Annotated in this window: 103 protein-coding genes (2 of these 103 running past the window's edge); 65 read left to right on the plus strand and 38 right to left on the minus strand. The window is 56.7% G+C overall.

What is annotated here, in order from left to right; genetic code table 11:
* Positions 1-687, plus strand: partial view of a hypothetical protein gene (locus tag ACHUE7_RS00935; protein WP_394168293.1) — the 3' portion only. Its footprint begins 87 nt before the window's first position; 687 of the gene's 774 nt are visible here — the last part of the coding sequence; the start codon falls outside the window, past its left edge; it ends in the stop codon at positions 685-687.
* Positions 687-1,145, plus strand: coding sequence for a ribosomal protein S18-alanine N-acetyltransferase (rimI, locus tag ACHUE7_RS00940; protein ID WP_394168294.1), 459 nt, complete (start codon positions 687-689; stop codon positions 1,143-1,145). The genes ACHUE7_RS00935 and rimI overlap by 1 nt, the downstream gene beginning before the upstream one ends.
* On the opposite strand, the gene ACHUE7_RS00945 is transcribed toward rimI, so the two are convergent.
* The 5 genes from ACHUE7_RS00945 to lptM form a co-directional block, all read right to left on the minus strand.
* Positions 1,131-2,648, minus strand: coding sequence for a putative bifunctional diguanylate cyclase/phosphodiesterase (locus ACHUE7_RS00945; protein WP_394168295.1), 1,518 nt, complete (start codon positions 2,646-2,648; stop codon positions 1,131-1,133). The genes rimI and ACHUE7_RS00945 overlap by 15 nt on opposite strands.
* Positions 2,649-2,783: 135 nt before the next feature.
* Positions 2,784-3,458 carry a DUF484 family protein gene (locus ACHUE7_RS00950; protein WP_394168296.1) on the minus strand — a complete coding sequence of 225 codons (675 nt, stop codon included), beginning with the start codon at positions 3,456-3,458 and terminating at the stop codon, positions 2,784-2,786.
* The gene (dapF, locus tag ACHUE7_RS00955; RefSeq protein WP_394168297.1) at positions 3,455-4,282 is read right to left on the minus strand and encodes a diaminopimelate epimerase; all 828 of its coding nucleotides are present in this window, start codon (positions 4,280-4,282) and stop codon (positions 3,455-3,457) included. The genes ACHUE7_RS00950 and dapF overlap by 4 nt, the downstream gene beginning before the upstream one ends.
* A 6-nt stretch (positions 4,283-4,288) precedes the next feature.
* Positions 4,289-5,569, minus strand: coding sequence for a diaminopimelate decarboxylase (gene lysA, locus ACHUE7_RS00960; protein WP_394168298.1), 1,281 nt, complete (start codon positions 5,567-5,569; stop codon positions 4,289-4,291).
* Positions 5,566-5,715 (minus strand): LPS translocon maturation chaperone LptM, encoded by a 150-nt coding sequence (gene lptM / locus ACHUE7_RS00965; RefSeq protein WP_394168299.1) that lies wholly within the window; start codon positions 5,713-5,715, stop codon positions 5,566-5,568. Before lptM ends, lysA begins: the two co-directional genes overlap by 4 nt.
* 188 nt (positions 5,716-5,903) lie before the next feature.
* Between lptM and ACHUE7_RS00970 the strand changes: the two genes are divergently transcribed.
* Positions 5,904-6,503 (plus strand): acyloxyacyl hydrolase, encoded by a 600-nt coding sequence (locus ACHUE7_RS00970; protein ID WP_394168300.1) that lies wholly within the window; start codon positions 5,904-5,906, stop codon positions 6,501-6,503.
* Positions 6,504-6,522: 19 nt separating this feature from the next.
* Here the strand turns inward: ACHUE7_RS00970 and ACHUE7_RS00975 are convergent, their stop codons facing one another.
* Complete coding sequence (locus ACHUE7_RS00975) at positions 6,523-7,152, minus strand: hypothetical protein (RefSeq protein WP_394168301.1); 630 nt, start codon at positions 7,150-7,152, stop codon at positions 6,523-6,525.
* A gap of 211 nt (positions 7,153-7,363) precedes the next feature.
* Entirely contained in the window at positions 7,364-8,050 is a 687-nt protein-coding gene (gene pyrE, locus ACHUE7_RS00980; RefSeq protein WP_394168302.1) for an orotate phosphoribosyltransferase, read from the minus strand.
* 327 nt (positions 8,051-8,377) lie between these two features.
* On the opposite strand from pyrE, the gene ACHUE7_RS00985 reads away from it, so the two are divergent.
* Complete coding sequence (locus ACHUE7_RS00985) at positions 8,378-9,139, plus strand: exodeoxyribonuclease III (RefSeq protein ID WP_213679701.1); 762 nt, start codon at positions 8,378-8,380, stop codon at positions 9,137-9,139.
* 391 nt (positions 9,140-9,530) lie between these two features.
* Here the strand turns inward: ACHUE7_RS00985 and ACHUE7_RS00990 are convergent, their stop codons facing one another.
* Positions 9,531-11,027, minus strand: a complete 1,497-nt coding sequence (locus tag ACHUE7_RS00990; protein WP_394168303.1) for a YifB family Mg chelatase-like AAA ATPase — start codon at positions 11,025-11,027, stop codon at positions 9,531-9,533.
* Positions 11,028-11,198: 171 nt separating this feature from the next.
* Here ACHUE7_RS00990 and ACHUE7_RS00995 point away from each other — a divergent pair, with 171 nt between their 5' ends.
* The gene (locus ACHUE7_RS00995) at positions 11,199-11,711 is read left to right on the plus strand and encodes a hypothetical protein (RefSeq protein WP_394168304.1); all 513 of its coding nucleotides are present in this window, start codon (positions 11,199-11,201) and stop codon (positions 11,709-11,711) included.
* Here ACHUE7_RS00995 and ACHUE7_RS01000 read toward each other — a convergent pair.
* Together ACHUE7_RS01000 and ACHUE7_RS01005 are read right to left on the minus strand one after the other, a co-directional pair.
* A complete protein-coding gene (locus ACHUE7_RS01000; RefSeq protein WP_394168305.1) occupies positions 11,689-12,375 on the minus strand; it encodes an NAD(P)H-binding protein in 687 nt (228 codons plus the stop codon). The genes ACHUE7_RS00995 and ACHUE7_RS01000 overlap by 23 nt on opposite strands.
* Positions 12,372-14,954, minus strand: a complete 2,583-nt coding sequence (locus tag ACHUE7_RS01005; RefSeq protein WP_394168306.1) for a bifunctional diguanylate cyclase/phosphodiesterase — start codon at positions 14,952-14,954, stop codon at positions 12,372-12,374. The genes ACHUE7_RS01000 and ACHUE7_RS01005 overlap by 4 nt, the downstream gene beginning before the upstream one ends.
* A 187-nt stretch (positions 14,955-15,141) precedes the next feature.
* Here ACHUE7_RS01005 and ACHUE7_RS01010 point away from each other — a divergent pair, with 187 nt between their 5' ends.
* From ACHUE7_RS01010 to ACHUE7_RS01035, 6 genes are all read left to right on the plus strand, one after another.
* The gene (locus ACHUE7_RS01010) at positions 15,142-15,483 is read left to right on the plus strand and encodes a GIY-YIG nuclease family protein (protein ID WP_394168307.1); all 342 of its coding nucleotides are present in this window, start codon (positions 15,142-15,144) and stop codon (positions 15,481-15,483) included.
* Positions 15,484-15,870: 387 nt separating this feature from the next.
* A complete protein-coding gene (gene ushA, locus ACHUE7_RS01015; RefSeq protein WP_394168308.1) occupies positions 15,871-17,433 on the plus strand; it encodes a bifunctional UDP-sugar hydrolase/5'-nucleotidase UshA in 1,563 nt (520 codons plus the stop codon).
* Positions 17,434-17,605: 172 nt separating this feature from the next.
* Positions 17,606-17,983, plus strand: a complete 378-nt coding sequence (locus tag ACHUE7_RS01020; protein WP_394168309.1) for a DUF2750 domain-containing protein — start codon at positions 17,606-17,608, stop codon at positions 17,981-17,983.
* A 244-nt stretch (positions 17,984-18,227) separates the two neighbouring features.
* Positions 18,228-19,490, plus strand: a complete 1,263-nt coding sequence (glyA, locus tag ACHUE7_RS01025) for a serine hydroxymethyltransferase (protein WP_394168310.1) — start codon at positions 18,228-18,230, stop codon at positions 19,488-19,490.
* A gap of 293 nt (positions 19,491-19,783) precedes the next feature.
* Positions 19,784-20,695: a DMT family transporter gene (locus ACHUE7_RS01030; RefSeq protein WP_394168311.1), complete on the plus strand. Its 912-nt coding sequence runs from the start codon at positions 19,784-19,786 to the stop codon at positions 20,693-20,695.
* A gap of 143 nt (positions 20,696-20,838) precedes the next feature.
* Positions 20,839-22,224 carry an L-serine ammonia-lyase gene (locus tag ACHUE7_RS01035; RefSeq protein WP_394168312.1) on the plus strand — a complete coding sequence of 462 codons (1,386 nt, stop codon included), beginning with the start codon at positions 20,839-20,841 and terminating at the stop codon, positions 22,222-22,224.
* 193 nt (positions 22,225-22,417) lie between these two features.
* Here the strand turns inward: ACHUE7_RS01035 and ACHUE7_RS01040 are convergent, their stop codons facing one another.
* Positions 22,418-23,320 (minus strand): hypothetical protein, encoded by a 903-nt coding sequence (locus tag ACHUE7_RS01040; RefSeq protein ID WP_394168313.1) that lies wholly within the window; start codon positions 23,318-23,320, stop codon positions 22,418-22,420.
* A 294-nt stretch (positions 23,321-23,614) separates the two neighbouring features.
* Here ACHUE7_RS01040 and ACHUE7_RS01045 point away from each other — a divergent pair, with 294 nt between their 5' ends.
* From ACHUE7_RS01045 to nusB, 6 genes are all read left to right on the plus strand, one after another.
* Complete coding sequence (locus ACHUE7_RS01045; RefSeq protein ID WP_394168314.1) at positions 23,615-23,941, plus strand: c-type cytochrome; 327 nt, start codon at positions 23,615-23,617, stop codon at positions 23,939-23,941.
* Between the two features lie 485 nt (positions 23,942-24,426).
* The gene (nrdR, locus tag ACHUE7_RS01050; RefSeq protein ID WP_127557551.1) at positions 24,427-24,888 is read left to right on the plus strand and encodes a transcriptional regulator NrdR; all 462 of its coding nucleotides are present in this window, start codon (positions 24,427-24,429) and stop codon (positions 24,886-24,888) included.
* 7 nt (positions 24,889-24,895) lie between these two features.
* Positions 24,896-26,002, plus strand: a complete 1,107-nt coding sequence (gene ribD / locus ACHUE7_RS01055) for a bifunctional diaminohydroxyphosphoribosylaminopyrimidine deaminase/5-amino-6-(5-phosphoribosylamino)uracil reductase RibD (RefSeq protein ID WP_394168315.1) — start codon at positions 24,896-24,898, stop codon at positions 26,000-26,002.
* Positions 26,003-26,129: 127 nt separating this feature from the next.
* Positions 26,130-27,263, plus strand: coding sequence for a bifunctional 3,4-dihydroxy-2-butanone-4-phosphate synthase/GTP cyclohydrolase II (gene ribBA, locus ACHUE7_RS01060; protein ID WP_394169138.1), 1,134 nt, complete (start codon positions 26,130-26,132; stop codon positions 27,261-27,263).
* Between the two features lie 81 nt (positions 27,264-27,344).
* Complete coding sequence (gene ribH, locus ACHUE7_RS01065) at positions 27,345-27,833, plus strand: 6,7-dimethyl-8-ribityllumazine synthase (RefSeq protein WP_463557684.1); 489 nt, start codon at positions 27,345-27,347, stop codon at positions 27,831-27,833.
* A 3-nt stretch (positions 27,834-27,836) separates the two neighbouring features.
* Positions 27,837-28,292: a transcription antitermination factor NusB gene (gene nusB / locus ACHUE7_RS01070; RefSeq protein WP_348474537.1), complete on the plus strand. Its 456-nt coding sequence runs from the start codon at positions 27,837-27,839 to the stop codon at positions 28,290-28,292.
* 134 nt (positions 28,293-28,426) lie between these two features.
* Here the strand turns inward: nusB and ACHUE7_RS01075 are convergent, their stop codons facing one another.
* From ACHUE7_RS01075 to ACHUE7_RS01085, 3 genes are all read right to left on the minus strand, one after another.
* Positions 28,427-30,223 (minus strand): hypothetical protein, encoded by a 1,797-nt coding sequence (locus ACHUE7_RS01075; RefSeq protein ID WP_394168316.1) that lies wholly within the window; start codon positions 30,221-30,223, stop codon positions 28,427-28,429.
* A gap of 220 nt (positions 30,224-30,443) precedes the next feature.
* Positions 30,444-31,415, minus strand: a complete 972-nt coding sequence (locus ACHUE7_RS01080) for a serine/threonine protein kinase (protein WP_394168317.1) — start codon at positions 31,413-31,415, stop codon at positions 30,444-30,446.
* Positions 31,416-31,521: 106 nt separating this feature from the next.
* Complete coding sequence (locus tag ACHUE7_RS01085; RefSeq protein ID WP_394168318.1) at positions 31,522-32,244, minus strand: ComF family protein; 723 nt, start codon at positions 32,242-32,244, stop codon at positions 31,522-31,524.
* A 240-nt stretch (positions 32,245-32,484) separates the two neighbouring features.
* Between ACHUE7_RS01085 and ACHUE7_RS01090 the strand changes: the two genes are divergently transcribed.
* Positions 32,485-32,721 (plus strand): hypothetical protein, encoded by a 237-nt coding sequence (locus tag ACHUE7_RS01090; protein WP_127557541.1) that lies wholly within the window; start codon positions 32,485-32,487, stop codon positions 32,719-32,721.
* Positions 32,722-32,739: 18 nt separating this feature from the next.
* Positions 32,740-33,690, plus strand: a complete 951-nt coding sequence (locus tag ACHUE7_RS01095) for a putative metalloprotease CJM1_0395 family protein (RefSeq protein WP_394168319.1) — start codon at positions 32,740-32,742, stop codon at positions 33,688-33,690.
* A 22-nt stretch (positions 33,691-33,712) separates the two neighbouring features.
* On the opposite strand, the gene ACHUE7_RS01100 is transcribed toward ACHUE7_RS01095, so the two are convergent.
* On the minus strand, positions 33,713-34,468 hold the full coding sequence (locus ACHUE7_RS01100) for a helix-turn-helix domain-containing protein (RefSeq protein WP_394168320.1): 756 nt from the start codon (positions 34,466-34,468) through the stop codon (positions 33,713-33,715).
* A 205-nt stretch (positions 34,469-34,673) separates the two neighbouring features.
* Here ACHUE7_RS01100 and ACHUE7_RS01105 point away from each other — a divergent pair, with 205 nt between their 5' ends.
* From ACHUE7_RS01105 to ACHUE7_RS01135, 7 genes are all read left to right on the plus strand, one after another.
* Positions 34,674-35,666, plus strand: coding sequence for a hypothetical protein (locus ACHUE7_RS01105; RefSeq protein ID WP_394168321.1), 993 nt, complete (start codon positions 34,674-34,676; stop codon positions 35,664-35,666).
* Between the two features lie 413 nt (positions 35,667-36,079).
* On the plus strand, positions 36,080-37,216 hold the full coding sequence (carA, locus tag ACHUE7_RS01110) for a glutamine-hydrolyzing carbamoyl-phosphate synthase small subunit (RefSeq protein WP_394168322.1): 1,137 nt from the start codon (positions 36,080-36,082) through the stop codon (positions 37,214-37,216).
* A 71-nt stretch (positions 37,217-37,287) separates the two neighbouring features.
* Entirely contained in the window at positions 37,288-40,515 is a 3,228-nt protein-coding gene (gene carB, locus ACHUE7_RS01115; protein WP_394168323.1) for a carbamoyl-phosphate synthase large subunit, read from the plus strand.
* Positions 40,516-40,662: 147 nt separating this feature from the next.
* Positions 40,663-41,139, plus strand: a complete 477-nt coding sequence (gene greA, locus ACHUE7_RS01120) for a transcription elongation factor GreA (RefSeq protein WP_394168324.1) — start codon at positions 40,663-40,665, stop codon at positions 41,137-41,139.
* A 134-nt stretch (positions 41,140-41,273) separates the two neighbouring features.
* Positions 41,274-42,386, plus strand: coding sequence for a 3-oxoacyl-[acyl-carrier-protein] synthase III C-terminal domain-containing protein (locus ACHUE7_RS01125; RefSeq protein ID WP_394168325.1), 1,113 nt, complete (start codon positions 41,274-41,276; stop codon positions 42,384-42,386).
* Between the two features lie 14 nt (positions 42,387-42,400).
* Complete coding sequence (locus ACHUE7_RS01130; protein ID WP_394168326.1) at positions 42,401-43,114, plus strand: iron-containing redox enzyme family protein; 714 nt, start codon at positions 42,401-42,403, stop codon at positions 43,112-43,114.
* Entirely contained in the window at positions 43,111-43,992 is an 882-nt protein-coding gene (locus tag ACHUE7_RS01135; protein WP_394168327.1) for a DUF6999 family protein, read from the plus strand. Before ACHUE7_RS01130 ends, ACHUE7_RS01135 begins: the two co-directional genes overlap by 4 nt.
* 15 nt (positions 43,993-44,007) lie before the next feature.
* On the opposite strand, the gene ACHUE7_RS01140 is transcribed toward ACHUE7_RS01135, so the two are convergent.
* Positions 44,008-44,868, minus strand: a complete 861-nt coding sequence (locus tag ACHUE7_RS01140; protein ID WP_394168328.1) for a helix-turn-helix domain-containing protein — start codon at positions 44,866-44,868, stop codon at positions 44,008-44,010.
* 264 nt (positions 44,869-45,132) lie between these two features.
* On the opposite strand from ACHUE7_RS01140, the gene ACHUE7_RS01145 reads away from it, so the two are divergent.
* Together ACHUE7_RS01145 and ACHUE7_RS01150 are read left to right on the plus strand one after the other, a co-directional pair.
* On the plus strand, positions 45,133-45,582 hold the full coding sequence (locus tag ACHUE7_RS01145; RefSeq protein ID WP_348474523.1) for an NfeD family protein: 450 nt from the start codon (positions 45,133-45,135) through the stop codon (positions 45,580-45,582).
* 51 nt (positions 45,583-45,633) lie between these two features.
* A complete protein-coding gene (locus ACHUE7_RS01150) occupies positions 45,634-46,566 on the plus strand; it encodes an SPFH domain-containing protein (protein WP_127557516.1) in 933 nt (310 codons plus the stop codon).
* A gap of 225 nt (positions 46,567-46,791) precedes the next feature.
* Here the strand turns inward: ACHUE7_RS01150 and ACHUE7_RS01155 are convergent, their stop codons facing one another.
* Complete coding sequence (locus ACHUE7_RS01155; RefSeq protein ID WP_394168329.1) at positions 46,792-48,204, minus strand: deoxyguanosinetriphosphate triphosphohydrolase; 1,413 nt, start codon at positions 48,202-48,204, stop codon at positions 46,792-46,794.
* 39 nt (positions 48,205-48,243) lie between these two features.
* Here ACHUE7_RS01155 and radA point away from each other — a divergent pair, with 39 nt between their 5' ends.
* Positions 48,244-49,629 (plus strand): DNA repair protein RadA, encoded by a 1,386-nt coding sequence (gene radA, locus ACHUE7_RS01160; protein WP_394168330.1) that lies wholly within the window; start codon positions 48,244-48,246, stop codon positions 49,627-49,629.
* A gap of 5 nt (positions 49,630-49,634) precedes the next feature.
* Here the strand turns inward: radA and ACHUE7_RS01165 are convergent, their stop codons facing one another.
* Complete coding sequence (locus tag ACHUE7_RS01165) at positions 49,635-49,916, minus strand: PA4642 family protein (protein ID WP_394168331.1); 282 nt, start codon at positions 49,914-49,916, stop codon at positions 49,635-49,637.
* Positions 49,917-50,273: 357 nt separating this feature from the next.
* On the opposite strand from ACHUE7_RS01165, the gene ACHUE7_RS01170 reads away from it, so the two are divergent.
* The gene (locus tag ACHUE7_RS01170; protein WP_394168332.1) at positions 50,274-52,013 is read left to right on the plus strand and encodes an autotransporter assembly complex protein TamA; all 1,740 of its coding nucleotides are present in this window, start codon (positions 50,274-50,276) and stop codon (positions 52,011-52,013) included.
* The gene (locus tag ACHUE7_RS01175; protein WP_394168333.1) at positions 52,013-56,692 is read left to right on the plus strand and encodes a translocation/assembly module TamB domain-containing protein; all 4,680 of its coding nucleotides are present in this window, start codon (positions 52,013-52,015) and stop codon (positions 56,690-56,692) included. The genes ACHUE7_RS01170 and ACHUE7_RS01175 overlap by 1 nt, the downstream gene beginning before the upstream one ends.
* 96 nt (positions 56,693-56,788) lie before the next feature.
* On the opposite strand, the gene ACHUE7_RS01180 is transcribed toward ACHUE7_RS01175, so the two are convergent.
* Entirely contained in the window at positions 56,789-56,986 is a 198-nt protein-coding gene (locus ACHUE7_RS01180; protein WP_394168334.1) for a hypothetical protein, read from the minus strand.
* 282 nt (positions 56,987-57,268) lie between these two features.
* Here ACHUE7_RS01180 and ACHUE7_RS01185 point away from each other — a divergent pair, with 282 nt between their 5' ends.
* The 5 genes from ACHUE7_RS01185 (at position 57,269) to cydB (ending at position 64,160) form a co-directional block, all read left to right on the plus strand.
* Entirely contained in the window at positions 57,269-59,065 is a 1,797-nt protein-coding gene (locus tag ACHUE7_RS01185; RefSeq protein WP_394168335.1) for an ABC transporter transmembrane domain-containing protein, read from the plus strand.
* Entirely contained in the window at positions 59,062-60,807 is a 1,746-nt protein-coding gene (locus ACHUE7_RS01190; RefSeq protein ID WP_394168336.1) for an ABC transporter ATP-binding protein, read from the plus strand. The genes ACHUE7_RS01185 and ACHUE7_RS01190 overlap by 4 nt, the downstream gene beginning before the upstream one ends.
* Before the next feature lie 353 nt (positions 60,808-61,160).
* On the plus strand, positions 61,161-61,730 hold the full coding sequence (locus ACHUE7_RS01195) for a GbsR/MarR family transcriptional regulator (RefSeq protein ID WP_394168337.1): 570 nt from the start codon (positions 61,161-61,163) through the stop codon (positions 61,728-61,730).
* A gap of 25 nt (positions 61,731-61,755) precedes the next feature.
* Positions 61,756-63,162, plus strand: coding sequence for a cytochrome ubiquinol oxidase subunit I (locus tag ACHUE7_RS01200; protein ID WP_394168338.1), 1,407 nt, complete (start codon positions 61,756-61,758; stop codon positions 63,160-63,162).
* The gene (gene cydB / locus ACHUE7_RS01205; RefSeq protein ID WP_394168339.1) at positions 63,162-64,160 is read left to right on the plus strand and encodes a cytochrome d ubiquinol oxidase subunit II; all 999 of its coding nucleotides are present in this window, start codon (positions 63,162-63,164) and stop codon (positions 64,158-64,160) included. Before ACHUE7_RS01200 ends, cydB begins: the two co-directional genes overlap by 1 nt.
* Before the next feature lie 69 nt (positions 64,161-64,229).
* Here the strand turns inward: cydB and ACHUE7_RS01210 are convergent, their stop codons facing one another.
* Together ACHUE7_RS01210 and ACHUE7_RS01215 are read right to left on the minus strand one after the other, a co-directional pair.
* The gene (locus tag ACHUE7_RS01210) at positions 64,230-64,940 is read right to left on the minus strand and encodes a cupin domain-containing protein (protein ID WP_394168340.1); all 711 of its coding nucleotides are present in this window, start codon (positions 64,938-64,940) and stop codon (positions 64,230-64,232) included.
* A 98-nt stretch (positions 64,941-65,038) separates the two neighbouring features.
* Positions 65,039-66,034 (minus strand): YeiH family protein, encoded by a 996-nt coding sequence (locus ACHUE7_RS01215; protein ID WP_394168341.1) that lies wholly within the window; start codon positions 66,032-66,034, stop codon positions 65,039-65,041.
* 90 nt (positions 66,035-66,124) lie between these two features.
* On the opposite strand from ACHUE7_RS01215, the gene ACHUE7_RS01220 reads away from it, so the two are divergent.
* On the plus strand, positions 66,125-67,003 hold the full coding sequence (locus ACHUE7_RS01220) for a LysR family transcriptional regulator (RefSeq protein ID WP_394168342.1): 879 nt from the start codon (positions 66,125-66,127) through the stop codon (positions 67,001-67,003).
* 52 nt (positions 67,004-67,055) lie between these two features.
* On the opposite strand, the gene ACHUE7_RS01225 is transcribed toward ACHUE7_RS01220, so the two are convergent.
* From ACHUE7_RS01225 to ACHUE7_RS01235, 3 genes are all read right to left on the minus strand, one after another.
* Positions 67,056-68,135 carry a TRAP transporter substrate-binding protein gene (locus ACHUE7_RS01225; protein ID WP_127557496.1) on the minus strand — a complete coding sequence of 360 codons (1,080 nt, stop codon included), beginning with the start codon at positions 68,133-68,135 and terminating at the stop codon, positions 67,056-67,058.
* A gap of 95 nt (positions 68,136-68,230) precedes the next feature.
* On the minus strand, positions 68,231-69,529 hold the full coding sequence (locus ACHUE7_RS01230) for a TRAP transporter large permease (protein WP_394168343.1): 1,299 nt from the start codon (positions 69,527-69,529) through the stop codon (positions 68,231-68,233).
* Positions 69,530-69,534: 5 nt separating this feature from the next.
* Positions 69,535-70,098 (minus strand): TRAP transporter small permease, encoded by a 564-nt coding sequence (locus ACHUE7_RS01235; RefSeq protein WP_394168344.1) that lies wholly within the window; start codon positions 70,096-70,098, stop codon positions 69,535-69,537.
* Between the two features lie 261 nt (positions 70,099-70,359).
* Here ACHUE7_RS01235 and ACHUE7_RS01240 point away from each other — a divergent pair, with 261 nt between their 5' ends.
* Complete coding sequence (locus ACHUE7_RS01240; protein ID WP_394168345.1) at positions 70,360-71,340, plus strand: TauD/TfdA family dioxygenase; 981 nt, start codon at positions 70,360-70,362, stop codon at positions 71,338-71,340.
* A 154-nt stretch (positions 71,341-71,494) separates the two neighbouring features.
* Here the strand turns inward: ACHUE7_RS01240 and ACHUE7_RS01245 are convergent, their stop codons facing one another.
* Positions 71,495-72,400 carry an aldo/keto reductase gene (locus tag ACHUE7_RS01245; protein ID WP_394168346.1) on the minus strand — a complete coding sequence of 302 codons (906 nt, stop codon included), beginning with the start codon at positions 72,398-72,400 and terminating at the stop codon, positions 71,495-71,497.
* 131 nt (positions 72,401-72,531) lie between these two features.
* On the opposite strand from ACHUE7_RS01245, the gene ACHUE7_RS01250 reads away from it, so the two are divergent.
* From ACHUE7_RS01250 to ACHUE7_RS01285, 8 genes are all read left to right on the plus strand, one after another.
* Positions 72,532-73,284 (plus strand): GntR family transcriptional regulator, encoded by a 753-nt coding sequence (locus ACHUE7_RS01250; protein WP_394168347.1) that lies wholly within the window; start codon positions 72,532-72,534, stop codon positions 73,282-73,284.
* A gap of 116 nt (positions 73,285-73,400) precedes the next feature.
* On the plus strand, positions 73,401-74,522 hold the full coding sequence (locus tag ACHUE7_RS01255; protein WP_394168348.1) for a Gfo/Idh/MocA family protein: 1,122 nt from the start codon (positions 73,401-73,403) through the stop codon (positions 74,520-74,522).
* A 636-nt stretch (positions 74,523-75,158) separates the two neighbouring features.
* Positions 75,159-75,590, plus strand: coding sequence for a hypothetical protein (locus ACHUE7_RS01260; protein WP_394168349.1), 432 nt, complete (start codon positions 75,159-75,161; stop codon positions 75,588-75,590).
* 102 nt (positions 75,591-75,692) lie between these two features.
* The gene (locus ACHUE7_RS01265; protein WP_394168350.1) at positions 75,693-76,430 is read left to right on the plus strand and encodes a toll/interleukin-1 receptor domain-containing protein; all 738 of its coding nucleotides are present in this window, start codon (positions 75,693-75,695) and stop codon (positions 76,428-76,430) included.
* 101 nt (positions 76,431-76,531) lie between these two features.
* The gene (locus ACHUE7_RS01270) at positions 76,532-76,783 is read left to right on the plus strand and encodes a hypothetical protein (protein ID WP_394168351.1); all 252 of its coding nucleotides are present in this window, start codon (positions 76,532-76,534) and stop codon (positions 76,781-76,783) included.
* Between the two features lie 98 nt (positions 76,784-76,881).
* Complete coding sequence (locus ACHUE7_RS01275) at positions 76,882-77,370, plus strand: YdeI/OmpD-associated family protein (protein ID WP_394168352.1); 489 nt, start codon at positions 76,882-76,884, stop codon at positions 77,368-77,370.
* A 140-nt stretch (positions 77,371-77,510) separates the two neighbouring features.
* Positions 77,511-78,002 (plus strand): GNAT family N-acetyltransferase, encoded by a 492-nt coding sequence (locus ACHUE7_RS01280; protein WP_394168353.1) that lies wholly within the window; start codon positions 77,511-77,513, stop codon positions 78,000-78,002.
* 120 nt (positions 78,003-78,122) lie between these two features.
* Positions 78,123-78,401 (plus strand): hypothetical protein, encoded by a 279-nt coding sequence (locus tag ACHUE7_RS01285; RefSeq protein ID WP_394168354.1) that lies wholly within the window; start codon positions 78,123-78,125, stop codon positions 78,399-78,401.
* A gap of 264 nt (positions 78,402-78,665) precedes the next feature.
* Here ACHUE7_RS01285 and ACHUE7_RS01290 read toward each other — a convergent pair whose 3' ends face one another.
* From ACHUE7_RS01290 to ACHUE7_RS01305, 4 genes are all read right to left on the minus strand, one after another.
* A complete protein-coding gene (locus ACHUE7_RS01290; protein WP_394168355.1) occupies positions 78,666-80,597 on the minus strand; it encodes a TRAP transporter permease in 1,932 nt (643 codons plus the stop codon).
* A gap of 26 nt (positions 80,598-80,623) precedes the next feature.
* Positions 80,624-81,544 (minus strand): TAXI family TRAP transporter solute-binding subunit, encoded by a 921-nt coding sequence (locus tag ACHUE7_RS01295; RefSeq protein WP_394168356.1) that lies wholly within the window; start codon positions 81,542-81,544, stop codon positions 80,624-80,626.
* Positions 81,545-81,805: 261 nt separating this feature from the next.
* Complete coding sequence (locus ACHUE7_RS01300; protein WP_394168357.1) at positions 81,806-83,518, minus strand: GGDEF domain-containing protein; 1,713 nt, start codon at positions 83,516-83,518, stop codon at positions 81,806-81,808.
* A gap of 128 nt (positions 83,519-83,646) precedes the next feature.
* Positions 83,647-84,537 carry a LysR substrate-binding domain-containing protein gene (locus ACHUE7_RS01305; RefSeq protein WP_394168358.1) on the minus strand — a complete coding sequence of 297 codons (891 nt, stop codon included), beginning with the start codon at positions 84,535-84,537 and terminating at the stop codon, positions 83,647-83,649.
* 138 nt (positions 84,538-84,675) lie between these two features.
* Here ACHUE7_RS01305 and ACHUE7_RS01310 point away from each other — a divergent pair, with 138 nt between their 5' ends.
* The 12 genes from ACHUE7_RS01310 to ACHUE7_RS01365 all read left to right on the plus strand — a co-directional run bounded on the left by ACHUE7_RS01310 (position 84,676) and on the right by ACHUE7_RS01365 (position 97,586).
* On the plus strand, positions 84,676-85,476 hold the full coding sequence (locus ACHUE7_RS01310) for a citryl-CoA lyase (protein ID WP_394168359.1): 801 nt from the start codon (positions 84,676-84,678) through the stop codon (positions 85,474-85,476).
* A gap of 19 nt (positions 85,477-85,495) precedes the next feature.
* The gene (locus ACHUE7_RS01315; RefSeq protein WP_394168361.1) at positions 85,496-86,638 is read left to right on the plus strand and encodes a CaiB/BaiF CoA transferase family protein; all 1,143 of its coding nucleotides are present in this window, start codon (positions 85,496-85,498) and stop codon (positions 86,636-86,638) included.
* 21 nt (positions 86,639-86,659) lie between these two features.
* Positions 86,660-87,601 (plus strand): dioxygenase family protein, encoded by a 942-nt coding sequence (locus tag ACHUE7_RS01320; protein ID WP_394168362.1) that lies wholly within the window; start codon positions 86,660-86,662, stop codon positions 87,599-87,601.
* A 64-nt stretch (positions 87,602-87,665) separates the two neighbouring features.
* Positions 87,666-88,757 carry a C4-dicarboxylate TRAP transporter substrate-binding protein gene (locus ACHUE7_RS01325; RefSeq protein ID WP_394168363.1) on the plus strand — a complete coding sequence of 364 codons (1,092 nt, stop codon included), beginning with the start codon at positions 87,666-87,668 and terminating at the stop codon, positions 88,755-88,757.
* A 75-nt stretch (positions 88,758-88,832) separates the two neighbouring features.
* Complete coding sequence (locus tag ACHUE7_RS01330) at positions 88,833-89,426, plus strand: TRAP transporter small permease subunit (RefSeq protein WP_394168364.1); 594 nt, start codon at positions 88,833-88,835, stop codon at positions 89,424-89,426.
* Positions 89,423-90,748, plus strand: a complete 1,326-nt coding sequence (locus ACHUE7_RS01335; RefSeq protein WP_394168365.1) for a TRAP transporter large permease — start codon at positions 89,423-89,425, stop codon at positions 90,746-90,748. The genes ACHUE7_RS01330 and ACHUE7_RS01335 overlap by 4 nt, the downstream gene beginning before the upstream one ends.
* Positions 90,749-90,762: 14 nt before the next feature.
* The gene (locus tag ACHUE7_RS01340; protein ID WP_394168366.1) at positions 90,763-91,398 is read left to right on the plus strand and encodes a malonic semialdehyde reductase; all 636 of its coding nucleotides are present in this window, start codon (positions 90,763-90,765) and stop codon (positions 91,396-91,398) included.
* A 97-nt stretch (positions 91,399-91,495) separates the two neighbouring features.
* Positions 91,496-93,019 (plus strand): amidohydrolase family protein, encoded by a 1,524-nt coding sequence (locus tag ACHUE7_RS01345; protein WP_394168367.1) that lies wholly within the window; start codon positions 91,496-91,498, stop codon positions 93,017-93,019.
* A 584-nt stretch (positions 93,020-93,603) separates the two neighbouring features.
* Complete coding sequence (locus ACHUE7_RS01350) at positions 93,604-94,149, plus strand: DUF6624 domain-containing protein (RefSeq protein ID WP_394168368.1); 546 nt, start codon at positions 93,604-93,606, stop codon at positions 94,147-94,149.
* A gap of 112 nt (positions 94,150-94,261) precedes the next feature.
* Positions 94,262-95,401, plus strand: a complete 1,140-nt coding sequence (locus ACHUE7_RS01355; RefSeq protein ID WP_394169139.1) for a DUF3800 domain-containing protein — start codon at positions 94,262-94,264, stop codon at positions 95,399-95,401.
* Between the two features lie 187 nt (positions 95,402-95,588).
* Entirely contained in the window at positions 95,589-96,539 is a 951-nt protein-coding gene (locus ACHUE7_RS01360) for a hypothetical protein (protein WP_394168369.1), read from the plus strand.
* Positions 96,540-96,764: 225 nt separating this feature from the next.
* Positions 96,765-97,586: a hypothetical protein gene (locus ACHUE7_RS01365; protein WP_394168370.1), complete on the plus strand. Its 822-nt coding sequence runs from the start codon at positions 96,765-96,767 to the stop codon at positions 97,584-97,586.
* An 873-nt stretch (positions 97,587-98,459) separates the two neighbouring features.
* Here the strand turns inward: ACHUE7_RS01365 and ACHUE7_RS01370 are convergent.
* The 7 genes from ACHUE7_RS01370 to ACHUE7_RS01400 all read right to left on the minus strand — a co-directional run bounded on the left by ACHUE7_RS01370 (position 98,460) and on the right by ACHUE7_RS01400 (position 105,431).
* On the minus strand, positions 98,460-99,449 hold the full coding sequence (locus tag ACHUE7_RS01370; protein WP_394168371.1) for a transposase: 990 nt from the start codon (positions 99,447-99,449) through the stop codon (positions 98,460-98,462).
* A gap of 715 nt (positions 99,450-100,164) precedes the next feature.
* Positions 100,165-101,076 carry a histone deacetylase family protein gene (locus ACHUE7_RS01375; RefSeq protein WP_394168372.1) on the minus strand — a complete coding sequence of 304 codons (912 nt, stop codon included), beginning with the start codon at positions 101,074-101,076 and terminating at the stop codon, positions 100,165-100,167.
* 53 nt (positions 101,077-101,129) lie between these two features.
* On the minus strand, positions 101,130-101,492 hold the full coding sequence (locus ACHUE7_RS01380; protein WP_394168373.1) for a DUF427 domain-containing protein: 363 nt from the start codon (positions 101,490-101,492) through the stop codon (positions 101,130-101,132).
* A 262-nt stretch (positions 101,493-101,754) separates the two neighbouring features.
* Positions 101,755-102,195 (minus strand): cyanase, encoded by a 441-nt coding sequence (gene cynS, locus ACHUE7_RS01385; protein ID WP_394169140.1) that lies wholly within the window; start codon positions 102,193-102,195, stop codon positions 101,755-101,757.
* A 29-nt stretch (positions 102,196-102,224) separates the two neighbouring features.
* Positions 102,225-103,121: an ABC transporter ATP-binding protein gene (locus tag ACHUE7_RS01390; RefSeq protein ID WP_394168374.1), complete on the minus strand. Its 897-nt coding sequence runs from the start codon at positions 103,119-103,121 to the stop codon at positions 102,225-102,227.
* A 52-nt stretch (positions 103,122-103,173) separates the two neighbouring features.
* On the minus strand, positions 103,174-104,004 hold the full coding sequence (ntrB, locus tag ACHUE7_RS01395) for a nitrate ABC transporter permease (protein WP_394168375.1): 831 nt from the start codon (positions 104,002-104,004) through the stop codon (positions 103,174-103,176).
* Positions 104,004-105,431 (minus strand): CmpA/NrtA family ABC transporter substrate-binding protein, encoded by a 1,428-nt coding sequence (locus ACHUE7_RS01400; RefSeq protein ID WP_394168376.1) that lies wholly within the window; start codon positions 105,429-105,431, stop codon positions 104,004-104,006. The genes ntrB and ACHUE7_RS01400 overlap by 1 nt, the downstream gene beginning before the upstream one ends.
* Before the next feature lie 386 nt (positions 105,432-105,817).
* Here ACHUE7_RS01400 and ACHUE7_RS01405 point away from each other — a divergent pair, with 386 nt between their 5' ends.
* Positions 105,818-107,770, plus strand: coding sequence for a sigma 54-interacting transcriptional regulator (locus ACHUE7_RS01405; RefSeq protein WP_394168377.1), 1,953 nt, complete (start codon positions 105,818-105,820; stop codon positions 107,768-107,770).
* A gap of 101 nt (positions 107,771-107,871) precedes the next feature.
* Here the strand turns inward: ACHUE7_RS01405 and ACHUE7_RS01410 are convergent, their stop codons facing one another.
* Together ACHUE7_RS01410 and ACHUE7_RS01415 are read right to left on the minus strand one after the other, a co-directional pair.
* Complete coding sequence (locus tag ACHUE7_RS01410; RefSeq protein ID WP_394168378.1) at positions 107,872-108,195, minus strand: hypothetical protein; 324 nt, start codon at positions 108,193-108,195, stop codon at positions 107,872-107,874.
* A 136-nt stretch (positions 108,196-108,331) separates the two neighbouring features.
* Entirely contained in the window at positions 108,332-109,069 is a 738-nt protein-coding gene (locus ACHUE7_RS01415; protein ID WP_394168379.1) for an SDR family oxidoreductase, read from the minus strand.
* Between the two features lie 264 nt (positions 109,070-109,333).
* Here ACHUE7_RS01415 and ACHUE7_RS01420 point away from each other — a divergent pair, with 264 nt between their 5' ends.
* The 6 genes from ACHUE7_RS01420 to ACHUE7_RS01445 form a co-directional block, all read left to right on the plus strand.
* A complete protein-coding gene (locus tag ACHUE7_RS01420; protein ID WP_394168380.1) occupies positions 109,334-110,053 on the plus strand; it encodes a gamma-glutamylcyclotransferase in 720 nt (239 codons plus the stop codon).
* Positions 110,054-110,306: 253 nt separating this feature from the next.
* A complete protein-coding gene (locus ACHUE7_RS01425) occupies positions 110,307-111,602 on the plus strand; it encodes a DUF2254 domain-containing protein (RefSeq protein WP_394168381.1) in 1,296 nt (431 codons plus the stop codon).
* Between the two features lie 127 nt (positions 111,603-111,729).
* On the plus strand, positions 111,730-112,002 hold the full coding sequence (locus tag ACHUE7_RS01430; RefSeq protein WP_394168382.1) for a hypothetical protein: 273 nt from the start codon (positions 111,730-111,732) through the stop codon (positions 112,000-112,002).
* A 515-nt stretch (positions 112,003-112,517) separates the two neighbouring features.
* A complete protein-coding gene (locus ACHUE7_RS01435) occupies positions 112,518-113,168 on the plus strand; it encodes a hypothetical protein (RefSeq protein ID WP_394168383.1) in 651 nt (216 codons plus the stop codon).
* Positions 113,169-113,404: 236 nt separating this feature from the next.
* Positions 113,405-114,121 (plus strand): ZIP family metal transporter, encoded by a 717-nt coding sequence (locus tag ACHUE7_RS01440; protein ID WP_394168384.1) that lies wholly within the window; start codon positions 113,405-113,407, stop codon positions 114,119-114,121.
* 533 nt (positions 114,122-114,654) lie between these two features.
* Positions 114,655-115,343, plus strand: partial view of a hypothetical protein gene (locus ACHUE7_RS01445; protein ID WP_394168385.1) — the 5' portion only. 337 nt of this gene lie beyond the right edge of the window; 689 of the gene's 1,026 nt are visible here — the first part of the coding sequence; its start codon is at positions 114,655-114,657; its stop codon lies off the right edge, out of view.

Consider the following 115,343-nt stretch of genomic DNA (forward strand, 5'->3'; position numbering starts at 1 on the left):
CTACCGGCCGCGCCGGAGCCGCTGGTATTTGATCTGGATGACACCGATTACGCAGCACCGCCCGTCGAAACCGGTTCGGCGGCGGCTCAACCGGTGCCGGAAGCAATGCCCGCCACCTCGCAACAACCGGCTGAGGTACCGATTGAGACCAACCCAACTGGGCCGGCAAGTGCTGCTGACCCCGGTGCAGAGCCTGCTGGCCCCCAGGTGGTGCGCAGCAAGGCGGCCCCGGTACCCCGGTTTGCCTTGTCGCTGAGCGTGGTTGGCGATTACCTGATTGCCGATACCCTGGCCCGGGGCCTCAGCCAGCCGACCGACAGCGGCCAGCAGTTGTTGCTGAACATTCTGGCTACACTCGGGGTGGGAGCAGCCGACGTGCGTACTCATCATGTGGTGCAATGGCCCCTGTTTACCAACCGCAAGGTGGACCAGGGGCTGGACCAGGCTCGGGTGTACGTGGATGAAAAACTCGACCAGTTCATCCGCCAGTATCAACCCTCGATGATGCTCTCGTTTGGCGCGGTGATGCCGAAGCTACAGGGCTGGCAGCAGCCGCAAGGCGACTATGGGGATTTGCCCTGGGTGGGGTTACCGTCCCTGTACCAGATGCTGAACGAACCGATGAAAAAGGCCATTTGCTGGCATCGAATCAAGCCGCTGGTCCGGTCCATCGACCGGCCCGCCTGATGCAACTGGTTCACGCCGACCCGGCGTCGATCGAGCGGGTGTTGCAGATTGATCTCGGGGCTGGCCCCCATGCCTGGCCAGAATCGGCGCTCCGGCGAGCCCTTAATGCCGGAGAGCTGTTACTCGCCATCACTGACGTTGCCACGGTAGGTTTTCTGGTCAGCCAGCCCGTTCTGGATGAAACCACCCTGATGCACCTGGCGGTCGCCCGTGAGTACCAGCGCCAGGGGTGGGGGCGGCAGATGATGCAAGGCTGGCTGGCGCAGCAGCGGCTATCCGGTCAGCAACGCCTGTTGTTGGAAGTGCGACGGTCTAATCAGGCTGCCATTTCCCTTTACCGGTCGCTGGGTTTCGACACCCTTGGTCAGCGTCGCGGTTATTATGTGTCGACTGACGGCGTTGAAGATGCACTGGTCATGGCGCTCGACCTGGGCCTGGAAGGCTCAGCGTACCGGTGAATCCACTGACTCGGTGAGCAAGGCACTCAGTTCCTGAATGGGCATGGGCCTGGCGTAATAATAGCCCTGCATGATGGTGCAGCCATGGGTTTGCAGAAAATCCGACTGTTCCAGAGTTTCCACTCCTTCGGCCACCACATTCAGCGACAGTGTTTTTGCCATCGCCAGAATCGCCTGGGTGATGACGGCGTCGTTCTGATCGCCGGGCAAGTCCATAATGAAGCTCCGGTCGATTTTCAGTTCCGTCAGCGGTAACTGCTTCAACCGGGACAGCGAGGAATAACCGGTACCAAAGTCGTCAATGGAGAAATCGATGCCCCGTTCTCGCCAGCTACGCATGGCTTTCAGGGTGCGATCCAGGTTTTCCATGGTGGCGGTCTCTGTGATTTCGAACATCACTGCGGGCAGATCCGCCGTGCGCTGATCGATCAGGTGGTGCAACAGCGTCATGGTGTTGTCGTTTAGCAACGTCAGGTGCGACAGGTTAATCGACAGAGAGGGGAGTGACTTCCGGCCCAGCCCAGCCCGGTGCAGTTCCGTCAGTGCCTTTTCAACCACACATTCGGTGACCCGGTGGATCAGGCCTTCACGCTCCGCCAGCGGAATGAACTGGTCGGGCGGTACCCAGCCCCGTTCGGCGTGGTGCCAGCGCACCAGTACTTCTGCGCCGACCCATTGCGATGTCGATACCGACCATTGCGGCTGATAAACCAGGGTAAAGGCTTGTTGCTCAATGGCATCGCGCAGGTCTTTTGCCAGCGACAGGCGTTCCAGCAAGGTGCGTTTCAGCTCTTCATGGTAGAACGAGTGCCGGTCCCGGCCCTGGTGTTTCGCACGTGACAGCGCCATATCGGCCTGGCGCATCATGTCTTGCCCGGTGCGGGCATCTTTGGGGAATTCACAGGAACCGGCGCTGAGCGTGTGGTTGAGCATCAAATCGTGACTACTGCTGCGCATGACGCTGTGTTGCAGCCAGTCGAGTCGTTCGCGCGTTTCCTGAGTGTTGAGCCCGGCGGGTGACAAGAGTCCGAATTCGTCACCTCCGAGGTGGGCGATGTACCAGTCTTTGCCTAGCAGGTGCCTGAGTTGGCGGCCGACCAGCCTGAGCAACTCGTCGCCCCGGGCGTGGCCCTGTTCGTCATTAAGGTCGGTAAACTGATCAATATCCATCAGGGTCAGGGTAAAGCGCTGATCACGAGCCTCGCTGATATGGCAGCGTTGAGTCAGCTCCCGGGTAAAGGCCAGCCGGTTGGGTAGACCGGTCAGGCTGTCTTCCAGGGCGACGATCTCAATTCGATGCAGGGTGCGGTGCATCAGGATGTACAGCAGCATGCCCGTGGCCAGTACGAATAAGCCGCCCTTTATGGTCTGCACCCGATTGAGCAACCGGGGGTCACTGAACAGAGCTTCGGCGGCCTGATCGGAAAAGGCAATCCAGAGTAAGGCAATGACCAGATAGGTCAGGGCGATGCGTCCGGCGGGTCGGGTAAAGCGATGTCGCATGAAACCAGAGATCCTTACGCAAGGGCACGGTGGTAGACAGGCAACAGACTGCCACATCAGAGCCGCTGAAACATCAATGCCCTGAGTGTAGTTGACGGTTTGGGAGACGTCTTATTGACGTCAGCCTCCGATCGGTTACTCGGTCCGCTCCATCTGCAGGCTGGTAACCTGGGCCAGATGGGTCAGGAATAGGGTTTCGGTACCGCTGCGGAAATGTTCCGGGCTGGTGTGGCCGAGCGCCAGCACACCGACGACCGCCTGATCCCGGGTGAGCGGGGCCAGCGCGATGGAGCCTACCTCGGTGTTGGCGAACAGCAACTGGGTCAGTGCCGGTTCCAGTGCGCCACAGACCGCCTTGCCCTGGTCGACGACGGCCGGAAACGCTTCGGCGATCTGATCACGGGAGGTTTGTAGCCAGCCATCACCGTCGCCGGGCGCGCGATCAAACAGTATGACGGTGGTTTCATGAACGTCGAAGTCGCGCTGCAGGCCCCGTTGTAACCGTTCCAGCAAGCCATTCAGACGGGTTTCAGGAAGCAGCTCGAGAATCAGCCGTTGCAGCTTCAGAAACAGGCGGTCGTTGCGTTGCGCCACCTGGATAAACTGGTTCAGACGGTCGATCAGTTGCCGGTTTTCCTGGCGCAATATCTGGTTCTGACGCTCGATCAGCGAGATCGCGTCGCCGCTTTCATGGCGCAGATGCAGCTTTTTCAGAAGATTGGGATGATCTTCAAAAAAGCGGGGGTGGCGACGCAGGTAGGTTACGATCGCCTCCAGGTCCAGCGTTTCGGTATTCACCGATTCAGTCACCCGATCACTCCTTCGTATACGGTCTCTACTGGCCCGGTCATCAGCACGTTGCCTTCACCGGACCATTCAACCAGCAGCGTACCACCGGGCAAGGTGATGCGTACATGGTCCTGAAACCATTGGTTGATCACGCCGGCTACCATGGCGGCACAGGCACCGGTGCCGCAGGCCAGGGTTTCGCCCACGCCCCGTTCAAAGACGCGAAGGCGGGCGTTATGGGTGTCGATCACCTGCAGAAAGCCAACGTTGACGCGTTGCGGAAACCGGGCGTGGCCTTCCAGCTCCGGGCCCAGGGTGTCGACTGGCGCGGTGTCGACGTTGTCGACCCGAATGACGCAGTGTGGGTTGCCCATGTTGACGGCGGCCAGGCTGATCTCGCTGCCATCGTTCAGGGTGACCGGGTACAGGTTGGCCCGATTGTCGGCCTCAAAGGGAATGCGGTCGGGCGACAGGCGTGGCCGGCCCATATCGACAGTCACCTGGCCATCGGCGTGCAGGATCAGTTCGAGGTCGCCTCCGGCAGTTTCCACGCGAATGCGCTCGGCGTGAATCAGCTGGTGGTCCACGACAAAGCGAGCGAAGCAGCGGGCGCCATTGCCGCAGTTTTCAACCTCGGTGCCGTCGGCGTTGAATATCCGGTAGCGGAAGTCTCGATCCGGCCGGGTCGGGGGTTCAACCAGCAACAGTTGATCGAAACCGATGCCCATATGGCGGTCGGCCCAGCGCTCGATATCGGCCGCGTTGAATTCAACCGGCTGGGTGACGCCGTCAATGACCATGAAGTCATTGCCGAGTCCGTGCATTTTGGTGAATTTCAGCCGCATAGACCCTCAGCTTAACCGCGATTCGAGTTGCAGTTGATCTTGCAGTGTCTCGCGCTTGCGCACCAGTTGGGATTCACTGCCCTGCACCATGATTTCAGCCGCCCGGTTCCGGGTGTTGTAGTTCGAGGCCATGACCATGCCGTAGGCACCGGCCGACATAACCGCCAGCACATCGCCGGGCGCCAGCGTCATGCGGCGGTCCTTGGCGAGAAAATCCCCGGTTTCACAGATGGGGCCAACCAGATCCCAACGAGCTTCGGTGCCCTGGCGGGCTTCAACCACCGGCTTGACGTCCATCCAGGCCTGGTAGAGTGCCGGGCGAATCTGGTCGTTCATGCCGGCGTCGAGAATGGCAAAGGCATGATCCCCGTTGTATTTCAGGTATTCCACCCGGGTCAGCATAACACCGGCATTGGCCACGATGCTGCGACCGGGCTCGAGAATCAGCGACAGTGACCGGTCGGCCAGGGCCGCAACAATGGAGCGGACATGGGCAGCGACATCGGGTTCCACATCGTCATTCTGATACTTCACACCCAGGCCGCCGCCAAGGTCGAGATGCCGGATCTGGATACCGAGTTCGGCCAGGTCGTCAATCAGCGCAAGCAAGCGACCGAGGGCATCGGCAAAAGGCGCTGTATTCAGAATCTGAGAGCCAATGTGACAGTCGACGCCGACAACCTCGATGTTGGGTAACTGCTGGGCGTGCTGGTACACGGGTATCGCCTGGTCGATGGCGACGCCAAATTTGTTCTGTTTCAGACCGGTGGAAATATAGGGGTGAGTCTGGGCGTCGACATCCGGATTGACCCGTAAGGAAATACGGGCGGTGGTGTTCATTTCACCCGCGACGCGGTTTAGCCGCTCCAGCTCGCCCTCGGATTCAACGTTAAAGCAATGGATGCCCACCTCGAGTGCCCGTCGCATTTCATGGCTCTGCTTGGCCACACCAGAGAAGACCACCCTGGCGGGGTCGCCGCCCGCGGCCAGCACCCGTTCCAGCTCGCCAATGCTGACAATGTCGAAGCCGGCGCCGCACCGGGCCAGCGCATCGAGTACGGCCAGATTGGAGTTGGCTTTAACGGCGTAGCAGATCAGCCCCGGGTGTTCGCCCAGGCCGGCCAGGTACTGTTTGAACTGAGACTCGATGGCCGTGCGGGAATACACATACAGCGGCGTGCCGTACTGCTCGGCAAGATGCATCAGCGGCACCGCTTCAACGGTCAGTTGACCCTGTTGATAGGTGAAGGCAGAGACGGGATTGGTCGGTGATGCTGTTTGAGTCATGGTCGCTGGTCAGTGTCCAAAGTCAGTGTAAGGGTGGTCCGGGCGTCGTCAGCGGGGAGGTACAGGTCACCCTTTTGCCCGCAGCCGACCATCAGCGCGATAGCGCTGAAAATCACGGCGAGCAATGTCAGGGTCCGGTGCTTCATGCGTAAGACTGGCTTGATGGCTGTAAATCAGGAGTATACGCGAGCACCCGGGCCTCGCCCACCCTGACGATTAAGATAGGAACCCGGTCAGAACGGGTTACGGAGGCGTTCGGGTTCAAGGTCAACGCCTTCAGCGCCCGGGCCGGGTATACTGTCTGGTATCAAAGGGTTATGGAGCAGAGCGAACCATGCTATTGGCAAGGCAAACGGGCTTTTCCCGGCCAGCGATCGGGCTGGGCACGGCACTGGCACTGTGCTCAGGCGGTGTACTGGCTGAAGAAATCAAACTGTACAACCTGGCGGTGGGCGCCTCGGTCGGTTCGGCCCTGGTGGTGAACCTGGTCAACGCCCGCCAGGCGGGGCTGGATATCGGCTGGGACGACGGCAAGGAACGCGCCCGGCTGTTGTTGAACTGGTCACTGCCCGTTGAACGCACCTATGGGCCACTGCAAGTCACGACCGGGCTGGAACTGGCCCTGGGGTCGAGTACCTATAAAGACGAAGAGCAACCCATGGCGAACCTGACGCCGCTGTTTGACTGGTCACTGCCGGCCGGGCCGGGCCATGCGGTGCTGGAAACCGGTCTGGGTGCGGCTTATCTCAGTTCGACCTCACTGGGGCCAGACCAGTACAGCACCTACTGGCACTTCAGTCAGATTTTGGGGGTGGGGTATGTCTATCAGAACTGGCAATTGGGCTGGCGTTATCAGCACATCTCCAACGGCAGTATCGAGAAGCCCAACAATGGCCAGAATTTTCATGGTCTGGTGTTGAAGTACCATTACTAGGGCGTGTTGCAGCAACGCTCTAGTTTGAGGCGCTGGTGTCTTCCCAGGGGCGGCCGTTCAGGCGTTCGTAGATGATTTCCATGCGTTCGCGATCGGCCGCGAAGTCTTCCCGGGCTTCGGTTTTGCGCGCTTCAACGTGATCGATTTCAGCCTGATACTCTGCGATTTCCGCTTCTATCCCGGCCATTTGCGTCAGTAATTCGGCATCCACCGCCTGCCCGGCCCGTTCCTGATTGGCCGCCTGCGATTGCAGCGCATTGAACTCAGTGCGCAGAATGTCGATACGGTTATCCTTCAGCCGGATCTCCATATCCAGACGGCTCAGCCAGGTACGCATGGCCCGGTCAACATCGCCCGGGCTGCGGTACAGTTTGACCAGCTCGGCGTCACGCACTCGCTCTTCCTGAACCCGTTGCTCTTCTGCCCGGCGATTGCGGATCTCTTCTTCACTGAGCTGAGGCGCAACTTCGCGTAACACAACGCCTTTGTCATCAATGATCTCATAACCGTTTTTGACAAATTCCGGCGGGATGCTGCTGTTGATGACTGTCTGGCCGTCGGCATCCTTGTAGCGGAAAAACTGGCGCGCCTCCGCCGCCAGAGGTATCAGGCTCAGCGTCAGCAACAGGGCGATCAGTCGATTGGACATAGGATACTGACTCGTGTGTTTCAGATCATGGGTGGCCACCGGGCCCTAGGGGCTGGGCTGTCGGTGTGGCAAACACCGCTTGTACGCCTGTTAACCGGTGAGCCTGGTTATTCCATTGTGCCTAGAAGTTCCGGCGTTGTCATCGGTCGGCCAAGTCACCGGGTTCCAGCTTCCTGATCAGTTTAGTTCAGTCTGCTGAATTCATCCTGAATCAAACCACGCCGTAACGCGCCCGGTAAGCTTCAACGGCGGCCAGGTGCCTTTCGAAATCGGGCTGGGTGGCAACGTAGTCTATGACCTGGTTAAAGGTAATCACCGGAATGATCGGCAAGCCAAACTCGGCTTCAAGCGCCTGAATGGCTGACCGTTCTTCGCCGGGTGCTTTTTCCTGGCGGTCCATTGCCACAACCGCGCCGGCCAGTTGCGCCTTCGGGAATTGTTGCATCAGTGCCTGAACTTCCCGTATTGCGGTTCCGGCGGTGATAACGTCGTCGACAATCACGATGCGCCCTTCCAGCGGCGCTCCGACAATCTGGCCGCCCTCGCCGTGGTCTTTGGCTTCTTTGCGGTTGAAAGCATAGGGAACGTTGCGTTCATGATCGCGCTGTAATGCCACAACGGTGGTGGTGGCCAGCGGTATGCCTTTATAGGCAGGGCCGAACACCAGGTCGAAATCGAGGCCGGAGCTGACCAGCGCCCGTGCATAGACCTGGCCCAGCCGGCTCAGTGCCTCGCCGGTCTGGAATTGGCCGGCGTTGAAAAAATAGGGGCTGACACGGCCCGATTTCAGCGTAAATTCACCGAAGGTCAGGGCGCCGGCATCGATGGCGAAACGGATGAAATCTTGCTGCCATTGAGGGGTCGAGGCTGTACTTCCGGTCGAAAATGGTCTATCCATGGTGTTAGGCCCTTGTATCGGCTGATCTCGAAAGAGGCCCGGTCGGACCTGCTGGCGAGAGGCTTTGGACTCCCGCTGGGCGCGGCAGTATAGCGGAAAGGCCGTTTCGATTAAAAAGCAGAATGACAGAACGCGCAAAAAATAAAAAAAAAGTGAGTCCCAGGGCACCGGGACAGGCTCGATGCCGATTGCATACGGCGGTTTTGCCCCAACAAAAGGTAAAAGCCGGAAAAACCTTTAAAATCAGTGACGCGATCGCCGTTCAAAGCCGTGACAGTGCGGGTTTGCGCCGATATGATACGCGCGCTTGTTGACTGGATAGACAGGATGAAAGTCGTCACCCTTAATGTAAATGGCCTGGTGAACGCTGCCCAGCGCGGTTTTTTCGAATGGTTGGAAAAACTGGACGCGGATGTGGTGTGTGTTCAGGAGGTCCGTGCCAAGGAATATCAGTTGCCCGAGGCGTTTCTCGACGTGCCGGGCTACCATGCCTTTTTCTTCGATGCCGAGGAAGACGGCTACTCTGGTACTGCAATCTATAGCCGGGTTATGCCCAAAGCCATTATCCGCGGGCTGGGCTCGCCGCAATGGGATCTGGAAGGCCGCTTTATTCAGGCCGATTTCAATAACGTGAGTATCGCGTCCATTGCCGTGCCTTACGCTCAGACTGAAGATGAGATTGAACACAAGCTGGCCTTTTTGGAAGTGTTGCAGCAGCACATGAAGAAAACCCGGCGCAAGCGTCGCGAGTTTATCTTTGCGGGCAGCTATCAGATCGCTCATCGTTCAATCGATCTGGGCAACTGGGAAACCCATCAGCGCGAATCGGGCTTTTTACCCGAAGAACGCGCCTGGATGGACCAGGTGACCGGCCCCATCGGCTTTGTCGATGCCTTCCGCCTGATGAACCGCAAGGATCGCCAGCACACCTGGTGGCCCTTCGATGAAGCCCAGGCCAACGGTATGCGGCTCGATTACCAGATGATCACCCCCAACATTGCCGACTTTGTACTGGACGTTGGCATTCTGCGCGAGCCTCGAATCTCGCCGCACCTGCCCGTAGTCATCGAATACGACATCGATTTCTAAATCTCGTCCAGGGGTTCGGCTCGGTTTGGCGGCATTGGTCCGCACCGGATACCGGGTGTGCCCTTGTGGGGTCGGCGTAGATCCATCCATGGAGCCTAGACCGCAGCATCCTTGCTGCGGACTCCCCCACAAGGGCACACCCGGCACCCGCCGCTTGCAACTGTAACAACGTCCAACATAGTTCGTTCTAGCTATTCAGCTATTGGATCACGGGCTTTTTTTGCTTAATTCAATGAAACCTGAGACCAGTGCTGGCTGCCGGGTGTGCCTATCCGGGGTAGTCCGCAGCAGGGATGCTGCGGCCTAGGCTCCAGGGAAGGATTCACGCCGACCCCGGATAGGCATACCCGGTGGCCAGCACGACATTCTGGCTAATCAATTTATTTAGCCACTAAACCCGCATTAATTTCTCCAGCTGCCGACAATTGAGCGCTTCGATCAGATCGGTGCGCTCCAGTGTCGGGCGGCCGTTCAGGTCGGCGAGGGTGCGGGCTACTTTGAGTACGCGGTGGTAGGCGCGGGCGCTGAGTCCGAGTTTGTCGAGCGCCGAGTCGAGCAGGGTTTGTTCGGCCGGGCCCAGCTGGCAGGCTTGTTCCAGGTGCTTGCCGGATAGCTCCGCATTGGCGCAGCCCTGGCGGTCCAGTTGCCTGGCCCAGGCCTTTTCTACCCGGGCGCGGACGACGGCACTGGATTCCTCCTCGGTATTGCGGGTCAGCAGTGCCTTGGGCAGGGCCGGCACTTCGATGTGCAGGTCGATGCGGTCCAGAAACGGGCCCGACAGGCGGGCCAGGTAGCGTTGCATTTGTTCGCGGGTGTAGCGTTGCGAGCGCGGGTCGTCCGGGCTGTAGCCGCCCGGGGTCGGGTTCATGGCGGCGACCAGTTGGAAGCGAGCCGGGAAGCTGGTTTGGCGCGCGGCCCGGGCGATGTGAACTTCACCGCTTTCCATGGGTTCGCGCAATACGTCGAGCACGGTGCGCGGGAATTCGGCCAATTCGTCGAGAAACAGCACACCCCGGTGTGCCAGGGTGACCTCGCCGGGCCGTGGAATGGAGCCGCCGCCAATCAGCGCGACGCCCGAGGCGGTGTGGTGAGGTGAGCGAAAAGGACGCTGGCCCCAGTTCAGGGGCAGGCCACAGATGCTTTGTACGCTGGCGACCTCCAGCGCCTCGCGCTCGCTCAGGGCTGGCAACAGGCCCGGCAGTCGGGAGGCGAGCAGGGTTTTACCGGTGCCCGGTGGGCCGAAAAACAATAAGTTGTGTCGTCCGGCGGCGGCGATTTCCAGGGCGCGTTTGGCGCTGTGCTGGCCTTTGACATCGGCCAGGTCGGGCTGCGGCAGCCTTTCGCTGGCTGGCTCATACTGGGCCTGCGGCAGGGGCTTCTGGCCGCTGAAATGGCTGGTGACCTGCAACAGGTGTTCCCCGTAACGCACGTCGCTGTCGCTGGCCAGTGCGGCCTCGGCGGCGTTGTCTTTGCTGGTGACCAGGCTGCGCCCGGCGTCGGTGCAGGCGATGGCAGCGGGCAGGGCGCCGGGGCCGGGCCGAAGGTCGCCGGACAGTGCCAGCTCACCCAGGAATTCGAATGCTTCTATCTTGTCGGCTGGCAATTGATTGCTGGCGACCAGTATGCCCAGGGCAATGGCGAGGTCGAATTGGGCCCCTTGCTTGGGCAGATCGGCCGGTCCCATATTCACGGTGATCCGCCGGTCCGGGAAGTCGAACTGGCTGTTGATGATGGCGGAGCGAACCCGGTCGCGTGCTTCCTTGACCGCCGTTTCCGGCAAGCCAACCATATTGAAGGCGGGCAGACCGTTCGACAGGTGAACTTCAATGGTAACCAGTGGCGCGTCCATCCCGACGCGGGCCCGGCTGTACAGGACGGCGAGTGTCATCTTCTTCCCTGACTATTATGCTGAATGGTGGTCGTTGGCCCGAACGCTACGTCAGCCCGGGCGGGCCGGCAAGTCAGGGTGCCTGGCTCTGTGATCGAGTCGACCTTCATTGGTATGATGACCCCTGTTTTCACTTCAGCGGGTATTCCACCCCGACGTAAAGGAATTTCTGTGACCAAACCAATCAAATGGGGGCTGACGGCCGCCGTATCAGGTGTTTTGTTGTTATTGCTGGTTGTCTGGGGTGTTCAGCGCTATCAGGACCGGCTTGAACGGGAGACCCACGCACCCGAGCGGTTGCAGCAACGGCTGATGTCGGTGCAGGCGGGCGACGGTACCTTGCAGGCAGAGGATCTCGAGCTGGCCGGATTGCGGGCGCAGGAGGAGGCTCGCATCCGCCAGTTGCTGGCACAGGATCTGTCGCAAACGCCGCATCCCGAACCGGACCAGGCTGTGGCGTTGCTGACGCCGGGGGCCGTCTCGCTGGTGGCAACGACGGAAGGGCTGCTGGCGGCGCTGACGCGGAGGTTGCTTGCCCTGCCACAGACTGACTGGCAGAAGACCGTTGTTGCTGCCGATCACTGGGAACTTCTGGTGGGTGAAACCTGCCTGACATTGCGTGATCGTGGCACCGACGAAGCCTACTGGCGCTGGACCTCGATCAGTCGCTGCGAAACCGACTGATTCTCTCCGATTCCCAGATATCAATCGCCGGGCCGGGTGAGCTGGCTGCAGCGACCATGGCCGCGGCAACCTGGTCGGCCGCTACGGGCCGGTACTTCAGCAGGGGGCCGGACAGCGCCGGTTTGATCACCGCACCGAACGCCGCACCCAGGCGTTCACCGAGCCTGAATTCTTCGCGGTTGCCGAGTAGCAGTGAAGGTCGCATGATCACCAGGCGATCGAACCCGAGGGCAATCAGCTCCTGCTCGGCTTCGCCTTTGGTGCGCAGATACAGTTGGCGGCTTTGCGGGTTGGCCCCGAGGCTGGATACGAACAGGCATTTGCGCACGCCCAGATCCCGCGCCCAGTGTGCGGTATTGACCACCAAATCACGGTCCAGCGCCACAAAGGCATCGGGCGAGCCCGCTTTTTTAAGGGTTGTCCCCAGGGCGCAGAACAGGGTGCCGCCCTGAAGATCCATGGCCGAGGCATCGGGCCAGGTCTTGAAGTCGGTGTCAACCCAGTGCAAATGGGGCTGGCGTTGGGGCTGGGGCCGGCGAGTCAGTAGCCAGACCGGGTCGAACAGCGCCGGCGTCAGGTGGCGCTGAAGGGCGTTGCCGACCAGGCCGGTGCCGCCCACCACCAGCGCTGTTGTCGGGTGCTGTCCTTTGCTGGCGCTGCTCATGCCAGGCTCTCCTCGTAGTCGGTTCCCGGTTGTTTCAGTTTATGCACATTGAAGGTGTCGGCCGGTTCCGGCTCGGCCAGATAGAACCCCTGGAAGAAGTCTACTCCCATGCCCATGAGAATCGACATGGTGGCTTCGTCGTGAACGTGTTCGGCTACGGTGCGAATGTGCAGGTCCTGACACAGCTGCACCACCCGCTTGACCAGGATGCGGTTCACTTCGCTGTCGACCAGGTGGCGGATCAGGCTGCCGTCGAGTTTGATCCAGTCCGGCTTTAACCGCATCACCCGCTCCAGATTAGAGTAGGCACTGCCGAAATCGTCAATCGCCAGTTTGCAGCCAAGTCGTCGCAGTTCATGCAAGGTGTAGGTGAAGCGGTCGAAATCGCGCAGACTGTCCGATTCGACGATTTCCAGCGTCACCCGATCGGCGTCAACGCGCCCCTTTAACCAGTATTTTAGACGGTCTATCAGGGCCTCGTTGGCCAGGTCGCGAGCGGTAAAATTCAGCGTGAAGCCAACATTGTGTGGTTTCATCAGGCGGAAGGTTTCGTCGATCATCACCATCGACAGGCGCGGGTAAAGCTGTGTCGGTTTGACCAGGTCCAGGAAGCTGGCCGGGCTGTAAATAACGCCTTCGTGGCGCACCCGCATCAGCGCCTCGACGTGGTGAACCTGACCCTGGCGATCAAACAACGGTTGCACATAGGGCAGAATGTCGCCACTGCCAAGCGCTGTGCGAATGCGGCTCAGCCAGATCAGCCCGTCGCGTTTGCCCCGGTCGGTTCCCGGCAGATCGATTGCCCGGGCGATGGGGAGTTGGTGCCGGTAGGCGTGACGCCGTGCTTCGGAGGCCTTGATCAGCAAGTCTTCAGTGCTGTGCGTCATATCTGCAGGCAATTCAGCCCGGTGGGCGGTGCCTGCGGTCAGCAGAATGGGCAATACGTTCTGCACTACCTTGTCACTGAACAGATCCGATTGGTTCTGCATGCGCTCGGTGAGCTGGGCCATGCCCTTGTAGAAACTGTTCATCGGGCAGGCATCGGGCGCCACAATGAGAAACTCATTGGGTGAGCCGCGAAACACCAGCGCCGTGGTCGGCAGTAATTCGGTGATGTCGGTTTGGATGGAAGCGCTGAGACTGCGCAGCAGCTGGTCGCCCACGCTGTACCCATAGAGGTTGTTGATCTGGCGCAGGTTGTTGATCTTGAGACTGCAGACCTGAACGATGGGCCAGGGGTCGTCGTCACGCAGGCACTGCAACAGGGCCACCCGGTTGGCCAGCCCGGTAACGCTGTCGGTTTCGAATTTGCGCAGCAGTTCCTGGGTGGTCCGGCGGATGTCATCTTCCAGGTTGCGGTTGACCTGGTCGAGATCCTCGACCGAGGCTTGTATTAGCCGAAACAGCGGGGCCAGGGCGTGCCGTTCTAGCACCGGCATGGGGCGTTCCACTGCCGGGTCTTCGGCAATGGCGACCGTCACCAGGCTGTGATGCAGCAATTGGGTGCGCCCCTTTTCATGCATCAGTTCGCCATAGCAAAAGACCCCGCTGAGCGGGGCCATGGCCTGAAACGGTTGCAGTTCCCGCGCGGTCTCCCGGCGGTCGAAGCGTTGCCGGGAGGCGCAATTGAAACTTAATATCAGCTCGGGACGCCGCGAATGCAACGCCTCGGCGCCGCGGTTGACCCGCTCCAGTGTCATCGACGGGTGGCTGTAGGCAAAGCGGACCCGATCGCCCTCCAGCAAGGGCGTGCTCATGATCAGGCCGCCGTCATCCAGTCGGCGTATCGGGGCGCTCAGGGTGTTTTGTTTGTCGTTGACGCGCATTAACGGGAAGTTTTCATACTGCACATCCTCGGCTGGCGCCGGGCTGGTCATCCGGTCATCGATCAGTGTCTCAGTCAGGTAGCGCTCATACAGTGTCTGTGCCGATTGCTGGTCGAGCTCATAGAGGGTATTGCCAACGGCTTTGGTGACGCTCCAGGTTCGACCAATCAGGTGCCATTCCGAGTAGGATTGGGTCATGACGTCGAGGGTTTCATTGCTCAGGGTGATGGTCAGGGCATGGTGCTGCAGAAACTGACCATTGGCATAGAGCCACCCCTGGCCATCCGCGGAGCAACAACCACCGATCAGCGCCAGATTCGGATACTGCCGGTTGACCCAGTGCGTCAGGGCGGGCACGTCGCCATGTTCGGCGCTCATAAACGTCAGCGCCAGTCGGCTGTCGGTTCGGCACACCGGGTCAAACAGCCGCTCACCCAGCTCCCGTTCGTCACCTTCCCAGCGCAGGTAGTTCAGGCGCAAGTCGGTTCGTTCAAACGTCATGAACTGCAGCAGCAGGGCCTGTTCGCAGACTTCCCCGTCGTGTATCAGTTGCGGGCCGTAAGCGCCGGCCACGGTAGCCATAGGCCAAAGCGCCTCGACCCAGGGCAGGAGGCTGGCAAGATGGTCTGGTTGTGCGCTGGAGAAAGCCAGAATAAGCAGGCGAGCGTCATCCTCAATCGCTTTCTGAAGCGCGGCCAATTGAGCCAAGCCATCGTCAGTGTCGATTTGAATCAGGAGGGTGTGAATGCTCACTGCCATATTTTGGGCAAGTTTGTGATTGAGTTCTCGCAGTTTAGGGTAAAGCAGCGTTTGAAGGAAACCCCTGGTTCTTGAAACAGAGTCGCAATTGACGTTTTGGCACCCGTTAATTGACGCCGGCGCTCGTGCCGGTAACCATAATGGCCTGAAGACCATTTGCCGTAGACCACCGAGTGCCGTTGTGAAGCCAGTAGACCGTCCCTCTAACGTCCCTGATGACTGGAATGAACCAGCCTTGCCGACACTGACGTGTGGCCAGCCGGACCAGGCGTCGCCCTGGTGGGTCTATCTGGTTCAATGCCGCGATGGCACCTTTTATACCGGCATCACCACCGACCCGCAGCGTCGGCTGCGCCAGCACAATGGTGAACTGGCTGGGGGTGCCCGTTATACGCGGCCGCGCCGGCCGGTCATTCTCGTTTACCAGGAGCCTTGTCGTGATCGCAGCCACGCCGGCCAGCGGGAAGCCGTCGTGCGCAAACTTAGCCGGTCACGTAAGCAAGCACTCGCAACTCACCCTTGATGTGAATAGCTCCGGCCCGGCGACCGTTGTCACCAGGCTGACATAAAAGGGGGTTAGCCTCCCTGGCGCTGGCGGGGTTCTTGCCTACACTCTGGAGGCGGCCCGGCACTCTGGTTGCTGCAACCCAACAGCACAAGACAGAATGATCGTACACCACGGCTCTGGCCTGGGGCGAGTGCCCGAGAGGGGATCACCCACTGGGTCACCCTTGCCGGGGTTCAGCACTGCATTGGGGCTACAGACTGAATGCTTTGCACTGTTCTGAGGCCTGGTAACAAAGCCGTCATTTTCGGGTTTCGGTTTGCCAAAGAACGGGTTAAAGTGGAAATTCAGGGTTGACCAAAAGGTCAGGTCCTGCCAAAAAAAAGAATGAAAGGAGACTCAAACATGAAAACGCTAGTACCTGCCTCGCTGGGCTTGACGGTCGTCCTCCTTAGCGGCTGCGCCATGATGGGTCCGAGCTACGAGCCGGACACCGACTATCAACTGACCATCCTGCATACCAACGACCACCACGGCCGTTTCTGGCGCAACAGCGACGGCGAATACGGTATGTCGGCCCGTAAAACCCTGATCGATTCCATTCGTGCTGAAGTAGCTGCTGAAGGTGGCGAAGTGTTGCTGCTGTCTGGTGGCGACATCAACACCGGTGTGCCTGAATCGGATTTACAGGATGCCGAGCCCGATTTTAAAGGCATGGCCATGCTTGAATACGACGCCATGGCCGTGGGTAACCACGAATTTGATAACCCGCGCGACGTGCTGATGCGGCAGGCAGACTGGGCCGGTTTCCCGTTCCTGTCGGCCAACATTGTCTATAAAGACAATGGAAAAGCACTGTTCGAACCCTATGAAATGTTCAACGTCCAGGGCAACCGCATCGCCGTTGTCGGTTTTACCACCGAAGATACGGTTAAAATTGGCAACCCCGAGTACATCGGCGACCTCGATTTTCTGAGTCCTTCCACGGTCGGTCGCACGCTGATTCCCGAGCTGGATGCCAAATCCGAGCTGGTTATCGCCGTCACCCACATGGGTCACTATGCCAATGGCAACTACGGTGGCAACGCTCCGGGTGACGTGACACTGGCGCGCAATGTCGACGGTATCGATGTCATTGTCGGTGGTCACAGCCAGAATCCACTGTTCGAACCCGACGTTGTTAATAACACGCTGATTTTGCAGGCTCATGAGTGGGGCAAGTATGTTGGCCGTTTGGACCTGACCATTCGCAATGGCGAAATCGTCGACTACGAATACGACCTGATTCCGGTCAACCTGAAAGAAGACGACCAACTGTTGCGTCCGGAAATTGCCCAGAACCTTGAAATGCTTGCCATGCTGGCACCGTACCAGCAAGCAGGCAGTGCCGCGCTTGATACCGTCATCGGTTCCGCGAATGGTGATTTCATTGGTGACCGCAGTGTCGTCCGCAACCAGCCTACCAATCTTGGTGTGCTGGTCGCACGCGCCCAGCGGGTAAAAGCCCAGGCTGACGTGGCCGTCATGAACTCCGGCGGTATCCGTGCCGATATGGACGGTGGCGAGCTCACCTATAAAGACGTGCTGACCGTGCAGCCCTTCGGCAACATGGTTTCCTACGTCGATCTGAGCGGTTCCGAGTTGCTGGACTACCTCGACGTGGCCGCTTCCAAGCAGGCAGGCAGTGGCGCCTTTGCTCAGTTTGATGGCGTTAACTTGCGCATCAACAACGGCGAAGTAACGCGGGCCATTGTCAACGGTCGGGAAATTGATCCGAACGGTACCTATCGTCTTGCGGTGAATGCCTTTATGGCTTCCGGCGGTGATGGCTACCCGGTACTTACCGATCACCCGAACTATGTGAACACCGGCTTTGTTGACGCGGATGTCATGGTTGAGTTCATTCAGGAAAACAGCCCGCTGAACATTTCCAACTTTAACCCCGGTCTGTCAGTCGTTCGTCGCTAAACGACTCAGTACCTTTAGTATGGAAAGGGCCGCCAAGTGCGGCCCTTTTTTTCGTCCTGCGTTCCGGCATGGCTTTTTCCAGGCGTGCTGCTACTATGGCCAGCCTTTCAGTGGAGATGCCCATTGGCGGCGAACACTGACCGTTTTCCATTCGCCCATCAGAGTTCTGCACATGACCCATTCCCTTTCCCCGGAAGAGTTTCACGACCTCCAGGCACTGTCTGCCGCTGAGCGTTATGATTACCTGATCGAACTGTTGCAGGCGGGCCAGAGCATCTGGTCCCTGCGCAGCGACCAGGGCACAGTCCTGATGTCCAGTGATGGTCAGGATTGCCTGCCCGTCTGGCCACATACCGAGTTTGCCCAAGCCTGGGTTAACGGTGACTGGGCTGATTGCACCCCTATTGCCATTGATGCAGCTGCCTGGGAGCAACGCTGGTTGCCCGGATTGCAGGCCGATGGCATCGCACTGGCGGTGTTCCCGAGCCAGGATGATGAAGGCGTAGTGGTCGAGCCCGACGATATGGCAGCATCCCTGTCCGCCGAATAGCTTCCCGGAAGTCAGTCCATTCAGGTTGCCATGGAATGGCTGACTTTTTGGTCTTTGTTTGATCAATTTCCCGCCCAAGCGGTGGGAAACCGCTTCGCTTTAGGTACAATAGCCGCCCTCTGAAACCCTTGAAATCCTTGATCTAAAGCTGTCTTTACGGTCAGTTTCAGTCAGTGATTATTGAGTTGTTGCGACCCGGGTCGGGGTCGGTATCGGCAGCCCATCTATACTTGTGGAGAGTGACATGTTTGAGAAAAACCAAACCATCGCCGATTTTGATGCCGACATCTGGCATGCCATGGAAGCGGAGCGCGAGCGTCAGGAAGAGCACATCGAGCTGATTGCCTCAGAAAACTACACCTCGCCACGAGTCATGCAGGCGCAGGGCTCCCAACTGACCAACAAGTACGCCGAAGGCTACCCGGGCAAGCGTTACTACGGCGGGTGTGAGCACGTCGATGTGGTTGAGAACCTCGCCATCGAGCGCGCCAAGCAATTGTTCGGTGCCGGCTACGCCAACGTTCAGCCGCATTCCGGTTCACAGGCCAATGCCGCTGTGTTCATGGCCTTGTGCGAGCCGGGCGACACCGTGTTGGGTATGAGCCTGGCACACGGTGGTCACCTGACGCACGGTGCCTCGGTCTCGTTCTCGGGCCGCATCTACAATGCCGTGCAGTACGGTCTCAACGCCGACACTGGCGAGATCGACTACGAGCAGATGGAAGCCCTGGCGCGCGAACACAAGCCGAAGATGATCATCGCCGGTTTCTCGGCCTATTCCCGCATCGTTGACTGGGCCCGGTTCCGCACCATTGCCGATGAAGTGGGTGCCTACCTGCTGGTCGATATGGCTCACGTGGCCGGCCTGGTAGCCGCCGGGGTTTACCCGAGCCCGGTACCGTTTGCCGATGTGGTCACCACCACCACGCACAAGACCCTGCGCGGCCCACGCGGCGGCCTGATTCTGGCGCGTGAAGACGAAGAGCTGAACAAGAAGCTGAACTTCGCGGTCTTCCCGGAAAGCCAGGGTGGCCCGATGATGCATATCATCGCGGCGAAGGCGATTTGCTTCAAAGAAGCCATGTCGGATGACTACAAGGCCTATCAGGCTCAGGTGGTCAAAAACGCACAGGCCATGTGCAGTGTCTTTATCGAACGCGGCATCAACATTGTCTCCAACGGTACCGATGACCATCTATTCCTGGTCGACCTGATCGGCAAGGAATACACCGGTAAAGAAGCCGACGCCGCCCTCGGTGAAGCCAACATCACCGTCAACAAGAACGCCGTACCCAACGACCCGCGCTCACCCTTTGTGACCTCTGGCCTGCGTATTGGTACCCCGGCGATCACCAGCCGCGGCTTTAAAGAAGCCGAAGCCAGTGAACTGGCCGGCTGGATCTGTGACGTGCTCGACGGCCTGGAAAAAGGCGATGCTTCTTCAGTCATTGCCGAGGTCAAGACCAAGGTATTGGCTATCTGCGCACGACTGCCGGTCTATCGCTGATCAGCTGCCTCAGGGGTTAGTTAAGCGAAGGGAGGCCAGTGGCCTCCCTTTTTTGATTGTGGCTTTTCTCAAGTTCCGGAGCTTGCCAGGATAGACCAGCGGCGGGTGCCGGGGGAGCCCTTGCGGGGAAGTCGCAGCATGGATGCTGCGGTCTAGGCCCGAGACGTCGGACCGCCATGGATGGATTTATGCCGACCCCGCAAGGGCTTCCCCGGTGCCCGGCGCGGCCCAATGCCACCCAGCTAACCCGAGCTCCGGGACTTGAGTCACTTGAACCAAGGACATGAGAAACGATGGATAACCTGGTATTGCGCAGCCATCTGGCGTTGCTGTTAGCGATGCTGCTGTGGGGCAGTTCTTTTATTGCCCTGAAGCTGGCAGTGAATGATCTGTCGCCAATGATCGTGATTTTCATGCGTATGGCGATTGGTGCGGTGGCCTTTCTGACCGTCTGGCCCTGGTTGCGCCACGGTTTTGTGTATCAGGCGGGTGACTGGAAATACTTGCTGGGCATGGCGCTGTTTGAGCCATGCTTGTATTTCATCTTTGAAGCCCAGGCACTGCGTTACACCAGCGCTGGTCAGGCCGGTATGATTACCGCCATGCTGCCACTGATGGTGGCCATCGCCGCCTTCTTTATTCTGAGAGAACGCAGCGGCTGGCGCCAGTGGCTGGGGTTTGGCATTGCCGTGATCGGTGTTATCTGGATGACCCTGACCGGTGAAGACAGTGAGCAGGCTCCCAATGCGTTGCTGGGGAACTTTCTGGAGTTTCTGGCGATGGTCAGTGCGGTTGGTTATACCCTGCTGGTCAAGCATCTGACCCGGCGTTATTCCGCCTTTCTGCTGACCGCCCTGCAGTCGTTTGTCGGCACGCTGTTCTTTTTCCCGCTGGCGCTCGCATCGCCCTGGCCGGAACAGATTTCCCTGTCGACCTTCGGCCTGCTGATCTATCTGGGTCTGATCATCACTCTGGGTGCCTATGGTCTCTACAACTATTCGCTGACGCATTTGAAGGCAACGGTCGCTGCCGGTTACACCAATCTTTTGCCGGTTTTCACTCTGCTTTTTTCGATGCTGCTGCTCGGTGAACGGTTGGTGCTCAGCCAGTGGCTGGCCATTGGGCTGGTGTTTGTCGGTGTCATTCTCAGTCAGGATCGCAACCATCGGTTGCCGCCTGAAGTGCCACCCCCGGTGACGGGTTAAGCTGGCCAGCCACCGGGTTGCCATAAAGCGCTGTAAAATCGTCGGGACAATGCCGGGCACGGCTAATTAGCACCGGTGCATTGCCCTCTTGGAGGGTCTGGGTCACCTTAGGTGGGCTCGACCCAATCGGCGGAGATGACAGCGTGCAACCCTATTCAGTACTGGATCTGTTTAAAGTCGGCCTGGGGCCGTCTTCCTCACACACCCTCGGCCCGATGCGGGCCGCCGAACGTTTTGTGCAACACCTGAAAGAGCAGGGCAAGCTGGCAGCGGTCGTGCAGATTCGAGCGGATCTCTATGGTTCGTTAGCGCTGACCGGTATTGGCCATGGCACTGATAAAGCGGTCGTGTTGGGTCTGTGCGGGCTGGATGCCGCGACCGTCGATCCCGAAGTGGCGGACCATACGTTTTTGCAGGTGAAAACAGATGAGCGGCTGCCTTTGCCCGGTGGGCCGGTGTTGCGTTTCACCATGGGGGAATGCGTCCGCTTTTTCACCGATATTTTTCTGCCCGAACACCCCAACGGTATGCGTTTTACGGCTGAAGACGAGCACGGTATCGTGCTGCTCAGTGAAACCTGGTATTCGGTGGGCGGCGGTGCCATTGCCAATGAGTTGGCGAAAAATTCGGCCAAGCGCGACCTGCTGACGGAGTTTCCGGATCAGCGGCCCTATCCGTTCTTTAATGCGACCGACCTATTGCATCAGGCTGAAACTCATAACCTGACCATTGCCGATATTACGCTGGCCAATGAAGTGGGGCTGGGCACGCCGGAAGGGGAGGTATTGGCCTGGACCGATCACATCAATGAGGCCATGGTCGCTTGCATGAACCGGGGCATGGACCTGGAAGGCCCTTTGCCGGGCGGTATTCAGGTGCAACGCCGTGCGGCCCGCATGGCCCGCTCGCTGCGCAAGCAGGCCGAAGAAGATCAGCTCGGTGTCATCGACTGGGTCAGTGTTTATGCGCTGGCGGTCAATGAGGAAAACGCGGCAGGCGGTCGGGTGGTTACGGCACCCACCAACGGTTCAGCCGGTGTTATCCCTGCGGTACTGGCATACATTCACCATCATATGCCCCGATTAAACGCAGACGATGAGCGCCGCTTTCTGATGACGGCGGCTGCCATTGGCTGGCTCTATAAGCGCAACGCGTCGATTTCCGCAGCCGAGATGGGTTGCCAGGGCGAGATTGGCGTAGCCAGTTCAATGGCAGCGGCTGGTCTGGCTGAAGTGATGGGCGGCACGGCGGCCCAGGCTGAGCATGCGGCGGAAATTGCCATGGAACATCACCTGGGCATGACCTGCGACCCCATCGGGGGGTTGGTTCAGGTGCCCTGCATCGAGCGTAACGCCTTTGGCGCCGTCAAGGCCATACAGGCCGCACGCATCGCCTTGCGGGAACCGGGCGATCACTGTGTATCGCTCGATGAGGTGATCGAAACCATGCGCCAGACCGGCGAAGACATGGCCTCCAAATACAAGGAAACCGCCCAGGGCGGCCTTGCGGTCAATGTGGTGGTTTGTTGAAAGGTGGTGGCTATCGCTCGTGCTGACTACCGGGTAGACCTGGCCGGGGTCGGCGTGAATCCTTCCTTGGAGCCTAGACCGCAACGTCCCTGTTGCGGACTACCCCGGCCAGGTCTACCCGGCAGCCTGCACTTGGTTTAATGGTTGCTCTGACCTATTTTTAGACCAATCGTTATATAACTATGCCGGTTCATTACTCAACGGTGAACGCAAAACCCGCTGGCTTGGCGATGCAAAAGTCGGCCGGCACCGTGTTACTGCCGTTATTGGCAATGGTCTCATCCGGGTCCGCTTCAATAGTCTCCAGCATAGCCACCATATCGGCAATGCGCAGATAGGCTTCCGATGAGGCGCTGATGGTGTTACTGCCATCGTGGCTGGGGTTAACTATCCATTCCGGCAACGTAAGGCCTGGGTCGCCGTCGGCTGCATTGATGCGGTTCCTGACGTGCTGCATGAAATTGTTGCGCCGGTTGTTGAGGCTATTGGTCGGGAGGTTGAGCTGAGCGCTGGCATCACCGTTTTGATGGCACTCGGCACAGACTTCCAGGGTATCGTCGATGTAGTCTTCGTAATAATTGCCCGTGGTCGGACAGCCAGGCAGTGCAAACGCCATATCGTCGAATCGTAAAGTCACTTTGCCCAATGGCCCGTCGGATTCTCCAATCAGAAAAATGCGGTAATCGCCCGGTACTGTTGCCTCCAGGCGCTCATCGTTGCCCGGGTCATCGGGGTCTTCGGCATAGACCAGCTGCAAATCACTGCTGGCTCCGAGTGAGCTGAAGGTTTCGCGTTCCTTGTTGCCGCGCTGAAAGCCCCAGCTGTAGGCATAGAGCCGTTCGTAGGTTTCGCTGGCATCCAGAGTAATCATCGCCTCGTACACTTCAGGGTCGTCACCTTCGGCACTGGTTCTGACGAATTCTACGGAAAACTCGGGGGCTACAATGGGGTCGAAGGTGTCTTTGGTGGTCCAGGGATCCCAGTACTGATCGCCATAACGGCTGTTGGATTCAGGGCCACAGGCAGCCAGCAGGAGGGCGGTCATTGAAATGGCCAGGGTAGACGCCTTAGACAGCAAGTAAGGGCGATCAGACATGGTAAGCATGCTCTACATCAAGGTATGAAGGTAAAGTCATTGTATGCTTTACTGAGTTCGAAACGGTGACCGGGTTCTAGGTTTGGAGCATTGCTGTCGCTAAATTGCGTCATATTTGGCCTTTTTATTGGGGTTAGGAGCAGGGCAGGCAATCACGCGAGTGCCAGGGGCCGGAACGAATGACTCGATGCCGGCGCGAAGACTGGCCCGAGTGGCGACCCTGCTCTGTAGCACAACAAGTATACCTTCAACCAGCGCAGTGATAGAGCGCTCAGGCAATAAGAGAGAGTACTGATGAAGAAATCTGTAAAGGCGATGTTGGTGGGTGTGGCGGCTCTGGCGGCAGCCAGTGCCTGGGCTGAAGGGGATGCGGCGGCCGGTCAGGCCAAGTCAGCTGTGTGTGCGGCATGCCATGGAGCTAATGGCATATCGGCGGTGCCCATTTATCCGAATCTGGCAGGACAGAAAGAGGCGTATCTGGTCAATGTGCTGGCGGCCTATAAATCCAAGGAACGCCAGGGGGCCAATGCGGCGGTGATGTGGGGCATTGCGGCGCCACTGTCGGAGCAGGATATTGCCAACCTGGCCGCCTACTATGCGAGTTTGCCCGCTGGCGGTTAAAGACAGGGGCCGTATTTTTGCGGTATTTTTTGTAACTATCGAACTTAAGCTCAGGGGGTGCATTGGCGCCCCTTTTTTATGCCCGGCCTGATGGGCTCTGGCTTCCACTAAGGTGCCCACAGTTACTGTGGATAAGTCTGTGGGTATACTCTTTACAGCTGTCCCGAATCGGCATGACAGTCATGTTACCCTGGCTTGGTTAAAAAATAGACACATTAAAAAAACACTAATGAAAACAATCAGTTATAGTCGTGTTCTGGTTGTTTTCTGGTCAAGTGGCCTGGTTCGCTGTGCCCGTTTTGAGTGCATTCGGTTTTGTGAATAAACACCCTCTCCGGAACCCGCGTGGTTATCAGCTTTCTAAAAAGTCAACGATTTTGTAGCAGTAGGCGTGTCGCCAAATAGTCGGTAGCAGAGTACACTTTAGCGGCTTGAAACACGGTTCAGACACCGTCCTTCCTTTTTGTCCGAATGAGTTCTAACCGATGCACTGTCCATTCTGTAAAGCACAAGACACCAAGGTCATCGATTCCCGGTTGGTTGCCGAAGGGGAGCAGGTGCGGCGTCGTCGCGAATGCCTTCAGTGTGGCGAGCGATTTACCACCTATGAAGGGGCTGAACTGGTGATGCCGCGCATTGTCAAACAAAACGGCAACCGTGAACCCTTCGACGAAATGAAGCTTCGTGCCGGCCTGCAGCGGGCACTGGAAAAACGACCGGTCAGTGTTGAGGAAGTCGAGGCGGCGCTGGCGCGCATCAAACAAAGCCTGCGGGCAACCGGTGAGCGTGAGTTGCCGTCACGCCGGCTGGGCGAGGTGGTGATGAATGAGCTGCGTGAACTGGACCAGGTTGCTTATGTTCGGTTCGCGTCGGTTTATCGGAGTTTCCAGGATTTAAACGAATTTAGAAGTGAAATTGACCGGCTCGAAAAAAAGCGGACCGAGTGAGGGTAGTGTGACGGAGACTCAGTCTGACGAATTCTGGATGGCCCATGCGCTGACGCTGGCAGCCCGCGGTATCACCACGACCATGCCCAATCCACGGGTTGGCTGCGTAATCGTCCGCGATGGCCAGAACGTCGGTGAGGGGTACCACGTGCTGGCCGGTACCGGCCATGCCGAGGTGCATGCTCTGGCTGCAGCGGGTGATCGGGCGCGTGGCGCCACCGCCTATGTGACGCTGGAACCCTGCAGTCATCATGGCCGCACGCCGCCCTGTGCCGAGGCATTGATAAACGCGAAGGTCGCGCGTGTTGTCTGCGCCATCGAAGACCCTAACCCCAAGGTTGCCGGCCGGGGCCTTGCCCAACTTGAGGCTGCGGGTGTGGCGGTACGCTCCGGCGTACTGAGCCAGGATGCCGAAGCACTGAATCGTGGTTTTCTGAAGCGCATGCGCACCGGCCGGCCCTGGCTGACGCTCAAACTGGCCAGCAGTCTCGATGGGGCAACGGCGATGGCCAGTGGTGAAAGCCAGTGGATAACCAGCCCGGCTGCCCGCGCCGATGTGCAACGGGCCCGATCCGAACGTTGCGCCATTCTGACCGGAGTCGGCACCGTTCGGTCAGATGACCCTAGCCTGACGGTTCGCCTGGAGGGCATCGACCGGCAGCCGGACCGGGTGATCCTCGATACCCACCTGAACACACCGGCTACCGCCAAAATGCTGTCCCTGCCCGGCAAGACCTGGGTATTGCATGGCAATGAGGCCCCCGAAGGGCGCAAGGCAGCCCTCGCAGAGGCAGGCGCCCGACTTGTGGTCTTGCCGCGCGATGCGGCCGGGCATCTGGACCTGACTGCAGTGTTGATCTGGCTGGGCCAACAAGCCTTCAACGAGGTCTGGGCTGAGCCTGGCGCTACTCTGGCTGCCACTCTGCTGCAGATGAACCTGGTGGATGAGTTGTGGCTTTATCAGGCGCCCGTGTTGCTGGGGGCCGCAACCCGGCCGCTGTTTTCGGCGAGTCTGAGCAAGCTGTCAGAGGGTCTGTCCTTTGCTGTGGTGGACTCCCGGGCGGTCGGGCCGGATTTGCGCCTGCAGTTACGGCCAACGCCCTCTAACCTGTAACACGGTAAGAACACCGGAAAACGCAGCCTGGCACGGCGAATCGCCTGCGCTTCTGGTATGATAACGACTTGTGAACGCCGGGCTGTCTGCACCGGCGGTGACGATGGACCCGGCAGTGGAATTGAACGTGGCGCTGAACAGCATCGAAGACATTATTGAAGACATTCGTCAGGGTAAGATGGTTATCCTGATGGACGATGAAGACCGTGAGAATGAAGGCGATCTGATCGTCGCGGCGGAAAAAATCACCCCTGAGATCGTGAACTTCATGGCCGGCAAGGCCCGAGGGCTGATCTGCCTGACGTTGACCGGCGAGCGGTGCGATTTTCTCGGCCTGGAATCCATGGTCAAGAAAGACAACGGTTCGGCCTACGGCACGCCCTTCACCATCTCGATAGAAGCGGCTGAAGGGGTCACGACCGGCATTTCTGCGGCTGACCGGGCTCGCACCATTCAGGTTGCGGTCGATCCGAACAGCGAGCCCACCGATATCGTGCAGCCCGGGCATATTTTCCCGCTGCGCGCCCAGCCAGGTGGCGTGCTCAGCCGGGCTGGCCATACCGAGGCGGGCTGTGATCTGGCCCGCATGGCCGGTCTGATTCCGGCGGCGGCCATTGTCGAGATCATGAAAGAAGACGGTACCATGGCGCGCCGGCCCGATCTGGAAGCCTTTGCCGAAGAGCATGGGCTGAAGGTAGGCACCATTGCCGACCTGATCCATTACCGCATTCTGAACGAGCGCACCATCGAGAAAGTCGAGCAACGGTCACTGAGCACCCGCGCCGGTGACTTCAACGTCCAGGTGTATCGTGACAGCCTCTGTGGCGGCACTCACATTGCACTGACGCTGGGCGGGCCTTTCAAACCCGAGAACCCCACACTGGTGCGGGTGCACGTGGCGCAGACTCTGCGCGATCTGCTGGGGGTTAACCCGGCCCGTGGCCACGGCTGGACACTGGATGCCGCCATGCACCGGGTCGCTGAAGAAGGCGCAGGCGTGGTGGTCTTGCTGGATGTTCAGGAGGCCCCCGATGTGATGACCGAACTGAAGATGATGCAGGGCGATGACCGCGCTAACACGCGTAACCCGAACGTCGACAAGTACGGCACCTACACCACCATTGGTACCGGCTCGCAGATTTTGCGCGAGTTGGGTGTGGGCAAGATGCGACTGCTCAGTTCACCGATCAAATTCGGCGGCATTTCCGGGTTCGACCTGGAAGTGGTCGAGTACATTCCGGCCGCGGGCGATGAAGCCTGAAGGCGACTAAGCTGTTTACAACCGACTCATGATTAACCGACGGCGACCCGGGTCGGGTCGTCGTTCAGACAGGATCAGACAATGACTGCTATGACTTCAAACATTACTACCCTGGAAGGCGACTTTTCCGCCAACGACGCCCAGTACGCGATCGTGGTGGGCCGCTGGAACAGCTTCGTGGTTGAAAGTCTGCTGGACGGTGCACTCGATGCGCTCAAGCGCCACGGCATTAAGGACGAGCAACTGACGGTCATCCGTGCGCCGGGTGCCTATGAACTGCCCATCGTTTGCCAGAAACTGGCGGAAACAGAGCGTTATAATGCCATCATCGCGCTGGGCGCGGTGATTCGCGGCGGCACACCGCATTTCGATTTCGTGGCCGGTGAAGCGGCTGGCGGGCTCAATTCAGTGGCGCTGACGGCCAGCATGCCGGTCGTGTTCGGCGTGCTGACCGTCGATTCGATCGAACAGGCCATTGAGCGTGCGGGCACGAAAGCCGGTAACAAAGGCGCCGAGGCGGCCCTGGTGGCGCTGGAAATGGTCAATCTGTTCAAACAGATCGAGGGTTAAGGCATGACCCAGCGTCCCAACATGGCAGCCCGCCGCAAGGCCCGCCGACTGGCCATGCAGGCTTTGTATCAGTGGCATTTGTCGTCGTCTCCGGTCAATCAGATTGAGGCCGAGTTCATCACCGATCATGATATGGCCAAGGTCGATCAGGAATACTTCAGCGAAGTGCTGCGCGGCGTGCCCAGCACGCTGACGGAACTCGATAGCTACATTGAATCCGTCACCGATCGCTCGGTTCGTGAGATGACCCCGGTCGAGCTGTCAATTCTGCGCATGGGTGCCTACGAGCTGGTGCACCGCATCGATGTACCCTTCAAGGTCATCATCAACGAAGGCGTCGAATTGTCGAAACTCTTCGGCGCCAGCGAGGGCCACCGCTACGTCAATGGCGTGCTGGACAAACTGTCGCAGCGGCTTCGGGCGACGGAAGTAACTGCCTCCCGGGCTCCTCGGGATTGAGTGTGTGCGTGTTGGCAACCGGGCATACCCGGTTGCCGCTGCGGTCCAATACCACCTGCCACCTACCCAACCTAAACGACTAGCCAAAAAAAACCGCCAAAAGGCGGTTTTTTAATGCACTGACGCTTTGCTAATCAGGACTGGGCGTCAGACAAATCCATTTGTACTTCGACGCGAATCTGACCGCTTTCCGAGCCGCTGTAGCCACGCACGTCCAGGGTGTAGGTGCCTGCTGGCAGGTACTCTTCCAGGCGTGAGTTGGTGCCGTCGCCACCATCATCGTTTTCCAGTGACAGGCCCGGGCCGACCAGCGAGATCAGGGTGTCAACGGAGGATGATGAGGCATTGATGCTCACGGTGCGCGCTGCGTCCAGGCTGATGGTGTAGGTCAGGCTGCTGCCCGCTTCCAGGTTGCCATAGACGATGTCTCCGGCTCTCAGGTCACCGCTGTTCATCATCTCGCCCTCGACAGCGCTGCTGTTGACCGTCAGGTCATACAGGCCGTTGCCGGAGTAGGCGCCGACGGTGAGTGTGTAGGTGCCGGGTTGCAGGAGGGTGGTGATCAGCGAATTGGTGTCGCCGCCGCCATCATCATCACTGAAGTCCACACCATTGCCCGACAGCGCCAGGGTGGTGTCGAAGCTGGCAGAGTTCAGCGCGATGCTGACTTCCGATGGCTCGTCGATGGTCAGTGAATAGGTGTTATCGTAGTCGGCGCGCATGCCAATCAGGCTGCTGTTCGGAGCGATAATGCCGCTGTTGCGCAGGTCGCCTTCGAACGGTGTGACCTGAGTGTTCAGGGTGTAGATGCCGTCGACCGGGTAGCTGTCATAGCTGAGTGCGGTCACGCTATAGCTGCCCGGCATCAGGATGGATGACAGTTGTGAATCGGTGCCGTCGCCATAGTCATCGTTGTCGAGCTGAACGTCGTCACCGGTGATCGACAGCATGGTGTCGAAATCCTCGGAAGCGAGGCTGACGACGACTTCTGACGGGTGCTCCAGATCAAGGGTGTAACGGTTACCTTCGGCCGACAGCATCAGGCCAGTCAGTGTCTCACCGGCTTCCAGCAGGCCGCCGTTGCGAATCCCATCCGGCAGTGTCGTACTGGCGGTGTCCAGCTGATAGAACTGGCCTTCATCGACCAGGGCATCGGCACACAGGGGCGATTCGGACTCGTAGTAGTCGTATTCACTGTAGGCTTCAAATTCAGACGTCGGCCGCCGGCCGGGCTGCAGAATCAGTTCGTATTCACCGGGCTCAAGATAGGCATCGAGCGTCAGGGTGCTGTCGCCACAGGCGGTGGCTTCTGTATTGACGGCCGGTCCGGTCAGTTGCATGCCCAGTGAGCGACTTGCATCGTTCAGGGTGAAGCTGATCTGGGTGGGCGAGTCGATGCTCAGCGGGTAGCGGGTCGGGCTGTTGTCTGAGGCCAGCGCGCCGACCAGTGACTGGTCTGCACTCAGTGTATCGCTGCGCCCGGCAATGGGCTGGTCGATCAAACGGTAGGGGCCATAGGCTTCATCGCTGACGCCGTTGACGACCAGCAGCGAGCACTGGCCCGCGTCCGGACCCATCAGGATATTAACGGATTCGCTGCTTGCCGGATCGACGCTGGCGTGGTCAATCAACCAGCCTTGTTCGTTAAACAGGGTCAATTCGGCGGCAAAGGGTGCCTGGAAGCGATAGAAAGCCCGGGGCTCGGCATCGGTGGCGCAAAACCAGTGTGCCGAGTAGCGAGCGCCATTGTTCAGGTTGGCGGGGCTGGCGGTATTGAGTTCTGATTGCAGGCCTTCGCCGCTGACCAGTGCCGGGGCATCCACAAAACGGTCCGAACCGGTGGTCGCGCAACCACTGGCCACTGCCAGGGCGGTGAGTGCGGGCAGCCAGCGGGCCGTGCCAGGGAATAATCGAGGTGCAGAATGAGTCACTATTACGTCTCCATACGTTACTTGAAAACCTGCCTGTTCAGTCGGCACTCCGGTCAAGCCAGCTGCCGGGTAAGGAGTTCGTCTGACTTCCTGGTCACACGCTCAAACCGGACAACCCAATGCAGTCGGAGCACCACCGGGCAAGAATCGGCACTATAGGGCGCTTTTAAAGCCGGGTCCAGTCGCCCGGGCCAGGTTCGATCAGTGGTTCTCATTTTTCTTATTCCTGCAATAACGCCCATTGCTCACGCAAAGCGAGCAGGTGGTCGCTCCAGAAACGCTGGCTGTCGAACCAGGAGAAGGCGCGCGGGAAAGCCGGATCGTCCCAGCGCTGGGCTATCCAGAGAGTGTGGCGGATCATGTGCACGGTACGCAGGGGCTCGAGCAGCGACAGCTCTTTTCGCGGAAAGGGCCGAAATTGCTCGTAGCCTTCTTCCAGTTCATTGATCTGCCTTGCCTGTTCCTGCTTGTCACCCGACAGCAGCTTCCAGATGTCCTGGGCTGCAGGGCCCATGACCGTGTCGTCGAGGTCGACGATCAGTAACTGGTCGTCTCGACTGAGGATGTTGCCGGCGTGAAAATCGCCGTGGATGCGAATGGAGGCAGCCTGTCGAAACAGCGGCTCGAAGCGGCGCTGAATCAGCTCGGCAATGGGGGCCAGGGTTGCCAGGTAGTTGGCGCGCAGGTCGTCGGGCAGCAGCGGGCTGTCGGCAAAGAAACGTTGTGCCTGAATAATGGGCTCGGTCAGCGAGAGGCTGGGCCGATGCTTGAAGACCGCCGTCTCGCCAACATTGTGCAGTCGGGCCAGGTGCTGGCCAATGCGGTACATCTGGTCCGGGTTGTCCAGTTCAAAGGCATGGCCGGCGCGCATTTCGAAACAGGCAAACCAGAAGCCATCGCGCAGGTGGACGATGTCGTCGCCCAGTTTCATCGCCGGGACCACCGGTATTTCAGCCTCGAACAATTGTTCGGTAAAGGTCAGTTCCTCGCGAATTTGCGCCTCGCTCCAGCGTCCTGGCCGGTAGGCTTTCAACACCACCGGTTTGGCATCTTCAATGCCCACCCGGTAGACCCGGTTTTCGTAACTGTTAAGTGGGTAAATGCGGTAATCGGACAGGGTTCCGAGCGATTCCAGCCAGTCGATGATGCGATCCTGGCTGAGGGTGTCGAACGGGTGTGAAGAGGTAGACATGATGAACCCAGGCTGAAAAGAGCGCTCATTGTAGAGTATTTGCAGCGCCTGTCATTGTTACTCTGCCTGTCATTGTTACTCTGGCCAGCGGACCTCTGGTGTGCGCTTATTGATTTCCCAGTGGTGTTCGGGCGAGCGCCCAAAGTTCGACATGAATGACCCCGGCGCGCTGCAGGGTACGGGTCAGTTCGGCGGCTGTGGCTCCGGTGGTCAGCACATCGTCGACTATGGCGACCCGTTTTGGAGGTGGTTTCAGAACACAGAAAGCATCTCTGAGAGTCTGCCGGCGTTGAATCCGGTTGAGGCCTTCCAGGGGTGGGGTTGGGTGTTGCTTGACCAGGCTGGTCCAGACCGGCAGGCCAGCCTGCCTGGCCCAAAAGTCTGACAGCCATTCTGCCTGGTTGAAGCCCCGCTTGCGGGCTTTGGCCCGATGCAGGGGAACCGGTACCAGGGCGTCAACCCCTGGGGCATGCATGCCCTGATGCTGCCACCACTGGCGTGCTAGAGCCCGGGCGCTGGCCAGATCCCGGTGGTATTTCATGCGATGAATCAGGAAACGGGTCGCCCCTTCCAGAACCCAGCCGACCGTCGCTGTCTGCCAGGGTGGGGGTCGTTGCTGGCATCGGCCGCATAGGGTGCTCAGAGTGTCGGGCGCGGCGCAGCCCGGGCAAGGGTCAGGCAAAGGCTGTAGCCAGCCGGCACACACCTCACAGAGATGGCTTTTGGCCGAGCGCTGCTCGCACAGCGGACACAGGCTGCTCATTACCTGTTCCAGCAAGGGGGTAAAGGCCGCTGTGAAAGGCCGAAGTTTGACGTGAATCCCTGGCATTCCGGGGTGCTCCCTGACCTCCGGTGGCTGTTTCCGCCCGTAAAATGGGGGCGAAGCTTCAAAGGTGTCGGCCACCTGCAGGTTATTGTGAACAGTTTTTACAAAATGTTACAGCTTGATGGGTTGGGTTGGTTAAAATGTAACCATGTTATCCGATTAAATGACCGTATCTGTTTCCTGCATCAGGGCCACGGAACGGAAGTCAGTTCGCCCCGGTCTGGGCGGGCCAGTGGAGGTGGAATGATCAGCTCAGTCATGAACGCAGGGGTTGCCGGCATTCAGGGAGGTTTGTACTCACTGAACCGCAGTGGTCAGCAGATCGCCCAGGCGAATGTGCCCCCGAGTGAAGGCGGGCCCGAGTCGATTGTGGAACCTCTGGTGAATCAGATTCAGGCGACAAATCAGGTTCAGGCTAGTGCGCGCGTGGTTGAAGCGGGCTCTGAAACCCTGGGTACCCTAATTGATATCCGGGTCTAGCGGAGCGAAGCGATAACGATGTCTACGGTCAGCGGTCTTTATCCCAACGCCATCACCCCAACGGTCAGTCCGTTCGGGGATATGGCCCAGCGCGCGCAACAGCGCCGGGATAACGACGCGGCGGTGTTTGCCCCGGTTGAAGAAGCCGAAACAACTGCACCAGGGCAGAATCGTTCAGACCGGCGCGATAACCAGCCTCAACCTGGCCAAAGCTCGCCATCCAACGTTGCCACTAGCGCCAATACAGCCTCGTCTTCCCCGTCAGAAGGCGAGATGCAGCCCTCCGGCGAAACAACACCAGCCGACGACACCAGTGCCTTTGCACGCCAGCGTGAGGAAGGCCGGGCGGCACGGCAGCAGGCTGAACAACGCCAGCTGGATCAGGATCTGGAAACCATCCGCGAGCTGGCAGCGCGCGACCGGGAGGTTCGGGCGCACGAGCAGGCGCACCAGGCCATTGGCGGTCAGTATGCCGGTGGTATGTCCCTGACGTTCGAGCGCGGGCCGGATGGCAAGCGTTATGCGGTGGCCGGTGAAGTACCGATCGATATCAGCCCGGTGCCTGGTAACCCGGAAGCCACCCTGGTCAAAGCCGAGCAGGTTCGCCGGGCGGCACTGGCACCGGCTGAACCCTCAGCGCAGGATCGGTCGGTCGCGGCCGCTGCGATGCAGCTGAAAATGGAAGCCCAGATAGACGTGCGCCAGGAACGCCGAGAAGACCTGGCACCGCAAGAGACCGAGGCTGAGGGCGATGCCGTTTCTGAGCGTAATGACAGTGCGCCAGCCATTTCAGGTGCTGAGCGTTCTGCGTCGGAAGCGAGTGGCGATGAAGACACCACTGAACGCGAAGCCGACACTGCGCGTACGGGTGCCGATCTGGCGGCGGTGACCCGCAGCTTGCTGGATGCACAATATCAGGCTCAGTCCCGGGCCGACACTCTGGGCCGCCAACTCGACTTCATGGTGTAGTTACCGGGTACAGCTGGCCGGTTCAGAATTTCTTCAGGTTGGGTCCACGTCGCATTTCCGCGAAAATACTCAGTTCCCAGGGGCGCATGGCCAATACCATGCCAGTGCCGAAGGTATCTTCCAGCGGCAGTTTGCCGTCTTCCTTGCTCAGTTCGTCAAATTCCCGGGCCAGCCGGCGAATGCTGTTTTGCAGGTGCATGTTCGACTGACGCGACAACATTCCCGCAACAAACACCAGCAACTCCCCGGATTTGGGGTCGAACTTGCAGTTGAAGAAGTCGCGCGCCACATTCTGTTCGAAAAAGCGGTATACCGGACCGTTATGAATCCAGCGGAAATCGCGTGACAGTTTGGTTTTCACCCGGTTGCCGGGCAGCAGTTCTATGATGCCGAGCCGGTCGAGCCGGGCCAGTAAGCGGGTCGCTTCGAATTCGTCGATTACATAGGTCGAGATAATGTCTTCGTATTCCCACCGGTTGACCAGCAACTGCGCCACCAGCAACAGCTTGGGGTCGGATACCAGCTCCCGTTCGTCGTCTTCACTGAGCTCATCCAGCACCATGGTGCCTTCATGCATGCGGGCCATCAGGTAGCCGAGATCGGCACCGGCCATGTCGCAGATTTCTTCCAGGCGATTCAGCGTAAAGTGGCGCTTGGAGAACATACGCTTAACGTTGGCTTCACTGAGATTGAGTTTCTCGGCAACCTCGGCGTAGGTGATTTTTCGCTCACGCAGCAGTTTCTTAAGGGTGTCGACGAGTTGTACAGTCTGAGACATGACGTCCTTGGTGAAGGTAGCGCAATATGCTACCAATAGTCGCACATCTTTCAACTTCATGTACAGCGCTTGTGGTTACCCAGAACGCGCCTACTATGGCTCTAGCACCGACATGACGGGTTGCAACAAAAAAAGTAGGCCCATTTTCCAGGCGGCAACGGACAGCGCCGTCTGCGAGCGACCGGCAGGTCTTACGGAGTGAACCATGCTGAAACTAAAAATAATGACAGGGCTGGGGCGGCTGATCAGTCGTGCCTTATTGGGCCCGGTGCATGTGCATGGCAGTGACCCGAGAGCAACCGATGTGGATGTGATACTGATGCCGCGCAGTCTGAGCCCCGCTGACGGCTGGTTGTTCTGGTCCCGCCTGAAGCGCCCGCCGCTTTTTGTGGATAATGGTCAGACGTCCAACGGCTGGGGTCGCTGGTGGCGGTTGAGTGGACGTAACCCGCGTACTGGCGGGGGCATTATGGAAGAGCGTCTTGCCGCATTTTTGAATGCGGGTCGCTGTCTGGTGATTTCCATTAATGGCGAGTCGCCCGAAGAAATAGACGACACCCAGCGACTGCTGCGTGGTCTGCACGATCATCACCGCCATTTGCGGGTGCAGGTGCTGACCTTTAATTACGATTTCCGCCACACGCTGGGCAGCCCAATTCACTGGATCTGGCGTCCCGGTGCCATTGACATGGTGGTTGAGCCGCTGCATATCCTGAAAGAGTTGCAACGTTTGCAGAAGCTGGCCTGGTCGATCAAGGGTTACCAGACACTGCCGCAATGGCCGCTGATATCCCAGTCTGGCCGGGTGCCGTCCAGCCTGTTGTTGTCCTGGCACGAGGTTCGGGCGCAGCGTCGCTGGCGCTGGCCCAAACCGGTCGCCTGGCTCTGGTTACCCGGAGCGCTGATCTCGGCCCTGTTCAATGCCGTGCCGTTGCTGGTTGCCTATGGCGTCAGTCACAGTGCCCAGCAATGGCGTATCGAGCGGCAGATTGCCTGGCTGGGGCCGCTGTATCTGATCAACCATGCCGTGATCTGGGTGTCACTGGCGGTGTTTCTCGGGCCCTGGGCCTGGTTGTATGGCATCGTGATCGCTATGGGGTTGCAGCCACTCGGGCGTCTGGCCGACGCCATTCTGCAACAGGATGAGCTCGGAGGGTCGCGTTCGGTGCGCGAACGCATGGTGAACTATTTCGATTAATCAGTCGCTGCGATGGCGACTCCAGCTTGCGGTGGCTGCCTGATTCAGGCGCAGGCAGTCAATTGCCTGGACACTGCCGGTGCTTGTTCGGTAAAATCCCCGAAATTTGGGCACGGCACCCAGATCGTTTAACGCACAAAATCAGCATACTGCTATAGTCAGGTCCAGCCGGTTGCTATTGCAAGAACCCTGTTGATGACGAACGTAAACGACAGCGTCTCAGTTTCGAAAACGCAGAATAGATTGATGGGCGAGATGAGGGTTTCTTCATCTCGCTTTTTTGCGAAAGGGGCTGGGAGAGTTGTCTGACTGGTCAGTTTAGCGGTTACCGCCCGCGAAAAAGACCAGGCCGCGCCTTGCCAATGACCCTGGTGTCATTGCCCACTCGCACTGCAAGATAGAGGAACGGATCTTTGAGTACGCCAGCCATACTCGCACTAGCTGACGGCAGTCTGTTTCGGGGGGTCAGCATTGGCGCCCCGGGAGAATCGGTCGGTGAGGTGGTGTTCAATACCGCCATGACCGGTTACCAGGAAATTCTGACAGACCCCTCCTATGCCCGCCAAATCGTTACCCTCACTTACCCGCACATCGGGAATACCGGCACCAACTCCGAAGATGAAGAATCGGATCATGTCTGGGCCGCCGGTCTCGTCATTCGCGATCTACCCCTGTTGCACAGCAACTTTCGCAGCGAGCAGTCACTGCAGGAGTACCTGTTCGACAATAACGTGGTGGCCATTGCCGACATCGACACCCGTCGCCTGACCCGTCTGTTGCGGGAGAAAGGCGCGCAAAACGGCTGCATTATGGCCGGTGATAACCTCGATGAAGACCGGGCGCTGGAACTGGCGCGCGGCTTTGCCGGCCTCAAGGGCATGGATCTGGCCAAAGAAGTCACTACCGGGGAGACGTATCAGTGGCGGGAAACCAGCTGGTCACTGAACGATGGTCACCAGGTGCGCGGCGACGATGAATTACCACTGCATGTTGTCGCCTACGATTACGGTGTGAAGCGCAACATTCTGCGCATGCTGGTCGACCGCGGTTGTCGGCTGACGGTGGTACCGGCGCAAACCCCAGCGGCCGATGTGCTGGCGCTCAAGCCCGACGGCGTGTTTTTGTCCAACGGCCCGGGCGACCCGGAGCCCTGCGACTACGCCATCACGGCCATTCGCGAGCTGCTGGAAACCGACATTCCGGTGTTCGGTATTTGCCTCGGCCATCAGTTGCTGGGCCTGGCCAGTGGCGCCAAAACGCTGAAGATGAAGTTCGGCCACCACGGTGCCAACCACCCGGTGGAAGTGATGGCAGACAAGACGGTGATGATCACCAGCCAGAACCACGGCTTCGCGATCGACGGTGATACGCTGCCAGACAACCTGGTTGCCACCCACCGCTCACTGTTCGACGGCTCATTGCAGGGTGTGCACCGCACCGACAAGGCCGCCTTCAGTTTTCAGGGGCACCCGGAAGCGAGCCCCGGGCCGCGCGATTGCGCCCCTTTGTTTGATCACTTCATCGAACTGATGCAAGCGGATCGCCGATGAACGGTTCACGCCAGACGCAAGCAAACGTCTCCCGTATTCCGTCCAGCCATCTGCTATGAGCGAAGCGAATCATGCCAAAACGTACTGACATCAAAAGCATTCTGATCCTCGGCGCTGGCCCTATTGTTATCGGCCAGGCCTGTGAATTCGACTACTCCGGCGCCCAGGCTTGCAAGGCCCTGCGTGAAGAGGGGTATCGCGTCATTCTGGTCAACTCCAACCCGGCCACTATCATGACCGACCCGGCCATGGCCGACGCCACCTACATTGAACCGGTGGTGTGGAGCGAAGTTGCCAAGATCATCGAAAAAGAACGGCCCGATGCCCTGCTGCCAACCATGGGCGGCCAGACCGCGCTGAACTGCGCGTTGGATCTGGAGCGCGAAGGGGTGCTGGAGAAATTCGGCGTCACCATGATCGGTGCCAACGCCGACACCATCGACAAGGCCGAAGACCGCGAACGGTTCGACGACGCCATGATTGCCATTGGTCTGGAAACGCCCCGTCATGGCATCGCCCGGTCGATTGAACAGGCCTGGGAAATATTCGAAGACATCGGCTTGCCATGCATCATTCGCCCCAGCTTCACCATGGGTGGCTCCGGCGGCGGCATTGCCTATAACCGCGAAGAGTTTGTCGAGATCTGCGAGCGCGGCCTCGACTTGTCGCCGACGCGTGAACTGCTGATCGACGAAAGCCTGATCGGCTGGAAAGAATACGAGATGGAAGTGGTGCGCGACAAAGCGGACAACTGCATCATCGTCTGCGCCATCGAAAACTTCGATGCCATGGGCGTGCACACGGGCGACTCCATTACCGTCGCTCCGGCCCAGACGCTGACCGACAAGGAATACCAGATCATGCGCGACGCCTCTCTGGCGGTGCTGCGTGAGATCGGTGTGGAAACCGGCGGCTCCAACGTCCAGTTCGGCGTTAACCCGGAAACCGGGCGCATGGTGGTGATCGAAATGAACCCGCGGGTCAGTCGGTCATCGGCGCTGGCATCCAAGGCGACTGGTTTCCCGATCGCCAAAATCGCCGCCAAACTGGCGGTGGGTTACACCCTCGATGAACTGCAGAACGACATTACCGGCGGGGTGACTCCGGCGTCGTTCGAGCCGAGCATCGACTATGTGGTTACCAAGATTCCACGTTTCGCGTTCGAGAAATTCCCGCAAGCCAACGACCGCCTGACCACCCAGATGAAATCGGTTGGTGAAGTCATGGCGATTGGCCGCAACTTTCAGGAATCGATGCAGAAAGCCCTGCGCGGACTCGAAGTCAGCGCCGCCGGCTTTGACAGCAAGGTCGACCTGAATACCGACGAAGCCAACGACATCATCGTGCGCGAACTGAAAGAACCCGGTGCCGAGCGTATCTGGTACATCGGCGATGCCTTCCGGGCTGATTTCAGCGTCGAAGAAGTTCACCGTCTGACTGGCGTTGACCCCTGGTATCTGGTGCAGATTGAAGACCTGATCAACGAAGAAAAAGCCCTGCAGGAATCCGGCATGAAAGACCTGGATGCCGATGCGATGCGTCGCCTCAAGCGCAAGGGTTTCTCCGATGAGCGGCTGGCTCACCTCATGGGCGTCAGCGAAAAAGAACTGCGCAAGAAGCGCTGGGCTCAGGGCGTGCGTCCGGTGTACAAGCGGGTGGATACCTGTGCGGCCGAGTTCGCCTCCAGCACCGCCTACATGTATTCCAGTTACGATGAGGAATGCGAAGCGGCACCAAGTGACCGCGATAAAATCATGGTAATCGGCGGTGGCCCGAACCGGATTGGCCAGGGCATCGAGTTCGATTATTGCTGTGTGCACGCTGCCCTGGCCGCGCGTGAAGACGGGTTCGAGACCATCATGGTCAACTGCAACCCCGAAACCGTATCGACCGATTACGACACCTCCGATCGCTTGTATTTCGAGCCGGTTACGCTCGAAGATGTGCTGGAAATCATCGATCTGGAAAAACCCAAGGGCGTGATCGTTCAGTTTGGCGGCCAGACTCCGCTGAAACTGGCGCGTGAACTCGAAGCCGCTGGCGCACCCATCATTGGCACCTCGCCAGATGCGATCGACCGGGCGGAAGACCGCGAACGTTTCCAGGTAATGATCGAAAAGCTGAACCTGCTGCAGCCGGAGAACGGCACCGCACGCAGCCTGGAGCAGGCGCTGACCATTGCCCGTCGCATCGGCTATCCGCTGGTGGTGCGACCGTCCTATGTATTGGGTGGCCGGGCAATGGAGATCGTCTATGAAGAGGCCGAGCTTGAGCGCTACATGCGTGACGCGGTGAAGGTCTCGAATGATTCGCCGGTACTGCTCGATCACTTCCTCGATTCAGCCATTGAAATCGACATCGATGCGGTCAGTGATGGTCAGCAGGTGGTCATCGGCGGCATCATGCAGCACATCGAACAGGCCGGGGTTCATTCCGGTGACTCAGCCTGCTCACTGCCGCCGTACAGTTTGCCGCAAAAAGCGCTGGATCTGATTCACCAGCAAATCACCGACATGGCGCTGGAACTGAACGTCATCGGGCTGATGAACGTGCAGATGGCCTGGCAGGATGAGCAGCTGTACATCATCGAGGTCAACCCAAGGGCCTCGCGCACGGTGCCCTTTGTGTCCAAGGCCATTGGTGTTTCCCTGGCCAAGGTGGCGGCTCAGGTGATGACCGGCAAAACGCTGGCTGAAATCGGTTTTACCACCGAGATCATCCCGCATTACTACTCGGTCAAGGAAGCGGTGCTGCCGTTCAACAAGTTCCCGGGGGTCGACCCGATCCTCAGCCCGGAAATGAAATCGACCGGCGAAGTCATGGGTACCGGCGATACGTTTGCCGAAGCCTTTGCCAAGGCGATTCTGGGTGCAGGCACCACCCTGCCGCAGAAAGGCACGGTGATCCTTTCGGTGAAAGACCGCGACAAAAAAGCCATACTCGGCGTCGCCCAATCGCTCAGCGAGCTGGGTTTCGATGTTCGCGCTACCCAGGGCACGGCGCGTTATCTCGAAGAGCACGGGGTGTCGGTGTCGGTGGTCAACAAGGTTAAGGAAGGTCGGCCGCACCTGGTGGATATGATCAAAAACCACGAAGTGGCGTTTATCATCAACACCGCAGAAGGGCGTCAGTCGATCATCGACAGTTCTGAAATTCGTCGTAGTGCATTGCAGCACAAGGTTTATTACACTACGACGATGGCAGGGGCTGAAGCGTCTGTAATGGCCATGCGCCTTGCCGAGAATACACCGGTACGTCGGCTGCAGGACTTGCACGCCACCCAAACGTCAACCGCCTGACCGGCGAGCTGGCGTTACAAGAGGGTGCTTAACGGCGCCCTTTTTTTATTCTGTTAACAACCGGACAGTCGGGTAGAGCCTACTCGCCTGTCCGCCCGAGTTCACCATACCGGCCAAGGCGGCCGGTTCATCAGGCAGGGTAACTGTATGCAACGCTATCCAATGACACTAGAGGGCGAACTGGCTCTGCAAAATGAGCTGCGCGACCTGAAGACCCATCAGCGGCCGCGGGTAATCAAGGCCATTGCCGAAGCACGCGAATACGGTGACCTGAAAGAAAATGCCGAATATCACGCGGCACGGGAACAGCAGGGGTTTATCGAAGGCCGTATTCAGGAAATCGAAATGAAGCTGGGCAATGCTCAGGTGATCAACATTCACGATATTCCGCACACCGGCAAGGTCATCTTTGGCACCACGGTCACCCTGCTGAACCTCGATACCGACAAGGGCGTCACCTACAAGATCGTCGGTGAAGACGAGGCCAACGTTAAGGTGAACAAGATATCGGTCACATCCCCCATTGCCCGCGCTCTGATCGGCAAAGAGGAAGGGGATGTTGTGGTGGTTAAAACGCCGGGTGGCGATGTGGAATACGAGATCGAACAGGTCCAGCACACCTGATCCGGCCTGTGCGACTGGACGGGACTTTTGGCACAATAGTATTCTCAATATCACTCTTTATCGAATGCTTGCTTTAAATGGTATAGTCAGGCTATCCATTAAGCCCTTAGCCCGTGAACAGGAGTACGCCAGGGATGCGATCCGCCTACATCACCGGGACCGGCACTTGCCTGCCCGGACCGGCCATCGGCAACGATGCCATGGAAACCTACATTGGTACGCTCAGCCCGGTGCACAGCCGGCTGGGCCGGGCCACCTTGCGCCACAATGGCATACAGCAGCGCCATTACGCGCGCACCGCCGAGGGGCAAACCACCCACAGCAATGCGCAACTGGCCACGGCCGCCATTCGCGCGGCGCTGCACTCGGCCCGGTGCCGGGATAACCGGCTCGATCTGCTCTGCACCGGTACCACCCAGGGCGATTTGCTGGTGCCGGGCTTCGCCAGTGCTGTTCAGGCTGAACTGGGCATCAGCAACCTGGAAGTGGCGTCGTTTCAATCGGTCTGTGCCAGCAGTTTGATGGCGCTTAAGACCGCCATGATGTCCGTGCAGACCGGTCAGTCAGATGCGGCTGCTGTCAGTGGCAGCGAGTATTCCAGTCGCTGGTTCCAACCCTCGTTTTACGCGGATGATTACCGCAATAACCCGGATCCGGGCATCGAATTCCTGCGCTATACCCTGTCCGATGGCGGTGCCGCCGTCATTGTTGAGCCCGAGCCGTTACCCGGTCGTCGCGCATTGCGCATCGACTGGATCGAACAGCGCTCCTTCGCCGACCGTTTCCCCAATTGCATGTACGCCGGGGCAGCCACCAATGGGGCAGAGGCCACGCCCTGGAGTGTGTATGCCTCGCCGAGCGAAGCGCACCAGGCCGGTGCCATCGCCCTGAAACAGGATTTCAAACTGCTCTACGAACTGTTCCCGGTCTGGATCGGCTACTACCTGGAACTGCTCGACCGGCGCCAGTTGAGCCCGAACGACATCGACGTCTTTTTACCGCACTATTCGGCCGAGTCTCTCGGGCAGGAAATGCAGCGCCTGTTGCAGGCGACTGGCGCAATGATCCCGCCAGAGCGCTGGTTCAACACCCTGAGCGAGCGTGGCAATACCGGGTCTGCATCGTTGTTTGTGATGCTGAACGACTGGCTGGACCGGGCCGACCCGCAACCCGGCCAACGCCTGCTGTGTTTTGTACCGGAAAGTGGCCGTGCACTGGCGGCGTTCATGCATCTGACCGTGGTCTGAAACGGGAGCCTACCATGACTGTAACCCAACCTACCGACACACACGTGCCCGCCGCCAATGCGCAGGTGCAGCAGGTTATGCGTCAACTGACACGTATTTGGGGTGACTTTGAAGGTCGCCTGCGCTCAGTGCCCATCATCGCCGATGCTCACGCCGGGCGGATTCGACTGTCGGACTACCGCACCCTGCTCAAAGACCACTACGCCCAGGTCATCGAGGGCAGCGGCTGGATCAGCCGGGCCGCCTCCTCGGTCAGCCGGCCCTATCTGGAGCAGCGCTCATTGTTTCTGCGACACGCGGTCACCGAACACCGGGATTATGAAATGCTGGCCCGGGATTACGCCGCCTGTGACGGAAACCCGGACGAACTCACCGATGCCCGCAAGAACCTCGGCTCAATGGCGCTCTCAGCCTGGATGTACCACCGAGCCAGTCAGCCCAACCCCTTCGACCTGCTCGGTGCCATGTTCATCATTGAAGGGTTGGGCCAGTGGTTTGCCCGCTCCTTTGCGGATGCGGTAACGCAGAGCCTGTCGCTGAGCGACGCCCAGACTGGGTTCTATCGCTACCACGCCGATCACGACCCGGACCATCTGGCCGAACTGGAAGACGTATTAGGCAGTGGCGTGCTCGATCTTCCGGGCATGGCCGACACCCTGGTGGAAACCGCAGCAGTGACTGCACGGCTGTATTTGCTGCAACTGGAAGAAGTGGGGCACTACGGATGAACTGGGATCTCGATTTTGAACATCAGCGCATCGACCCGCACGACCCCAACCCCTGGCTGGCGCTGTATCTGGATCAAAGCCTCGAGCTGCACGAACCCGCCAAACGGGCTTTGTTGCGCGGCTATAATTCCAAATCCCGCCGGTATCTGCTGCCGCTGGTCCGTCCTTTCGCCCGGCTGAGCATTATTCTGGTCAAACTGGTGCGCATGGTGCTACCCAAGCACTGGGCCTGGCCGCGTGCGCTGCACCGCACCATCTATTGGGGCCTGAAGCACTTTGTGCGGCGCGACAGCAACTACCTGATCCTGCGCCACTTTCACATCGGCACGGAAATACTGCGTTTTATCGCCGACAACGCCGGGGTCACCATCACCACGACAGACCCGCTGCGCCCGCGCACCCTGGCCGATCTGAAAGAAGACGCCTTTCTGGTGCACGACTTGAATATCTACAATTTCCTGCTGGAACTGAACAGCACATTGAAAACCGAAGGCCGGGTACTGGAACCCCCGGAACGGCTGAATTTCGACGCCATCACCGACGGCGAGTTCGAGATGGACCCGGGCAAACAGGGGCGCTTTAACGTGATCGACCTGCAGACGGCCATTGAATCCTACGTGCCCATGTACTCACTGATGCTGACCGATCACGACTTTTGGCGCGCCGCCAATTCGTTGCAGCTCGATGAGACCATCGCCATCTACCTGAGCCGCCTGTTGAATGACCCCTTGCCGGTCGGCCTGGTCAATAACCGCCACCCCATGGTGCCGGTGATCACCCTGCATTCGGGTTTCCGGTTAATGTTGCATGGTCTGGATGCCGAGCTGATGCACGCCTATCTGCGCCAGATGAAGCGCGCGCAGTTGGCAGCAGAATGAGTTTATTTCATGGAGCTAGTCAGTCAGCTCATCGGCCTGCAGCAGCTCAAAGTGGTTCAGACAATTGCGCACCAGCGCCAGTGCAGCGTCGGCCTGTGTTGGCTTAAGGCCCGATACCCAGTCGTTCAGTTGCCATAGATTGTCGCGCTGCTGGCACCGGTAATCGTACAGCCTGGAATTGATGGACATGGTGGTGGGGTCGATATTCAGCGCCGATACCATGCCGTACATACTTTGCAGACCAATGGCAGTGTTGTGCCGGGGCGATTCGTAGAGCCGGTAACTGGCCTCGCTGATGCCGATCAGACTGGCCGCTTCCGATTGCGACAAACCAATAGCCAGGCGAAAGGGCTTGAGGTTTTCGGCAACCAGACGATAGTAGTTTGGGGCATCGGGAAAGAGCGCCAGAGGTCTTTCATCGGGTGCCGCAAGGTTCGCCGGGAAGTCGGGGTTCTGGTGGCGGATCAGGGTGGTCAGGCTGTGCAATTGATCCGGGTTGGCCAGGCTGATGTAGCTGACCAGTGGCTGCCATTTCAACGCATGAATCGGGGGGAGTTCTGGCAACTGGCGCGGGTTGAGCAGGAGCCACTCGGTGGGCACGCCACAGCTGAGCGACCAGCGAATGGCCGTGTGCAGTTTGGGCAATGAATGCCCGGTCTCATAGCGCCGGAACGCCGTCAGCGACAGCGACATGCAGTGGGCTGTGGCTGATTGTGACAGGCCCAGTGCGGTGCGACGGCTGCGCAGGTTTTCACTGAAGACCTGGCCCAGCTGCTGGCTGTCGAGGGTAGGGAAGGCTTTAATAAATGCCTCGGGGGCGTCACCCAGAACGTCACGCGTCTTGCGGCGTACCTCCTTCAGTCGACTGGCATCCATGGTTGCGGACTCCTTGGTTACTACGTCCCTGGCTGGATGTAAGCGATTATTGTTCGGAGTCTAGGACCAGATACGCGGGCCGTCCAACACTGGTTGAAACCGCTTAACTGCGGATCAATTAATCGCCAGTAAAGGCGGGGGCCTGTGATGCACCGATCAGTCTGGTCGTCTCACGCCAATCAGGCATGACCAGGGCCAGAGCGATGGGGTAGACTGGCAGCCGACCAGGCCCGGCCCGGGGTCTGTAATCATAAGGAGAACACCATGAGTGCCGCCCTCGTCTGGATTATTGCCGGCATCGTACTGATACTGACAGAATTGATCGCCACCAGCATCGTGGCTGTTTTTATCGGAATCGGTGCAATCGTTACCGGGCTGCTGCTGCAAATGGGGCTGATCTCATCGGTTCCCGTGCAACTGCTGACTTTCAGCCTGGCGTCCGTACTCAGCCTGGTTCTGGCGCGCAAGCAACTGAAGCAATGGTTTCACGGCTCGACCGCCGACCGCGGTTCGTCGCAAAACAGCTTCCAGCAAGAGCTGGGTGAACGGGTAACCGTGGAACATGATTTCGATCAGGGTGCCGGCCGGGTGATTCTTAATGGCGTAGCCTGGGATGCCCTGTCGGAAGATGACCTGCGCGCGGGTGAGGTAGCCTGGGTGATTGCCAACGAAGGCATCCGCCTGACCGTCTCTCGCAACAAGTCGCACCGCTGAAACAGACTCGCGTTACGCTAACGTTTTTTAACACTCAATAAGGAAAGTAAGATGGATCTTTTTGCAGATTTTGGAACCTGGTTTGCGGGCGGTATCGCACTGGCCGTGATCATTGTCATTTTCAAGACAGCTCGGGTTGTGCCTCAAAAAAGCAACTTCGTGGTCGAGCGTCTGGGTAAGTATTCACGCACGCTGGACTCGGGTTTTCACCTGCTGATTCCGTTTATCGACAAGGTAGCCTATACCCACACTTTGAAAGAAGAAGTGATCGACGTGGCGCAGCAGGCCTGTATCACGAAGGACAACATTCAGGTTGGCATCGACGGCGTCATGTACATTCAGGTCATCGACGCACACAAAGCCAGTTACGGTGTCGATAATTATCGCAACGCAGCCAGCCAGCTGGCACAGACTACCATGCGCTCGGTCATCGGCCAGACCGATCTCGACAAGACCTTTGAAGAACGCGCCAAGATCAACGAGGAAGTCGTACGCGCGCTGGATGAAGCCGCTGCGCCCTGGGGCATCAAGGTACTGCGCTACGAAGTCTCCGACATTGAGTTGCCCAACAGCATTAAAGACGCACTGGAACAGCAAATGCGCGCCGAGCGTGAACGTCGTGCTGCCATTGCCAAGTCGGAAGGTGAACGTCAGGCGATGATCAACGTCTCCGAAGGTCAGAAACAGGAAGTCATCAACCTGTCTGAAGGTGAGAAACTCAAGCAGATCAACGAAGCGGAAGGTCGCGCCGAAGAAATTCAGCTGATCGCCACTGCTACCGCCGAAGGCCTGCGCAAAATCGCCGAAGCCATTCAGACACCGGGCGGCAAAGACGCTGTCAGCCTGCGCATCGCCGAACAGTACGTCAAAGAATTCGGCAACCTCGCCAAAACCAACAACACCCTGATCCTGCCCGCCGAACTGTCCAACGTCGGCGGCGCCGTCGCCGGCCTCGCCGAAGTCCTCAAACACGGCAAAAGTTAAGATCGTGCTGTGAGTTCGTGACGGCCACCGGGTTAGCTTATCCGGGGTCGGCGTGGACCCATCCATGGGGCCTAGATCGCAGCATCCATGCTGCGAACTTCCCCGGATAAGCTAACCCGGCAGCCGTCACTCGGCTCGGTGGTTGCCATCGAATTTGTTTTCACAAGAAGCCAGTCACCTGGGTGCCGGGAAGGAAGTAAAACCTGAACTCCCAAACTTGAGCCTCTATACAAAATGCGGCTGCGAAGGCCCGCCGATTTGTCTGGCCAGGTAACTGGCGTAATTGTCTGTCATGCCTGCGATGTGATCGATCAGCCGGTGGTAAATCTCATCCGGAGACCAGGTTGCTGACGGCGCTTCCATGCCCATTAGATCGAAAACCCGTTTGGCGCGGTAACTCAGTTGCTGGTAATCCTGCTTGTTGTGCAATTCGAAACCGGCGGTCATGAAGGCTTGTAGCAGGGTGCTGAGCACCGCGTAGGCGCCGATTTCGGTTTCGGTTTTCTGGGTATCGAGAAACACCTTGGTGTGCGCCAGGGCTTTGGCCTGGGCAATGCCGTTGCGGATGTGGTCCGGGCACTGGCTGATCAGGTCGCCGTCGAAAATGCCGTTCATGATGGCAGACTGGTGCCGTACAAAGGTATCGACCACGGCATCGACCATGATGCCGATGGTTTTGCCGCGCAGCGCGGCCAGTTGGCGATTAGGTGAAATGCCGTTGTCGCCGTCGTCGAGGTCGAGCCCGGAGCCGCCCTGAATGTTCATGAACACCTTGCTGACTTCTTCGAAGTCGATGATGTGCAGTTCTACCGCATCTTCCAGATCGATCAGGGCGTAGCAGATGTCGTCGGCCGCTTCCATCAGGTAGCTGAGCGGGTGTCGCTGGAATCGATTCGATTCCGAGGTTTGCAGGCCAAGGCTGTGGGCGAGTTTTTGCATGATCGCCAGCTCGGGTTCGAACACGCTGAACTTGCCTTTTTTGGTCGCGTGTTCGGCGGTCCAGGGGTATTTGATGCTGGCGCCGAGGGTGGGGTGGGTTAAGCGCAGGCCGCCCCGGTTCAGGTGGTATTCAACCTGGGCGATGATGCGAAAGCCCTGGGCGTTGCCTTCAAAGTGGGTCAGGTCGCGCTTGGTTGTCGCCTTGAGCGGTTCGAGCAGGTAGGCGTTTTCCGGTTGCTTGAACCAGTCCTGAATGGCGTATTCGCCGGCGTGGCCAAAGGGTGGGTTGCCGATGTCGTGTGCCAGGCAGGCGCTCTGTACAATCACACCCAGGTCATCGGGTTCGATCCAGTCGGGCAGTTGACTGCGAATGCGCTCGCCAACACGAATGCCAAGGCTGCGACCGACGCTGCCGACTTCCAGGCTGTGAATCAGCCGGTTGTGAACGTGGTCGTTCTTGGCCAGCGGGTGAACCTGGGTTTTACCGCCCAGTTTGCGAAAGGCGCTGGAGAAGACGATGCGATCGTGGTCTTTGTGAAAGTGGCTGCGCCCCACTTCTTCGGCGCCCAGTGCCTGGTGGCCGTAGCGTTCAGTGGTTAGCAGTTGTGCCCATTCCATCTGGTTATCCTGTGCGTGGTCGTTGACGGCAGATAGGGTATCATCGTCAGCCGTGCAGCGCCCAACAGCTTCATCATTCACACGCGTTATCATTCATACTGTTAGCAAAGAGGCAAAGGCTTGGCCAAATCGAAAACACAATACGTCTGTTCCGAATGCGGCGCCGATTATTCCAAATGGCAGGGCCAGTGTGGTGAATGCAAGGCCTGGAATACACTGAAGGAGTTTCGTGAAGCCACCGGTGCGGCGGCACGTCAGCCTAATTTTCAGGACGACAAGCGCACGGGCTTCAGTGGCAGTCGCAGCCAGATTCAGAAGTTATCGGATGTCAGTCTGGAAGAGCAGGCGCGCATTCCGACCGGTATGGGCGAATTCGACCGGGTGCTGGGTGGCGGGCTGGTCAGTGGCAGCGCGGTGTTGATTGGCGGGCATCCCGGGGCGGGTAAGTCGACCCTGTTGCTGCAAACCCTCTGTCATCTGGCGCGCCAGTTACCGGTGCTGTATGTCTCTGGTGAGGAGTCGGTGCAGCAGATTGCCCTGCGCGCCCAGCGCTTGAATCTGCCGATGGATGCCTTGTCGATACTGGCTGAGACCTCGGTGGCCTCCATTACCGAAACCGCTCAGGAAACCCGGCCGCGGATTCTGGTGATCGATTCCATTCAGGTGATGCATGCGCCGGATGTTGAATCGGCCCCGGGCAGTGTGTCTCAGGTGCGTGAATCGGCCGCCTGGCTGACCCGTTTTGCCAAGCAGACCGGTACCGTGCTGATTCTGGTCGGTCATGTCACCAAAGATGGCAGCCTTGCCGGGCCCAAGGTGCTGGAGCATATGATTGACGCATCTGTGATGCTGGAGAGTTCCGGCGACAGCCGCTTTCGTACCCTGCGCGCCATCAAAAACCGCTTTGGCGCCGTCAACGAGCTGGGTGTTTTCGCCATGCTCGACGTGGGCCTGAAAGAGGTGAAAAACCCGAGCTCGATTTTTCTGAACAAGAGCAGCGAGCCATCGCCCGGCTCGGTGGTGACGGTGGTTTGGGAAGGTACCCGGCCGTTGCTGATCGAACTGCAGGCGCTGGTTGATGGTACCAGCATGGGCCACCCACGGCGCATTGCCGTGGGGCTCGATACCAACCGCTTGTCGATGATACTCGCCATTCTGAACCGTCACGGTGGGGTGTTTACCGGTGATCAGGATGTGTTTCTGAACGTGGTCGGTGGTGTTCGCGTCACCGAAACCAGTGCGGATCTGGCGACGCTGCTGGCGGTGGTATCGAGTTTGCGCGACAAACCCCTGCCCAAAGACTGGGTGGTGTTCGGCGAATTGGGGTTAAACGGAGAACTGCGGCCGGTGCCTAATGGCCTGGAGCGGATTACCGAAGCGGCCAAGCATGGCTTTCGCAAAGCCATTATTCCGAAAGCCAACGCGCCGAAAAAGCCGATCGAGGGGATGACCGTAATCGGCGCGAATCGGCTGGATGAAGTGTTCAGTGCCTGGGCGGATGTGTAACCGCGTTAACCCTTCAGCAGCTCATCCCGGTAGGCTTGTGCCTGGGTGTGGTCTTGCAGGATGTCGGCGAGGGTCTGGCCTTCCAGGTTGGTGGCATTCAGGTTGCGGCCCCGCTCCCGGAACAGGGTGACAAAGCGTTCGAATGTCTCCTCGTTCATGCGAGTATAAGCCCGGTAAAGGCAGTGGAAATCCGGGTCTGTGCCATCATAAGTAGTGAAATTGAGGTAGTCTTCAAGGTGGGCTTCACCCCAGACTTCACCTTCAACCCGTTTTTTATCGCGTTTCATGAAAGGTCCTTGCTGGTTTGGCCAGGGAGCGCGCAGCGGTCGCAGTCTCTGGACTCGACATCGAGAGTGTATGGCCCGGTACGCCGGTAACCGGTCCGGCCCATCAGAGTATAAGGCATCGAAGTTTAAGGTTATAAATGATTGGCGTGAAATTACTTTTAAGAATATGGCAAGAGGGAGCCGCTATATCATCCGGCGAGAGCAGGTGCTTCAGCCGGGGTTCAGCACAGCCTGGTAGGCTGGTAGCTGTGTTTCAATGCTCAGAGTGCCGGGCGTTCTGGTTCAGGAGCTAACATTATTTCTCATCGTCGACACAACAGTCGATACAGCAGCATTCGGGCTCTGGGAGTGAGCGCATTGCTGTCGTTTGCGGCGCTGGTACCGACTCAGGCAGCTGAACTGCCCACGGTCGCGCGCAATGATATCGAGGTGTCACCGGGTAACCGGGGCCTGCGTAACGACCTGCGCGATCAATTACAGGGCTATCGGGACTCCTTGCGTTCGATTGGCCTGAACCCACGTGCCAGCCGATTGGCTCAGGGCGAACGCGAGCAGATGCGCCAGGTGCTGGAGTCTAACGGCTACTATGAAGCCGAGATCATTCATCGGGTCATTGAAGAAGCCGGAGAGACCGAAGGCGAGGTGCAGGAGCGGGTGCAATACCGCATTGATACCGGCCCGGAGTATCAGGTGCTGAGTGTTCGGGTTGAGGGCGTTGAGGTGACCTTGCCCGACACCTGGCCGCTGTCCGGCGAGGGCGAGCCTCTCGTGGCCGAGGCGATTCTGGCCGACCAGTCCGAATTGCAGACCATCATCGATAACGACAGCTGTTACTTCACCCTGAACGTCGGCCATGAGGTGCGTCTTCAGCCAGAGAATGACGGCGGTGAGGTTACCTACCAGGTCAGTGCGGCCGACCCCTCAACTCAGGGAAAGGTAACTTTTACTGGTCAGGAAGGGGTCGATGAAGCGTTTTTGCGCCGTCAGACGGCCCTGCGGGAGGGCGTTTGTTTTAGCCGCGCCAATATCGACCAGGCCATCATCAATCTTTATGAAACCCAGTTATTCGCCTCAGTCCGGCGGAATTTGAACCGCTCTGAGGATGGCTCAGTCGATGTGAGTTTTGAGCTGACCCAGCGCGAGCCCCGAACGCTCAGCGCCGGTATCGGCTGGGATACAGACCAGGGCATTGGCCTGAGGGCCGGCTGGGAGCACCGCAACCTGGCGGGGCGGGCGCAATGGCTTGAACTGGGCGCCGAATGGCAACGGGATCGCCAGAGCGGCAATATTCAGCTGACGCTGCCCGGTTTTCTGGACGCGCGCAACACCCTGGTATGGAACAACACCCTCACCCACGAAACACCGGACGACGATGAGTTCTACATCGGCGAGAGCCGGGCCACAATCGACCGGCGCGCCTCGCGCAACGATACCTACCGCTACGGCGTGGCCTACCGGCGCAGTGATGAGCGGGTCGGCGATGAATGGAATACCTTCAGCCTGATCCGGATCCCGCTGGCCTATGAATACGATTCAGTCCCCAACGACTTTAACCCCCAGAAAGGGTTGCGCTACAGCGTTGGCCTTGAGCCGGTTTGGAGTCTGAACGGTTCAAGCGACCCGTTTTACGTCGGCAACCTGGGCTGGTCCAGTTTTCGCGACCTGACCGATGAGCTGGTGCTCGCCAACCGGCTGGAGTGGACATCGCTGTGGCCCTTCAACGACTCGGCCGACCTCGACCGCATTCCCACCTCAGATCGCCTGCTGGGCGGTGGTGGCGGTTCCGCGCGGGGTTACCCCTACCGTTCTATTGGTCTTGAAGGCGGTGATGTGGGCGGTACCCATCAATGGCAGGGCAGCCTGGAGTTGCGCGGTCAGCTGAGCGAGAACTGGGGCGCAGTCCTCTTTGGCGATGCCGTCAGCATCAGCGAAGACTGGAACCCGGCCAAACAGCCCGACTGGTACTACGGCGCCGGCTTTGGCGTGCGTTATTTTACCCGTTTTGCGCCCATTCGCTTTGACCTGGGCTTCCCCATTAACGGGCGCGACAGCGATCCGGCGTTTCAGATCTACATCAGCCTCGGGCAGTCGTTCTGATGGCGATTCGACTGCGCACCGTTGCCCGTCGCGCCTGGCTCATTGCCCTGGGCACGCTTGCTGGCCTGGTTCTGATTCTAACCCTGAGTCTGGCGTTTCTACTCGGCACCGAGACCGGCCGGTTAACGCTGCTGGCGCAAGCTGAGCGCTGGTTGCCGGTGTTCGTCGGCCAGACACTGCGGATCGAGAATCCACACTGGGCGGCGCTGGATGAACTGAGCTTCGATCGCCTCACCTATCAAGTCGGCGAAGACGGCCTGAGCGTTGACGTCGTGGCCGGTAACCTGCAATGGCAGCCACAATACAGCTGGCAGCGCCGGGTCTGGATCGATGCACTGACGGCAGACCAGGTGCGCGTTGAGGTGCCCGGGGGCGCAGGCACCGAACCGGAACCGGATGCTGCCGCACCCGCCGATCCGCTTGGTCAGTTACAGGCGGTTTGGAATCGCATTCCGCCGATTCAGCTGGCACAACTGTCGATTGCCGACTTTGAACTGCACCTGCCTGGCCGGGAGCCGGTGCGCACCGCCATTGAGGCCGATGCAGAGGTCAACTGGGGCAGTTGGCCGGCGCGCCTGTCGCTGGCATTGACGGAAGGCGATGATCAGGCCGTGTCGGCATCGGTCACCGTAGATGCGGTGGATTCGCTCAGCGTCCGGGGCGATCTGAATGCCGCCGCTGACGGCTCCTGGGCAAGCTGGATTGACTGGCCGCTGGACGAACCCCTGGTCGGTGAATGGGATCTTCGCCTTAGCCAGGTCGAATCCCAGTGGCGTGCAGACATCGAAACGCTGACACTGCCCTGGCGCGAACACCGCCTGGGCATCAACGGCCAGGTCAGTTATAGCCCGGCCGATTCACGCCTGTATCTGTCGCCACTGAATGCGGATGTCGACGGTCAGACAGCGCGGCTCAGCGGCTACGTCGGGCCACGTCGGGCCGACCTCGACATCGAGGCCGATGCATTGCCGCTGGCGCTGTTGAACGATGTCATTCCGGTATCCGACCTCTCTGGCACGGTGTCCGTTGCCGGCCAATTAACCGGTGGCTGGCAGCAACCCCAGTTCGACGGCAATGCACAGCTGGAGGGACGTCTGCGCGGTGATCCGCTTAGCATTCACACGGAAAGCCGCGCTACGGCCACCGGGGTCGAGATCGACTCCGCCGAAATAAGCTGGGGTGAGGCCAATGTCGAAGCCGAAGGACAGGTGCAATGGGCTTCCCGGGAACTGGATCTGACACTGGCCTGGGAAAATCTCGATCAAAGCCGCTGGCAGCCCTGGGTAGCTGCCTGGCCGGAGGCTCTGACCCTGAATACTGGGGGCGAGGGCCGCCTGACCGGCACCTTCGACGACCCGCAGTTCAGTGGGCGTATCGAAACCGCGGGGAGCTACCAGCAGGAGCCCTTCGAATTATCAACCGACCTGAGCGCCAGCCGGGAACAGCTTGAACTGAGCGGTACCCGCCTGGCCACCGAGGCGGGCGACATCAACGCCCAGGGCCGGCTGCAGCTGGATACCCTGGCGTTGGATGCGACGACCGAACTGCTCGATATACGCTCCAGCTGGCTGCAAGTGGCCGGTGTTGATCTGCCCGTTGAACAGGACTGGGGCGTCAGCGGCCAACTGCAGTGGAGCGGCACCGCGACCGACCCGGTCGCCAGCGGCGACCTGAACCTGGAAGGCCGGTGGCAAAACCAGACACTGGCAGCGGCGTTGCAGATAGAGCGCTTCGACCTGACCCGGGTGCAACTCGGTCAGAGCCGGATACAACTGGCCGACACCGAAACAGAACTGGCCGGGGAGATTAACTGGCAGCAGCAGTCACTGGATTTGAACGCCCGGGTCGGCGCCTTGCGCCTGGCGACCCTTCGCCCCTTTCTGCCTGCCTTGCCCGACCCGCTTGCTGACCTCACCGGCAACACCACCGGCGAGGTTCAGGTATCGGGCGCCTGGCTGGAGCCGGCGGTAACGGCGGATCTGGTGTTCGAGGGTCGCTGGCTCGACCAGCCGGTCCGTGCAGCGGCCGATATATCCGCACAGAACCGTGAGCGCTGGCAGATTCGACAGGCCAGTCTCGACTGGTCGGAACTCGGTGTGTCCTTTACCGGTGAGCTGCAACCCTTTGCCCGCCAGATTGACGGTGACTATGCCATCAGCGATCTAACGCTCGACGATGTTCGCCGCCTGCCCTTTACCCTGCCTGAAACCCTGGCCTCTTTGACCGGCCGTGCCGGTGCAGAAGGCCGCATTGAAGGCGATTTAACCGCACCCAGGGTTACCGCCGAGCTGAACTTCGACGGCGAGTTCGAGGCTACGGCGCTGACGTTAACGGCCTCGGTCACCGAGTTGACGCCCGAGCAACTGACACTCGCTTCGCTGGCGCTGCAATCGGGTGACAGCGAGTTAACGGCCTCCGGTGTGATTGAGCTGTCGCCACTGACGTTCGATATCGACACCGAGCTGACCAACCTCGGCTGGGACCAGATAACGCCCTGGCTGCCAGAGAGTGACAGCCTGGCGCTGGAATCCCTGAGCGGCGAGAGCTCTGCCCGCGTCAGCGTGCAAGGTAGCTGGCCGAGCCTCGCCATTGAAGGCCAGGTTCAGTCCCGCGGTCAGTATCTGGGTGATGACTACGACCTCGACTGGCAGGGCAGCGGTACCCTGGGCGACCGGCTCATGCATCAGGCCGAGGTAACCTGGGGCGCGGCCTTGCTGCAACTGGACCTGGAAAACCAGGGCGATCAGATTGACGGCGATGCCCGTTTGTCGAGGGTGTCGTTGCAACGGCTGCGCGTCCTGGGGTTGCCCCTCAATGACGAACTCAATGGTGAAATCAACGGGCAGGCGAGTATTTCAGGTGCCATGACCGACCCTGAAGTCGATGTCGAATTGAACGCCGGCGGTGAGTGGGCCGGCTTTATGGTGAACGGCAGTGGCAACGATCGCTGGAAGCTAAATCTGGTGGCTGCCGGCAGAATGGATGACTGGCAGATCACCACCGCCTATGCAGACCTTGGCCCGGGCGGTGAGGTTCGGGTGAGCGGCAAGGGCACGCGTCGTTCAGTCGACCTGCAGGCCGAGCTGTCGGTGCCCGAAACCGAGCGTTGGCTGGGCACCAACAGCACCTGGGCTGGCAGTATCGAGGGCGTCTTGCAGGTGTCGGGAACCCCCGATGAGCCAGCGGTGTCCGCCGACCTGGAATGGGCATCGAACCGGTGGCCACTGGACGTGCAAGTAGACGTGTCAACCGACTCGGGTCGCCACCACCTGCAGGCACGGGTTCGTGAATCACAAGTGCAGCGTCTGCTGCTCGATTTGAGTACCGAGCAAACCGCACTGGCTGACTGGGCAGGCCCTCTTTACCAGAGACCCTTTACCGCCGAGGCCGAGCTGGCCTTGAATGCCACCGTGCTCGAACCGCTGCTGCGCAACCGCCCCGATCAGGATTTCACCGGCAATGTAGATGGCCGATTGTCGGTCTCTGGCACACTGGAACGTCCGGAATGGGTGGGCAGCATTCAACTCAGCGATGGCCGCTATGAAAACGCAGCGAGTGGCGCCGTGCTGGCCGACATGAGTGCTGAGCTCACGGCCAGTAATCGCACACTGCAGTTCAACTTGAACGCCAACGATACCAACGGCGGCGACGTCACTCTGGGCGGTGATGTGAACTGGCCGGAAAATCGCGACGTCTGGTGGATGCCGGAACTGGATCTGGAATTCGACGCCAACAACGCGCGCCTGGTGCGCCGTGCCGATGTTGATGCCACCATCGACGGTGCCATTACCGTCACCGGCCCCTGGCGTGATTTGCGCATCGAAGGCTTGCTCGATGTCTCACCACTGATTATCCAGCTTAATTCACTGCTGCAGAGTGGCGCTCCCACGCTCAATGTCATTCGTGATGCCGAGCAGGAAGCCGCCGAGGAAGAAGCGCGGCAACGCAGTGCCTTCGCGCCAGACGGGCAATGGGAAGTTCGGCTCCGGGCCCAGCGCCGTGCGCAAATATACGGCCAGGGCCTGGCGGCGGAACTGTCGGGTGAACTCGACATTACCGATGACCTGGCGAACCCGCAGATAGGCGGGCGCTTTCAGGTTATTCGCGGTACCTATACCGCATTCGGGAAAAACTTCGAGATTGAGCGTGGCAACATTCAAGTGCAGGGCAGTCAGTTGTTGCTGGATATTCTCGCCGTTTACGAAGGGCCCGACCTCACCGTCAACCTGAACATTCAGGGCACGCAAAGTCAGCTAAGCCTGAACCTGACATCAACCCCGTCGCTGTCGAATGATGAATTGCTGGCGCGATTACTCTTTGGTCGCAGTATTGCTGAAATGTCGGCCTTGCAAGCGGTGCAACTGGCGGCAGCACTGAACAGTCTACGCAACCCTGGCAGTGGGCTGGATGTCTTTGGCACCACCCGCGATCTGCTCGGCCTCGATGCGCTGACACTCGACAGTGGCACCAACGAGGAAGGTGAATCGGGTGTGAATGTGCAAGCGGGCAAGTACCTTAGCGACCGCATTTACCTGGAAGTGGAATCGGGAGTGGGGGCCGAACAAGGCCTGGAAGGCAGCTTGCAATTTCAACTTACGCCTCGCATCAACGCTGAACTCTATACCCGCGGGCAATTTGGTGCCGGTGGCGTTGAATTGAACTGGAAAAACGATTACTGATAGCGAGGTTTTTGTCAGGGTTATTCAGAGGTTCCAGAATAAATTCAGGCATAAAAAAGGCGGCCAATTGGCCGCCGAACTCACACTAGAAACCAGTTAATCTTCAATTTCGTCTTCAGCTTCTTCGATGGAATCGCCGATCGCGTCGCCACCTTCTTCCAATGCATCGCCTGCATTGTCGGCTGCTTCTTCAACGGCATCGGCCGCCTGTTCACCTTCGCTTGGTTCATCGCAAGCGGCAAGACCCAGTGCAAACATCAGGGCCAGTAACGTCGTTAAGATTGGGCTTTTCATAAGCACTCCATTTTTACATTGATGAATCGATGACCTGTCACTCATTTGAGGGCCTGATTGCAAAACCCAAGGGATGTTCGCCAATACAAGGCTACGGATATCCGGGGCTGCGACAGAGTGCACAGTTTTACGCCACGCGATTTAACGGATGGACCTGTTTGACGAAAAATTATCGGCTTTATCATTGTAGGGGTACAAACCGCTGACCCTTGCCCGGCGGGCGTCACAGAATCAGAACGTGAAGCGTGTATTAAATAGTGCTTCCGGCAGTAGCGAAAACCGTTGCATTTGCCTATTCTGGCCCGCCTGCCTAACCCGGTTATTGAGGTTACTGTGTCGGTTTTCGGGAAATTACGCTGGTTTTTCAAAGTCGAATGGCGCCGTTACTGCATTGCAGTGAGCGCACTGGTCATCGTCGGCTTTGCGGTTCTGATTCCTCCCTGGATCACCGGCCGGGTGGTTGATGGCATTGCCGAAGGGACACTCACACTAAACCAGCTCTGGCTGAATGTCGGTATTGTACTCGGCGTTGCCGTCGTCAGTTATGTGATGCGTGTCATTTGGCGGGTGTCGTTGTTCGGTGCCAGTTATGCACTCTCGAACCGCTTGCGTCGCGATATATACCGGCACCTGACCCGCCAGTCATCGTCTTTTTTCCAGAAACACAATACCGGCGATTTAATGGCGCGTGCCACCAATGATATTCAGGCGGTGGAAATGACGGCCGGTGAAGCCGTACTTGCCTTGTTCGATGGCGCACTGACCGGCATATTGGTATTAACAGTGATGACCACTCAAATCAGCTGGCAACTCACGCTCATTGCGCTGGTGCCCTGGCCCATTGTCGGCTTTTTCATGTGGCGTTTCGGTCAGGAATTGCATGCCTCCTTCCGGCTGGCTCAAGCCCGTTTCAGCGACTTGAACGACAAGGTCCAGGAAAGCATTTCCGGCATTCGGCTGATTCGTGCCTTCGGTCGCGAAAACGTCGAAGACGCTCAGTTCAACGCCATTGCCCGCGAAGCCAATGCCGCTAACCTCGCGGTAGCGCGCACCGACAGCAAATACGACCCGGCCATTTCACTGGCTGTGGGTATGTCATTTTTTCTGAGCGTAGCCGGCGGTGCCTGGTTCATTGTGAACGACCAGTTAACCCTGGGGCAGCTGACCAGTTTTACGCTGTACCTGGGCTTTATGATCTGGCCCATGTTCGCCGTCGGCTGGATGCTGAACCTGGTGGAACGTGGGCAGGCGGCCTACGAACGCATCGATGAACTGATGCATACCGAACCGGACATCAAAGACAACGGCACCTTCACCGGCGATGCCGATGCCGCCATTAACATGACCATTCACGCGTTTCAGCACACGCCTGAACAGGCGCCGGTATTACAGGACCTGTCACTATCGGTTCAAGCCGGTGAGCTGATCGGCATCGTCGGCCCAACCGGTGCTGGCAAATCAACGCTACTCGATTTATTGGCCCGGCTTCAAGAAGGCGAGGGTGCAGACGTCCAACTGGGTGGCCGGCGGGTCGTCGACTTCACACTCGACAACTTGCGCCGGCATCTGTCGGTCGTGCCGCAAACGCCGTTTTTGTTTACCGCCACCGTGGCGGAAAACATTGCGCTGGGTCAGCCGGTTGCAAGCCGCGATGCGATCGAAGCAGCGGCCCGCATTGCCCAGATTCACGAAGACATTCTGCGCTTTAGCGACGGCTATGAAACGCTTGTGGGTGAGCGCGGCGTAACGCTCTCTGGCGGTCAGAAGCAACGCGTTGCCATTGCCCGGGCCCTGTTGACTAACGCCCCGGTACTGGTGCTCGACGATGCGCTCTCTGCTGTTGATGTGCGCACCGAGCAAGGCATTCTCTCCCACCTCAAAGCTGCCCGCGCCGGACGCACAACGCTGATCAGCTGCCACCGGTTAACCGCCATCGAAGAAGCCGACCAGATTCTGGTGCTGGACCAGGGGCGTTGCATCGAACGCGGTACGCATCAGGAACTGCTGGCACTGGGGGGCTGGTACCAGCGCACCTTTGCCTACCAGCAACTGGAACAAGTGGTGGAGGCTGGCCAATGAAAGGTACCTTTACCCGCTTGTTGCGCTACGGTCTGGCCTACCGGCCCATGCTGATTCAGGCCGTGCTGTTGCTCACCCTGGCAACCGCCGGTAACGTGCTCGGCCCCTACCTGATTAAGGTGTTTATCGACAGCTTCCTGACGCCGGGTTACTGGGCGGTGACACCGCTGGTGGGTCTGGTGCTGGCGTACCTGACCGCACAACTGATTTCCGCGGTGTGCTTCTTCCAGCAGGCCATTCGCTTTAACCGCATTGCGCTGAACGTGGTGCAGACCATTCGCGAGCAGGTGTTCGCCAAAGTGATGCGCCTGCCACTCGCGTTTTTTGACCACACCCCGACCGGCAGCCTGATCAGCCGCATCACCAACGACACCGAAGCGATCAAAGACTTGTACGTCAACGTCATTTCCGTGGTGATTCAAAACAGCATCCGCATGACCGGCATTCTGATTGCAATGGCGTTTCTGAACCTGAAACTGATGCTGATTTGTGTGGTTCTGGTGCCAGCGGTGATCAGCATCATGCTGATTTATCAGAAGCTGTCGACGCCGGTGTTCCAGCAAGTGCGTACCCTGCTCAGTGACATTAACGCGCGCATGAATGAAGGCATTCAGGGCATGTCGGTGATTCAGCTGATGAATCAGCAAGGCCGCTTCAGCCGAGCCTTTGAAACCACCAGCACCGACCATTACAAGGCCAAGATCCGCAATGTCATGATCGACGGCCTGATGCTGCGCGCCCTGGTCGACCTGGTTTACATGGCCTTGCTCGCTGGCTTGCTGTTCGCCTTCGGCTGGGATTTCCTCAGCCCCGCCGGGGCGATTCAGGTCGGCGTTATCTACGCCTTTCTGAATTACCTGGGCAACCTGACCGAGCCGGTCATCGACATGATCTCGCGGCTGAACATGTTTCAGCAGGCGCTGGTCTCGGCCGATCGTGTGTTCAAACTGCTCGACGAATCGACGGTGCCCGTGCCTACTCATCCGGAAAGCCCGCGCGATGCGTCGGTTAAATTCGAAATCGAGGCCTTCAGTTACGATGGCCGCAGCACGGTGCTGACCGATGTTAACCTCACCATCGAACCCGGGCAGTTTGTCGGCATTGTCGGCCACACCGGCTCCGGCAAGAGCACGCTGATGTCGTTGCTGATGGGCTTCTACCCGGTTGAACTCGGCACCGTACGCGTCGGAGAGATCCCGCTCGACCGTATCGACCCGGCCGAGCGCAGCCGGCGCATGGGCCTGGTGCAGCAAGACCCGTTCATCTTCATGGGCACCATTGCCGACAACATTCGCCTGGAATGGGACCTAACCGATGCGGAAGTAGAGCAGGCTGCCCGTCAGGCCCAATTGCACGACGCCATCATGCGCATGCCAAAGGGTTACCAGACCCTACTGACCGAACGCGGTGGCAACCTCAGCAATGGCCAGCGCCAGTTGCTCAGCCTGGCCAGAACCCTGGCCCGCAAGCCAGACATTCTGATTCTCGACGAAGCCACCGCCAACATCGATAGCCACACCGAAGCCCTGATTCAGCAGTCGCTGATGGCGCTGCGTGGCCACATCACCATCATCGCCATCGCTCACCGCCTGAGCACCGTCATGGAAGCCGACCAGATCGTCGTGCTCCACCAGGGCCACATCCAGCAACAGGGTCACCACAAGACGCTGATGGCCGAAGAAGGTCTCTATCGCCATATGTATGAGTTACAGCAGCAGAAGGACCCTGTTGTTTCTGCTTAGGTGCCAGGGCCTTTGAATTTGGTTCTATTTGAATCGGCACGGAGTAGCTTCGGGCTGCCGGGTATGCTCATTGGAGGCCCTCAGACCGCAGGACGCGGGCTGTCGAGCCTACATGGATGTATTTACGGCGTGCCTCCAATGAGCATACCCGGCAGCCCCTCTGGCTACCATCGGGCGTGGACAAAGCTGGCCATGGCTAAAGACCCAGCACATCCCGCCACCTTTACGTCTCTGCCTCCTGAAAATTCTTGCATCTTGCTCAGATCTTTCTAAACTTTCAGAAAATACTGAAACTTCAATAATCTGATGATCTGCATCAAAGGTGTGGGATCGGGGTTCTGATAGAGGGCGCGATGAAGCTGACCACTGAACTGGAAAACATGATTCTGCACTTTGGCGAAATGGGCAGTCGCTGGGGCTTTAACCGCACCGTGGGGCAGATGCTGGCGTTGCTGGTGTTCAGCGACGAGCCTCTGTCGGCTGACGATATTGCCGCGTCGCTGAGCATCTCGCGCGGCAACGTCAGTATGGCGTTGAAGGAACTGCACTCCTGGCGGCTGATTCGCACGCACCGTGAGCCGGGCGACCGCAAAGACTACTTTTTGGCCAACGGAACCATCTGGGAGCTGTCGCAACAGGTGCTGGAAGAACGCAAAAAACGGGAGGTGGACCCAACCCTGTCTATGCTGCGCAGCCAATTGATGGCCAGTGAGCAGGATGAAATGCCGCACCACGCCCGCCAGCAGATGCAGGAAATTCACGACCTGCTGGAACTGTTTAACCACTGGTTCGACGACATGCAGCACATGAAACCCGAACATCTGCAGGCGCTGATGCGGTTGGGGTCGGGCGTTGGCAAGGTGTTGGAAATGACTGACCGGTTGCGACCGAAAACAAAAAAGAAAGCCATCGGCAATGACTGAGTGTTAACTGTTTTCCGGAGGATATATGGAGTCACAATTGGCCGATGTATTGATGTTGTCGCGCATTCAGTTCGCCGCCAATATCAGCTTTCACATTTTGTTCCCGACCATCACCATTGCGCTGGCCTGGTTTCTGGTTTACTTCAAAGTACGGCATGAAATCAGCGGGCATCCGGTCTGGATGCGGATCTATCGGTTCTGGGTGAAGGTGTTTGCGCTGAGCTTTGCACTGGGTGTGGTCAGCGGCATTACCATGAGCTTTCAGTTCGGCACCAACTGGCCGGGCTTTATGGAAACCGTGGGTAATATTGCCGGGCCGTTGCTTGGTTATGAAGTGCTGACCGCGTTTTTTATGGAAGCGACCTTTCTCGGCATCATGCTGTTCGGTAGCCAAAGGGTGCCCAGCTGGCTGCATACGCTATCAACGTTTCTGGTTGCCATTGGCACTTCGCTCTCTGCCTTCTGGATTATTGCGCTGAACAGCTGGATGCACACGCCGGATGGTTTTGAAATGATCAATGGCGTGGCGCATCCGGTTAGCTGGTGGGACATTATCTTCAATGCGTCCATGCCATACCGGCTGACTCACATGCTCATTGCCTCGGGCTTGACGGCGTCTTTTCTGGTGGCGGGATTGTCGGCCTACCGGCTTCTGAAAGGCGATACCAAACTGGCACCGCGCAAAGCGATGAGTGCCGGTATTGTGGTTGCCACCCTGCTGATTCCGATGCAGATTTTCGTGGGTGATTTGCATGGCCTGAACACCTTTGAGCACCAGCCGCAAAAGATTGCCGCGATGGAAGGGGTCTGGGAAACCGAGCGCAATGCACCCTTGCTGCTTTTCGCTTGGCCGGATGAAGAAACACGCTCCAACGCGCTCGAGGTTGGCGTATCGGGGCTGGCGAGTTTCATTCTGACGCACGATATTAACGGTGAGATCAGAGGGCTGAATGAGTTTGTAGACGAGGGTCACCCGCCGGTGAAACCCCTGTTCTTTGGGTTTCGGATCATGGTGGGTCTGGGTCTGTTAATGCTGGCCGTAAGTTGGCTGAGTGCCTGGTTTCTGTGGCGGCGCGGCGAGGTTCCGGTCTGGATGCAGCGTACCCTGGTCGGTATGACCTTCTCGGGCTGGGTCGCCACACTCGCAGGCTGGTACGTGACCGAAATTGGCCGCCAACCCTGGTTGGTGTCAGGCGTGCTGCGCACCTCGGAGGCGGTGACCACGGTACCGGGTGCCCAGGTAGGTGTGTCCCTGGCAATGTACCTCACGCTCTATGCCGTATTGCTGTTCGCCTATTTGCAGACTCTGTTCTACATGGCCAGAAAGTCCGTTGAAGTCGAGGAGTTTGAACGCGAGGCGGATGTGGATCTCGACGAGCTTGAAGCCCGTGCCGCGGCAGAGGGTAATGCAACGCCTGAGGAGGCTCGCTGATGAACATATCAAACTGGTTACCCGAAATATTTCTGGTGCTGATGGGACTGGCCGTTCTGATCTACGCGGTGCTCGATGGCTATGACCTTGGCGTCGGTTTGCTACTGCCGATGGACAGTGAGCTTCACCGCAGCCAGATGATTGCCTCCATTGGCCCCTTCTGGGACGCGAACGAAACCTGGCTGGTGCTCGCCGTCGGTATTCTGCTGATCGCCTTTCCCCAGGCGCACAGTCTGGTGCTACGCGAACTGTATTTGCCGGCCGCCTTTTTGCTGATCGGTCTTATTCTGCGCGGTGTCTCTTTCGACTTTCGTGCAAAAGCCGTGACCGGGCACCGCCGACTCTGGGATTACGCGTTTAAAGTGGGTTCCCTGATAGCCTCGCTAACCCTGGGGTATATGCTAGGTCGGTACGTACTGGCGTTTCAGACAGGGTGGGTAGCGCAGGGTTTTGCGGTGCTCAGTGGTATCTGTGTGACCGCCGCCTTCGCCTACATTGGCGGTGCCTGGCTGGTGATGAAAACCGAAGGTGACTTGCAGCGCCGGGCCGCGGACTGGTCGCGCCGTGCCGGGTGGTTTGCGGCTCTGGGTATTGCGGCCATCAGTATTATGAACCCGCTGGTCAGTGCCGATGTGGCTGAGCGCTGGCTGAGCATGCCCGCGGTGTTTTTGCTGATCCCCATTCCACTGATCTGCATAACGCTGGTGGTGTTGGTTGACCAATATCTGAAGCAGGTACCGACCCGGGATGACGTCGGTTGCTGGTTTCCGTTTGTCGCCGTGGCGTTGCTGTTTGTGTTGAGCTTTCTGGGTCTGGCGTACAGCTTTTTCCCGTACGTCGTGCCCGGGCAGTTAACGGCCGTCGAAGCCGCCAGCGCGACCGCCTCGCTTCAGTTTATTGGCGTAGGGGTGGCCATCGTGTTGCCGCTCATTTTGGCCTACACGGTATTCGCCTACCGCGTATTCTGGGGTAAGTCGACCGAGCTGAAGTACTACTGACATGGGTTTGGGCGTTGGCTACAGGGCGCTGGCCTGCACCGACCCCCAAAACCGGATGGCAAGATGAAGTTACTGACCCAGATGCCCCGTCTTGACCCAGGCTTCAGCACCCGCCGCCAGCTCCACGGTCGATATTGAGGTCGCCGGCAACCGAATCCAGGTGCCGGCACCCCAGGGGCGCCCTGCGTAGTCGCAGGCACCGCTCAGCAACAGCAGCTCAATGCCACCGGGGTGGTCTTCTGCGGTCAGTTTCAGGTTGTCTTGCGCGCGCAACCAATGCACCTGTTCGTAGTCATTAAACAGAATGGTGGATTCGGTTGACTGGCTCGGACTGACCACAAGGTGATTCCGATCATCGGGCCGGAACTGCTGCAGCTTCACCAGAATCAGACAGCCAGGCTGGCTGTGTGGTTTGTGCTGTGACCCGGGTGGGTTGCGCACATAGGTACCAGCCGGGTAATCCCCGTTCTCATCAGAGAACACCCCCGCCAATACCAGAAATTCCTCACCCTGCGGGTGCTCATGCCCTGCAAACTGGCTGTCTGGTTCATAGGCTACCAGGCTGGTGGCCCGCGTCGTCTGTTCGCCACCGTTGCGTTCCAGCAATATTCGCTGAACACCCGGGGCCGGGGAAGGCACCCACTGGGCCTTTTCGGTATTGATGATGGCCGGTTGGGTAAGGTCCGCGTTTAGGGCGGTTACAGGCAGGTCGTCAGCGTGCTCAGTAAGATTGGGGCGGGTTTCATAGAGCCGCCGCCAGTAGGGATCCAAAGCGTTCATTAACCAGTCCGTGCAAGCATGTATACATCAGTATACTCACAGACGCGTTGATTGGATGCCCGGCGTGACAGGAAGGCTCGATGATTTTCAACAGCCCGTTAGAACATCGTTACCAAAACCGACGTCAAACCAAGCCCGCCACCCAGCAGCAGCACAAACAAAACCCCCGCATGAGCCACCGGGCGCCAACCCGCGGTCTTGAGATCACACCAGCGCGCCTTGATGCCGAGGGCGACCATAGCCAGTGCCAGTGCCAGTTGAGCCAGCCATTGCAATGCCGTGATAACAGCCGGCGGCAACCAACCCAGGCTGCCGATACCAGCAGCGAGCATAAAACCGAAGACAAACCAGGGGATTGGCAATGGAGCTCTGGTAGCGTCAGTCGTTTCATGCTGACGCAAACGAATGAAAACCTGAGCCAGCACCAGCACCACGGGGGCCAGCATCATCACGCGCACCAGCTTGGTGACGACCGCAAATTCCATGGTCTCCGCACCCATCGACTGACCCGCGGCGACAGCCTGGGCGACTTCGTGCACGGTGCTGCCGATGTAAATGCCAAACCAGGCCGGGTCGAGCCCGGAATAGGCGAACAGCAGCGGGTAAGTGAACATGGCCAGGGTACCGAAGATAACCACCAGCGCCACGGCGAGGGTCACATCCTGATCTCGGCCTTTAATCACCGGGTTGGCGGCCATAATGGCAGCGGCACCACAGACGGCACTGCCGACTGAAGCCAGCGAAGCAAGCTCGGGGCTCATTTTCAGGCACCGAATGCCAAACCAGATGCCGAAGCTCAGCACCACCACGATCATGATCGCATCGGCCACCAGGGCAGGCCAGCCGACGGCGACGAGTTGGGCAAGACTCAGGTTGAAGCCAAACAGAATGATGCCCAGGCGCAGCAGCTTTTGCTGGGCAAACCCCAGCACGGCCTTGGTTTTGGCGGTCGGTTCGGTCGCCAGCGGTGAGTTGCCATAGAGTGCACCGATCAGCACGGCCAACGGCAGGGCGCTCAGGCCAATGCCCGCCAGCAACGGCAGTTGAGACAGCAACAAGGCTGCGCCTGCCAAACCTACCAGTATCCACACCATGACAAAGCTCCCATTCAAGTGCGGTTACTGTAGTTTGGTGCTTATGATAAGTATAATGGATATAACTTAACTGATAGTTCGGCCTGGCTTATGAATTTCACCCTGCGTCAACTGGCCATATTCGAAGCAACAGCTCGCCTCGGGCGTCTCACCCTGGCGGCCGAAGAACAGGCCATCAGCCAGTCTGCCGCCAGCCAGGCCGTCACGGAGCTGGAGCGGCAGATGGGGCTGGCGCTGTTTGAACGCCGTGGCCGGGAGTTAGTGCTTACGTCGGCTGGGCGCGACCGCCTACCGCAGGTGCGGTTGATTCTCAGCGATTGCCAGCGGCTGGCGGAAGGGTCGGGCGATGACCTGGCCGGTCAGTTGCGCATTGCTGCCAGCACCACCATCGCCTGCTATGTGATCCCCGGGGTGCTGGCCAAGCTGACGGAGCAATACCCGGGCATCCGCCCGGCCATCGATATTCAGAACACCCGGGGGGTGTTACAGCAACTGGAAACCGGCCAGGCACAGATTGGCCTGATCGAAGGGCCGGCCGTGCATGATTATTTGCAGATTCGGCGCTGGCAGGAAGACCGCTTGGCGCTGTTTGTAACCCGGGGTCACCCACTGGCCGATGAAAAGCCGGTATCGGTCGAACAGCTGGAAACCCTGGACTGGATCGTCCGCGAACCCGGTTCCGGTACCCGGGAGGTGTTCGATACTGCCATGCAGGCAGCGGGCATTCAGCCGAAAATACGCTTAACCCTGAGTCGGCAGGAGGCCATCAAACAAGCTGTGCTCAGCGGGCTTGGGGCAGGGTGTTTATCTCACCTATCGCTTGATGCTGACGGGTCGGGCCGTTTTGTGCCGCTCAATACGGACCTGACATTGGTGCGGTCTTTCTCTTGGGTGTGTTCGCCCGAGGCGATTAAATCACCGCTGGTGCAGGCGTTTATGAAGGCATTGAACCCAATGCATCAGCCATAAAAAAACCGCCAGGCCCATAAGGCACTGGCGGCAAAGCAGCAATAATGAGTTCTTAGTTCAGATCGCGCTCGTAGCTTTCGTTGATCATGGCATCCGCTTTCTCGGCTTCGCTGCGCAGCAGGTCCAGCCACATTTCGCCGTCTTCAATGTTCTCGACAAACCAGTCAAACGCCGGGGTGGCCGCTTGCAGGAATTGTTCTTTCTCTTCCGGGGTGGGTACATAGACTTCACCACCGGCTGCTGCGAAGTCACGATATGCCTGAATCGACTTGCGCTTCGGTGACGTGAAAGTGGCTTGCTGCAGGGCATCGAAACCATCGACAACGACGCGACGCATGTCTTCCGGCATGTCCATGAAAACGTCATTGTTCATGTACCACAGGGCCGCCATGTAAGCATGACCGTCGAGCGTCAGGTACTGCAGGCCGGCTTCCGGGAATTTCATCGACATGATGTCGGTGATGCCGTTTTTGGAGCCTTCAACCACACCGGTTTGCAGTGAGGTGAACAGCTCTGGCCAGGGGATCGGCGTTGGGCTGGCGCCCAGGCCACGGGTCAGTGCCTGCGGCAGGTCGGCAACCACTGTCCGAATCTTCAGACCTTCCAGGTCTTCCGGGGTGCGCACGGTTCTCTGGGTGTTGGCAAAGTTGCGCCAGCCGCCGGTGTTACCAATGGTCATCAGACGAACCTGGTCGTTGGAATCTTCCAGAATGGCATCGCGCATTTCACGGGTGAAGTCACCGCGCAGCACGGTTTCAGCCATGCGGTCGCTGCTCAGAATGTAGGGCAGATCCAGCACCTGAACGTACGGATACATGTTGGCCACACCACCGGAGGTGGAGATGTAGATGTCGACCGACCCGTCTTCCAGGGCTTGCATGCACTCGGTACCGTTACCGCACAGTTGGGTGCCGAGGAAAATGTCGACTTCAATGGCACCGTTGGATTGGGCTTCAACGAAGTCTTTGAACACGACCAGGCCATCGTAATCTTCGTCGTTTTCATTGGCGTTGGAGACAGCGCGCAGACGGTAGTCTTCCGCGCTGGCAATGCCCATGCCCAGGGTTAACAGAGTACCGGTCACGGCTCCAACGCATTTTGCGATGAGTTTTTGCTTGCGATTCAAACGCATGGCTCTTACCTCTTTTTGTCGTTGTAGTGTTATTTATTGTTGGTTGTTGTGCTTTCGGTCTTGCTTTCAGTGTGCAACAGACGTTGCACCGTTCGTCATGCGGGCCACGGCATCAGGCCCAGCAGACGGGGAACGGTCAGTGAAATTTCCGGTACAAAGGTGATCAGGAAAATCACCGCAATCTCGGCGGCCAGGAACGGCAGGATAGCCTTGGCGATCGATTCCACCCGCTCACCGGAAACGCTTGAGGCCACAAACAGCACCAGCCCCATTGGCGGTGTCGCCAGCCCAACGGTGAGGTTAACGCTCATGATCATCGCAAAGTGCACCGGGTCGACCCCGATCGATGTGAAGATCGGCGCGAGAATGGGGCCGAGAATAATGATCGCCGGGCCGGCATCGAGAAACATGCCGACGATGAACAGCATGATGTTGATTAGAAACAGCAAGATGTAGGCGTTCTCGCTCAGCGTCAGCATCCACTCGGCCAACATCTGTGCAGACTGCGACAGGCTTACGACGGTCTTGAATGCCATGGCCGAACCCACCAGCAATAACACCACAGCCGAGCCCATGGCACTACGCACAAAGACCTGCGGCAAATCGGTTAACTTGACTGACTTCAAGACCCACACACTGAGTATCAGGGCATACGCAACAGCGACGGCCGAAGCTTCAGTGGGCGTGAAGATACCGCCCAGAATGCCACCCAGAATAATGATCGGCGTCAGCAGAGGCAGAATCGCTTTCTTCGTCGCAACGGCACGCTCGGGCCAGGTGTATTTGTGGCCAGAGGTGGGAAAGTCATAGCGCTTGGCCATCAACGCAGTGATGAGCATCAGCGAAGCGCCCATCAACACCCCTGGCACGATACCGGCTGCGAACAATGAAGCGACCGATACTTCCATGGTGTAGGCGTAAATAATCATAATGCCGGAAGGCGGAATGATCGGCCCGATGACGGATGAGGCCGCGGTGATGGCGGCCGCAAACTTACGTTTATAGCCGTTCTTTTCCATCGCCGGAATCATCATCGAACCGATGGCCGAGGTATCGGCGACGGCCGAGCCGGAAAGGCCGGCAAACAACATGCTCGACATGATGTTCACGTGGGCCAGGCCGCCACGAACATGACCGATGAACGCCTGCGAAAAATCCACCAGCCGAAAAGTAATGCCGCCCCGGTTCATCAGCTCACCAGCGAGCATGAAAAACGGAATTGCCATCAGTGGAAAGGAGTCGATGCCGTTATAGATGTTGCGAAACAACAGCGGCAGATCACGGTCCATGCCTTCCCACAGCAGCATAAAACCGGGGGCAAACAGGGTGGCAAAAAACACCGGCATGCCAATTAGCAGCACGATCAAAAACAGAGGTAAAAAGAGAATCAACATACTGCTTACTCCATCGCCAGCTGGGCTCTGCCGTGTTTGGGTTTAATGCCAAGCCGGTCGTTGAAATCACGAAACAGCAGAGCGCCGGTTTCTTTCAGCAGCAGTTCAATATTGACCAGAATCATGGTGCCAAAACAGACGGGCATGGCCAGGTAGATCCAGGCACGTGGCAGGTTGAAGCTGGCTGCACGGGTGCGAAAACCACGCTGAAAAAACTCCAGCCCCATGGTGAACAGGTAATACAGAATGATCAGTGCGGCGACGTAGAGCACTATTTTCAGCAGCGCAGCGACAACCCGTGGCAGAAAATCGTGCAGCATTTCAATGGCAACGAATGAGCCTTCCCGGTAAGCCGCAGCAGCCACCAGCGCCATCATCCAGATCATAAAGGCGCGGGCCACTTCTTCGGGCCAGGGCTGGGCGTTATTGAACACATAACGCATCACCACCTGAAACAGGATGGACGAGACCATCAGGGTCACGCAGATCCACGCGAGGAACTTGCCGACCGAGGCAATGGCGGTGTTCAGAAACATCAGGGCTTTCAACGGCAACAGCAGGGCGTTCATAGCAGAACACCTGAGTGTGCCGGATGCCGGTTCATTGTTGTCATTGTTGAACCTCTCTCATCAGGGCAGTGAAAACGTTAACAGCCCTTTTACTTGATGTAAATCAATAGTAGATGAATTTTTTCACGAATGGCGTTCGGAATAAATTCATTCACTATTGATTTACTTTTTAAATTCAGGTTGCTAGAGTGGTGTTATCACAGGCTCAGAGTGCGGTGCGTGCCGGTTTCAGGCAGCCCGACCGTCCATCCAGGAGGCAGCATGACAATAAAAATCGATCGCATACCCGAACAAAAACAGGTCAATGGCCGGGATTTTCCGCTGGTGGTAACACCGCACAGCGACGCCGTAGCCAGCGACGTCGGCGCATTCGATGCCTGGGTCTCTGAACAGCAGGAAGCCCTGAAAGCCCAGTTGATTGAGCACGGTGCCATCCTGTTTCGCGGTTTCCCGGTCACCGATGCCGATGCCTTTGAGCGCCACTTGGATCACACCTCCTTCAAGAACATGCCCTACGTCGGCGGTGCGGCTCCGCGCAACCAGGTCACTGCGTCGCGCATCGTAACGGCCAACGAATCACCGGCGTCTGAGACCATTCCGTTTCACCATGAAATGGCCCAGGTACCGAACCCGCCGGGTTACATCTTTTTCTACTGCGAAAAAGCCGCCGAAGAGGGCGGTGCAACCTCAATTCTGCACTCGGGCGAGATCTATCGCGCCTTTAGCGACATCAACCCGGAATTCGCCGAGCGCCTGGAAAAAGAAGGCGTGCGCTACAACCGCGTCATGCCGGAAGTGACCGATAAAGGTTCGGCCATTGGCCGCTCCTGGAAAGACACCTTCCAGGTGCAGACTCGCGAAGACGCCGAACGCGTGATGACCGAGGCCGGCATGGACTGGGAGTGGCTCGACAATGGCAATTTGCTGACGCGCACCCGCGTGCTACCAGCCATTCAATTCGACCAGGAAACCCGCCAAAAGGTGTTCTTCAACGCCGTGCTGGCGGTCTATACCGGCTGGAATGACAGCCGCAACGTAGGCACCAAGGCGGTTACTACCGGCTCCGGCGAGTACATGGACCCCGAAGTCATGGATGCCACCGTTAAAGCCATGGATGAGTTATGCGTCAACTTCAAATGGCAAGATGGCGACGTGCTCTGGATCAGCAACTACACCGTCCTCCACGCGCGCCAGCCCTTTAAAGGCGAGCGCAGTATTCTGGCGTCTATTTCCTACAAATAAGCCTTGGGCGTTAATAGCGGCGGGTTCTGTTGCGCCCTGCCTGCTGTTCAGTGAAACAGCGGTTCTTGCCGAACGCTGGGTGTCGTTGAAGAAATACCCATCCATAAAAAAGGCGCGAGTGTTCGCGCCTTTTTTATCGGTTAAAAAGCAACCTTCAAGGCACTTCCTGCCCCGCAGCAGCGGTCCAGATTTCGTACCAGGTTTCGCGATCAATCGTGATGTCCATGGCCTGGGCCAGGCCTTTGATGCGCTCGATGTTATTGGTGCCGACAACGGGCAGAATGCCAGCCGGGTGAGCCAGCAGCCAGGCGAACGCGGCGAGGTCGACGCGGCCCTGGGCTTTGGATTGGGCGACGTCTTCGAGCAATGGGCGCACGCGTTTAGCCGCGTCATCGGAACCGAAGATCTGGCCGCCGGCCAGGGGTGACCAGGCCATGGCCTGTATCTGGTCGAGTTGCATCGCGGCCAGGGTGCCGTCGGTGAAGGCGCTGCGTTCCAGTACGCTCATCTCGATCTGGTTAACGCACAGACGGTGCTTCATGTTCGCCTGCAACAAACGCCACTCGTGAACCCCAAAGTTGGAGACGCCGACGGCACGGGTTTTTCCGCTGTCGATCAGCGCATCGAGGGCGGCACCGGTCTCGGCCGCGTCCATCAATGGGTCTGGCCGGTGAATCAGCAACAGGTCCAGGTGGTCGGTGTGCAGGTGGCTCAGGCTGTTCTCGACGCTGGCGTTAATGTATCCGGCGCTGGTGTCGTAGTGTTTGACGCGACGGTTCGGGAACTTGTCGGTGGCCAGGGCAATGTCGCACTTGCTGATCAGTTCCATTTTATCGCGCAGCGCGGGGTCGGCCGCCAGAGCAGTGCCGAACAGGATCTCGCATTCGTAGTTGCCATAGATGTCGGCGTGGTCGAACGTGGTGATGCCTTCGGCCAGAGCCGCATCGATTTTGGCACGAACATGGTCGACCGAGGTATCCTGATCATCGGCCAGGCGCCAGACGCCATAAACCAGCCGGCTCAGTTCGACGTCGGTGTTGGGAAGGTGAATGCGTTGCATGGTGTTCTCCACTGGGCGATCAGGCCCTTATTGTTGGCAATGAGTCAGAAATGTTGGCATTCGCACCCTAACAAGGTATGCTCAACATGTAAATGAATAGTGAATGAATTTCACTGATCAGGGTAATAACAATGACCACAACAACCCCGAAAATGTCAGGCAGTGCATCGTCCGGTAAGAAGCAGACCAAACGCCTGCCATTGTATATTCAGATCAGCGAATTGCTGCACCGCGAAATCGCCGCCGGCCATTACCAGATTGGCGAACGCCTGCCGATTGAGGCCGATCTCGCCACCCAGCTGGGGGTGGCCATTGGAACCCTGCGCAAGGCGCTGTCCAAACTTGAAGGCGACGGCATGCTTGAGCGTCGCCAGGGCTCGGGCACCTATGTCAGAGCCACGCTGAATAACCGGGCCGTGTATCAACTGTTCCGGCTCGAATTGCTGGAAGGCGGCGGCATGCCCAATGCCGATACGCTCAGCGTAACAGCAGCCGAGAACCCCTACGTGGCCGGTCAGCTCGGGTTGGAGAGTAACACACCGCTGTGGTGTATCCGCCGGTTGCGTTACCTGAACCAGACACCGGCGGCCGCCGAGGAAATATGGCTCGATCAGCAGCACGACCCTGCACTGAGCGCCGAGAAGCTACTGGAAAGTTTGTACAAACATTATCGCGATCATTTCGATTTCTGGATCACCCACATTGAAGACCGCATCAGTTGCACCGGCGCGCCAGACTGGGTGGCCGACCTGCTCGGCAAAGCGCCCGATACGATGCTGGGGTTTGTTGAACGGCTGAGCTGGTCGAGCAACGATCGGGTTGAAGAATTTTCCTACACCTGGTTCGACCCGGCCGTGGTTCGTTACATTTCCCGTTTGTCATAAGGCGTTTGGTAACAGGCCGTTCTGTTGAATGGTTCATGTTGCCTGTGGGCGACGGTTGAACATCACTTGAATGCAGTTATTAGTCTCAGTAAACAGTCACAACAGTGGAGTACGCAATGGCACAGGTTCGATACGGCGTTTTGGGATGCGGCATGATGGGGCAGGAACACCTGCGTAATCTGGCGATAATAGAAGGCGCTGAGGTGGTCGCAATTTTTGAACCCGACGCAGCCATGCGCGATGCCTGTGCTCAACTGGTGCCCGGTGCGAGCTTTGTCGACTCGGTCGAGGCACTGTGTGCCCGGTCCGATCTTGATGCCCTGCTGGTTGCCAGCCCGAACCATTGCCATGCCGACCAGTTACTGACCCTGCTGGCCCACACCCAACTGCCGATTCTCATCGAAAAGCCGCTGGTCACCCGCATCGACGACGTAGAGCCCGTCCGCGCGGCTGTGGCGGCGCACCCGGCCCCGGTTTGGGTGGCCATGGAATACCGCTATATGCCCCCGGTGACGCGCCTGCGCGAACACGTACAAGCGGGTGATGCCGGGCCCGTATCGATGCTTAGCATTCGCGAACATCGCTTTCCGTTCTTGCCGAAAGTGGGCGACTGGAACCGTTTCAATGCCAACACCGGCGGTACCCTGGTCGAAAAATGCTGCCACTTCTTCGATTTGATGCGGTTGCTGCTCGAAAGCGAAGCGATCTCGGTGATGGCCAGTGCCGGTCAGGATGTTAACCACCTCGATGAAGCCTACAACGGCCAAACACCCGACATTCTCGATAACGCCTACGTGATCGTGAACTTCGCCAACGGCAAACGCGCCATGCTGGAACTGTGCATGTTCGCCGAAGGCTCGCGCTACCAGGAAGAGATCAGCGCCGTAGGGCCCACCGCCAAGGTCGAATGTCTGGTGCCCGGCCCCGGCCGCTTCTGGCCCGACCACCTGGGCGAGCCACCAACTCCCAAGGTGATTGTGAGCCCGCGCGACCCCAAAGGCCCAATAGAATCCGACATCCCGGTCGACCCGGCCCTGCTGGAGGCCGGCGACCACAACGGCTCTACGTTCTACCAGCACCTGGGCTTTTTCAAAGCCATTACCGAAGGCGCTGCGGTAGAAGTCACCGTAGAAGACGGCTTGAAAGCAGTCGTTCTCGGCCTGGCCGCTCAAGCCTCCGCTCAGGAAGGCAAAACCATGCGCATCACCAACAACGGCTTTGGTTTCGAACCCGCTTAAACCACAAGCCCGTGCAAACTCCCTCAGGGGTGCGACTCGCCACCCACTAAACGCTCCCTCTCCCATCCCATGGGAGAGAGCTGGGGAGAGGGGTTTTTTCAAGATCCTAAACCCAACCAAACCAGGGCAAGTGTGAGGAGAAAGGGCGCAAACGACACCCTCACCACATAACCACTTGCCAACTTCATCTCAGAGTGCCATGGTGTCAATACAACCTATTTTGCCTTGGTGTGCCCTGTAACCGGCCGGGCGGTAGCGAATCTGATCGATTCTCACGCTTAACGTTATTGTTCCATTCAGTCGTGCACTAAACGCCGGTATTCCGTTGAACCGACGCTAGCCACGACTAACTGAATTATTACTGTGTGAACTTCATCGCAATCAGAGACTGAATCGCGACGCATATCCCGGTGAAAAACCGGAATATGCGTCGCAGACGACGCTGATGCCTGGAATCATCGTCTGAAGCGACGGTTTCGCTGGTTTTGATATCACTTAGGTGTGGCAGCGCAATGTCGCTTAAAGCCCTGTGTAGCTGGGCCTTAGCGAATGTACTGTATGGATTATGTGAAACTTCCGCCGGAATAAGGGGCGGAGTCGACGATGAATTAGCTGTTATACAGTAGAAGGTAGCTCATGGATTTAAATAGTATTGCATCAGCAGCTACAGCGGCTGGTGTTCTTATCGCAACTTGGCAAATCTGGCAGTCCAGGAAGCTGGCTGGCGCATCTTTTGAGGATTCTTACGATCAGCAGTACCGGGAGTTAATGTACAGAGTTCCGGTCGATGCTCTCCTTGGCAAAAAGCTAAATGGAGACAGTCATAAAGAAGCACGTGAAGCAATATATAACTACCTTGACCTTTGTAACGAGCAGGTTTATCAGAGATCAAAAAGGCGGGTTAGCAAGGCGCGTTGGGCTGAGTGGAAAAGTGGCATAAAAGACAACCTTGAGAAATCGTTGATTTCGGGTATATGGTGCGAGGTGAAAAGCAACGTTCCCGGATCTTTTTCATTCTTGGAGCGGCTCGAACAGAGCGAATTCGAATCGGACCCCGTTCGTTGGTAAAACTGCATAACCAGGGCAGGCACGGCGACGCCCATTACATTGCGCCTCCGGCTACATTCCATGGGCGTGCATGCTGCAATCGTTATGCATAAAGGAGAAAGCGTGAATCCACCTAGAGTTTTTATCTCATATTCTCATGATTCAGCAGAACACAAGGAGTGGGTGCTCGAATTCGCAACTACGCTACGGAATCGAGGTGTAGATGCAATCCTGGACCAGTGGGATTTGCAGCCTGGCGATGACTTGCCTCATTTCATGGAAACACAGCTAGCTTCATCTGATTTCGTCCTAATAGTCTGTACAGATAAATACGTAGAAAAAGCTAACTCCGGAGAAGGGGGAGTTGGTTATGAGAAAATGATTGTTACTTCGACTTTGTTGTCTCGCATAGATAGTAATAAGGTTATTCCTATTATTAGGCAATCAGGAACTAATGAGACGCCTACGTTTTTAAAAACAAAACTGTACGTCAATTTTTCAAATGATTCAGAAGTTGAATATAGTCTTGATGAATTATTACGAGTTCTACTGAATTCACCACTCTATGAGAAGCCCGAAATAGGCAAAAACTCTTTCAAACCAATGGGCGGTTCAAAACCAGATAGGGTTGCGGATGGAATTAAGGCTGTAATGATAGCAGTCTCCGATACATACGATTCTTCGTCAGAACCATTTGTTTGGTTCCCTCATATTCTTAAAAGAACCACTATGCGTCGATTGACATTCGATAAGTATTTTAGATTGGCCCTTGAACAGGGGTTGCTACATAGGAGTGGGGGTCAAATTTGGATTCAAGAAGAAGGTATAAAATACTTGGAAAAACACAATATCATCGAATAGCGCGACAAAGCATAACAATCACAGGCAATGGACGCGAAAAAGACCGCGCCTTTGCTGTCAGCGTTATGTATGAATATTGCCTCAGCAATTAAGGAGAGCAGATGGCTACTACCATGTATGCGGAAGAAGAACTTTACCCGGTCGATAAAGAGAGCGGTAAGGCCAACAAGTCAGAGGCTTCAACAACATTTGAAGTGTATGTAAGTAACTTCTTTGGTGACCACCAAATCTACCTGAAAGTCACTGACGAAAATGGCGATGTAAAGCAGTTTCACGTAAGCAAAGAGCAGGCGCAGTCCTTAGCACATGGTTTTGATGGTGCAGATGCTTACATCGGGTATGACAATACATAACAAAGCCATTAAGGTTGTTCCGGGCCGATGGCCCTACACCGGGCGCCCTTGTCAGGGCGCCGCTTATGGCTGGCGTTATGCAATATTGAGAACAATTCATGGTAGATAAGTCTTTAATCGGAAGACAGTTTGAATTTAGTGCGAAATTAGAGAACTGGGCTGAGGGTATGGATTACTGCGCTGTTAGGGTGCCTGCGAGCATAACGTCGTCACTTGGCACTAAAGGGCCCGTACTTGTTCGTGCTTGTGTAAATAATTCAGAGCCATTTCAAATTAGCTTATTTCCTGTTGGTGGTGGCAAGCACTTTATCCGTATCAAATCAAAGGTCCGAAAGTTTACGAAAACTAATATTGGCGACCAAATTAAACTTGATATCGTAGTTATAGATCCTGACGACGTAGATGTTCCTGATGATTTACTAGCATTACTAGAGATTAGTGGAATGGTAGATAGTTTCATAGATCTTCCTCCAGGAAAGAAAAATTACTTAATCCGGAGGATTGGTGAAGCTGCAAAGCCCGTCACGCGGGAGAAACGTATTCAGGAAGCTTTAGAAGCAGCAATTGAAAGAAGCACTAAAAATTAAAGTCTAGTGGAAATAAGCAGTTTGGTAATGTGAATGGATAACAATAGCATGAAATATCGCGCGTTTAATTTCACCGCCTTGCGGTACGGGCTGGACTCGCAACAAGTTGTTCGCCATTTATGCGAGCGTTGTGAGTCCACATGATCGAACTACGTGAACTAACTGAAGACGACAAAGACCAACTGATTGTTCACCTGAACAATCAAGATGTTGTCCGCTTTTTGTCATCTCGTATTCCGACTCCGTATACAGAGAAAGACGCTCTTTGGTGGATAAATGAAGGATCAAAGGCTGAAATTGTACGTGCGATAACCTTTTATGATGATTTTGTTGGAATTATCGGCGTGCGTAGAGATATTCTCGAGAAATCACATCGTGGAGAAATTGGATATTGGCTTGGACAACCATTTTGGGGGAAAGGTATTGCAACGAGTGCAATAGAAATCATGTGCCAGTATATCTTCAATAAAACAGATATAGTTCAACTATATGCTCCAGTTTTCTCTTCAAACGAGGGGTCAAAGAAAGTCCTTATTAAAAATGGCTTTAAGCTAGAGGGGACTATTACTAAGGGTATATTTAAAAATGGCGTATATTATGATGAGTGTATTTACTGCAAAAACTGCTCATAAGAATACGTGCCAGTCGGACAATTTGTTCCGCGGCTTTTTTTGTGCTGAACGCTACGCTAGCACAAAACGCCACCCCACAAACTGCCGCTGCACTCTGCGTTATGTGTCAGAGGTGATTGAGTGGTAAACAATGGTTGGCATGATCAAAAATACTCATTCGGCGATGATAATGAGCTTAATTCACGATTGTCTGCGTTGATTAATGAATTCTGTCATGTTTTCCGTGCCCATGCAGACGGCAACTGGAAAGCCGTGTACAAACCAAAGTATGCAGCGTTGTTGGCCGTTGAGCTTAGAGAAAGGCCATCCTTAATTCGCAAACTCCAAGCACTTAAGGACCCGGTAATTAGCAACATCATGTATGCAGCAATTAAGCTAAGTAAGAGTGAAAACACATAACAAACGGCGTCAGACGGGTCAATTTTTCACTCTTTCATCGTGAACTTTCCCCGCTTTAGAGGACACCAACGGCCTACCAAGATACCGACACTAAGCGGCTATAAAAATCCTGTTTATAATAGTTTAGATTAATGAAATAGAGTTGGGTTCAAGGGACCTCGCTTCGTGCCATTGAACAATCACTTCAGTAAAGAAATACCTATCGAGCCATCCCCGCCTGTCTTAAAACCCGGCACCAGCCGGTGCCTGATCCGTTTAACGGGGTCAGGCTGTCGAAAGCGGCTGCCGCCGCAACTCCAACCAAAACCGAACCGCCAACGCGACGGTTGCCACTACCCCCACCAATCGAATCGCCACAATCACTGGGTCCAGGTTTGCCACGTTGGTGGGCCAAGCGACCATTAGCGCGGCGATGATGAACACCCAGCGCTCCCAGCCCGCCATGCCTCTGCCCAGCCAGCCTGACAGGCCAATCGACAGCGCCGTGGTTGCAATGGTCGCCAGCACAATCGCGCCGGTAATTTCCCAGGCGTTGCCGATGAGCAAGAGGCCCGGCATAGTGACGAACAGGAAGGGTACCAGCAGTTTCACGAACCCGAGCCGCATGGATTCGACAGCGGTTTCATTGGGGGAAGAGCCGGCAATACTGGCAGCGGCGTAGGCCGCCAGCGCCACGGGCGGTGTAATCGCCGAGACCAGTCCGAAATAGAAGATGAACATGTGTGCTGACAAGGCGGGCATGCCCAGCCGTGTCAGGGCCGGGGCAACCAAAACTGCCAGTAGCAAGTAGGCTGCCGAGGTTGGCAGGCCCATGCCCAGTACGAAGGACGCCAGCGCCGTTAGCAGCAGCACGGCCCACAAACTGCCGCCGCCCACGTCGACGATCAGGCCAGAGACCATCAACCCCATTCCGGTCAGGTTCAGTACGCCGATGACAACACCGGCCGCCGCCACTGCGGCCACAATGGGCAAGGTGGCGAGCAGGGTTTCCTGGCATACCTGCAGTAATTCCGTCAGTTTTACCCGGGTATCCTTATGCCAGGGGCTGATCAGCAAGCCCGCGACAATGGCGAGCACGGCGGCTCGGGTGGGGGATTCACCGGCCACCATAAAGCCAATGAGAATGAACAGGGGAATCAGCAGATAGCCGCGCGATTTCAGCACCTTGCCTAAAAACATCAGGCCACCGGCCGAGTCGCGTTCCAGGTTCAGGCGGCCGGCTTCGAGCCTCACCTCAATCATCAGCGCGAGGATGTACAGCAGCGCCGGCACAAGAGCCGCCAGGGCAATCTGGCCGTAGGGAATGCCGATGATCTCCGCCATCAAGAACGCGGCGGCGCCCATCACCGGGGGCATGATCTGCCCGGCGGACGACGCAGCCGCCTCAATGGCTGCGGCCAGTTTCGGGCTGTAGCCGACCTTTTTCATCAGCGGAATGGTAAAGGTGCCAGTGGTGACTACATTGGCAACCGCGCTGCCGTTCAGTGAACCCAGCATGGCGCTCGACAGCGCCGCAGACAGACCAGGCCCGCCCTGAACCCGGCCAGTCAGGCCACGCGCCAGGTCGACAAACACTTCACCGGTACCGATGCGAGTCAGCAAGGCACCGAACAGCGCAAACAGGAAGATGTATTCCACGGCAACGCCCATGGGCACGCCATACACGCCTTCGGTGGAGAGCATCAGCGTGGAGGTCAATCGCGGCAGGTCGTACCCACCGTGTCCGTATTTGCCGGGAATCAGGTAGCCCCAGGTGGCATAAGCCAGGGCCAGTGCCATTAGCACAACCAGTGCCCAGCCGACTCGAACGCGCACCAGCGTGACGACCACCAGCAACAGACCGACGAAAATCCACTGGTCGAGCGGAATTGACATGGCCCCCCGCATGATGATGTCCATGTAGGATTGCCACAGGTGAGGGCCGGGAATCCAGGCGATCAGTGCCAGCGCATAGAGTAATACACGAACGGGCAGCCGCCGAATGCTCAGGGCCGAGGCCATTAACCCCGCCGAGGCGACCGCCGAGAAGAACAGGGCGCGTAACAGCAGGGCGGTGATGCCCCCAAAGTAAGCGCCATAGACAACCAGGCCAGCGGTAAACACCGCCATGGCCACAAATAACAGGGAGACCACACGGGTCTCCCAGAAGGACTGCAGACTGTTCGGAATATCCAGCCGAGTCAGAGAAATGAACAAGATGTTCTACCTCTTAAACAACAGGGTTACTCAAAATACCGCGCAGCACCGGGATGCAGGGGAACTGGAACCTGAGTGGCGGTTTCAACCGAGATCGCCGCTGCCTGTGGGTGCACTTCGGCCAGTTGATCCAGGTTGTCGAACAGGACACTGACCAGGTTGAAGATCGTGACCTCGTCGGCAGTGGTCGCCGTGAACAGCGTGGCCGGATCGTTGATCATGGTAACCGGGCCTGTCTGATCTGGGTATGTGTCGGAGGGTACGTCATACAGCTGATAGAACGGGTAGTCTTCAAGCATTCCGGCGACAGTATCGGCATCGACCGACAGCAGCACCATGTCTTCCTGTGCATCCAGATCGATTAGCGAGGCCGTTGGTGCACCGGCCAATACAACCGCCGCTTCTACCTGACCGTTTTTCAAAGCACTGACGCCTTCGTTGTACGACAAGAACTGTTGCTCGACGTCATCGAGCACGCCGTATGCGGTCAGCAAGCGCTGAGCCAAAACTGCGGCGTTGCTGCCCGGAGGGCCCATGCTGACGCTTTTGCCAGCCAGTTGGCTGATGTCGGTAATGCCTGTGCCTTCAATCGTCGCGACCTGCAAAACGGCCGGGTACAGATAGGCCATGGCGGCTACATCCAGCGGCTGGCCATTGAATGGGCCTTCACCCACGGTGGCTTCGTACAACGTCGAGGATGAGGAGAAACCAAAGGTCATCTGGCCTGCCGCGACGCGGCGAATGTTTTCAACCGAGGCGCCAGTGACTTCTGCCCGGGCAGTGGTGCCCTCCAGGTTGCGGTTGATCACATCGGCCATGCCAGCACCGATCACGTAAAACAGGCCACCGGTACCGCCAGTGCCAATGGATACCCGGTCTTCGGCCACAGCCATACCACTGCTCAACAGAGCGGCGGTTGCCAGGGTAGCGAGCGTTTTTTTCAACATGGTCGTCTCCTTATCGTTTTTATAGTAATGGCGGCGCGGGTCTTGGGGGGAAGGCAGCCTGCGGAGCGGGTTGAGTATAGTCAATTGCCCCGTCTGTGCTTGTTAAGGCCCGCCACGCCGAACCGCTCATGAAATGCGGTGCGCATCAGGCCGATCATACCTGCCAATGTGATGACAAAGGTGGAATGGTGCGTTCTATTTTCGGTGCCTGAGTGGACGTTGCCGTGAGTACTGGAACCGCCACTTCGTTCCGTAGCCGAGTCAATCAGAGTGATAGTAAAACCGGTTCCTGCCCAAGCCTTTGGCGCGATACATGGCCTGGTCTGCCTGGTTCAGCAGGGAGTCGATTGTATCGGTAGGCTGGGTCAGGTAGCCGCCGACGCTGACCGTTATATGACAGTCATCATGCATGATATGACAGTCATCATGCATGGTTTCTTCAATCGCTGATCGAATTCGCTCACCCAGTTGCATCAGAGTGTCGGCATCGCAGTCGACCATAACAATTAAGAATTCATCTCCACCCCAGCGGGCTGCCTGATCATAGATTCTCAGGTTGTCTCGCAACACGGTTGCTACCTGAATCAGCGCCTGGTCACCGCGGGCGTGGCCGTATTGGTCGTTCAGTTCCTTGAAGTGGTCGAGGTCGATCCACAATATTCCGAGCGATGTGTTCTCGCGACGGGCACGGTCGAGCCAGGTGGCAAGGGTGTCGGTAATGCCCCGGCGGTTGAGCAGGTTGGTGAGCGGGTCGATGCGGGCCAGGGTTTCTAACTGGTGGGTGCGCTCCTGTACGCGATCTTCGAGCTCATCGGTATGGCGAAGAATCGACTCGGCCATTTCCCCAAAATACGCAATCAACCGGCCAACCTCTACCCGCCCTTTGGGTAAGCGCTCAACCTTAAAGGTGCCATTCTGCAAGGCGAGCATAGACCCGCCCATCTTCTGCATGGGGATCAAAAACCAGTAGTTCAGCAGCAGGTAGATCATGACCAGGCTGGCTATCAGCATCACCGACATCAGCGCCAGGGTTCGAAAAAAGGGCTCTACTGGCATTAGCTCTGTCAGGTCGATCAGGGTGACAGCAAACCAGTCGATGTCAGGTAGGTGGGCGATGCCGAGCAGGTGGCGTGTCCCTTCCCGGGTCACAAAGACCGTTTCAACCTGCGTCTCATCCTGACTGTTTTGCCTCAGTTCGCGCATTAGCTGCCCAACCGCCGTCACGTCTTTCGGGGTATCCAGCAGCCGGTCGATGGTGTTCTTTTGGCCGTCGGGTTTAACCTGGGTGGCGAAATCGATCAGCGACGCATCGCGATAGAGCTGAATGGCGCCGTTGGCGTCCAGAAACAACGAGGTGATGCCGGGTTGGTTAAGGTCGACGATGTCGCGCAGAAAGGGCGCCAGCTCAAGGCCTGTTCCGGCGAGGCCGACAATCTCGCCCGCGTCAGTGCGAATTTGGGCATCGATCCACAGCATGGTGACGCCCAGCTCCGGGTCCGGGTTAACGTTGAGGTGAAAATCCCGCCCGGCCGCTACCAACTGATAGAACCAGGCATCTTTGGCGGCTTGTTCATCCAGAGTGTATCGATGCAGTGCCGACGCGTAATCATTGTTTGCATTGTTGAAGTAATAGGCGCCGGTATTCTCCAGGGCGATGAAAAAATTGCGGTCACGAAAGCTCTGCCGGTACTGTTCCATCTCCTGTTCAGCTTCGCGGGTGAAATCCGGGTCACTCTGGTTTGTGGCCCAGCGCTTAATGACGCTTGAGGTCGCGAATTGCTGCGACAGCGCGATTTCCCGGTCCAGTGGTTGTGACAGGCGGGCGCTGTCGTAGAGCACCTGTATCTCTGCAATTCGTTGCCCCCACTGCTCAATGATCGTCGTGGCGGAGCGGTTAAACAGATACAGCGCAATCAATGACGAGACAAAAATAAGCCCGGCCGTTATTAAGATGAAACGGTACTTCAGACTCAATGGTGTACTCCATAGGAAAGTCCCTTTATGGAGAAAAGTGTAGTACAGAGGCCCGCATCTGCCTGTGGATTGTTAAGGCGGGGTCTGGTTTTCTTACCGATGGCCGTGCCGCAAGTGGCGACACACCATCAGCGAGGCTGCCCCTGCAATGCCAGTTCGCGAATAATATTGGCCATATACCGCGTGGCCAGGGGGCGTTCACGGTTGCGGTTCCAGAGCAGGCCAGGGGTGCGAATCGGCGTTGGGTTTTCCAGCGCCACCGCAACCAGATCCGGCTCGCCGCTCAGGGCATTGTCGGAGACGATGCTGCACAACCGCGTGCGTCGCACCAGTTCCACCATGGGGGAAATGGCGTTCATCTCCGCCACCACCTGAGGTTCGGCCCCTGCGGCGTCAAAGCACTCGTCGAGCAACTGCCGGGTTGAGAAATTGCGGGTCAGCAGCGCCAGCGGCAAGCCATTGAGTTCAACCATACGCACCCGCTTGCGTTTCGCCAGCGGATGGCTCGGGCTCATGATCAGTTTCAATTCCTCATTGAACAAGGGCTCGAACCAGAGCCCACGCGGCACCGCAGGGCGGTAGGAAATGCCCAGATCCAGCGTGCCCGTCTCCAGGCCCTGGGCGATCTGGTCGCCGGACAATTCCTCGACCACCACCTTCACTCGCGGAAACTTATCCATAAAGGCGGCCAGGCACTGCGGAATCAGCTGCACGTTGAAGCTGTGTGTGGCCGCAATGCGCAATTCCCCGGTCAGTTGATCGGGCGGCGCTTTCAACGCCCCAACGGCGGCGTCTACCTGTTTCAGAATGGGCGTAATGGTGTCCACAAAATCACGCCCTGCCTGGGTCAGCGATACCGACTTGCCATCCCGGTTAAACAGGGCAACCGACAGTTCATCTTCCAGTTGTTTGATCTGGTGCGACAGCGTCGATTGGGTGACGTGAGTGCGCTCAGCCGCCCGGGTGAAGTTTTGCACCTCGGCCAGCGCCACGCAGTAACGTAAGTGCCTCAGTTCCATGGTCGCTCCGATTGGCTGTGCGTTTATCTATCGATGGTATCGATCATTAATATCGAAATATATCATTTTTGTAAATGGTTCGGTGGGGATAACGTGAGGGCAACTCGACAACAATCACAATAAACATCGGAGCCGACCATGAAGATAGGGCGCGAAACCACGCCGAAAACGGCCATTTGCACCTCCAACGAGCACACCATCGTGGTGCGCGGCCAGGACCTCTGTCAGGACCTGATCGGCCAGACCAGCTTTACCGACTATTTCCTGCTGTTGCTGACCGGTAAACAGCCCACCGATACCGCCCGCAAGGTGGTGGACGCCACGCTGGTGTCCATTGCTGAGCACGGCTTTGTACCGAGCATTCAAGCCAGCCGCATGACCTATGCCGCAGCCCCGGATGCCCTGCAAGGCGCGGTCGCCGCCGGCATTCTGGGCTGTGGCCCGGTCATCCTGGGCGCCTCGGAAACCGCCGGGAAAATGTTCGTGCGCATCCGTGAACGCATGAGCGACGGCACCAGCCTCGATGATGCCGCCCTGGCCGAAGTACAGGCCCTGCGCGCCGAACGCCAGCCGATTCCGGGTTACGGCCACCCCCTGCACAAGTCCCGCGATCCCCGTGTCGATGCCTTGTTCAAGGTTGCCCGCGAGGCCGGTGCGAACCTCGACTTTATTGCGACCGCCGAAGCCGTCGAGCGCGCCATTCCCCAGGTGATCAGCAAGGAACTCAAACTGAACGTATCGGCCGCCATTCCCGCCGTGTTGCTGGGCGTTGATTTCCCGGTCTCGGCCCTGCGTGGCATACCGATTCTGGCACGCACCGCCAGCCTGATCGCGCATCTTTCCGAAGAAGCCGAACAGCCGAGCGGCTTTGCGCTCTCCTACCAGGCAACCCAAAACCTGGACTACACCGGCGAGACGCCAGACGGCTATTCAGCCTGATCACCGAGGAAGACTGCATATGATCAAAGTACTCGAAGGCATTACCGTGATCGAGCAAGGCACCTTCATTACCGGCCCGGCGGCCGGGATGTTGCTCGCGGATCTCGGTGCGAACGTCATTAAGGTAGAAATGCCCGGCTCTGGCGACCCCTTTCGCGCCTTCAAAGGCGGCCTGTACAGCCCGCATTACCAGACCTACAACCGCAACAAACGCAGCATCGCGCTGAACACCAAAGAGCCGGAAGACCTGGCGATTTTCGACGACCTGATTCGCGATGCCGATGTCTACATCCAGAACTTTCGCCCCGGCGCCGCCGACCGCCTGGGTGCGGGCGAAGACCGCCTGCGTGAACTGAACCCGGGGCTGATTTACTGTTCCATCAGCGGTTTCGGTCCGGACGGCCCCTATGCCGGCCGGCCGAGTTACGACACCGTGGCCCAGGCCGCCAGTGGCTTTCTCAAGCTATTGATTAACCCGGAAAACCCGCGCGTGGTCGGCCCGGCCATGGCCGATGCGATGTCTGGCTTTTACGCTGCCTACGGCATTCTGGGCGCGTTGTATGAGCGCAGCCAAACCGGCAAAGGCCGCAAAGTCGAAGTCTCGATGCTCGAAGCCATGTGCCACTTCAACCTCGATGCCTTCACCCACTATTTCTCCGAAGGCGAGATTATGGGGCCCTACAGTCGGCCTCAGGTATCGCAGAGCTACGTGATGGAATGCGCCGATGGCAAGTGGGTGGCGCTGCACATGTCGTCGCCCGAAAAATTCTGGCAGGGCCTGGCCAATGCCCTTGGTTACCCGGAACTGCTGCAGGATGCGCGCTTCAGCACCCGCGAGGGGCGCATCGAGCATCAGGACCAGATGATCGAGGTGCTCAAGCCCATCTTCCGGCAGCACAGCCGCGACACCTGGTGTCAGCGCCTGGAAGCCGAAGACGTGCCGCACGCGCCCATGTACGACTCGAACGAAGTGCTCGAAGACGCTCAGTTCAAACACCTGCAGTTGGAAGTTTCAACGCAGCATCCCGAAATGGGCACCTTCCGGTCGGTGCGCTCGCCCGTATCCTACGACGGAGAGCGGCCGGTCAGCATTACCGCACCACCGACACTGAACGAACACCGCGACGCCATCGTCGCTGAACTTCAGGCACGCAAAAAATAAGAAACAGTGAGGGCCAACCCCATGTTCGAATTGCCGAAAAAAGAAGACATATTCAACCACGGTATTCCATCCACACCGGATGACATCACCGAGATCGTCATCAAAGCCATGGGCCAGACCGGGAACCCGCGCTTGCGCGAGATTCTGACCGCCCTGGTCAAGCACCTGCACGCCTTTGGCCGCGAGGTAAAACTGAACGATGAGGAATTCACCCAGGCGCTCGATGCTGTGACCCGCCTTGGGCACTTAAGCGTTGGCAAGCACAACGAAACCGTGGTGATGTCCGATGCGCTCGGCTTTTCCACCCTGGTGATGATTCTGAACCAGAACCGCGATGCCGATCAGATGTCGCCCGCCTTGCTTGGCCCGTTTTATACCCGCAAAGATCCGGAATACCCAAACGGCTTCAACATCGCCCGGGATACCCCCAAAGAAAGCGATATTCCTCTGTTCGTGCGCGGCCGTGTGCAGGATAAACACGGCAAGCCACTGGCCAATGCCCTGGTCGAAGTCTGGCACGCCTCACCGGAAGGCCTGTACGACAACCAGGATGAAACCATGCCGGCCAACAACCTGCGCGGCAAATTCCGCACCGACGGTGACGGCCAGTTTCATTTCCGCACCATTCGCCCGGCCAGCTACCCGATTCCCACCCACGGCCTGGTCGGCGACATGTTGCGCGCCCAGGGCCGCCACCCGTTCCGTGCGGCGCACCTGCACTTCACCGTCTCTGCCGACGACCACGCCACCCTGGTGACGCAGATCTTCCCGCAAGACGATCTGTTCGTGGAATCGGACTGTGTGTTCGGTGTCACCAGTGCCGACCTGGCCATCGACTTCCCGATGCACGACGACGGCAAAGCGCCGGACGACGACGTAACCGGCGCCTACTGCACACTGGATTTGACCTTTGATTTATCACCCGGTGAATCGCGCTTGCCGCAATCACCGATCAATGCCTGACGACAAACAAACGACCCGTTGTTAACGCAAGACTCTAAAAACAAAACAAGAGAGAGACGAAGCCATGAAAACAACCATTACCCGGGGCGCTCTGGCGGCCACCCTGACGCTGGCAGCCACCCTGCCAACCCTGGCAAACGCCGAAGAAACCATTAACCTCACGGTCGGTTCCAGCCACCCCACCACCATCCCCTGGGTCGGTATGATTCCGGGTGTGTTCATTCCCGAAGTGGACCGCATTCTGGCCGAAAGCGGCGACTATGAAATCAACTGGACCGAAGCCTACGCCGGCCAGTTGTATGGCGCCAACGCCACACTCACCTCAGTGGGCGATGGTATTGCCGACATCGGCTGGGTATTCAGCTACCTCGAAGGCTCGCGCATGCCGCTGAGCCAATTGAGTGCCTACACGCCGTTTACCACCAGCGACCCGGAACTGATTCTGGATGTGTTTGTCGACCTCATTAACGACCAGCCTGAACTGGCCGACGAATGGGAAGGCAACAACGTGGTGTTCCTGGGCGCGACCGCGTCTGACACCTACGACATCTACACCAACTTCCCGGTTAACGATTTATCCGACCTCGACGGTCGTCGCATTTCCGCCCCGGGTGTGTTGGGTGTCTGGCTCGACCCAGTGAACGCCACCCCGGTCGATGGCACCTTGGCCAGCTACTACACCGACATTCAGACCGGTGTGTCGGAAGGTGTTGTCACTCTGGCCACCGGTGCTTTGCCCGCGCGCATTTACGAAGTGGCCCCGTACATCACTCAGGTGAACCTGGGCGTGGTGTTCTCGGGCGGTATTGCCATCAACCTTGATCGTTTCGAAAGCCTGCCTGAGGAAGTTCAGGATGCGATGAAGCAAGCCGGTGCTGTTTACACCGCTGCCCACGGCCGCGACCTGGCCGAACGCTACCAGAGCTCGCTCGACCGCATGGTGGAACTGAGTGCCGAGGGCAACAACCCGGTGCAGATCACCGCCCTCACGGCCGCCCAGCGCCAGGAGTGGATTGATGGCATGCCCGACCTGGCGCAGCAGTGGGTCGATAACAACGAAGCCCGCAACCTGCCCGCGAGCGACATTCTGCAAGCCTACATGAACGCCATTCGTGAGCGTGGCGTTCAACCGGAACGCGCCTGGGACGAACTCTGAGTTCGGTACCCACTTAGACGCAACGGCCGGGCATCTCCCGGCCGTTACCACGGTCACTCCCTGGAGCAGTAAGCCATGAACGTTAAATCGCTAGTATTCGGCCAGGGCACCGGTAACAGTCTGTTTGGCTACCTGGTGGACGGCCTGAACGCCGCCGGGTCGCTGTTGATCTTTGCCATCATGGCACTGATTTGTGCCGATGTGTTATCCCGCAATCTGTTTAACCAACCCATCGATGGCGTGGCCGAAATGGTCGCCGCCTCGATCGTGATGATCGTCTTTCTGCAGTTGGCCAGCACACTGCGCCACGGCCGCCTGGCGCAGGCCGACATCTTTATTTACGGCTTTACCGTCTCATTCCCTCGCATTGGGCGCAGCCTGACCACCCTGTATTACCTGGCGGGCGCCGCCATGTTGGGCGTGGTGTATCAGGGCACCGTACCGGTACTGATGCGCGCGATCGATCGCAATCAATTCTTTGGTGTGGAAGGTGTGTTTACCTTCCCCGTCTGGCCCATTCGTACCGTGGTGGTGGTGTGCGCGGCCGTGACCGTACTGCAATTTTTGGTGTTGGCCGTGCGCGAAGCCATTTGCGTGGTGCGCGGTACGCCGATTAACGCACCCGCCGCCAAGGCCAACGCCACCTCTAGTTCAGGAGAACCCTCATGACCGGTTTGGAAATTGGCCTGGTCGCCGTTGTGGTCATGCTGGTGCTGATTTACATCGGCATGCACATCAGCATCGCGCTGATGCTGGTGTCGTTCGGCGCCATTGCCACCCTGCGTGATTCCGGCCTGGCCACGCGCATGGTCGCCGCCGCCGCGAACGATTCGCTCGGCAGTTATTTGTACGGCGTAGTGCCCTTGTTTGTGTTGATGGGCCTGCTCGTCGTGGTCTCCGGTGTGGGGCGCGATACCTTCGATGTGTTTCAGCGCCTGCTGCGCAAAGTGCGCGGTGGCCTCGGGCTGGCGACCGTGGGTGCCAATGGCATTTTCGCCTCCATTACCGGCATCAGTGTGGCCTCGGCAGCGGTGTTTACCCAGGTCGCGGTTCCCGAAATGCGTCGCCATGGCTACACCCCGAAATTCTCGGTGGGCGTGGTCGCCGGTAGCTCGGTGCTGGGCATGTTGATTCCCCCCTCATTGCTGATGATTGTGTATGGCGTACTGGCGGAACAATCGGTGGGCCGGATGTTCATTGCCGGCATTATTCCCGGCCTGATTCTGGCGGTCAGCTTCTGCATCACCATCATGGTGCTGGCTTACGCCTTCCCGTCGTTCATGAATCAGGAAGGGCACCAGCCTGTGGTAGATCCCGAAGGTGTGAGCCCCTCGCGCCTGGAGCTGGCGAGCAAGCTCATCCCGATTCTGATTCTTATGCTGCTGGTGTTGGGCGGCTTGTACTCCGGGTTCTTTACACCCACCGAAGCCGGTGCCGTAGGGGCCTGTGGTGCGCTGGTTCTGGCGCTGGCAAAACGCCGCTTAACCTGGGGATCCTTCTACAAGGTGCTGGGTGAAACCGGCCATGTAGCGGTGTCGATTCTGTTCCTGATTCTGGCGGCCTCTCTGTACAGCCGCATGCTGGCGCTTACCGGTTTGCCGATGTCCGTCGCGCAATGGGTGACCTCGCTCGACCTGGCCGTGTATGAATTTCTGTTCGTGTATTTGCTGGTCATCATTCTGATGGGCTGCATCATCGATTCGGTGTCGATCATGCTGATTGTGCTGCCGATCGTGTTGCCGATTGCCCAGTTCTTCGGGCTCGACTTAATCTGGTTTGGGGTGATTACCGTGGTTGCCGTTGAGATTGGCCTGGTCACACCACCGTTTGGGATCTCGGTGTACACAGTAAAAGCCAGCCTGAACGACGACACCGTCTCGGTAAAAGAAATCTTCAAAGGGGTAACCCCCTTCTTCATCGCCATGCTGTTCGCACTCTTCGTGCTCACGGTGTTTCCAGCGCTCTCTACCACGCTGGCTTACCTATATTAGAGGTATCTGCTGCCATGACATCAATGTCGACCGCACCCCTGGAAGACGCGCGCCACACCCCGCTGGATGACTGCGCGCTCAACCAACTGTTCTACGGCGCCCGCACCTTTGCCTACTGGCAAGACCGGCCCGTCGACGACAACAAGCTGCGCCAACTGGCCGAGCTTTCCGGCCTGGCCCCGACCAGCATGAACTGCAACCCGCTGCGCATCTATTTTCTGCGCTCGGCCGAAGCACGCGAGCAACTGGTGTCCGCACTTAAGGAAGGTAACGTAGAGAAAGTGCGCCAGGCCCCGGTGACCGCCATACTGGCCTACGACCGCCGCTTCTACGACAACCTGCCAACCCTGTTCCCCCACAACAAAGACGCCCGGTCATTATTTGTTGGCAACGAACCCCTGCGCGAAGAAACCGCCTTTCGCAACAGCAGCCTGCAGGGTGGCTATTTCATACTGGCGGCGCGCGCGTTAGGGCTCGATTGCGGCCCGATCTCCGGTTTCGATAACGACAAGGTCGACCAGATTTTCTTCGGTACCGAAAACCCGCACCTGCGCAGCAACTTTATTTGCAACCTGGGTTACGGTGACGAAACCCGGCTGCACGCGCGCGGCCCGCGCCTGAGTTTTGAAGAAAGCTGCCGGCTGTTGTAAGCCGGCGTTTAACGCAAACGTGAACAGATGTAGACATCGTCACAACGGTGACGAACCAACAAACAACGACAAACAAGAACAACAAGAGGATTCTGAAATGTGCAGACTGTGTGACGCCACCAAAGCCAGCGGCCATTCCGAAGGCCGCAGAGACTTCCTGAAAATGGCCGCCGCCACCGGCGCTGTAGCCGCCTCCATGCCGCTACTGGCCGGGGGCGCACAAGCCGACGCCCACTCACCCCAAGCCCAAATGCCCACCGGCATCGGCAACGAAGGCCGCCGCACCCTAATCAAAGGCGGCGCGGTGATGTCGATGGATCCATCAGTAGGCGACCTGCCGGTGGGCGACGTACTGCTCGAAGGCAAGCGCATTGTGCAAATCGCCCCGTCGATCAGCGTGGGAGAAGACGTTGCTGTCATCGATGCCAAAGGCAAAGTCGTCATGCCAGGCTTCATCGACACACACCATCACCAGTTCGAAACCGCCCTGCGCAGCTTCCTGGCCGATGGCATTCTCATTAACGATGGCCAGCCGCACAGCGAGCGCAACTATTACGAGACGATACTGCAGAACTTCTCGATGCACTACCGCACCGAAGACGTCTACATCAACGAACTGTTCGCCGGCCTGTCACAACTCGACGCCGGTGTAACCACGGTGATGGACGTCAGCCAGATCCACCATTCTCCGGAGCATTCCGACGCGGCCATTCTGGGCCTGAAAGACGCCGGCCGCCGCGGCGTGTTCGGTTACTTCGAAGGCTGGGGCGACCGCGCCCAATACCCGCAGGATGCCACCCGCCTTCGCCAGCAGCACTTTGCCTCCGACGACCAACTGACCAGCATGGTAATGGGCGGTGAAATCTACCTGCCGGGTTACGAAGAAGCCTGGCGCATCGGCCGCGAACTGAACCTGCCGATTGCCCTGCACGTGGTAGGCACCTTCGGCATGGCCGACACCTTCGACCAACTGGCGCGCGACGGCCAGTTCGGTGCCGATAACATCTTCATTCACATGACCGGCATGAGCGACATGGCGTGGCAGGCCGCCGCCGATGCGGGTTCTCACGTATCCCTTTCAGTACCCATCGAGATGACCATGCGCCACGGCATGCCACCCATCCAGAAGTGCTTGGACATGGGCCTGCAACCTTCGCTTTCCAGCGACGTGGAATGCACCATGACCGCCGACCCCTTCACCCAAATGCGCTCCACCATGACGCTGCAACGCGCCTTCGTAAACGAAAAGGCCCTGGCCGGTGAAGACAACCTGCCAGGACTGCTCACCGCCCGCGATTGCATCCGCTTCCACACCCTCGAAGGCGCCCGAGGCCTGAAGCTCGACCACAAAGTCGGCAGCCTTACCCCGGGTAAAGAAGCTGACATCATTCTGTTGGATGCCGAAGCTATTAATGTAACCCCACTGAACCACGTACCCGGTGCGGTAGTAACGCTAATGGAGCGTAACAACGTCGATACCGTGCTGGTCGCTGGCAAAATCCGCAAATGGCAGGGTAAGCTGGTGGATGTGGATGTAGACCACCTGCGTGGGCAGTTGGAAGCCAGTCGGGATTATTTGTTTGAAGCCGCAGGCATAGAGCAAGACCTGTTCCGCAGCTGACAGCGCCTGCTCAACCAAGCCAGGCAGCCCCAACAGGCTGCCTGGCAACTCTAGTGGGAGGGCAGTCCCCTGCGCGACCGATAACAAAACCAACCCCAGACCCCCACCCCGTTCAGCCTGAGCCTGTCGAAGGCCCTTGGGGAGCAAACCTACCTGAGCCCCCATAAACCGAGGGGGCGCGAATGACACCCCTCAGCAGATAAATACTTGCCAACTTCGTCACAGAGTGCCATGGTGAACTGACAGCTGAATTTGACTTGGTGTGCCCTGTAACCGGCCGGGCTGTAGTAACTTTAGTGTGTGTATACCGGAACCTTCATGGTCTGCTTTACTGCCTCGTTGATTGTGATTTCGATCGCGTATTTGGGGTTCCCAGGTTGCCATTGCGACCCTGATATCGGAGATAGTTGTCGGAACAGACTGATTTGTAGGATTTGATATCAGGTGGTGGTGAGGGTGGAAAAAATGGCTATAAGCCCACTACTTGGGGGCTTCGCAGCATTTTCTCTCGTAAGTCTTTTGAAGGGCTTGCTGGGATATATGTCTTGGTAGCAATGAATAAGCTGTTAACTGGAGAGGAGTGCATGGATCAAAGCCTTGCAGATGAATTGATTGACATGATGCAGGAAGACCAGCTTGTGCTGCGGCAGCTCTTCGATTCAGGTGAGTTGCCTTCTGAGTCTTATCATCCTCAAATGAAAACCCTGCATGAGCATAATTCTTCCCGTCTGAAAGAGGTTATTGGCCGTCACGGCTGGCCCGGCATTGCGTTGGTCGGGGAAGACGCTGCCGAAGCTGCATGGCTTATCGGTCAGCATTCCGTTTCAGATACTGACTTCATGGCCGAGTGTGCCTGCTTGCTGGAGGATGCCGTTGCAAGAGACAATGTGGCAGGATGGCAGCTTGCATTTCTTCAGGATCGGGTGCGTACTTTATCTGGCAAGCCTCAATACTACGGGACCCAGTTTGACCGTGATGAAAATGGGTGGCCAACTCCGTTTCCCATAGAAGACTCTGATACTGTCAATGAACGTCGTGCGCGCGTTGGGCTAAACTCCTTGGAGAAGCGCCAGGCACAAATGACTGAGCAGGAGCGGAAGCGCCGTGCCAATATCGAACAAACCAGTTAACAAAACGCGTCACTCGGACGCCCTTGTCTCCGCTTCGCTACTTCAAGGTCGCCGGTGCGCTCTGCGTTAAAGTACTCCAAGGAGTCAGAGCTTTATCAAAACTCTAGCGTTCATTGATGAGTCAGGAAATACAGACTTAGATACCTCCAAGTTGGACGTATCTAAGTATTTTATCGTGTGTGCTGTCGTTATAGATGACGTTCAATTTGATTCGTTAGTACAGGGGGTTGAAGCTATTCGTGAAAAATACTTCCAAATAGGGGAGATAAAATCGAGTAGTGTTAGAGATAGAGATGGTCATGCGCGACGCATAAAAATACTCGATAGTATATTAGAGTTAGATTTCAAGTTTTACGCAGTAGCAATAGAGAAAGATTCTTTAAGCCGTGATGGTGGTTTACAGTATAAAAAATCATTTTTAAAATTTATTAATGGCCTTCTATACAAACAGTTATTTGAAAACTTTCCCAGTATTTTGGTATTCGCCGACGAGCATGGTGGTGACGAGTTTAAGCTAAGCATTAGAAAATATATAGAAAATAATCATAAGCCAGATCTGTTTTGGGAGTCCGAGTTAAATTTGGTTTCAAGTAAGGACAATGTACTTGTTCAACTAGCTGATTTTCTTGTTGGAACGCTTGCGAAAGTTTACGAAGGTAAGTCAAATCCGGCTCTATTAGAAAGTTATAGATCGTTGCTAAAGTCAAAGGCTTTAGATGTAAAAGAATGGCCAACTAAGTATCAGGCATATTTCGAACCAGACAAAACGACCAAGGAGTATGATCGCTTCATTCATTCTCACGCGCTTTATAAAGCAGAAATATATATTGAAAAGTACCGGGAGTACAATGACGAAGAGACAAGGATCCAAGTGTGTGTTTTAAGCCATCTAGTTTTTAATAGTCGACTATCGTCCGATGACGGTTATATTGCAACTAAGGGATTGCTGGAACATTTGCAAAACTGTGGTTTTAGGGGCGTATCAGAGTACGCCATCAGATCCCAGATCGTATCAAAGCTAAGAGATAAAGATGTGATAATAGCTAGTTGTCATCAGGGTTACAAAATACCCAGCAGCTACTCAGATCTCTATGACTTTGTTGAGCGGGTAAATAGTCTAGTTCTTCCACTATTAGAGCGTTTTAACAAGGCTAGGAATAGTTATTTAGTTGCTAGTAAAGGCGATATAGATTTACTAAAAGGGCCTAAATACCCTGAGTTGGTTGAATTCTTACACATACTCAACAAATGATTTAACAAGCCGCTCCAGTCTTAAGGAGCCTAAGAGGACAGGCGAATTAGTCGACTATTGGGTAAATAGGACATGCACGGAAGCCAGCTATCAAAAATGCAATTGTCATAGGTTGGTGCTATTGTTGTGACGGGTGTCCACACAGCATTCTCGAACCTGAACTCACGCCTCAATTGGTAGAACTTATATGAATGAAGAAATGATGGAGTATGTTGAGAGAGAGAGGCGTGAGCGCGTGGACAAGCAAAATGCCATGTACGCTGAACTTCAAGAACGAGAGTCGGAACTTTCGAAATACAGAGAGATGTTAAGAGCGAGGGAGCAAGAGCTAGATCTATATAAGAACCAGTTGAAGGAAGATCAAATTGAAAGAGAAAGATATTTTAGAAATGAGCTTAGTGAACGGGATAAGCTAATAGAGCTCCGCGAAAAGGAATTGTATTCTCGTCAAAAAGAAATGGAGCGGCAGTTTTCCGAAAGATTTGAAGAGACAGAAGAGTTACGTGAAAGGCTTCAAAATGAACTTATTCAAAAGGAAGCCGAACTAAATAATCTTCTTATTGAAGCTGAACGTGAGAAAGAAAGATATCGTGAGGAGAGTCGAAAATCTATTGAGTCAAAGTCCCAAAAGTTTGTAGATTCAGCGCTTCAGTTGCTTAGCAAGAAGGAGACGAAGTTTCATGATATTTCAAGAAATTGGTCAATAGTCGGTGCCTTCTCAATTGTATTTGGAATAGGCTTTGCAGTGTATACGATGATAAATAGTGCTGATTTGTTCCACCAAGCATCTAACAGCCTCTCATACTATTTATATTCACTCTTTCGTGGTCTTATTGTTGTTAGTCTTTTTGGAGCCTTATCTAGGTATGCATTTGTTCTCAGCAATTCATTTATGCACGAATCTTTAAAAAGTGGCGAAAGGCTGCATGCTATTAAGTTTGGAGAGTTTTACCTAGATGCATATGGAGCTGATGCAGAGTGGGAACAACTCAAGGAAGCGTTTGAAAACTGGAATATCAGTGGAAGTAGTGCATTTTCTAAAAAAGATATAGATTCTAAAAGTAGTGATTTAGCTGGGGCAATATTAGCAAGTCTAGAGAAAGCAACAAGACTAGAATCGGAGAAGAGTTCACGATGATTGTATAATGGACGCATATCAAGGTCTAATAGGGCCTAACAGGACAGTGCACAGTAGTAGAAACAGTTTGAGACGACCCAATAGGACATGGACGACCCAATAGGACATGCACATTGCTCGACTATCAAGATCATTTAGAGCATAGTCTTTGACTATTTGTTGTGATGGGTGCCTCGCTTGCTTTAGCAAATGCGAAGTTAAGCCTCTTGGTACGGGAGTTTAACATTGGTAGAGTTTTTAAGAAGTGTTCCAACGGTAATTTGGTCGGTAACATTGGGTTCTCTGATTACTTTTCTTGGGGTATTAGTTTCTAATAGAAACAATAGAAAGAGATTGGAAATCCAGCTAAGCCATGATAGAGAGCTTAAAGCAATAGAAAGAAAGGTCTCAATTAGGCGCGAAGTTTATTTAAGTGCGGTTGAAGAGTTAGTCAAAGCAAATAATTATCTTGGGTCTCTTGCTCAAGTAGATCTTACCAAAACAAATATCGCTGAGGGTATTCAAGGTTTCTTCATATCGGCAGCCAAATTAGGGTTAATTGCCGAGCATGAAACTGGAAAAGCATTAAACGATTTGATGTTGGCATATAGTGCTCTGTCATTTAGGTTGCTAGCAAAAGTGTCACCTATTACTAATTTGAGAGTTGATATAGATATCATAGATGGCCACTATGAAGAGTCTCAAACAGAAATTAAAAGAATTATAGCAGCAATGAACAATCAAAATGAGTCAGGGGAACCAAGTAAAGCTGTATTCGAGGCCTTGAACAAGTCTTTTGAATTTCATATCAATAGATCAAAAGAACTAACAGAAGAAAGAGGTCAGCACTGGGACAAAGTAAATGAACTCACAAGGGAATTTGCAATAGAAGTAGCCCAAGAATTGAAAGCAATATCACTGCTTCAAACCCATGTTATGGTCGGTATACGTAAAGAATTAGATATTGAAACAGATGTCGAATTCTATAAGCAGCAGACGCTAAGTAGCGTCGAAAAAGTTACCAAACAGCTTGATGAGTTTATATCTGCAATGGATAAGCAGGATTAACCGAGACTAAAGACTAGACGGACAGGCACAATCGAGCATTATCGAGACATATATAGACGATAGACGCCCGACACCGATATTGTCGAGATGACTAATAGGACTGAAAAGGTTAATAGGACATGCACATTGCTCGACTATCAAGATCATATTGTCCATAGGTTTTAGCTATTTTTGTGATGGGTGTCCAGCTTGCGCCTCTTTTATATGCTGACGGCCAAGGTATCCCGAGGGATGACGTACATGCATATTCTTGGTTTAGTGTGGCATTACGTGACGTTAAAGATCCGCCAATGGACTCACTCAGTCCTCTCCTGGACCTCGACCCAATGGGTAAAGATGAAGCTAGGGTGGTAGCAAAAAATCTCCGAGGGAGGCTTGCTGAGCAAGGCCTAACAGGACAGACACCGTAGTAAAAAAGTTTGAAATAACTCGGTCATAGAAATTTGTATTAGATGCGTTGCAAGGAAATTAATGGATAGGGTTAATCTGCATGAAAACCTGCCAAATTCCCGGTATTCAAGCGCAGCAGGGCCTCAGGTTGCCCTGTGACACGATTTTTTTAATCACGGACTAGAAGGACAGGCACAATAGTAAAAACAGTTTGAGATGCTTCAGTCAAAGAGATTTGTTTGAGGAGTGTTGCAAGAAAATTAGTGGATAGGGTTAATCTGTAGGACCTAATAGCGGGCCTAACAGGACAGGCACCGTAGTAATAAGTTTGAAATACCTCGGTCATAGAAATTTGTTTTAGGTGGGTTGCAAGAAAATTAGTGAATAGGGCTAATCTGCACGAAAACCTATCAAATTTCCGGTTTTCAAGCGCGGAAGTGCCTCAGGTTGCCCTGTGACAAGATATTTTTAATAAGTGGGTGTTTAGGTAAGTAGCTCTGCCAACCCAAGCCCGGGAGTTCTCTGGTAGCCGAACTGTTGGAACTTGGATTTTATTGAAATGGCGGTACCCACGAGCCCTTTAAACTGGCTCTCGAAGTGTTGGGTGTTGTAGATCCAATGTTCAGCATCGATGTTTAGGCGTTCAAGAATCGGCGGTATGCCATTGTCGATACTCCCACGCTTGTCATCCCTAAGTTGTCGCCCGGTCCAGTCTACCAGTTCCAGGTAATCCTGCAGCCGGAAGGGGAGGCCAGCAGGCATGTCCTGTCGCGGGTAACCTGCAAACGGGAATAGTAATGAAGGCTGATGTGGCTCTGTTGATTCCGGATCTTCTTGGGCCGTAACTATTCGTTGTTTGGCGGAAGTGTACTCTGAAGTTTCTGGTGTGGCGGCCATTTGTGCCCGAATGGGGTTTAAGTCTACATAGGCTAAGCAGGTTGCCAGAGCTGTTTCATCCAGCAAAGCCTGAGATTTAAATCTTGCCTCCCAGAATCTGCCTGTGCAACTGTCTTCCGCATTGGCTTGTCGTGCTATATCTTCATTGAGAGCCCTCATGAACCAGCTGATCGACATCAGGCGTTCGCGCCATTCTGCTACCAGTTCTGAAATGACTCTGAGTTGCTCTTCATACAGCTCTTTACTGGCCAGATACTCATGGCTGAGATGGTTACCGGCATACAGGCTGTGCCAGCGCTGTATGACTTCGCTATCCGACCACGCCTTGGCTTTCTCAGCGTTGATGTGCAAAACCACATGGTAGTGGTTGGACATGACGGCATAGGCGCAGATATCGAGCGCATACACCTCGGCGAGCTGTAGCATGCGTTGCTCAATCCATCCGCGCCGGTGTTCGTAATCGTTACCGGAATGCTCATCGCGCCCGCATAGGAATGCGCGGCGCACACAGCGGGAAGTGCAGTGGTAATAAGGTGTCGCCTCCAGGGCGATCTGGCTTTTCCTTGAACGCGGCATAATGTCTAACCCTGACGGTATGCGATAACTGTATAAACTACTGGATATGCGTTGTTGGGTCAAGTATTCAGGTGGGTGTCTCAAGAGGCCCAATATATGTCCCAAGAGGCCACCTAATAGAAAATGCACATTAGTCGTCTATTAAAACAAACTAAGCCCATGGTTAGATGCTATCGGCTGTGATGGGTATCCACAATTTACTTCTTCAGTTTATGGATAGATTAGAATCACGAAAACTGAAGCAATCATATACAATGCAAACGCTAAAAAGAACGCCCTCAAAAAAGTTCTTTCTATCCCTAGATGAAAACCTGCAAAGATCATTGTTTTTCTTAAGGTAAATTGTCTGATTATCAATAAACTACTGACGCTTAGTAATAGGGTAACTACCATGTGTTTTGGATCAAACCCTACCAGGATTCTTTTGATGAAGAGAATGGAAAATGCGCAGATGTAGAGCGAAAGGAACAATTTCCAGAAAGTATTTCTATCAGCCATCAATTGCTCCCTTTGATAAAGTAGCGTTGCACTAACGTTAGTCTAACAGGCCAGAGTGGCCTAATAGAACATATACAGAGTCCACTATCAGAGCTAAAGAATTCATAGGTCTATGCTATTGCTTGTAATGGGTTTCTAGCGAGTTGTTGTCGTCTTCCGCATATGACGGCACGCTTAAGGATGGCTCACAGATGACCCGCCGCTGCTGAAGCCGGGTTCAGCGCCTGAGCTCCACCGCCACCTCAACAACAATGGCATGACGCCTGGCCAGCGCCTGGCGGTCGTCGTCGTAGCCACCCCCGATAACCGTTGCAACGGGAATGCCCCGCTGCAGCAACTTGCTCAGCACCAGCCGGTCGCGCTGCCGGATGCCCGCTTCTGAAATGTTCAGGCGCCCCAGCGGGTCACCGGTAAACACGTCCACACCGGCGTCGTACAACACGATGTCCGGTGAGCAACGCCGCAGTGCCTCGTCCAGCGTGTTGTTTACGACCTCCAGATAGTCATCGTCCTCCATGCCGTTGGGCAAACCTACGTCCATATCACTGGTTTGCTTGGTGAAGGGAAAATTGGTTTCGCAATGAATGGAGCAGGTAAAGGCACCTTCATCATCCTTCAGCAAGGCCGCGGTTCCGTCGCCCTGATGCACGTCGCAGTCAAAGATCAGTACTTGTCGGATATCGGATTGCCTGAGCAGCACATGCGTGGCAATGGCCAGATCGTTCAGAATGCAAAAACCGGAGGCGTGGTCGTAGTGCGCATTGTGGGTGCCGCCTGCCAGGTGACAGGCCAGACCCTGATGCAGTGCCAACTGGGCGGTAAGCACGGTACCGGAAGGCGCCAGTAAGGTGCGTTTGACCAGGCCCTCGCTCCAGGGCAGGTTCATCTGGCGTTGTTCGTCGCGTGATAGTGTGTTGTTGATGAACCGGGCCAGATACGCCGGAGAGTGAGTCTGGTTCAGCCAGTGGTAACGGCACTTGCCCGGTCGGTAGGTGTTGTCGGGGGTCAGCAGTCCCTGACCGCGCAGGTAGTCCGCCAGCATTCCAAACTTTGCCATCGGGAACCGGTGTTTGGGCGGGAACGGGAAACTGTAGTCGGGGTGGTGCACCAGGGGCGGCAAGCCAGACATCGGGTTATCCTAAGTGTTAACGCCGCAGCGGGCTGCGGTTGTGCCAATTCAGATCAGTCGTTTTCCCCGACGGTCTCGTCAAAGTGGGCCGGGTCAAATACCATGCGCCCGCTTATCGCGGTCATGGCGTCGGTTGGTTGCTCGTAAACCCACACAGCATCCTTGATAACCTGGTCGCCCGTTACGAAGTCGTAGTAGGTGGCGTGGCCTTTGAACGGGCAGTAGGTTCGGGTGCCCGAAGGTTGGAGGGTTCCCGAGAGCAGGGCATCCCCAGGCAGATATTGGCGGTCGGGATAGCCTTTCTCGCTCAATTGAACGGCCTGGCGGGTCTCGGCGATAATGTCGTCGCCCAGGCGCACAGTAACGGGGGCAGAATGGGGTGTCAGGGTGATGCGCCCGTCAGGGTTGTGAATCATTGGGAGCTCCGTCTTGGTGATTGCCAGTGGCCAAGTGTAGTCAATATTGACCCTCAATGAGGCAAGACCTTACCAGAATTCCCAAACACCGGGGTTCACCCGAAAAATGTAGTAGTACAGCGTGAATACTGGGGTATTTCCTGTCTGTGGTCGGTGAACTGAAGTGCGCCGACTGTAACGTCGATGTTGCTGCGATAGAATGTTAAAAGTACCGGGCCCGTGTAGGCCGGGTACTTTTTTATAGGTGCAAGCTGCTTCGAACTTACCAGCGGTTGTAGGCGAGGTACTTACCGCTCATGGTGATCACGACCCGGTCGCCTTTGGGGTTCTCTTCCTTGTCGACGTCCATGGTGAAGTCAATGGCGCTCATGATGCCATCACCAAACTTTTCATGGATAAGTTCTTTCAACGTATCGCCGTATACACCAACAATTTCATAAAAGCGGTAAATAGCCGGGTCTTGTGGAATCGCATCGTCCCAGCCTTTTTTGGGCGATACCTGAAGGGTTGCCGCAACGTCCTTGTCGAGACCAAGTAGGTCACAGATGGCGAAGGCTTTGTCTTCTGTCATGGTGTTCATCCCAAGACACGCCGAGGTCGTGAATACCGGCGACATGCCAATGCTCTCTGCAAGGGTTTCCCAGGAAATCCCTTTGGTCGCTTTGGCTTCGAAAATTTTTGCGGTCATCATTTCTTTGGTCATCATGGCTAAATCCTCATTTCAATGATTGGTCAAGCGTTAACGGCCTTTACTGTGTCTGGCTTACTCTCTTGATTGCCGATTACTGACCCGGCAGTGAGCCCCGGTTCAACAACACGCGGACTTCCATCGACTTCAGGCTCTGCGGAGTCGCTTCGGTTAACGAGATAATCGACGAGATAGTCGCGGATTTTGTGGTAGGACGGTTCCTGGAAAATGGTCGATCGTGCACGTGGGTGTGGCAAGCCGACTTTTACGCTTTCCGCTATCCGTGCGTTAGGGCCATTGGACATCAGGAAGATTCGATCAGATAACAAGATGGCTTCGTCCACATCGTGCGTGATCATAAAGACGGTTTGTCGTGTTTCCTGCCATATTTTAACCAGCTCATCCTGAATAACGCCGCGGGTCAGCGCGTCAAGCGCACCAAACGGCTCATCAAGCAACAACAGTTCAGGCTGGGTGGCAAAGGCTCGGGCAATACTCACCCGCTGACGCATACCACCCGACAGTTGTGATGGCTTGCGATGAAAAGCGTGATCGAGCCCGACCATTTTAAGGTAGCGCTCGCTGTGCTCCAGAACCTGTTGCTTGGTCCAGGATGGCCAGCGCGCGCGCACGGCAAAGGTAATATTGCTCAGGGTACTTTTCCAGGGCAGCAGACTGTAGTTTTGAAAGACCACGCCCCGGTCAAGGCTGGGCCCTTTTACTTCCTTACCATTCATGACGATGTTGCCGGTCGTGGCTTCATCCAGACCGGCCAGCACGTTTAGGATCGTAGATTTGCCACATCCGGAGTGACCGATGATGCACACAAATTCGCCCTTCTCCAGTGCAAGACGAATGTCCTCAAATACGGTGAACTCGCCGCCCTGTCCGTCCGGGTAGACTTTCGACAGCGCTTCGACTTCCAAAAATGACTTACTCATATCAGCCTCCGTTCGGAGTGGTACAGCGCCCTCACACCGTGAGGGCGGTGTTTTACTCGGTGTATTCCACCAGCTTCTGGGCTTTGCCCAGGGCGATATCCAATACCATCCCGACCAAACCAATCATGAGAATGGAGAAAATCACGCTGGTCAGGTCGAGGTTGTTCCATTCATTCCACACGTAGTAACCAATGCCCGTTCCACCAACCAGCATTTCTGCGGCAACAATCACCAGCCAGGCGATGCCGATCGAAATCCGCATGCCGGTCAGAATGGTGGGGGCAGCGGCTGGCAGGATAACGGTTAGCGCGGTGCGAATTTGGCTAAGCTCATGCGTTCGCGCTACATTTATCCAGTCCTGGCGCACGTTTGCTACGCCAAATGCCGTGTTTAATAACATGGGCCAGATCGAACAAATGAAGATGACGAATATGGCCGATGCGTCGGAGTCCTGAATAATGAACAGCGCCAATGGCATCCAGGCAAGCGGAGATATTGGCCGCAACACCTGAATGTAGGGGTTGAACGCTTTATACATCAATGGGGACATACCAATCAGAAACCCAATGGGCAACGCAATCACCATGGCCGCCAGGTAACCGGCCAATACCCGGTACACCGAGTAGGCCAGTTGAATGCCAATCCCCTTGTCATTGGCACCCGCGTCGTAAAACGGATTCGACAATTCTTCCCAGGCCCGAATTAAAACAGCCGAGGGCGGTGGCACCCGGGATTCCTGCTCCGCGCCACCCATCAGAATTTCGTATTCCGTCATACTCTCCTGAGCTTCAGGCGGTTGAGTCGACAGTTCCCACAGGCCAAGCAAGGCGGCCAGGATAGAAATCGACAGCAGAGCCGCCCTCACGTTCAAAGAGGACATCATCAGACCCTCCCGATAGCAAAGCTTCGCGTGTATTCTTCTGGCGTCGCCGGGTCAAAGGTTTTACCCATGATGACGTGTGATTTGTAGGTCTCGTTAGGGACCTCCATACCCATCTCTCTCATGATGCGTCCGGTATCACTCGCCAGGTAAACCTGCTCGGCAATACCCCGGTAATCGACGTCGCCCTCGATGTAACCCCAGCGCTTCATTTGCGTCAGAATCCATACGCCCATCGAGTGCCAGGGGAACGGGTCGAAGTCGATACGGTCTGGCACATCCATGATGTTGCCAAGACCATCGGCATAGCGGCCGGTGAGTACTTGTTGAATGACCGGAACTGGCTGATTCAGATAGTTAGTGGGTGCAATGGCTTCAGCAATTTCGAATCGGTTGTTGTAATCGTTCGAGTACTGGGTTGCATCAAGAATCGAGCGCAGCAGCGCGCCGTACGTATTTGGGTTCTCTGTGGCAAACTGCTGGCTACAGGCAAAAGCACAGCAAGGGTGACCTTCCCAGATGTCTTTGGTCAGCATGTGGATGAAACCGACTTTTTCCCATACAGCCCGCTGGTTGAACGGATCGGGCGACAAATAGCCGTCCAGGTTGCCGGCTCTCAGGTTAGCGACCATTTCCGGTGGTGGAACCACTCGAATCTGTACATCTGTATCCGGGTCAATACCGTTCTCGGCGAGGTAGTAACGCAGCAGGAAGTTGTGCATCGAGTACTCAAACGGCACACCGAATTTGAAGCCTTTCCACTGTTTGGGATCACGTTTATCTTTGTGGTCAACGTGCAACACAATGGCCTGACCGTTAATGTTTTCTACCGCTGGCATGATGTAAGGTTCCGGAGTAGAACCGGCCCCCATCGACATGGCCAGTGGCATCGGCGTCAGCATGTGAGAGGCATCGTATTCGCCCGCCAGGGATTTGTCGCGCGCGACAGCCCAGCCGGCGGTTTTGGTGACAGTTACGTCCAGACCGTACTTTTCATAGAAGCCCAGCGGGTCTGCCATGATGATCGGGGTGGCGCACGTAATGGGGACAAAGCCAACGTTCAGTCTCGTCTTTTCCAGCTGCCCCATCGCTTCATGAGCGGCGGCCTTTGCCTGAGCTAACGGGAATACACTGCCAATCATCGCAGCTGCACTGCCGGTCCCCACCATTTTCATGAAACTGCGACGGCTATGATCGTTGTGCCCGAATACTGAACGCACGACAGCGCTTTCAATCGCCCGATCAAGCAAGTCTTCGGAACTCCCGTTCTGCGCGATGGTATCGGCAGAAGCCTGCTCCAGCTGAGCAAAGGAAGGGTCACGTTCATTTGGTGGGTTTGTGGAGGTCATACAGTCGGAGCAACCGCAGTCTTTTTTGTGAATCAGCGACTGGTCACCGTCAAATGGATTTCCCAAGCTTTTAATGGTCATCGAAGTATCTCCCGTAATGTGTTTGGGGCGCAGAAACCCATCGCCCGGTCCTCAATCTTTGCCTTCTCACCTCCAATCGCACCAGTCGGGTGCGGTGGCAGGGGCTCTAACTAAGTCGGGTCAGAAATTGGTGCTACCCGACCACACGTAACGCATCTGGCGTAGAGGCTTAACGCAGAAGTTGTGCCAACCCCAGCAACTTTTTTAACGCATTGTTTTTTAAGGTTTTTAATAGATGTTCAAGCGTTTGGTTCACTTACGAATATTCGTAAATTACGAAGATTCGTAAATCAGTTAACGATATTTCGTGAGCTGGCATAAGTTTTGAAGTGTCATTCAGGCAGGCTGTGCCTACTCCGGGATGGCCATTGACGGGATGACACTTCATGACTGAACTGCTTACGCACTCAGCCTCCGACACTTCAAGCTCTGCCCGGCATTGGGTTGATCAACTGCCGGAGCCTGCATTGCTGGTTGATGCCGAACAGGATGTCATTCTTGCGCTGAACCCGGCGCTCGGGCGGCTGCTTGGTGTCAGTCGAGGCAGCCTGACGGGTTCGTCCTGTACCCGCCTGTTCCGTGGGCAAGGTCCCATGCTCATTGCATTTACCGAAGAAACCCTTTATCGGGGCAGCGCCTGGAGCCGCGACTTTAGCCTCACGCATCGCGATGGACAGACTGTAGAGCTTGAAATTTCAGCCTCTCGGGCCGGCGAACCCGACGAGCACGTTATGCTCCTACTCCTGAGAGACAGCAATCGGTTGCGCGTTCGCCGGGAGCGGCATGATGCCAATCACTGCCATCGTGGAGGGCTGCTGGAATGGCGGCGAATCGAAGAGCTGTTCAAGGATATGGAGCGAGAGAATCAACTCATTCTGCATGCGGTGGGAGAGGGTATTTACGGCGTAGATGCCGAAGGCCGGGCAACCTTTGTAAACCCGGCAGCCGAGCGAATGCTGGGCTGGCGCAGTGACGAATTGATGGGTCGGGTCGTGCACCGGGTTATGCACCATTCCCATGAGGACGGCAGCCTGTTCCCGTTAAACCAGTGTCCCATCTACGAGGCCTTTCGTAACGGCAGTGTCATGCGGGTCGATGAGGACTGGTTCTGGCGGAAAGACGGATCTGGGTTCCCGGTTGAGTACACCAGCACACCCATTATGGATAACGGCCACCCCGTCGGTGCGGTGCTTGTTTTCCGCGATGTATCCCAGCGCCACCAGGCACAAAAACAATTGCAAAAAGCCTTAGAGGAAGTTGAAAGCCTGAAACACAAACTGGAAATTGAAAACGCTTACCTACAGGAAGAGCTCAGTGCGGAGTATCACTTTCACGAAATTGTCGGGCAAAGTGACGCCATAAAAGCGATTGTAAGGCGTATCGGGCTAGTAGCGCCCACTGACGCGAATGTTCTGGTAACCGGTGAGTCAGGCACCGGCAAGGAGCTTATCGCCCGAGCCATTCATCATGCTGGCTCACGACAGGAGCGACCACTGATTCGCGTGAATTGTGCGGCTATCCCGAAAGACTTGTTTGAGAGTGAGTTTTTCGGGCACGTTAAGGGTGCTTTTACCGGCGCGATCAATGACCGCATCGGTCGGTTTGAACTTGCCGACGGCGGAACGTTGTTTCTCGACGAGGTGGGTGAGATTCCCATTGAACTGCAGGGCAAACTGCTTCGGGTATTGCAGGATCAGGAATTCGAGCGAGTCGGTGAAAACCTGACACGCCGTGTTGACGTGCGAGTCATCGCGGCGACCAATCTGGACCTGCAAGTGGCCGTAGCTGAGAAACTGTTTCGGGAAGACCTCTACTTCCGACTCAATGTGTTCCCGATTGAATCGGTTCCTTTGCGGCAACGAACCGAAGACATTCCGATGCTGGCACAGGAATTCCTGCAGCGAGCCTGCACCCGCTTCAACCGACCCGGGCTGACACTCACGAACCGGGATGTTGAGCAGCTGCAACATTACCACTGGCCAGGCAATGTCCGTGAGTTGGAAAACGTCATTGAGCGACAAGTCATCACCGCCAATGGCAGGCTCGATTTCGACCTGGTCGGCCGCGATACAGCCGGAACAAAGCAAGCGCTTGCCAGTGATGCACCCCCCCGGCATTCCGGAGCACAGGTCAAGACACTCCAGGAAATGCAGAAGCTTGAGCACGATAACCTGGTACGCGCACTGGTCGCTGCCGGGGGGCGGGTGTCGGGACAAGATGGTGCGGCTGCTTTGCTGGGTATTAAACCGACTACACTGGCCTCCAGGTTAAAAAAGAGTGGCATCAATGCGGCAAGCTTTAAAACGACTGATGCTGAGGCCGAGAGTCGTTCGCGTTAGCTGATTGGATGCTTGTAATGTGTGTCCAGAGAGCTGTTGATTGAGGCTGGCAGCGGCCAGCCGTCGACTTGGAAAGCAACCCCCCAACTCAAAGACGAGACTCAGCCGAAATACTCCTCCATCCACTGCACCAGTTTACCGGTGTCCAATTCAGACAACGCCATACTCTGAAAATCATCACCGACCTCCTGTTCGATGGTAATAAACTGATACAACAACTGGCCGGGCTGCCCATCATGAAGAATCAGCATGATATGGCGAGCGGTCCGATGGCAGTCAATGGTCAGTACATCGGCCGGAATGCCGGCATCCCGCATCTTGCGGCGGACCTCAATGACGGGGTTGATGTGTTCATGACTGGCCTGAATGCGGGCATGGGCATCGCTGACGGCATCAGATAACAGTTCCAAGGGATCTTCGGGCATGGTTGGTCTCGCTGGACGTCGTTGACTGGATTGATGAGCCGTTCAGGGTAGCCCAATGAAACCCGGTTAGACAAACAATAGGGGAACAGGCACCGGGTGTGCCGGTTCCCAGCGACACCCGATGCACGGTTCAGGATTATTCCTGACGAGTAGGGCGATACAGTATCTCGTTAATGTCCACGTCTTCAGGCTGGCTCATCGCGAAGATGACGCAGCGTGCAAAGCTATCGGCCGAAATTGCATGGTCTTTGTAGAAACCCGCCACCCGTTCAGAGACTCCTTCGGCGCCTACCGACGATGGCAATTCCGTATCGACGGCTCCCGGAGAGAGTATGGTGGTGCGAATGCCATAGGGTTTCACTTCCTTGCGCAGGCCTTCCGAGATCGCCCGTACGGCAAACTTGGTGCCGGAATAGACGGCGCTGCCAGGCCCAACGCTGTGACCTGCCACCGAAGAGACGTTGATGATCTGGCCGCTTTGCTGCTCTTTCATGTGCGGTAGAGCCGCCCCGATGCCGTACAGAACCCCTTTGATGTTGACGTCGATCATCTGGTCCCATTCGTCGTAGCGCAGCATCTCCAGCGGAGACAGGGGCATTAGACCGGCGTTGTTGATCATCACATCCACCCGTCCGTGGAGTGATATGGCGCGGTCCACCAGCGCCTGAACCTGGGTGCGGTCGGTGACATCGGTTTTGACCAGGGCCTCCTGGCTTAACCCAATTTCCTCTGCCAGGGCGGTCATGCGGTCCATGCGTCGTGCGCCGAGCACCAGTTTGGCGCCGGCTTTGGCCAGGTGGCGAGCGGTCTCGGCGCCCAGGCCACTGCTGGCGCCGGTAATAACAACGACTTTGTTTTCGATACCTTCTGTCATGAGAATCTCCTCTCTTGAGCATTGTCCGTTGAAACGGTACCCCCAATCGGGTTCTAAACGGATACGGTGACCTTGATTGGTCCGTTATTGGCGATTTCAAACACAGTGGTTGGAACAAGGCTTGAGGGGGGAGGCAGCGTCGGCAGGCAGACGGTCGCTTTCTGTGTTAGCGTTATAGAGGCTGCGCGTCGGGTGTAGCCCTTTGGAGACCGCGCCAGCACAAGGGCGCCCCTGGAATTCTATTCACTTTTGTCAGGTTTAGTCATGACCAATGACCCCTTCTTTCATCATCCAGAACTCGCCGATCTGATCACGAAGCCAGAAGACTCTTTCTTCCGGGATTTTTCAATCACCAAGCTTGCCAGCATACTGACCGACAGAGGGTTACCGACCGGCTGGTGGCATAGCGATGAAGAACGAAATGCGATGAGGCAAGCAGCACTCAGTGAACACCGCTCGGAGGACCTCTGGGTCTTCGCGTATGGATCGCTGATGTGGGACCCGGCCATTCGGTTTACGGAGGTCCGGCGAGCTCGGGTTCAGGGCTATCAGCGCCGGTTCATATTGAAAGACATTCATGGCGGCCGTGGGACGCGCGAATCGCCTGGCCTGATGGCCGCGCTGGACCAGGGCGGTGAGTGTGAGGGGTTGCTGTTTCGCATCGATCAGCACGCCATTGAAGTGGAGACCGATATCCTCTGGCGTCGTGAGTTCGTCGGGCCAGCTTACTTTCCGGTGTTTGTTCCCGCTCAAATGAGCGAGGGCACGGTCAATGCCCTGACGTTCGTTGCCGACTATGATGCGGAGCTGATAGAGCCGGAACTGAGCCGGGCCGAGCAACTCGAGTACCTGGTGACAGGAAAGGGATTTTTGGGCGACAGCGCAGACTACCTCAGAAACATTGCTCGGCAGTTTCAGCTGTTTGGCATCAGAGACGCCGAAGTTGAAGCGTTGTTTAACGGGATGATTCTACGAGAGAAATAAGACGGCACACCGTTCAAATACCTGGCGTCCTGACGTCGCGATTTACGTAAAGAAACACCTTTTGGTATCCGTCAAGAGCGTTGACAGTGCAGTAATCGCACATACACATTGGGCGACATACTATACGACCATCTATGATGCATAGGCGTTAATAAAAGAGTTGGATGTCCCGCTAGCGTGCTCAAGCTGGAACTCCGGTACGACGCATAGCCAAAGCGTAATGCGGCATGGCACTCGACTTGGGAAAGCATCCATGAAGGTCTTTAACAGAATTAAGTTCATGTCGTGGCGGCTTGGAGAGCGGCTTTGGGTCAAGCCTCTGCTCTTCTGTCTCCTGTCAATCGGGGCGGTATTCATCGCCAAAACGGCGGATTATCTGGGGCTCGACCGGAATATTCCGCGAGTGAATGCTGCCTCCGTTGAGACTCTTTTAGCGATACTGGCGGCCAGTATGCTCGTGATTGCCACCTTCGCGGTGGCATCCATGGTGTCCGCGTACGCGTCAGCAAGCAGTGCCGCAACGCCCAGGTCGTTTACACTCATTATCGCGGACGATGTGTCACAGAACGCGCTTTCAACATTCATTGGCTCATTCATCTACAGTATCGTTGCTCTGACCGCTGCCAAGAATGGTTTTTTCCAAGAAACGGGCCTCGCCACACTGTTCGTGCTGACCGTGTTTGTGTTCGGTGCGGTGATCATCACGTTCGTTCGTTGGGTGGACAAAATCGCGCGACTGGGGCGCTTGGGTGCCTCCGTTGAAAAGGTCGAAGCGGCGACTGCGGCTGCCATGAAACACCGTCGGTTCGGCTCGGGCGTTGGTGGTCTACCCTCTGCACGGCAGCACTCGCAAGGGCAGGCCGTGTATGCAACGACGGTGGGTTATGTGCAGCACGTCGATGTGGATGCCTTGCAAGCCTGGGCAGTGAAGACCAACACCCGAGTCGCCGTTGCTACCCTGCCAGGCGCGTTTGCGGTGCCGGGGCGTGCTCTGGCGTATGTGGAATTCGATGCGGCCAGCATGGCTGAACTTGATTTGAACGCAGTGGCCAACGCCTTTGTGATCGGTACCGATCGGGTTTTCGAAGACGACCCCCGGTTCGGGCTCGTAACGCTGTCGGAGATTGCTGGCAGAGCCTTGTCTCCAGCGGTGAATGACCCTGGTACGGCGATCACCATTGTAGGGTCGCTGGTAAGGCTGTTCGTGTCCTGGAATGACGAAACGGAGGGGCCGAAGGCGACAAAGTACGATCACGTTGACGTTCCTCTTCTGTCAACGCATGACCTCTTTGACGACGCCTTTACAGCCATTGCTCGCGATGGCGCGGGTACCGTTGAGGTGATGCTGCGTCTCCAGAAGGCGTTGAACGTGTTGTCAGCGCTCGGCAATCCGGCGCTGTGTGAGGCCGCGTTGAAACACTCCCGGTTGGCACTCGCTCGCGCAGAGAGAAAGATGGATCTACCAGAGGATCTGGCCCTTGTTCGAGAAGTTGCCTCTTTCTCCAGGGTCACTCGGCCGAACCGGCCAAGTACCGTCATAGACACCTAGTGCTACATTTCTATTATTTCTGCGCCATATTGCACCCCAAACCCTACGGGTACTCAGCGACGTGTGTCGCAAGCGAATTGTCAGCGACAATGGTACGGTTTAGAGCAAGCGTTGTGGATTCTGAACGATGAAGGACGATTTTGTGATTACCGAGTACTTCGATTTTAAAGACCATTTGGATTCCGTTGAGTGGATAAACAGCCTCCCGAATGGATTGATACATCAAAAAATCAATACTGGAATCCACACGGTTACCATCACAATGAACAATACCGGCTGGGAGATATACGTAGGCCCTAAAGACATGGATACCGGCGGAGATGGTATAGCGATCACACTAGACAAAGACCTTGTCCTGGTGAGCTATGAGATCGAAAGAATTGCACCGACCCCTTTCTAGATAGAGCGGGTTTCAGCAAACCAACCGTAGACAACAATGATGAGTCGAACGCTAGCAGCTGAGTTCAGGTTACCCGGTTGGCCAGTTCAACGGTATTCGCGTTAATGCTTGCCGTTGGGTGGAAACAGGCCTGAAAAAAGCCCCGCGAGCTGGGTAAGTGAGCTATTTCTAAACTTCTCTATAAATATTGAACTTAGTCAAACAGACTCTATTATTGTATCCATCGCGGTATTCGTCGCAGCGCGTTAACGGGCAGCAGAGGCAGGGAAGATGGTGAAAGACAGGGCTCATAATAGTGGTTTTCTGAACAAAATCAGCATGTTGCTTCTAGTAACTCTAATGCTCTGTGCCTGTGGCGACAGCGACACGCCGCCAAGTGAAACAACCCTGGAAAGCGCAGTGTGGGGCACGGGCAACTGGAACGAAACCAAGTGGCAGTAGCAGTAATATCAAAGCGTGATGGGAAGTAGGTCGTCACAGCCTTATAACAAAACGGCTTCAGTGAGAGTATTTATATGAAAAATATAAACCTTTTGACAGTATTTGTCTTATTCAGCTGTTCCGTCACGCTCCATGCAAGCGAGGTTGATGTACCGCACAGTTTTACCTCGGGAACAGCCGCTGTCGCCTCGGAAGTGAATGAAAATTTCAGTTCGCTGGAGACGGCGGTTGATGATAATCATCAAAAAATTGAAGCAATGCAGGCTGAAATTGATGAGTTGGTCGAGCAAAACCAGAGTCTGTTGGAGCAACTGGAAGAACTGCAAAATGCGGAACCAACAGCTGTTGCGATGCCAGTCTTTCCACGGGGAGAAGGTCCGAACTTTCAGGATTTTTCATTGGACGACGGGAAAGGGGTCTTCACTGTTGAATTTAACGTTCAGGTAGATCCGTTGACGTTTAACCCGGGCACGAATGTTACGGTTACCGGCGCGGGCGGCGTCGGCAGTGGAGGCATCAGTTGGACCGATAATTATTCCACGTTAATATTCACCACGATAGAAGACTTCACGACCATCAGCCCCTGCTTTTCAGGCGGCCTCGATTTCACAATCCTGGGCACAGGCGAGCTGGCACCCCAGGATACCCATGGTAAGCCCATTGATGGCGACCGGGATGGCCTGTCGGGCGGTGATTTTTCGATTACTTATGATATTGTTTGCTAGGCACCGGAAGTAGGCAGTGACCTAGCGATTAAGTAGGGCAGTGTTTGTTAGACACTAGCGTTACAGGCACAGTAGAACTGTAAGCATCAACCAGAGGGGTTTCCAGTTGGGGTAACCCTCATTCTGGTGCCGACGCTCTGTGCTCTTTTCTGGTTTTACCTTAAGCGTTAACGACGGCTCCCCAGTAGTACTTGGCAGTATCTGACTTCATTTTCCCCAGAGAACAGTGAGCGTGTATGAGTGACGTGATTCAGATCGTTGCATTGACCTTAATGGCCGGAATTGCCATGCCTTTGGGTGCATCCCTTGCCGCGATTGAGCGCATTAGTCCGCACTGGCTGGAAACGGAAGTCCGTCACGGGGTCATTGCATTTGGTGGTGGAGCACTCTTGTCGGCGGTAGCGCTGGTACTGGTACCAGAAGGGGTGGCTGACTTATCGATTTTCACCGTTGCGGTTTGCTTTACGGCGGGCGGTGCACTGTTTATGGCCCTCGACATCTGGTTGGCCGCTAACAAGACACCGTTTAATCAGTTGGCTGCAATGTTGTCGGATTTCGTACCCGAGGCCCTTGCGCTGGGTGCGACTTTCACTGTGTCCAGCGAAGCGGGGCTGCTGCTAGCGGGCATCATTGCACTCCAAAACCTGCCTGAAGGGTTTAACGCCTACCGGGAAATCAGTGAGTCTACGGAATACAGCCAAGGGCGCATTATCGGTGCTTTTACAGTAATGGCCTTCCTGGGCCCGGTAGCCGGCCTGATCGGTTATTTTTTACTGGCAGAGTACCCGGGTGTGGTGTCGGGAATCATGGTGTTTGCTGCCGGTGGTATTCTCTACATCGTATTCCAGGACATAGCACCACAGGCCAGGTTGAGGAGTCACTGGGCGCCGCCTTTAGGCGCGGTTGCGGGTTTTTTGCTGGGGGTTATCGGTCATATGCTGGTTGGAGGCTAGTCGCAATAGCGCCGGGCGAGCATCGAACACTAGGGAGCCTCTGAATAACTCCCCCGGGGCTCTGGCTTATCCGAGGGACGTTGCCACAAGGCGGACTCATGCAGGAATGTCTAGACCTTTCAAATGAGTCCAACGCAGTGGCAGCGTTCCTCGGAAAGTCGGAATGCCGCACCACCCGCAGGGCGCGGCTAAAACGTCCTGCCCCGGCGTTGCACTTCTTGACAAGGGCTACGGCCATTGCGCTGCGAAGTGCGCCTTGTGGCAGAACTTTTTAGCTCGCGCAGAGCCCTGGGGGAGTTGTTCAGAGGCTCCCTAGCCGCCTGTGGTTAGGGTCGATTCAGCCATGCTAGCTGGTCAACTATCGAAAGTGAGAGGTCCGTAGGTCGGTATTATCGTTTGTGGCACGTCTGCGAGCACCGCTGTTCCTACTTGAATTCGAGCTAGGGTTATGCTCTGATCGAATTGTTCGAAACATTCTTATGGCAGTTTTCGACATTTACTCTGAAATCTAACAGAAACGATGGATGGACTAAATGAAAGGAATTCTGCTCCCTCAGGCAACTGTGTTTGCCATTAGTATTTTCCTGGTCGGCTGCGGCCCTTCCGGTTCTTCTGAAGACAGCGACACTGGCGGTAATGCTGGTGGCGGTGGCTCTAACCCACAAACGGCGGATTATTGCGAAGAAAATTACCCGGCTATGACGTCTAACACGGGGAACGTCTATGTGTTTGATGCTGAGCCACCCGCGTGTTTTGGTTTGGTGGAAAGCCCTGCGCTGAGAAAGGAAGTCCCATTCTCCATTTCGACGATCGACATAAGAGATGGCTCCATAGTCGACCCGGAGTTGACCGTTGACGCTACGGTTAAGCTGTTGCTTCGTCAGTCTGGTTTCAACTTTGGTGGTTATGAGCTTTACGCTTCCCTCACCATGGCCAACAATTCCAGTGAATACTATTGTTACCGGCCGGACGACATTGAATTGAAGAACGCCAGCGGTGACGTAGTGGTTGAGCGAGTGGGGTCGACATCCCGCTCTGGTGGTGCTTTGTTTCATAGCATCGCTGATACAACGTTTCGATGCTTGCCACCGGGCCAAACTCATTATTACATCGCGTCGTCTTCACTGGTGTCTGAAAGTGCCTTTAATTCAGTCGCTTCGGCAACGATGAGTGAGCTTAGACTGGATAAGAAATCAGCCAGTTATCGCCAGGCTCCCGTATT

Source organism: Saccharospirillum alexandrii (assembly GCF_043641555.1).
Taxonomy (GTDB): Bacteria; Pseudomonadota; Gammaproteobacteria; order Pseudomonadales; family Natronospirillaceae; genus Saccharospirillum; species Saccharospirillum alexandrii_A.

Excerpts from the sequence above, each read along its gene's own strand:
- rimI (WP_394168294.1), top strand. The coding sequence starts at position 687 with ATGCAACTGGTTCACGCCGACCCGGCGTCGATCGAGCGGGTGTTGCAG.
- ACHUE7_RS00945 (WP_394168295.1), bottom strand. The coding sequence starts at position 2,648 with ATGCGACATCGCTTTACCCGACCCGCCGGACGCATCGCCCTGACCTAT.
- dapF (WP_394168297.1), bottom strand. The coding sequence starts at position 4,282 with ATGCGGCTGAAATTCACCAAAATGCACGGACTCGGCAATGACTTCATG.
- lysA (WP_394168298.1), bottom strand. The coding sequence starts at position 5,569 with ATGACTCAAACAGCATCACCGACCAATCCCGTCTCTGCCTTCACCTAT.
- lptM (WP_394168299.1), bottom strand. The coding sequence starts at position 5,715 with ATGAAGCACCGGACCCTGACATTGCTCGCCGTGATTTTCAGCGCTATC.
- ACHUE7_RS00970 (WP_394168300.1), top strand. The coding sequence starts at position 5,904 with ATGCTATTGGCAAGGCAAACGGGCTTTTCCCGGCCAGCGATCGGGCTG.
- ACHUE7_RS00975 (WP_394168301.1), bottom strand. The coding sequence starts at position 7,152 with ATGTCCAATCGACTGATCGCCCTGTTGCTGACGCTGAGCCTGATACCT.
- pyrE (WP_394168302.1), bottom strand. The coding sequence starts at position 8,050 with ATGGATAGACCATTTTCGACCGGAAGTACAGCCTCGACCCCTCAATGG.
- ACHUE7_RS00985 (WP_213679701.1), top strand. The coding sequence starts at position 8,378 with ATGAAAGTCGTCACCCTTAATGTAAATGGCCTGGTGAACGCTGCCCAG.
- ACHUE7_RS00990 (WP_394168303.1), bottom strand. The coding sequence starts at position 11,027 with ATGACACTCGCCGTCCTGTACAGCCGGGCCCGCGTCGGGATGGACGCG.
- ACHUE7_RS01000 (WP_394168305.1), bottom strand. The coding sequence starts at position 12,375 with ATGAGCAGCGCCAGCAAAGGACAGCACCCGACAACAGCGCTGGTGGTG.
- ushA (WP_394168308.1), top strand. The coding sequence starts at position 15,871 with ATGAAAACGCTAGTACCTGCCTCGCTGGGCTTGACGGTCGTCCTCCTT.
- ACHUE7_RS01020 (WP_394168309.1), top strand. The coding sequence starts at position 17,606 with ATGACCCATTCCCTTTCCCCGGAAGAGTTTCACGACCTCCAGGCACTG.
- glyA (WP_394168310.1), top strand. The coding sequence starts at position 18,228 with ATGTTTGAGAAAAACCAAACCATCGCCGATTTTGATGCCGACATCTGG.
- ACHUE7_RS01030 (WP_394168311.1), top strand. The coding sequence starts at position 19,784 with ATGGATAACCTGGTATTGCGCAGCCATCTGGCGTTGCTGTTAGCGATG.
- ACHUE7_RS01040 (WP_394168313.1), bottom strand. The coding sequence starts at position 23,320 with ATGTCTGATCGCCCTTACTTGCTGTCTAAGGCGTCTACCCTGGCCATT.
- ACHUE7_RS01045 (WP_394168314.1), top strand. The coding sequence starts at position 23,615 with ATGAAGAAATCTGTAAAGGCGATGTTGGTGGGTGTGGCGGCTCTGGCG.
- nrdR (WP_127557551.1), top strand. The coding sequence starts at position 24,427 with ATGCACTGTCCATTCTGTAAAGCACAAGACACCAAGGTCATCGATTCC.
- ribH (WP_463557684.1), top strand. The coding sequence starts at position 27,345 with ATGACTGCTATGACTTCAAACATTACTACCCTGGAAGGCGACTTTTCC.
- nusB (WP_348474537.1), top strand. The coding sequence starts at position 27,837 with ATGACCCAGCGTCCCAACATGGCAGCCCGCCGCAAGGCCCGCCGACTG.
- ACHUE7_RS01080 (WP_394168317.1), bottom strand. The coding sequence starts at position 31,415 with ATGTCTACCTCTTCACACCCGTTCGACACCCTCAGCCAGGATCGCATC.
- ACHUE7_RS01085 (WP_394168318.1), bottom strand. The coding sequence starts at position 32,244 with ATGCCAGGGATTCACGTCAAACTTCGGCCTTTCACAGCGGCCTTTACC.
- ACHUE7_RS01090 (WP_127557541.1), top strand. The coding sequence starts at position 32,485 with ATGATCAGCTCAGTCATGAACGCAGGGGTTGCCGGCATTCAGGGAGGT.
- ACHUE7_RS01095 (WP_394168319.1), top strand. The coding sequence starts at position 32,740 with ATGTCTACGGTCAGCGGTCTTTATCCCAACGCCATCACCCCAACGGTC.
- ACHUE7_RS01100 (WP_394168320.1), bottom strand. The coding sequence starts at position 34,468 with ATGTCTCAGACTGTACAACTCGTCGACACCCTTAAGAAACTGCTGCGT.
- ACHUE7_RS01105 (WP_394168321.1), top strand. The coding sequence starts at position 34,674 with ATGCTGAAACTAAAAATAATGACAGGGCTGGGGCGGCTGATCAGTCGT.
- carB (WP_394168323.1), top strand. The coding sequence starts at position 37,288 with ATGCCAAAACGTACTGACATCAAAAGCATTCTGATCCTCGGCGCTGGC.
- greA (WP_394168324.1), top strand. The coding sequence starts at position 40,663 with ATGCAACGCTATCCAATGACACTAGAGGGCGAACTGGCTCTGCAAAAT.
- ACHUE7_RS01125 (WP_394168325.1), top strand. The coding sequence starts at position 41,274 with ATGCGATCCGCCTACATCACCGGGACCGGCACTTGCCTGCCCGGACCG.
- ACHUE7_RS01130 (WP_394168326.1), top strand. The coding sequence starts at position 42,401 with ATGACTGTAACCCAACCTACCGACACACACGTGCCCGCCGCCAATGCG.
- ACHUE7_RS01135 (WP_394168327.1), top strand. The coding sequence starts at position 43,111 with ATGAACTGGGATCTCGATTTTGAACATCAGCGCATCGACCCGCACGAC.
- ACHUE7_RS01140 (WP_394168328.1), bottom strand. The coding sequence starts at position 44,868 with ATGGATGCCAGTCGACTGAAGGAGGTACGCCGCAAGACGCGTGACGTT.
- ACHUE7_RS01145 (WP_348474523.1), top strand. The coding sequence starts at position 45,133 with ATGAGTGCCGCCCTCGTCTGGATTATTGCCGGCATCGTACTGATACTG.
- ACHUE7_RS01150 (WP_127557516.1), top strand. The coding sequence starts at position 45,634 with ATGGATCTTTTTGCAGATTTTGGAACCTGGTTTGCGGGCGGTATCGCA.
- ACHUE7_RS01165 (WP_394168331.1), bottom strand. The coding sequence starts at position 49,916 with ATGAAACGCGATAAAAAACGGGTTGAAGGTGAAGTCTGGGGTGAAGCC.
- ACHUE7_RS01175 (WP_394168333.1), top strand. The coding sequence starts at position 52,013 with ATGGCGATTCGACTGCGCACCGTTGCCCGTCGCGCCTGGCTCATTGCC.
- ACHUE7_RS01180 (WP_394168334.1), bottom strand. The coding sequence starts at position 56,986 with ATGAAAAGCCCAATCTTAACGACGTTACTGGCCCTGATGTTTGCACTG.
- ACHUE7_RS01190 (WP_394168336.1), top strand. The coding sequence starts at position 59,062 with ATGAAAGGTACCTTTACCCGCTTGTTGCGCTACGGTCTGGCCTACCGG.
- ACHUE7_RS01195 (WP_394168337.1), top strand. The coding sequence starts at position 61,161 with ATGAAGCTGACCACTGAACTGGAAAACATGATTCTGCACTTTGGCGAA.
- ACHUE7_RS01200 (WP_394168338.1), top strand. The coding sequence starts at position 61,756 with ATGGAGTCACAATTGGCCGATGTATTGATGTTGTCGCGCATTCAGTTC.
- cydB (WP_394168339.1), top strand. The coding sequence starts at position 63,162 with ATGAACATATCAAACTGGTTACCCGAAATATTTCTGGTGCTGATGGGA.
- ACHUE7_RS01210 (WP_394168340.1), bottom strand. The coding sequence starts at position 64,940 with ATGAACGCTTTGGATCCCTACTGGCGGCGGCTCTATGAAACCCGCCCC.
- ACHUE7_RS01215 (WP_394168341.1), bottom strand. The coding sequence starts at position 66,034 with ATGGTGTGGATACTGGTAGGTTTGGCAGGCGCAGCCTTGTTGCTGTCT.
- ACHUE7_RS01220 (WP_394168342.1), top strand. The coding sequence starts at position 66,125 with ATGAATTTCACCCTGCGTCAACTGGCCATATTCGAAGCAACAGCTCGC.
- ACHUE7_RS01225 (WP_127557496.1), bottom strand. The coding sequence starts at position 68,135 with ATGCGTTTGAATCGCAAGCAAAAACTCATCGCAAAATGCGTTGGAGCC.
- ACHUE7_RS01230 (WP_394168343.1), bottom strand. The coding sequence starts at position 69,529 with ATGTTGATTCTCTTTTTACCTCTGTTTTTGATCGTGCTGCTAATTGGC.
- ACHUE7_RS01235 (WP_394168344.1), bottom strand. The coding sequence starts at position 70,098 with ATGAACGCCCTGCTGTTGCCGTTGAAAGCCCTGATGTTTCTGAACACC.
- ACHUE7_RS01240 (WP_394168345.1), top strand. The coding sequence starts at position 70,360 with ATGACAATAAAAATCGATCGCATACCCGAACAAAAACAGGTCAATGGC.
- ACHUE7_RS01245 (WP_394168346.1), bottom strand. The coding sequence starts at position 72,400 with ATGCAACGCATTCACCTTCCCAACACCGACGTCGAACTGAGCCGGCTG.
- ACHUE7_RS01250 (WP_394168347.1), top strand. The coding sequence starts at position 72,532 with ATGACCACAACAACCCCGAAAATGTCAGGCAGTGCATCGTCCGGTAAG.
- ACHUE7_RS01255 (WP_394168348.1), top strand. The coding sequence starts at position 73,401 with ATGGCACAGGTTCGATACGGCGTTTTGGGATGCGGCATGATGGGGCAG.
- ACHUE7_RS01260 (WP_394168349.1), top strand. The coding sequence starts at position 75,159 with ATGGATTTAAATAGTATTGCATCAGCAGCTACAGCGGCTGGTGTTCTT.
- ACHUE7_RS01270 (WP_394168351.1), top strand. The coding sequence starts at position 76,532 with ATGGCTACTACCATGTATGCGGAAGAAGAACTTTACCCGGTCGATAAA.
- ACHUE7_RS01275 (WP_394168352.1), top strand. The coding sequence starts at position 76,882 with ATGGTAGATAAGTCTTTAATCGGAAGACAGTTTGAATTTAGTGCGAAA.
- ACHUE7_RS01280 (WP_394168353.1), top strand. The coding sequence starts at position 77,511 with ATGATCGAACTACGTGAACTAACTGAAGACGACAAAGACCAACTGATT.
- ACHUE7_RS01295 (WP_394168356.1), bottom strand. The coding sequence starts at position 81,544 with ATGTTGAAAAAAACGCTCGCTACCCTGGCAACCGCCGCTCTGTTGAGC.
- ACHUE7_RS01305 (WP_394168358.1), bottom strand. The coding sequence starts at position 84,537 with ATGGAACTGAGGCACTTACGTTACTGCGTGGCGCTGGCCGAGGTGCAA.
- ACHUE7_RS01310 (WP_394168359.1), top strand. The coding sequence starts at position 84,676 with ATGAAGATAGGGCGCGAAACCACGCCGAAAACGGCCATTTGCACCTCC.
- ACHUE7_RS01315 (WP_394168361.1), top strand. The coding sequence starts at position 85,496 with ATGATCAAAGTACTCGAAGGCATTACCGTGATCGAGCAAGGCACCTTC.
- ACHUE7_RS01320 (WP_394168362.1), top strand. The coding sequence starts at position 86,660 with ATGTTCGAATTGCCGAAAAAAGAAGACATATTCAACCACGGTATTCCA.
- ACHUE7_RS01325 (WP_394168363.1), top strand. The coding sequence starts at position 87,666 with ATGAAAACAACCATTACCCGGGGCGCTCTGGCGGCCACCCTGACGCTG.
- ACHUE7_RS01330 (WP_394168364.1), top strand. The coding sequence starts at position 88,833 with ATGAACGTTAAATCGCTAGTATTCGGCCAGGGCACCGGTAACAGTCTG.
- ACHUE7_RS01335 (WP_394168365.1), top strand. The coding sequence starts at position 89,423 with ATGACCGGTTTGGAAATTGGCCTGGTCGCCGTTGTGGTCATGCTGGTG.
- ACHUE7_RS01340 (WP_394168366.1), top strand. The coding sequence starts at position 90,763 with ATGACATCAATGTCGACCGCACCCCTGGAAGACGCGCGCCACACCCCG.
- ACHUE7_RS01345 (WP_394168367.1), top strand. The coding sequence starts at position 91,496 with ATGTGCAGACTGTGTGACGCCACCAAAGCCAGCGGCCATTCCGAAGGC.
- ACHUE7_RS01350 (WP_394168368.1), top strand. The coding sequence starts at position 93,604 with ATGGATCAAAGCCTTGCAGATGAATTGATTGACATGATGCAGGAAGAC.
- ACHUE7_RS01360 (WP_394168369.1), top strand. The coding sequence starts at position 95,589 with ATGAATGAAGAAATGATGGAGTATGTTGAGAGAGAGAGGCGTGAGCGC.
- ACHUE7_RS01370 (WP_394168371.1), bottom strand. The coding sequence starts at position 99,449 with ATGCCGCGTTCAAGGAAAAGCCAGATCGCCCTGGAGGCGACACCTTAT.
- ACHUE7_RS01375 (WP_394168372.1), bottom strand. The coding sequence starts at position 101,076 with ATGTCTGGCTTGCCGCCCCTGGTGCACCACCCCGACTACAGTTTCCCG.
- ACHUE7_RS01380 (WP_394168373.1), bottom strand. The coding sequence starts at position 101,492 with ATGATTCACAACCCTGACGGGCGCATCACCCTGACACCCCATTCTGCC.
- cynS (WP_394169140.1), bottom strand. The coding sequence starts at position 102,195 with ATGACCAAAGAAATGATGACCGCAAAAATTTTCGAAGCCAAAGCGACC.
- ACHUE7_RS01390 (WP_394168374.1), bottom strand. The coding sequence starts at position 103,121 with ATGAGTAAGTCATTTTTGGAAGTCGAAGCGCTGTCGAAAGTCTACCCG.
- ntrB (WP_394168375.1), bottom strand. The coding sequence starts at position 104,004 with ATGATGTCCTCTTTGAACGTGAGGGCGGCTCTGCTGTCGATTTCTATC.
- ACHUE7_RS01400 (WP_394168376.1), bottom strand. The coding sequence starts at position 105,431 with ATGACCATTAAAAGCTTGGGAAATCCATTTGACGGTGACCAGTCGCTG.
- ACHUE7_RS01405 (WP_394168377.1), top strand. The coding sequence starts at position 105,818 with ATGACTGAACTGCTTACGCACTCAGCCTCCGACACTTCAAGCTCTGCC.
- ACHUE7_RS01410 (WP_394168378.1), bottom strand. The coding sequence starts at position 108,195 with ATGCCCGAAGATCCCTTGGAACTGTTATCTGATGCCGTCAGCGATGCC.
- ACHUE7_RS01415 (WP_394168379.1), bottom strand. The coding sequence starts at position 109,069 with ATGACAGAAGGTATCGAAAACAAAGTCGTTGTTATTACCGGCGCCAGC.
- ACHUE7_RS01420 (WP_394168380.1), top strand. The coding sequence starts at position 109,334 with ATGACCAATGACCCCTTCTTTCATCATCCAGAACTCGCCGATCTGATC.
- ACHUE7_RS01425 (WP_394168381.1), top strand. The coding sequence starts at position 110,307 with ATGAAGGTCTTTAACAGAATTAAGTTCATGTCGTGGCGGCTTGGAGAG.
- ACHUE7_RS01430 (WP_394168382.1), top strand. The coding sequence starts at position 111,730 with ATGAAGGACGATTTTGTGATTACCGAGTACTTCGATTTTAAAGACCAT.
- ACHUE7_RS01435 (WP_394168383.1), top strand. The coding sequence starts at position 112,518 with ATGAAAAATATAAACCTTTTGACAGTATTTGTCTTATTCAGCTGTTCC.
- ACHUE7_RS01440 (WP_394168384.1), top strand. The coding sequence starts at position 113,405 with ATGAGTGACGTGATTCAGATCGTTGCATTGACCTTAATGGCCGGAATT.